Annotated in this window: 95 protein-coding genes, 2 pseudogenes and 1 riboswitch (2 of these 98 cut by a window edge); of the genes and pseudogenes, 49 read left to right on the top strand and 48 right to left on the bottom strand. The window is 63.5% G+C overall.

Annotation, left to right across the window (positions count from 1 at the left end; all coding sequences use genetic code 11):
- The 4 genes from mdtD to yccS form a co-directional block, all read left to right on the top strand.
- A protein-coding gene (gene mdtD, locus JOY50_RS09940) for a multidrug transporter subunit MdtD (RefSeq protein ID WP_132845110.1) crosses the window boundary here: on the top strand, positions 1-1,421 show its 3' portion. The gene continues 7 nt to the left of window position 1, outside the view; 1,421 of the gene's 1,428 nt are visible here — the last part of the coding sequence; the start codon falls outside the window, past its left edge; the stop codon is at positions 1,419-1,421.
- Between the two features lie 113 nt (positions 1,422-1,534).
- Positions 1,535-2,872, top strand: a complete 1,338-nt coding sequence (gene dbpA / locus JOY50_RS09935; protein WP_231995348.1) for an ATP-dependent RNA helicase DbpA — start codon at positions 1,535-1,537, stop codon at positions 2,870-2,872.
- 147 nt (positions 2,873-3,019) lie between these two features.
- Positions 3,020-4,201, top strand: coding sequence for an NAD(P)/FAD-dependent oxidoreductase (locus tag JOY50_RS09930; RefSeq protein WP_132845112.1), 1,182 nt, complete (start codon positions 3,020-3,022; stop codon positions 4,199-4,201).
- Positions 4,202-4,284: 83 nt separating this feature from the next.
- The gene (yccS, locus tag JOY50_RS09925) at positions 4,285-6,468 is read left to right on the top strand and encodes a YccS family putative transporter (RefSeq protein WP_132845115.1); all 2,184 of its coding nucleotides are present in this window, start codon (positions 4,285-4,287) and stop codon (positions 6,466-6,468) included.
- A 130-nt stretch (positions 6,469-6,598) separates the two neighbouring features.
- Here the strand turns inward: yccS and JOY50_RS09920 are convergent, their stop codons facing one another.
- Entirely contained in the window at positions 6,599-7,336 is a 738-nt protein-coding gene (locus tag JOY50_RS09920) for an ABC transporter substrate-binding protein (protein ID WP_132845117.1), read from the bottom strand.
- A gap of 153 nt (positions 7,337-7,489) precedes the next feature.
- Here JOY50_RS09920 and JOY50_RS09915 point away from each other — a divergent pair, with 153 nt between their 5' ends.
- Positions 7,490-7,942: a GNAT family N-acetyltransferase gene (locus JOY50_RS09915; RefSeq protein ID WP_132845119.1), complete on the top strand. Its 453-nt coding sequence runs from the start codon at positions 7,490-7,492 to the stop codon at positions 7,940-7,942.
- Between the two features lie 98 nt (positions 7,943-8,040).
- On the opposite strand, the gene JOY50_RS09910 is transcribed toward JOY50_RS09915, so the two are convergent.
- The 9 genes from JOY50_RS09910 to tkt all read right to left on the bottom strand — a co-directional run bounded on the left by JOY50_RS09910 (position 8,041) and on the right by tkt (position 17,559).
- Positions 8,041-8,337: a helix-turn-helix domain-containing protein gene (locus JOY50_RS09910; RefSeq protein ID WP_003249396.1), complete on the bottom strand. Its 297-nt coding sequence runs from the start codon at positions 8,335-8,337 to the stop codon at positions 8,041-8,043.
- A 12-nt stretch (positions 8,338-8,349) separates the two neighbouring features.
- Positions 8,350-8,850, bottom strand: coding sequence for a M48 family metallopeptidase (locus JOY50_RS09905; protein WP_026034674.1), 501 nt, complete (start codon positions 8,848-8,850; stop codon positions 8,350-8,352).
- 39 nt (positions 8,851-8,889) lie between these two features.
- Positions 8,890-11,016, bottom strand: a complete 2,127-nt coding sequence (locus JOY50_RS09900; RefSeq protein WP_138736307.1) for a bifunctional diguanylate cyclase/phosphodiesterase — start codon at positions 11,014-11,016, stop codon at positions 8,890-8,892.
- Between the two features lie 212 nt (positions 11,017-11,228).
- Positions 11,229-12,293, bottom strand: a complete 1,065-nt coding sequence (gene fba / locus JOY50_RS09895; protein ID WP_019473576.1) for a class II fructose-bisphosphate aldolase — start codon at positions 12,291-12,293, stop codon at positions 11,229-11,231.
- Between the two features lie 100 nt (positions 12,294-12,393).
- Positions 12,394-12,723, bottom strand: a complete 330-nt coding sequence (locus JOY50_RS09890) for an MliC family protein (protein WP_019473575.1) — start codon at positions 12,721-12,723, stop codon at positions 12,394-12,396.
- A 160-nt stretch (positions 12,724-12,883) separates the two neighbouring features.
- Entirely contained in the window at positions 12,884-13,135 is a 252-nt protein-coding gene (locus JOY50_RS09885) for a hypothetical protein (protein ID WP_019471529.1), read from the bottom strand.
- Positions 13,135-14,298, bottom strand: a complete 1,164-nt coding sequence (locus JOY50_RS09880; RefSeq protein ID WP_132845123.1) for a phosphoglycerate kinase — start codon at positions 14,296-14,298, stop codon at positions 13,135-13,137. Before JOY50_RS09880 ends, JOY50_RS09885 begins: the two co-directional genes overlap by 1 nt.
- A gap of 12 nt (positions 14,299-14,310) precedes the next feature.
- Positions 14,311-15,372: an erythrose-4-phosphate dehydrogenase gene (gene epd / locus JOY50_RS09875; RefSeq protein WP_019471531.1), complete on the bottom strand. Its 1,062-nt coding sequence runs from the start codon at positions 15,370-15,372 to the stop codon at positions 14,311-14,313.
- 189 nt (positions 15,373-15,561) lie between these two features.
- Complete coding sequence (gene tkt, locus JOY50_RS09870) at positions 15,562-17,559, bottom strand: transketolase (RefSeq protein ID WP_132845125.1); 1,998 nt, start codon at positions 17,557-17,559, stop codon at positions 15,562-15,564.
- A 227-nt stretch (positions 17,560-17,786) separates the two neighbouring features.
- On the opposite strand from tkt, the gene JOY50_RS09865 reads away from it, so the two are divergent.
- The 4 genes from JOY50_RS09865 to JOY50_RS09850 all read left to right on the top strand — a co-directional run bounded on the left by JOY50_RS09865 (position 17,787) and on the right by JOY50_RS09850 (position 22,357).
- A complete protein-coding gene (locus JOY50_RS09865) occupies positions 17,787-18,779 on the top strand; it encodes a metalloregulator ArsR/SmtB family transcription factor (protein WP_019471533.1) in 993 nt (330 codons plus the stop codon).
- 18 nt (positions 18,780-18,797) lie between these two features.
- A complete protein-coding gene (gene metK, locus JOY50_RS09860; protein WP_019471534.1) occupies positions 18,798-19,988 on the top strand; it encodes a methionine adenosyltransferase in 1,191 nt (396 codons plus the stop codon).
- A 144-nt stretch (positions 19,989-20,132) separates the two neighbouring features.
- The gene (gene ligB, locus JOY50_RS09855) at positions 20,133-21,833 is read left to right on the top strand and encodes an NAD-dependent DNA ligase LigB (protein WP_132845130.1); all 1,701 of its coding nucleotides are present in this window, start codon (positions 20,133-20,135) and stop codon (positions 21,831-21,833) included.
- A 131-nt stretch (positions 21,834-21,964) separates the two neighbouring features.
- A complete protein-coding gene (locus tag JOY50_RS09850; protein ID WP_019471536.1) occupies positions 21,965-22,357 on the top strand; it encodes a DUF1090 domain-containing protein in 393 nt (130 codons plus the stop codon).
- Positions 22,358-22,485: 128 nt separating this feature from the next.
- Here the strand turns inward: JOY50_RS09850 and JOY50_RS09845 are convergent, their stop codons facing one another.
- Positions 22,486-22,932 (bottom strand): cytochrome c, encoded by a 447-nt coding sequence (locus JOY50_RS09845; protein WP_132845132.1) that lies wholly within the window; start codon positions 22,930-22,932, stop codon positions 22,486-22,488.
- Between the two features lie 119 nt (positions 22,933-23,051).
- Here JOY50_RS09845 and JOY50_RS09840 point away from each other — a divergent pair, with 119 nt between their 5' ends.
- Entirely contained in the window at positions 23,052-24,203 is a 1,152-nt protein-coding gene (locus JOY50_RS09840) for a murein transglycosylase A (RefSeq protein WP_019471538.1), read from the top strand.
- Positions 24,204-24,252: 49 nt separating this feature from the next.
- On the opposite strand, the gene JOY50_RS09835 is transcribed toward JOY50_RS09840, so the two are convergent.
- Positions 24,253-24,639 (bottom strand): MAPEG family protein, encoded by a 387-nt coding sequence (locus tag JOY50_RS09835; RefSeq protein ID WP_016501953.1) that lies wholly within the window; start codon positions 24,637-24,639, stop codon positions 24,253-24,255.
- A 26-nt stretch (positions 24,640-24,665) separates the two neighbouring features.
- Positions 24,666-25,499 carry a DMT family transporter gene (locus JOY50_RS09830; RefSeq protein ID WP_132845134.1) on the bottom strand — a complete coding sequence of 278 codons (834 nt, stop codon included), beginning with the start codon at positions 25,497-25,499 and terminating at the stop codon, positions 24,666-24,668.
- Positions 25,500-25,791: 292 nt separating this feature from the next.
- Between JOY50_RS09830 and JOY50_RS09825 the strand changes: the two genes are divergently transcribed.
- Positions 25,792-27,027, top strand: a complete 1,236-nt coding sequence (locus JOY50_RS09825; protein WP_019471541.1) for a sodium:proton antiporter — start codon at positions 25,792-25,794, stop codon at positions 27,025-27,027.
- Positions 27,028-27,060: 33 nt separating this feature from the next.
- Here the strand turns inward: JOY50_RS09825 and JOY50_RS09820 are convergent, their stop codons facing one another.
- Positions 27,061-27,462, bottom strand: a complete 402-nt coding sequence (locus JOY50_RS09820; protein WP_016501956.1) for an acyl-CoA thioesterase — start codon at positions 27,460-27,462, stop codon at positions 27,061-27,063.
- A gap of 178 nt (positions 27,463-27,640) precedes the next feature.
- Positions 27,641-27,737, top strand: a riboswitch (S-adenosyl-L-homocysteine riboswitch).
- A 20-nt stretch (positions 27,738-27,757) separates the two neighbouring features.
- Between JOY50_RS09820 and ahcY the strand changes: the two genes are divergently transcribed.
- From ahcY to JOY50_RS09795, 5 genes are all read left to right on the top strand, one after another.
- Complete coding sequence (gene ahcY / locus JOY50_RS09815; RefSeq protein WP_132845137.1) at positions 27,758-29,167, top strand: adenosylhomocysteinase; 1,410 nt, start codon at positions 27,758-27,760, stop codon at positions 29,165-29,167.
- Between the two features lie 108 nt (positions 29,168-29,275).
- Entirely contained in the window at positions 29,276-30,121 is an 846-nt protein-coding gene (metF, locus tag JOY50_RS09810; protein WP_019471542.1) for a methylenetetrahydrofolate reductase [NAD(P)H], read from the top strand.
- A 93-nt stretch (positions 30,122-30,214) separates the two neighbouring features.
- Positions 30,215-31,291, top strand: a complete 1,077-nt coding sequence (locus JOY50_RS09805) for a hypothetical protein (RefSeq protein ID WP_132845139.1) — start codon at positions 30,215-30,217, stop codon at positions 31,289-31,291.
- 216 nt (positions 31,292-31,507) lie between these two features.
- Positions 31,508-32,296, top strand: coding sequence for an ABC transporter substrate-binding protein (locus JOY50_RS09800; RefSeq protein WP_132845142.1), 789 nt, complete (start codon positions 31,508-31,510; stop codon positions 32,294-32,296).
- Between the two features lie 217 nt (positions 32,297-32,513).
- On the top strand, positions 32,514-34,394 hold the full coding sequence (locus JOY50_RS09795) for a DEAD/DEAH box helicase (protein ID WP_019471545.1): 1,881 nt from the start codon (positions 32,514-32,516) through the stop codon (positions 34,392-34,394).
- Positions 34,395-34,449: 55 nt separating this feature from the next.
- On the opposite strand, the gene JOY50_RS09790 is transcribed toward JOY50_RS09795, so the two are convergent.
- The 3 genes from JOY50_RS09790 to JOY50_RS09780 form a co-directional block, all read right to left on the bottom strand.
- A complete protein-coding gene (locus tag JOY50_RS09790) occupies positions 34,450-35,028 on the bottom strand; it encodes a YceI family protein (protein ID WP_019471546.1) in 579 nt (192 codons plus the stop codon).
- Positions 35,029-35,062: 34 nt separating this feature from the next.
- Entirely contained in the window at positions 35,063-35,614 is a 552-nt protein-coding gene (locus JOY50_RS09785) for a cytochrome b (RefSeq protein WP_019471547.1), read from the bottom strand.
- Positions 35,615-35,870: 256 nt separating this feature from the next.
- On the bottom strand, positions 35,871-37,733 hold the full coding sequence (locus tag JOY50_RS09780) for a flavin monoamine oxidase family protein (RefSeq protein WP_243055135.1): 1,863 nt from the start codon (positions 37,731-37,733) through the stop codon (positions 35,871-35,873).
- A 211-nt stretch (positions 37,734-37,944) separates the two neighbouring features.
- On the opposite strand from JOY50_RS09780, the gene JOY50_RS09775 reads away from it, so the two are divergent.
- The 3 genes from JOY50_RS09775 (at position 37,945) to JOY50_RS09765 (ending at position 40,791) form a co-directional block, all read left to right on the top strand.
- The gene (locus JOY50_RS09775; protein WP_132845146.1) at positions 37,945-38,436 is read left to right on the top strand and encodes a hypothetical protein; all 492 of its coding nucleotides are present in this window, start codon (positions 37,945-37,947) and stop codon (positions 38,434-38,436) included.
- 79 nt (positions 38,437-38,515) lie between these two features.
- On the top strand, positions 38,516-39,922 hold the full coding sequence (locus JOY50_RS09770; protein WP_132845149.1) for an adenosylmethionine--8-amino-7-oxononanoate transaminase: 1,407 nt from the start codon (positions 38,516-38,518) through the stop codon (positions 39,920-39,922).
- A gap of 149 nt (positions 39,923-40,071) precedes the next feature.
- Positions 40,072-40,791: a 16S rRNA (uracil(1498)-N(3))-methyltransferase gene (locus JOY50_RS09765; protein ID WP_132845152.1), complete on the top strand. Its 720-nt coding sequence runs from the start codon at positions 40,072-40,074 to the stop codon at positions 40,789-40,791.
- On the opposite strand, the gene JOY50_RS09760 is transcribed toward JOY50_RS09765, so the two are convergent.
- The 7 genes from JOY50_RS09760 to JOY50_RS09730 form a co-directional block, all read right to left on the bottom strand.
- Positions 40,792-41,409, bottom strand: a complete 618-nt coding sequence (locus tag JOY50_RS09760) for a hemolysin III family protein (protein ID WP_138736312.1) — start codon at positions 41,407-41,409, stop codon at positions 40,792-40,794.
- Positions 41,410-41,617: 208 nt separating this feature from the next.
- Complete coding sequence (locus JOY50_RS09755; RefSeq protein WP_132845155.1) at positions 41,618-42,091, bottom strand: chemotaxis protein CheW; 474 nt, start codon at positions 42,089-42,091, stop codon at positions 41,618-41,620.
- On the bottom strand, positions 42,084-47,024 hold the full coding sequence (locus JOY50_RS09750) for an Hpt domain-containing protein (RefSeq protein ID WP_138765928.1): 4,941 nt from the start codon (positions 47,022-47,024) through the stop codon (positions 42,084-42,086). The genes JOY50_RS09755 and JOY50_RS09750 overlap by 8 nt, the downstream gene beginning before the upstream one ends.
- A 23-nt stretch (positions 47,025-47,047) precedes the next feature.
- Positions 47,048-49,072: a methyl-accepting chemotaxis protein gene (locus JOY50_RS09745; protein ID WP_243055142.1), complete on the bottom strand. Its 2,025-nt coding sequence runs from the start codon at positions 49,070-49,072 to the stop codon at positions 47,048-47,050.
- A gap of 47 nt (positions 49,073-49,119) precedes the next feature.
- Complete coding sequence (locus JOY50_RS09740) at positions 49,120-49,674, bottom strand: chemotaxis protein CheW (RefSeq protein WP_019471556.1); 555 nt, start codon at positions 49,672-49,674, stop codon at positions 49,120-49,122.
- Entirely contained in the window at positions 49,671-50,036 is a 366-nt protein-coding gene (pilH, locus tag JOY50_RS09735; RefSeq protein WP_016489541.1) for a twitching motility response regulator PilH, read from the bottom strand. The genes JOY50_RS09740 and pilH overlap by 4 nt, the downstream gene beginning before the upstream one ends.
- Before the next feature lie 47 nt (positions 50,037-50,083).
- Positions 50,084-50,485, bottom strand: coding sequence for a PleD family two-component system response regulator (locus JOY50_RS09730; protein ID WP_016501972.1), 402 nt, complete (start codon positions 50,483-50,485; stop codon positions 50,084-50,086).
- A 154-nt stretch (positions 50,486-50,639) separates the two neighbouring features.
- Between JOY50_RS09730 and gshB the strand changes: the two genes are divergently transcribed.
- The 14 genes from gshB (at position 50,640) to JOY50_RS09660 (ending at position 64,560) form a co-directional block, all read left to right on the top strand.
- Positions 50,640-51,593, top strand: coding sequence for a glutathione synthase (gene gshB, locus JOY50_RS09725; protein ID WP_132845160.1), 954 nt, complete (start codon positions 50,640-50,642; stop codon positions 51,591-51,593).
- Between the two features lie 91 nt (positions 51,594-51,684).
- A complete protein-coding gene (locus tag JOY50_RS09720; protein WP_138736314.1) occupies positions 51,685-52,590 on the top strand; it encodes an energy transducer TonB in 906 nt (301 codons plus the stop codon).
- Between the two features lie 178 nt (positions 52,591-52,768).
- Positions 52,769-53,338: a YqgE/AlgH family protein gene (locus JOY50_RS09715; protein WP_132845165.1), complete on the top strand. Its 570-nt coding sequence runs from the start codon at positions 52,769-52,771 to the stop codon at positions 53,336-53,338.
- Positions 53,338-53,763 (top strand): Holliday junction resolvase RuvX, encoded by a 426-nt coding sequence (ruvX, locus tag JOY50_RS09710; protein ID WP_016489546.1) that lies wholly within the window; start codon positions 53,338-53,340, stop codon positions 53,761-53,763. The genes JOY50_RS09715 and ruvX overlap by 1 nt, the downstream gene beginning before the upstream one ends.
- A gap of 49 nt (positions 53,764-53,812) precedes the next feature.
- Positions 53,813-54,331 carry a bifunctional pyr operon transcriptional regulator/uracil phosphoribosyltransferase PyrR gene (gene pyrR / locus JOY50_RS09705; RefSeq protein WP_019471562.1) on the top strand — a complete coding sequence of 173 codons (519 nt, stop codon included), beginning with the start codon at positions 53,813-53,815 and terminating at the stop codon, positions 54,329-54,331.
- 12 nt (positions 54,332-54,343) lie between these two features.
- Entirely contained in the window at positions 54,344-55,348 is a 1,005-nt protein-coding gene (locus tag JOY50_RS09700; RefSeq protein WP_016395343.1) for an aspartate carbamoyltransferase catalytic subunit, read from the top strand.
- Entirely contained in the window at positions 55,345-56,616 is a 1,272-nt protein-coding gene (locus JOY50_RS09695) for a dihydroorotase (RefSeq protein WP_132845168.1), read from the top strand. Before JOY50_RS09700 ends, JOY50_RS09695 begins: the two co-directional genes overlap by 4 nt.
- A 212-nt stretch (positions 56,617-56,828) precedes the next feature.
- Positions 56,829-57,359 carry an ATP-dependent protease subunit HslV gene (gene hslV, locus JOY50_RS09690; protein ID WP_019471564.1) on the top strand — a complete coding sequence of 177 codons (531 nt, stop codon included), beginning with the start codon at positions 56,829-56,831 and terminating at the stop codon, positions 57,357-57,359.
- A 76-nt stretch (positions 57,360-57,435) separates the two neighbouring features.
- On the top strand, positions 57,436-58,779 hold the full coding sequence (gene hslU, locus JOY50_RS09685; RefSeq protein WP_019471565.1) for an ATP-dependent protease ATPase subunit HslU: 1,344 nt from the start codon (positions 57,436-57,438) through the stop codon (positions 58,777-58,779).
- 188 nt (positions 58,780-58,967) lie between these two features.
- The gene (locus tag JOY50_RS09680) at positions 58,968-59,345 is read left to right on the top strand and encodes a gamma-butyrobetaine hydroxylase-like domain-containing protein (RefSeq protein WP_132845171.1); all 378 of its coding nucleotides are present in this window, start codon (positions 58,968-58,970) and stop codon (positions 59,343-59,345) included.
- 268 nt (positions 59,346-59,613) lie between these two features.
- A complete protein-coding gene (phaC, locus tag JOY50_RS09675) occupies positions 59,614-61,293 on the top strand; it encodes a class II poly(R)-hydroxyalkanoic acid synthase (protein WP_132845175.1) in 1,680 nt (559 codons plus the stop codon).
- Positions 61,294-61,355: 62 nt separating this feature from the next.
- Complete coding sequence (gene phaZ, locus JOY50_RS09670; RefSeq protein WP_016489552.1) at positions 61,356-62,207, top strand: poly(3-hydroxyalkanoate) depolymerase; 852 nt, start codon at positions 61,356-61,358, stop codon at positions 62,205-62,207.
- Between the two features lie 42 nt (positions 62,208-62,249).
- Positions 62,250-63,932: a class II poly(R)-hydroxyalkanoic acid synthase gene (phaC, locus tag JOY50_RS09665; RefSeq protein ID WP_138736316.1), complete on the top strand. Its 1,683-nt coding sequence runs from the start codon at positions 62,250-62,252 to the stop codon at positions 63,930-63,932.
- 13 nt (positions 63,933-63,945) lie between these two features.
- Entirely contained in the window at positions 63,946-64,560 is a 615-nt protein-coding gene (locus JOY50_RS09660; protein WP_016712425.1) for a TetR/AcrR family transcriptional regulator, read from the top strand.
- Positions 64,561-64,681: 121 nt separating this feature from the next.
- On the opposite strand, the gene JOY50_RS09655 is transcribed toward JOY50_RS09660, so the two are convergent.
- Positions 64,682-65,467, bottom strand: coding sequence for a phasin family protein (locus JOY50_RS09655; RefSeq protein WP_132845181.1), 786 nt, complete (start codon positions 65,465-65,467; stop codon positions 64,682-64,684).
- A 10-nt stretch (positions 65,468-65,477) separates the two neighbouring features.
- Entirely contained in the window at positions 65,478-65,897 is a 420-nt protein-coding gene (locus tag JOY50_RS09650; RefSeq protein ID WP_019472593.1) for a phasin family protein, read from the bottom strand.
- Positions 65,898-66,122: 225 nt separating this feature from the next.
- Between JOY50_RS09650 and JOY50_RS09645 the strand changes: the two genes are divergently transcribed.
- Positions 66,123-70,841 carry a DUF6543 domain-containing protein gene (locus JOY50_RS09645; RefSeq protein ID WP_243055134.1) on the top strand — a complete coding sequence of 1,573 codons (4,719 nt, stop codon included), beginning with the start codon at positions 66,123-66,125 and terminating at the stop codon, positions 70,839-70,841.
- Positions 70,842-70,853: 12 nt separating this feature from the next.
- Here JOY50_RS09645 and JOY50_RS09640 read toward each other — a convergent pair whose 3' ends face one another.
- Positions 70,854-71,129 carry a polyhydroxyalkanoic acid system family protein gene (locus JOY50_RS09640; RefSeq protein WP_019472591.1) on the bottom strand — a complete coding sequence of 92 codons (276 nt, stop codon included), beginning with the start codon at positions 71,127-71,129 and terminating at the stop codon, positions 70,854-70,856.
- A gap of 124 nt (positions 71,130-71,253) precedes the next feature.
- Between JOY50_RS09640 and ubiE the strand changes: the two genes are divergently transcribed.
- The 12 genes and pseudogenes from ubiE (at position 71,254) to JOY50_RS09585 (ending at position 81,226) form a co-directional block, all read left to right on the top strand.
- A complete protein-coding gene (gene ubiE / locus JOY50_RS09635) occupies positions 71,254-72,024 on the top strand; it encodes a bifunctional demethylmenaquinone methyltransferase/2-methoxy-6-polyprenyl-1,4-benzoquinol methylase UbiE (RefSeq protein ID WP_016501988.1) in 771 nt (256 codons plus the stop codon).
- Positions 72,024-72,647 (top strand): SCP2 domain-containing protein, encoded by a 624-nt coding sequence (locus JOY50_RS09630; protein ID WP_019472590.1) that lies wholly within the window; start codon positions 72,024-72,026, stop codon positions 72,645-72,647. Before ubiE ends, JOY50_RS09630 begins: the two co-directional genes overlap by 1 nt.
- Entirely contained in the window at positions 72,644-74,266 is a 1,623-nt protein-coding gene (ubiB, locus tag JOY50_RS09625; RefSeq protein ID WP_132845184.1) for a ubiquinone biosynthesis regulatory protein kinase UbiB, read from the top strand. The genes JOY50_RS09630 and ubiB overlap by 4 nt, the downstream gene beginning before the upstream one ends.
- 72 nt (positions 74,267-74,338) lie before the next feature.
- Positions 74,339-74,731 (top strand): phosphoribosyl-AMP cyclohydrolase, encoded by a 393-nt coding sequence (hisI, locus tag JOY50_RS09620; protein ID WP_019472588.1) that lies wholly within the window; start codon positions 74,339-74,341, stop codon positions 74,729-74,731.
- A 1-nt stretch (position 74,732) separates the two neighbouring features.
- Complete coding sequence (locus tag JOY50_RS09615; protein ID WP_016489563.1) at positions 74,733-75,068, top strand: phosphoribosyl-ATP diphosphatase; 336 nt, start codon at positions 74,733-74,735, stop codon at positions 75,066-75,068.
- A gap of 25 nt (positions 75,069-75,093) precedes the next feature.
- Positions 75,094-75,366, top strand: a complete 273-nt coding sequence (locus tag JOY50_RS09610; RefSeq protein WP_016489564.1) for a twin-arginine translocase TatA/TatE family subunit — start codon at positions 75,094-75,096, stop codon at positions 75,364-75,366.
- A gap of 3 nt (positions 75,367-75,369) precedes the next feature.
- On the top strand, positions 75,370-75,747 hold the full coding sequence (gene tatB, locus JOY50_RS09605) for a Sec-independent protein translocase protein TatB (RefSeq protein ID WP_016489565.1): 378 nt from the start codon (positions 75,370-75,372) through the stop codon (positions 75,745-75,747).
- Positions 75,744-76,532, top strand: a complete 789-nt coding sequence (gene tatC, locus JOY50_RS09600; protein ID WP_019472587.1) for a twin-arginine translocase subunit TatC — start codon at positions 75,744-75,746, stop codon at positions 76,530-76,532. Before tatB ends, tatC begins: the two co-directional genes overlap by 4 nt.
- On the top strand, positions 76,529-77,236 hold the full coding sequence (locus JOY50_RS09595; RefSeq protein WP_063423339.1) for a 16S rRNA (uracil(1498)-N(3))-methyltransferase: 708 nt from the start codon (positions 76,529-76,531) through the stop codon (positions 77,234-77,236). Before tatC ends, JOY50_RS09595 begins: the two co-directional genes overlap by 4 nt.
- 101 nt (positions 77,237-77,337) lie before the next feature.
- Positions 77,338-78,399 (top strand): annotated as a pseudogene (locus JOY50_RS29250) (methyl-accepting chemotaxis protein); the annotation flags it as partial.
- Positions 78,382-79,254 (top strand): methyl-accepting chemotaxis protein, encoded by an 873-nt coding sequence (locus JOY50_RS29245; protein WP_405045979.1) that lies wholly within the window; start codon positions 78,382-78,384, stop codon positions 79,252-79,254. The pseudogene JOY50_RS29250 and the gene JOY50_RS29245, both read left to right, overlap by 18 nt.
- A 263-nt stretch (positions 79,255-79,517) precedes the next feature.
- Positions 79,518-81,226 (top strand): annotated as a pseudogene (locus tag JOY50_RS09585) (methyl-accepting chemotaxis protein).
- 119 nt (positions 81,227-81,345) lie between these two features.
- On the opposite strand, the gene JOY50_RS09580 reads toward JOY50_RS09585, so the two are convergent.
- From JOY50_RS09580 to pip, 7 genes are all read right to left on the bottom strand, one after another.
- Positions 81,346-82,080 carry an amino acid ABC transporter ATP-binding protein gene (locus JOY50_RS09580; RefSeq protein WP_132845236.1) on the bottom strand — a complete coding sequence of 245 codons (735 nt, stop codon included), beginning with the start codon at positions 82,078-82,080 and terminating at the stop codon, positions 81,346-81,348.
- Positions 82,073-83,035, bottom strand: a complete 963-nt coding sequence (locus JOY50_RS09575; RefSeq protein ID WP_019472583.1) for an amino acid ABC transporter permease — start codon at positions 83,033-83,035, stop codon at positions 82,073-82,075. The genes JOY50_RS09580 and JOY50_RS09575 overlap by 8 nt, the downstream gene beginning before the upstream one ends.
- Positions 83,036-83,112: 77 nt before the next feature.
- The gene (locus JOY50_RS09570; protein ID WP_024717349.1) at positions 83,113-83,910 is read right to left on the bottom strand and encodes a transporter substrate-binding domain-containing protein; all 798 of its coding nucleotides are present in this window, start codon (positions 83,908-83,910) and stop codon (positions 83,113-83,115) included.
- 280 nt (positions 83,911-84,190) lie between these two features.
- Positions 84,191-86,764, bottom strand: coding sequence for a glucans biosynthesis glucosyltransferase MdoH (mdoH, locus tag JOY50_RS09565; RefSeq protein WP_132845190.1), 2,574 nt, complete (start codon positions 86,762-86,764; stop codon positions 84,191-84,193).
- Entirely contained in the window at positions 86,757-88,496 is a 1,740-nt protein-coding gene (locus JOY50_RS09560; RefSeq protein WP_202877128.1) for a glucan biosynthesis protein G, read from the bottom strand. The genes mdoH and JOY50_RS09560 overlap by 8 nt, the downstream gene beginning before the upstream one ends.
- A gap of 263 nt (positions 88,497-88,759) precedes the next feature.
- Positions 88,760-89,197: a D-aminoacyl-tRNA deacylase gene (gene dtd, locus JOY50_RS09555; RefSeq protein ID WP_019472580.1), complete on the bottom strand. Its 438-nt coding sequence runs from the start codon at positions 89,195-89,197 to the stop codon at positions 88,760-88,762.
- A complete protein-coding gene (gene pip / locus JOY50_RS09550; protein WP_019472579.1) occupies positions 89,194-90,165 on the bottom strand; it encodes a prolyl aminopeptidase in 972 nt (323 codons plus the stop codon). Before pip ends, dtd begins: the two co-directional genes overlap by 4 nt.
- Before the next feature lie 168 nt (positions 90,166-90,333).
- Here pip and JOY50_RS09545 point away from each other — a divergent pair, with 168 nt between their 5' ends.
- The gene (locus tag JOY50_RS09545; protein ID WP_243055133.1) at positions 90,334-95,826 is read left to right on the top strand and encodes a dermonecrotic toxin domain-containing protein; all 5,493 of its coding nucleotides are present in this window, start codon (positions 90,334-90,336) and stop codon (positions 95,824-95,826) included.
- Between the two features lie 62 nt (positions 95,827-95,888).
- On the opposite strand, the gene hutG is transcribed toward JOY50_RS09545, so the two are convergent.
- The 7 genes from hutG to hutC all read right to left on the bottom strand — a co-directional run bounded on the left by hutG (position 95,889) and on the right by hutC (position 104,330).
- Positions 95,889-96,692: an N-formylglutamate deformylase gene (gene hutG / locus JOY50_RS09540; protein ID WP_132845198.1), complete on the bottom strand. Its 804-nt coding sequence runs from the start codon at positions 96,690-96,692 to the stop codon at positions 95,889-95,891.
- 10 nt (positions 96,693-96,702) lie between these two features.
- Positions 96,703-97,908: an imidazolonepropionase gene (hutI, locus tag JOY50_RS09535; RefSeq protein WP_132845201.1), complete on the bottom strand. Its 1,206-nt coding sequence runs from the start codon at positions 97,906-97,908 to the stop codon at positions 96,703-96,705.
- 15 nt (positions 97,909-97,923) lie between these two features.
- Positions 97,924-99,327 (bottom strand): amino acid permease, encoded by a 1,404-nt coding sequence (locus JOY50_RS09530; protein ID WP_132845204.1) that lies wholly within the window; start codon positions 99,325-99,327, stop codon positions 97,924-97,926.
- Between the two features lie 151 nt (positions 99,328-99,478).
- Complete coding sequence (hutH, locus tag JOY50_RS09525) at positions 99,479-101,011, bottom strand: histidine ammonia-lyase (protein WP_132845208.1); 1,533 nt, start codon at positions 101,009-101,011, stop codon at positions 99,479-99,481.
- A 108-nt stretch (positions 101,012-101,119) separates the two neighbouring features.
- The gene (gene hutU, locus JOY50_RS09520) at positions 101,120-102,793 is read right to left on the bottom strand and encodes a urocanate hydratase (protein WP_132845211.1); all 1,674 of its coding nucleotides are present in this window, start codon (positions 102,791-102,793) and stop codon (positions 101,120-101,122) included.
- A 257-nt stretch (positions 102,794-103,050) separates the two neighbouring features.
- Positions 103,051-103,623, bottom strand: a complete 573-nt coding sequence (locus JOY50_RS09515; protein WP_132845214.1) for a HutD family protein — start codon at positions 103,621-103,623, stop codon at positions 103,051-103,053.
- Complete coding sequence (gene hutC, locus JOY50_RS09510; RefSeq protein WP_169725194.1) at positions 103,620-104,330, bottom strand: histidine utilization repressor; 711 nt, start codon at positions 104,328-104,330, stop codon at positions 103,620-103,622. The genes JOY50_RS09515 and hutC overlap by 4 nt, the downstream gene beginning before the upstream one ends.
- Positions 104,331-104,474: 144 nt before the next feature.
- Between hutC and JOY50_RS09505 the strand changes: the two genes are divergently transcribed.
- A complete protein-coding gene (locus JOY50_RS09505; RefSeq protein WP_132845219.1) occupies positions 104,475-105,839 on the top strand; it encodes a formimidoylglutamate deiminase in 1,365 nt (454 codons plus the stop codon).
- 122 nt (positions 105,840-105,961) lie between these two features.
- On the opposite strand, the gene JOY50_RS09500 is transcribed toward JOY50_RS09505, so the two are convergent.
- From JOY50_RS09500 to JOY50_RS09480, 5 genes are all read right to left on the bottom strand, one after another.
- Positions 105,962-106,534, bottom strand: a complete 573-nt coding sequence (locus JOY50_RS09500; protein WP_019472570.1) for a lipocalin family protein — start codon at positions 106,532-106,534, stop codon at positions 105,962-105,964.
- The gene (gene bamE, locus JOY50_RS09495; protein WP_003249234.1) at positions 106,531-106,785 is read right to left on the bottom strand and encodes an outer membrane protein assembly factor BamE; all 255 of its coding nucleotides are present in this window, start codon (positions 106,783-106,785) and stop codon (positions 106,531-106,533) included. Before bamE ends, JOY50_RS09500 begins: the two co-directional genes overlap by 4 nt.
- Positions 106,786-107,012: 227 nt before the next feature.
- Positions 107,013-107,609, bottom strand: coding sequence for a DUF924 family protein (locus JOY50_RS09490; protein ID WP_019472569.1), 597 nt, complete (start codon positions 107,607-107,609; stop codon positions 107,013-107,015).
- Positions 107,610-107,612: 3 nt separating this feature from the next.
- Positions 107,613-108,623, bottom strand: a complete 1,011-nt coding sequence (locus tag JOY50_RS09485; protein WP_012274595.1) for a class 1 fructose-bisphosphatase — start codon at positions 108,621-108,623, stop codon at positions 107,613-107,615.
- A gap of 299 nt (positions 108,624-108,922) precedes the next feature.
- Positions 108,923-111,373, bottom strand: a complete 2,451-nt coding sequence (locus tag JOY50_RS09480) for a glycogen/starch/alpha-glucan phosphorylase (RefSeq protein WP_132845222.1) — start codon at positions 111,371-111,373, stop codon at positions 108,923-108,925.
- Positions 111,374-111,557: 184 nt separating this feature from the next.
- On the opposite strand from JOY50_RS09480, the gene JOY50_RS09475 reads away from it, so the two are divergent.
- Positions 111,558-111,962 (top strand): YkgJ family cysteine cluster protein, encoded by a 405-nt coding sequence (locus JOY50_RS09475; protein ID WP_003249225.1) that lies wholly within the window; start codon positions 111,558-111,560, stop codon positions 111,960-111,962.
- Positions 111,963-112,146: 184 nt separating this feature from the next.
- Here JOY50_RS09475 and typA read toward each other — a convergent pair whose 3' ends face one another.
- Both typA and thiI read right to left on the bottom strand, forming a co-directional pair.
- Positions 112,147-113,970 (bottom strand): translational GTPase TypA, encoded by a 1,824-nt coding sequence (gene typA, locus JOY50_RS09470; RefSeq protein WP_016489590.1) that lies wholly within the window; start codon positions 113,968-113,970, stop codon positions 112,147-112,149.
- A gap of 128 nt (positions 113,971-114,098) precedes the next feature.
- Positions 114,099-115,343, bottom strand: the 3' portion of a protein-coding gene (gene thiI, locus JOY50_RS09465) for a tRNA uracil 4-sulfurtransferase ThiI (RefSeq protein WP_132845224.1). 210 nt of this gene lie beyond the right edge of the window; 1,245 of the gene's 1,455 nt are visible here — the last part of the coding sequence; its start codon lies beyond the right edge, outside the window; the stop codon is at positions 114,099-114,101.

Raw genomic sequence — 115,343 nt, 5'->3', positions numbered from 1 at the left:
AGCGCACCCCGCTGGACCCCGTCACCGCCCGCTGGATCCCCTGGGTGGTGGCCATCGCTTTCTTCATGCAGTCCCTGGACGGCACCATCCTCAACACCGCGCTGCCGGCCATGGCCCGCTCGCTGGCCGAAGACCCGTTGCGCATGCAGGGCGTGATCATCGCCTACATGCTCACCGTGGCCCTGCTGATCCCCGCCTCGGGCTGGATCGCCGACCGTTTTGGCACCAAGCGCATCTTCTTCAGCGCCATCCTGCTGTTCAGCTTCGGCTCGCTGCTGTGCGCAGCAGCCAATAGCCTGGGCTTCCTGATCTTCGCCCGCGTGGTACAGGGCCTGGGCGGTGCGCTGATGCTGCCGGTCGGGCGGCTGGTGGTGCTGCGCGCCTACCCGCGCAGCGAGCTGGTGCGGATCATGAGTTTCATCACCATCCCTGGCCTGCTCGGCCCACTGCTGGGGCCAACCGTCGGCGGCTGGCTGGTGGAAATCCTCAGCTGGCACTGGATCTTCCTGCTCAACCTGCCGGTCGGTCTGCTCGGCTGCATTGCCGTCTGGAAGTTCATCCCGGACCTGCGCGGCGCCGAGCGCACCTCGTTCGACGGGCCTGGGTTCCTGTTGTTTGGCGCAGCGATGGTACTGATCACCATCGCCATGGAAGGCCTGGGCGAGTTGCACCTGCCGCACCTGCGGGTGATGTTGCTGCTGTTCGCCGGCATGGCCTGCCTGGCCGCCTACTGGCTGCGCGCCGGGCGCGACCCGGAGCCGCTGTTCTCGCCCAGCCTGTTCCGCGTGCGCACCTTCGCCATCGGCATCCTCGGCAACCTGTTCGCCCGCCTGGGCAGCGGCGCCCTGCCCTTCCTGGTGCCGCTGCTGCTGCAGGTGGCGCTGGGCTACTCGCCCTCCCAGGCCGGTATGAGCATGATCCCGCTGGCGGCAGCGGCCATGCTGGCCAAGTCTGTCGCAAGGCCGCTGATCGAACGGTTTGGCTACCGCATCATCCTCACCGGCAACACCTTGCTACTGGGCCTGCTGCTGGCCAGCCTCGGCCTGGTCGACGAGCAGACACCCTACGCAGTGCTGCTGATCCAGCTGGGCCTGCTGGGCGCGGTCAACTCCATGCAGTTCACGGCCATGAACACGGTAACCCTGATCGACCTCGATGACGCCAGCGCCAGCAGCGGCAACAGCCTGCTGTCGGTGGTCGCTCAGTTGGCACTGAGCCTGGGTGTGGCATGTGCCGGCGCCCTGCTGGGCGGCTTTACCGCAGCGGGCAGTGCCGAAGGCGTGGAAAGCACCCTGGGCGCCTTCCAGTTGACGTTTGTCACCATCGGCGTGATGGCCATGCTGGCGGCAGCGATCTTCCTGCAACTGGCGCCGACGGACGGAAGGCGTGCCCGTCGTCCGGAACAACACATGGAACCGTAGGGCGAATGGCCACGAGGCTGGTAGACTGTGCGGCATTTTTTCGCTTCGCAACGCAGGCCCGCCTCGTGACCACCGAATCCACCGCCTTTGCCACTCTGCCGTTGTCCGCCGCCATGCTGGCGAACCTGGACGCCCTCGGCTATGCCTCGATGACGCCGATCCAGGCCCAGAGCCTGCCCGTCATCCTCAAGGGCCAGGACCTGATCGCCCAGGCCAAGACCGGCAGCGGCAAGACAGCCGCCTTCGGCATCGGCCTGCTGAACCCGATCAACCCGCGCTACTTCGGCTGCCAGGCGCTGGTGCTGTGCCCTACCCGCGAGCTCGCCGACCAGGTGGCCAAAGAGCTGCGCCGCCTGGCCCGCGCCGAGGACAACATCAAGATCCTGACCCTGTGCGGCGGCGTTTCGCTGGGCCCGCAGATTGCTTCGCTGGAGCACGGCGCGCACATCATCGTCGGCACCCCGGGGCGTATCCAGCAGCACCTGGACAAAGGCACCCTGGTGCTCGACGGCCTGAACACGCTGGTGCTGGACGAAGCCGACCGCATGCTCGACATGGGTTTCTTCGACGCCATCGCCAGCATCATCGGCAAGACCCCGTCGCGCCGCCAGACCCTGCTGTTCTCGGCCACTTACCCGTCCGGTATCAAGCAGCTGGCCGCCGACTTCATGCGTAACCCGCAGCAGGTCAAGGTCGAGAGCCTGCACACCGACAACCAGATCGAACAGAGCTTCATCGAGATCGACCCACAGCACCGCCTGGAGGCCGTCACCCGTGTGCTCGGCCACTACCGCCCGCAATCCTGCGTGGCGTTCTGCTTCACCAAGCAGCAGTGCGAGGATGTGGTTGCTCACCTGACTGCCAAGGGTATCGTTGCCCAGGCCCTGCATGGCGACCTGGAGCAACGCGACCGTGATCAGGTGCTGGCCATGTTCGCCAACCGCAGCAGCTCGGTGCTGGTGGCCACTGACGTGGCCGCGCGCGGCCTGGATATCGATGGCCTGGACATGGTCATCAATGTCGAGCTGGCGCGTGATGCCGAAATCCACGTGCACCGGGTGGGCCGTACCGGCCGTGCCGGCGAGAAAGGTGTGGCGGTAAGCCTGGTGGCACCGGCAGAAGGCCACCGCGCCCAGGCTATCGAAGACCTGCAAAAAAGCCCGCTGCGCTGGGACTCGCTGGACAGCCTGAAGAACAAGGGCGGTGAACCGCTACTGCCGGTGATGACCACGCTGTGCATTGCCGCAGGCCGCAAGGACAAACTGCGCCCTGGCGATATTCTTGGTGCGCTGACCGGTGATGCCGGCATCCCGGGCAAGCAGGTGGGCAAGATCGCCATCTTCGACTTCCAGGCGTTTGTTGCCGTGGAGCGCGCGCTGGCCAAGCAGGCCATGCAGCGGCTGAACAGCGGCAAGATCAAGGGCCGCGCCCTGAAAGTCCGCATTCTCTGACATTTTTTGGGGTTGCTGTGCAGCCCATCGCCGGCAAGCCAGCTCCCACAGGATCACCACAGGCCTTAGGCTTGTGCAGGGCCTGTGGGAGCTGGCTTGCCGGCGATAGGCCGCACAGCGGCGCCAAACTACCAATGAGGTAACACCGTGCACTCCACCGACGTGATCATCCTCGGCGCCGGCGCCGCCGGCCTGATGTGCGCCCAGCTCAGCGCCCGCCGTGGCCGCCGGGTACTGCTGCTCGACCACGCCAACAAGCCCGGCAAGAAAATCCTCATGTCCGGCGGCGGGCGCTGCAACTTCACCAACATGTACACCGAGCCAGCCAACTTCCTGTCGCACAACGCGCACTTCTGCAAGTCGGCCCTGGCCCGCTACACCCAGTGGGACTTCATCGAACTGGTGTGCAAGCACGGCGTGGCGTACCACGAGAAGAAGCTCGGCCAGCTGTTCTGCGACAACAAGGCCAGTGACATCCTCGACATGCTGCTGGCCGAATGCGACGAGGCCGGCGCCGAGATCCGCATGCACACCAGCATCGAACACATCGAGAAGACCGAAAGCGGCTACCTGCTGCAGACCAGCGGTGGCCAGTTCGCCTGCCAGTCGCTGGTGATCGCCACCGGCGGCCTGTCGATCCCGACCCTGGGCGCGACCGGCTTCGGCTACCAGGTGGCCCGCCAGTTCGGCCACACCCTGCTGCCGACCCGCGCCGGGCTGGTGCCGTTCACCATCACCGAGCCCCAACTCAAGGCACTGTGCACCGAGTTGTCCGGCACTTCGCTGGACTGCACTGCCAGCTGCAACGGCACCAGCTTCCGCGAGAACCTGCTGTTCACCCACCGCGGCCTGAGCGGCCCGGCGATCCTGCAGATTTCGTCGTTCTGGGAAGCGGGCGATACGGTCGAGATCAACCTGCTGCCGGACCGCGATGCGCTGTGCTGGCTGCAACAGATGCAGGCCGAACGCGCCAACGCCGAACTGAAGACCGTGCTGGGTGAAGTATTCACCCGCAAGCTGGCCAACCTGCTGGCCGAGCAATGGTTCGAGTCCAGGCCGATGAAGCAGTACACCCCGGCGGAACTGGCACAGATCGCCGAAAAGCTGGCGAACTGGCAAGTGGTGCCGGCCGGCACCGAAGGCTACCGCACCGCCGAAGTGACCCTGGGCGGCGTGGATACCCGCGAAGTGTCGTCCAAGACCATGGAATCGCTTAAAAGCCCCGGGCTGTACTTCATCGGGGAAGTGCTCGATGTCACTGGCCACCTGGGCGGTTTCAACTTCCAGTGGGCCTGGGCATCGGCCAACGCCGCGGCGCAGTTCGTGTAGAGTAGAATCCATTCAGCAGCACGGAACGCTTCTTGCTGGCCCGTGCTGCAATGCATTCTTCGCTCACTGCCTAGCAGGCCATCATGTCATCGAGCTCGTTCCGTCAGTCACTGCGTCGCCTGTGGGGCCAAGACAAGTTCAGCTACAGCATCCGGGTCACCATCGCCCTCACCGGCAGCCTGGCCCTGTGCTGGTACCAGAACGAGATGGCCCTGCTGATTCCGCTGTTCCTCGGCATCATCGCCAGCGCCCTGGCCGAAACCGACGACAGCTGGCAGGGCCGCCTCAGCGCCCTGGCCGTTACCCTGGTGTGTTTCGCCATCGCTGCGCTAGCGGTCGAGTTACTGTTCCCCTACCCCTGGATCTTCGCCATCGCCCTGGCCCTGGCGGCGTTCGGCCTGACCATGCTCGGCGCCTTGGGCGAGCGTTATGGTGCGATTGCCTCGGCGACACTGATCACGGCGGTTTACACCATGATCGGTGTGGACCAGCGCGGTGGCCAAGTGACGGACTTCTGGCACGAGCCGCTGCTGCTGGTGGCGGGCGCGGCCTGGTACGGGCTGCTTTCGGTACTGTGGCAGGCGCTGTTTTCCAACCAGCCGGTGCAGCAAAGCCTGGCCAAGCTGTTCTTCGAGCTGGGCAGCTACCTCAAGCTCAAGGCCAGCCTGTTCGAACCCATCCGCACCCTCGACGTCGAGGCCCGGCGCCTGGAGCTGGCCCAGCAGAACGGCAAGGTGGTGGCAGCGCTCAACGCAGCCAAGGAAATCATCCTGCACCGGGTGGGCAACAGCCAGCCGAACTCCAAGGTCAGCCGTTACCTCAAGCTGTACTTTCTCGCCCAGGACATTCACGAGCGGGTCAGTGCCTCGCACTACCCCTACAACGGCCTGACCGAGGCGTTTTTCCACAGCGACGTCATGTTCCGCTGCCAGCGCCTGCTGCGCAAACAAGGCTCGTCCTGCCAGGAGCTGGCCCGCTCGATCCGCCTGCGCCAGCCGTTCGTGCTGGCCAGCGGTTATCCAGAAGCCCTCGAGGACCTCAACGCCTCGCTGGAGCACCTGCGCCTCCAGAACAACCCGGCCTGGCGCAGCCTGTTGCGTTCGCTGCGGGCACTGGCCGCCAACCTGGCCACACTGGACCGCCTGCTGAGCGCCGCCAGCAACCCGGACAGCCTGGCCGATACCAGTGACAGCAGCCTGCTCGACCGCTCGCCACGCTCGCTGAAAGACGTGTGGACACGCCTGCGCACACAGCTCACGCCGACCTCGCTGTTGTTCCGTCACGCCCTGCGCCTGCCGCTCGCACTGTCGATCGGCTACGGCATGGTGCACCTGATTCACCCCACCCAGGGCTACTGGATCATCCTCACCACGCTGTTCGTGTGCCAGCCCAACTACGGTGCAACCCGGCGCAAGCTGGTGCAGCGAATTTTCGGCACCGCCGTCGGCCTGACAGTGGGCTGGGCGTTGTTCGATCTGTTCCCCAACCCGGTCATCCAGTCGCTGTTCGCCGTGGTTGCCGGGGTGGTGTTCTTCGTCAATCGCACCACCCGCTACACCTTGGCCACAGCTGCGATCACGCTGATGGTGCTGTTCTGCTTCAACCAGATCGGCGATGGCTACGGCCTGTTCCTGCCACGCCTGTTCGATACCCTGGTGGGCAGCCTGATCGCCATCCTGGCGGTGTTCCTGTTCCTGCCTGACTGGCAAGGGCGACGGTTGAACAAGGCGCTGGCCAATACCCTGGCCTGCGCCAGCGTGTACCTGCGCCAGATCATGCAGCAGTATGCCCATGGCAAGCGCGACGACCTGGCCTACCGCCTGGCCCGGCGCAATGCCCATAACGCCGACGCGGCGCTGTCCACTACCTTGGCCAACATGCTGATGGAGCCAGGGCATTTCCGTAAGGAGGCTGATGTTGGCTTCCGCTTCCTGGTGCTGTCGCACACCTTGCTCAGCTACCTCTCGGGGCTGGGCGCACACCGCGACACGGCCTTGCCGGCAGAGGTGCAGGAGCAGTTGATCGAGGGCGCCGGGCAAAGCCTGGCCAGCAGCCTGGACGAGATTGCCAACGGCCTGGCCGCACGGCTACCGGTGGCGATTCACAGCGATGCCGAAGAGGCGCTGGCCAATGCCCTGGAGCAGATGCCGGAAGAGCTGGATGAACATCAGCGGTTGGTGCAGACACAGTTGGCGTTGATTTGCCGGCAGTTGGGGCCGTTGCGGACCTTGGCGGCACACCTGATCAAAGAAGGTGCCCCGGCCTGATTGCCTTGTTGCCTGTGCTGGCCTCTTCGCGGGCTCGCCCGCTCCCACAGAGACCCCACAGAACCTGAGGTGTATGGGGTACCTGTGGGAGCGGGCATGCCCGCGAAGAGGCCAGAACACGCGACAGTGGTCAGAAGCCATGCTGGCGCAACAGCCGGTCATAGCTGCCATCGGCCTTCATCGCCGCAATGGCCTGCTCGAAACGCTCGACAATGCGCTTATGCTCCGGGTGCTTCAGGCTCACCAGGATATGCAGGGTGTTCTCCCCCAGCGGCGGCTCCACCAGCATCACCCCATCACGCACTTCCTGCGGCTCACGCTGCAGGTTGTAGCGGGCCACGTACTCGTCTTCCACCGCAAGGTTCACCCGCCCTGCCGCCAGCATGCGTACCGCCGACGAAAAATTGCGCACCGGCACCTTGTGCAGACGGGTATCGGCGTCGAACTTCGGTGAATAGGCGTAATCACGTACCACCGCGATGCTGTAGGGGTACAAATCCGACTGGTCTTTGTAGTGGAACGCCTCGCCCTTGCGTTGCAGCAGGCGAATGCGGTTAGTCAGGTAGGCGTTGGAAAACTGCCCGATGTTGGCGCGCGAGTCGTTGTACCAGGCATTGATCAGTACGTCGTAGCGCCCTTCACCTACCCCCAGCAGCGCCCGCGCCCAGGGCGCTTCTTCATAGCTGCTGGTGTAGCCGGCACGGGTCAGCGCCGTGGTGACGATGCTGGTCGCCAGGCCGCCGCCCGGCATGTTGGCATCCGTGAACGGTGGCCAGCTGTCAGCCACCAACCGTAGCTTGTCGTGACCCAGGGCGGGTGTTGCCAGCATCATTGCCAGTAATCCCAGCACACAAAGCAGTGGCCGCATGCTCACGTCCTTTCGCTATGGAGGGCACACACTCCCGACGAGATTACACAAAGCTGTTGCAGAGGGCAGCGGCCAATAGTGTCATTTAGCCTCTATTTTGGCCGAAGCACAGACGACGTGCGATGATCGACTACCCACTCAAGGAGTTCGCCAATGTCCATCGACTGGCTTTGCAAGCACCACACCGACCTCGGCAAGGACCAGCTCTACGCCATTCTGCAATTGCGCACCGAAGTGTTTGTGGTCGAGCAGCGCTGCGCGTACCAGGAAGTCGATGGCCAGGACCTGAGCGGCGATACCGTGCACCTGATGGCCTGGCAGGACGACAAGCTGGTGGCTTATCTGCGCTTGCTCGACCCGCAGTCCCAGGGCGGGGACGTGGTGATCGGGCGGATAGTGACCGCCCCCGAAGCGCGCGGCCTGAAGCTGGGGCACCCGTTGCTGCTCAAAGGGCTGGAGGCGGCAGAGCATTGCTGGCCGGGAGTACCGGTTTACCTGTCGGCGCAGGCGCATTTGCAGGGGTTTTATGCCCGCCATGGGTTTGAGGTGGTGGGCGAGGAATATGTTGAAGATGACATCCCGCACATCGGGATGCGCAAAGGCTGAAATTGCCGGGGGTGCTTTGCACCCCTTTCGCCGGCAAGCCAGCTCCCACAGGTTCCGCGCAGGCCTGGGCGATGGGCTGCACAGCAGCCCCAAATTCTTCAGGGGTAACCCAGCACTTCGCGGATCTGCCGCAGATGGCGGATGATCCACTGCTTGTCGATCGCCCCCCAATCATGAATGCGGTAATGCCCGGCGTGGTTGCGTGCGCCTTCCTGCTGTTCGAACTCGCAGACGATATCCAGGTCGGCCAGGGCGGCGATGGTGTCCTGGGCCGTGCGCCGCGGCATGCCGGTAGCCTCCATCAGGGCGGGCACGCTGGTCGCGGTCTGGCTGTCGATCAGCCAGGCGACGTACAGGCGACGGTAGAAGCTGCTCTTGGTCTTGCTCACTTCCATGCTGCGTGGTCCTTAGCAGTTGCCTGGCAGCTCCCGATAGGTCAGGTAGACGCGCAGGTCGAATTCCAGTTGGTGGTAGTCCGGCTCCATGTGCTGGCAGAGCTGGTAGAACGCCTTGTTGTGGTCGCGCTCGCGCAGGTGCGCCAGTTCGTGCACCACGATCATGCGCAAGAACTGCGGCGCAGCTTCCTTGAACAGCGAGGCAATGCGGATTTCCTTCTTCGCCTTGAGCTTGCCGCCCTGCACCCGCGACACCGCCGTGTTCAGGCCCAGGGCCCGATGGGTCAGGTCGAGACGGTTGTCGAACAGCACCTTGTCCAGGTTCGGCGCACTGCGCAGGTATTGCTGGCGCAGATCCTGGGCGTAGCCGTACAGCGCCTTGTCGCTTTGCACGTCATGGCGGTCGGGGTAGCGGCGCTGCAGGTATTCGCCCAGGCGGTCGCTGTCAATCATCTGCCGCACCTGCTCTTGCAGGTGCGCAGGGTAGGCTTGCAGGTAACGTAATACGGTCATGGCGCTGCATTCGGCGTAACGAATGCCGATTCTAGCCAATCATGGCCCTGGCCAGGAGAAAATTGCCGGGAAGCCGCTGGCATCCGCAGCGGTCATTGGGTAAGCCACCAGAAAACCCTGCACGTATTCGCAGCCGTTGGCCTTGAGCCAAGCCGCCTGGGCCAGTGTTTCGACACCCTCGGCGATCACCGTGATGCAGTAGTCGGCGCACAGGCCGATGACACTGCGGACCAAGGCTGCATCCACCGCCGAATCAGGCAAGCGCGCCACCAGGTGGCGGTCGAGCTTCAAGGTGTCGATCGGCAAGTCACGCAGCATGCGCAACGAACAGTCGCCTGCGCCAAAATCGTCCAGGGCCACCCGCACCCCCAGCTCACGCAAGCGGTGTATCTGTTTGACGGCCGCATCGATGTTATACATCAGCGAGGTTTCCGCGACTTCCACCTCCAGTTGCGCCGGGTCCAGCTGGTAAAGCTGGATCACCCGCTGCAGCTCTTCGACCAGGCCGGGCATGACGAACTGCGCGCGGCTCAGGCTGATGCCGAGCACAAGGTCTGCAGGGAAGCGTTCGTACCAGGCCTGGCGCTGGGCGGCCCCCTGGCGGTAGATCCAGCTGGCCAGGCGGTTGATCAGGCGTGCTTCTTCCAGCAACGGAATAAACAGCCCAGGCGGTACGTCGCCGACGCTGGGATGCTGCCAGCGCAACAAGGCCTCGAAGCCCCGCAGACGGCCATCAATGAACGACACCTGCGGCTGATACACCAAGGTGAAGTCCTGCTGCTCGATGGCGGTGCGCACACCGTCTTCCAGCATCAGCCGCGAGCGCGCCCGGCCGTTTAGCTCCTGGTCGTAGAAACGGTACTGCTGGCGCCCGGCCTGCTTGGCGGCATACATCGCTGCATCGGCGGCGCGCAGCAGGCCTTCCACATTGGCCCCGCAGTCCGGGAAGGTGGCGATGCCGATGCTGACCCCAAGGCACACATCCAGCCCTTCGATCTGGTGGCTGATCGAAATACGCTCAAGCAACTTCTCGGCATAGCGCCCGGCCTGTTCGGGATAGGGCAGGCTGTCGAAAAGCGCGGTGAATTCATCACCTCCCATGCGTGCCAGCAAGGCCTCGCTGCCCAGGCAATCCTTGAGTTGCTCGCCCACCCAGCGCAGCACACGGTCACCGGTGTCGTGGCCCAACGAGTCGTTGATGCGCTTGAAGCCGTCCAGGTCCATGTACATCAATGCCTGTGCCTTGTCCGAACGCTCGTTGCGCAGCAGCGCACCTTCGGCCGCCTGGTAGAAACCACGGCGGTTGAGCAGGCCGGTAAGCGGGTCGGTCACGGCCTGGTATTCCAGCTGCTGGTGCAGGTTGCGCACCACCGACATGTCCAGCACGGTGACCACCATGGCCTGCTGGTCAGCCGGCAACGGTGCGCAGGACAACGCCACCGGCACCAGTTCGCCACCGAGGGTACGCAGCTGGGCATCATGCACGCGGAAAATACGCCGCCCCATGTAGGCCTGGTAGAAGTCAGACTCCCCCCACACGCTGGCACTGGCGAGTTGCACCAGGTCGAGCAGGTGCACGCCCTGCAACTGCTGCACCGGGGCCGCCAGCAAGCGCGAAATGGCCGGGTTGGCAAAACTGATGACGCCTTGGGCATCCACCACCAGAATGCCCTCGGCGGCGTTCTCCAGGATCGACGCATTGAACGCCCTGGCTGCCTCCAGCTCGCGGGTCAGGCGCTGCAGCATGCGCCGGTTGCGCTGCTGGTCGAGCAAGGCCTGCACTTTGGGCTTGAGAATTTGCGGGTCGAACGGTTTGAACATGTAGTCCACAGCGCCGCTGGCGTACCCTTTGAGCACGGCCGCTTCGGACTGTTCGTTGGCGGTGAGGAAGATGATCGGTGTCAGCCGGGTGCGCTGGCTGCCACGCATGAGCCGGGCGACTTCGAATCCATCCATCTCCGGCATCTGTACATCCAGCAAGACCAGGTCGACATCGTGTTCCAGCAACGCACTCAAGGCTTCCGTCCCTGAGCTTGCCGTCAACACTTGCCAATCCTGCCGGGCCAGCAACGCCCGCATGCTGATGAGGTTCTCGGGGTAGTCATCTACCACCAGAAGGACCGAGCTACCATCCAGTGGCTGTGGTTGAGCTTGAGCGCCATCCATGCTGCTTCTCTATTATGTGACGGACTTCAAAATACGGTTGGATCCATTATTACTCTAGTCCTGAGGTGGTAACACGCAATGCAATCAGAACGCTATCAGTGGTTCAACTGTACGGTAGCCGACTAACGGTCGGTTTGCCGAAATATGTTCCGGCTTTTTGCCAGCCATAAAAAAACCCGCATCGCTGCGGGTTTTTCACTGCTGCCAGTTGATCAGTTGACCTTGGCGGCCAGCTCACCTTTCAGGTAGCGCTGGTACATGCCTTCGAGGGAGATCGGCTTGATCTTCGAGGCATTACCGGCAGTGCCGAAGGCTTCGTAACGGGCGATGCACACTTCACGCATGGCTTTGACGGTTTCACCGAAGAACTTGCGTGGGTCGAACTCGCTCGGGTTCTGCGCCATCAGGCGACGCATTGCACCGGTGGAAGCCAGACGCAGGTCGGTGTCGATGTTGACCTTGCGCACGCCGTGCTTGATGCCTTCAACGATCTCTTCGACCGGTACACCGTAGGTTTCCTTGATGTCGCCGCCGTACTGGTTGATGATCGCCAGCCACTCTTGCGGGACCGAGGAAGAACCGTGCATCACCAGGTGGGTGTTGGGGATGCGCTTGTGGATTTCCTTGATGCGGTCGATGGCCAGCACGTCACCGGTAGGCGGCTTGGTGAACTTGTAGGCACCGTGGCTGGTACCGATGGCGATCGCCAGGGCGTCGACCTGGGTCTTCTTGACGAAGTCGGCCGCTTCTTCCGGGTCGGTCAGCATCTGGCTGTGGTCCAGCACGCCTTCGGCGCCGATGCCGTCTTCTTCACCGGCCATGCCGGTTTCCAGCGAACCCAGGCAGCCCAGCTCACCTTCTACCGAAACGCCGCAGGCGTGCGCCATGGCAACGGTCTGCTGAGTAACGCGGACGTTGTACTCGTAGTCGGTCGGGGTCTTGCCGTCTTCACCCAGCGAGCCGTCCATCATCACCGAGCTGAAGCCCAGCTGGATGGAGCGCTGGCAGACATCAGGGCTGGTGCCGTGGTCCTGGTGCATGCACACCGGGATGTGCGGGAATTCTTCGATGGCAGCCAGGATCAGGTGACGCAGGAACGGGGCACCCGCGTATTTGCGGGCACCGGCCGAGGCCTGGACGATCACCGGGGAGTCGGTCTTGTCAGCCGCTTCCATGATGGCGCGCATCTGCTCGAGGTTATTGACGTTGAAAGCTGGTACGCCGTAACCGAACTCGGCGGCGTGGTCCAGCATCTGGCGCATGCTAATGAGTGCCATTGTGTATCTCTCTCCCGACAAGCGTCGTTTGTTTCGTGCAAGCCTGCCGCAGGGGCGGTTGCTGTTCAAGTAGTGTGGGCCATTCACGCGGCCCGGCCAGTCACGGTGCCTTGCAGCCCCGCCCAATCAGATCGTTGGTTGCTACCCAGTACACCAGGCCTTCTTCGCCCTTGGTGTGGAAGGCCAACATGCCATCGCTGTACAGCGCGCCCGAAGCACCCGGCTCGGACTTGAGCCGGTAGACCTGGTCACCGCCGCCAAGGCGCACGTCGACCTGGTCGCGTTGTGCATCGGCGAAGCGCCACAGCACTTCAGCCTGGGTATCGCAGACCCAACGGGTCCAGTCGTCTGCCGGGGCGGGTTGCGCCGGCTGCAGCAGTGAGCATCCTGCCAGTGTCGCCAGGGCCGTTACGGCCAAAAGCGCTTTCATTCAGTTTCCTCGATTTGGGGCTGCCGTGCAGCCCTTCGCGGGCTTGCCCGCTCCCACAGAGAACGCACTGTACCTGTGGGAGCGGGCGAGCCCGCGAAGGGCCGCACAGCGGCCCCTTCTTCAAGACCACAAATCAACCTTCAGGTTGCCTCTCACCCGATCAAGGGCAACCCGGCGCCTTGCGCTGGTGGTCTTCGTCGTACTTTTCCAGGCCTTCCGGGCCCACGCGCTTGCTGATGACCGGCACGGTTTCGGCCTGCCACTCGGACTGGTAGCAACCACCCTTGGGCGGATGCGCCGGGTCGCCATCCGAGGCCGGGCTGCCAGAGCAGGCGCTCAGCAGGCCCGCCAGTATCATCACAGGCAATTGCTTGACCATCAGGCCACTCCCTTTGCCAAGCGCCGACGTCATCAGGCCTTGGCCCGCTCTTCCAGGATTGCCACCGCTGGCAGGACCTTGCCCTCGACGAACTCGAGGAAGGCACCACCACCGGTAGAAATGTAGGAGATTTCCTTGCTGACGCCATATTTGTCGATGGCGGCCAGGGTGTCACCGCCACCGGCGATGGAGAACGCTGCGCTGTCGGCAATGGCTTTGGCCAGTACCTTGGTGCCGTTGCCGAACTGGTCGAACTCGAACACGCCAACCGGGCCGTTCCACAGGATGGTCTGCGACGACTTCAGCAGCTCGGCGAAGTTGGCTGCGGTTTGCGGGCCGATGTCCAGGATCATGTCGTCAGCAGCAACGTCGGCAATGGCTTTGACGGTGGCTTCGGCAGTTTCGGCGAACTCCTTGGCAACCACCACGTCGACTGGCAGCGGCACGCTGACCTTGGCGGCGATGGCCTTAGCGGTGTCGACCAGGTCAGGCTCGTACAGCGACTTGCCCACCGGGTGGCCAGCAGCCGCCAGGAAGGTGTTGGCAATACCGCCACCAACGATCAGCTGGTCGCACACACTGCTCAGGCTGTTCAGCACATCCAGCTTGGTGGACACCTTGGAGCCGGCAACGATGGCCGCCATTGGCTTGGCCGGGGCTTTCAGCGCCTTGCCCAGGGCATCCAGCTCAGCCGCCAGCAGCGGGCCGGCAGCGGCAACCTTGGCGAACTTGGCCACACCGTGGGTCGAACCTTCGGCGCGGTGAGCGGTGCCGAAAGCGTCCATTACGAACACATCGCACAGGCCAGCGTACTTCTGCGCCAGCTCGTCGGCGTTCTTTTTCTCGCCCTTGTTGAAGCGCACGTTCTCGAACAGCACCAGCTCACCGGCCTGAACCGCGACACCGTCCAGGTAGTCAGCAACCAGCGGCACATCACGGCCCAGGGCCTTGCTCAGGTAGTCGGCAACCGGCTTGAGGCTGTTCTCGGCAGAGAATTCGCCTTCGGTCGGGCGGCCCAGGTGCGAGCAGACCATTACCGCCGCGCCCTTTTCCAGCGCCAGCTTGATGGTCGGCAGCGCTGCCAGGATACGCGCGTCGCTGGTTACCACACCGTCCTTCACAGGCACGTTGAGGTCTTCGCGAATCAGTACGCGCTTACCTTGCAGGTCGAGGTCGGTCATCTTCAACACGGTCATGAATGCAGTCCTTCAGGGCTGTTTGTTGCGGGTTGGGTGAACGACGTGCAGAAAGTGTTCGGCAACGTCGAGCATACGGTTGGCAAAACCCCATTCGTTGTCGAACCAGGCCAGCAGGTTCACCAGCCGGGGGCCGGAAACACGGGTCTGGCTGGCATCGACAATCGCCGAATGCGGGTCATGGTTGAAATCACAGCTGGCGTGCGGCAGCTCGGTGTAGGCCAGCAAGCCTTTCAGCGGGCCTTCCAGCGCAGCCTCGCGCAACACCCGGTTGACCTCGGCCGCGCTGGTGTCGCGGGCGGTCTGCAGGGTGATGTCCAGGCACGAGACATTGACGGTCGGTACACGTACCGCTTTGGCCTGGATTCGCCCGGCAAGTTCCGGGAGCAGGCGCTCGATGCCACGTGCCAGACCAGTGGACACCGGGATGACCGACTGAAAGGCCGAACGCGTGCGGCGCAGGTCTTCGTGGTGGTAGGCGTCGATTACCGGCTGGTCGTTCATCGCCGAGTGGATGGTGGTGATCTGCACGTATTCGATGCCGAACGCCTGGTCCAGCACACGCAGCAGCGGCACGCCACAGTTGGTGGTGCACGAGGCATTGGACACCAGGCGCTCGCTGCCGGTCAGGCAGGCCTGGTTGATGCCGTAAACCACCGTGGCGTCAACATCGGCCTCGCTGGCCATGGGCTGCGAGAACAGCACCCTGGGTGCGCCGGCGTCGAGGAAACGCTGGCCATCGGCACGTGTGTTGTAAGCACCGGAGCACTCCAGCACCAGATCGATGTCCAGCGCAGCCCAGTCGATGCCTTCGGGGGTGGCACTGCGCATTACCTTCACGCAGTCGCCATTGATATGCAGACAGTCACCATCGACCCTCACCTCGCCGGGGAAACGCCCGTGGGTGGAGTCGAAGCGTGTCAGGTACTCAAGGCTGGCCTGGTCGGCCAGGTCGTTCAGCGCGACGATCTCGAAACCCGCCTTTGCCCCCCGCTCGAACAGCGCGCGCAGGACACAGCGGCCGATGCGGCCATAACCGTTGAGTGCAACTTTGTAGGGACGCGGGTGGGGCATTCGTTGGCTCGCTAACGCATGATGGCTTTTGGGGCCGCGTTGCGGCCATCGCGACACAAGGCCGCTCCTACAGATACCGCGGCAACATCGGGGTTGCGTGGTACCTGTAGGAGCGGCCTTGCGTCGCGATGGAGGGCGAAGCCCTCCCCTTGCACGACCTGGAGGGCGTCACTGCCCTCCATTGTTACATCAGTCTTCCAGCAGCTCTTCGGCAGTGCCCAGGATGTTATCCAGGGTGAAGCCGAACTCTTCAAACAGTGCAGAGGCCGGGGCCGACTCACCGTAGGTGGTCATGCCAATGATACGACCTTCCAGGCCGACGTACTTGTACCAGAAGTCGGCGTGGGCAGCTTCGATGGCGATGCGCGCACCCACTTCCAACGGCAGCACGGACTGCTTGTAGGCAGCGTCCTGCGCATCGAACACGCTGGTGCTCGGCATCGACACGACACGCACCTTGCGGCCTTGCTCGGTCAGTTTGTCGAAGGCCTGAACGGCCAGGCCCACTTCGGAACCGGTGGCGATAAGGATCAGCTCAGGCTCGCCAGCGCAGTCCTTGAGCACGTAGCCGCCACGGGCGATGTCGGCGATCTGCGCATCGCTGCGCACCTGATGCTGCAGGTTCTGACGCGAGAAGATCAGCGCCGACGGGCCGTCCTTGCGCTCCAGGGCGTGCTTCCAGGACACGGCAGATTCCACCGCGTCGGCCGGGCGCCAGGTGTCCAGGTTCGGCGTGCTGCGCAGGCTGGCCAGCTGCTCGATCGGCTGGTGAGTCGGGCCGTCTTCGCCCAGGCCGATGGAATCGTGGGTGTAGACGTGGATTACGCGCTGCTTCATCAGGGCAGACATGCGCACGGCGTTGCGGGCGTATTCCATGAACATCAGGAAAGTCGCGCCGTAAGGCACCAGGCCGCCGTGCAAGGCAACGCCGTTCATGATCGCGGTCATGCCAAACTCGCGCACGCCGTAGTACATGTAGTTGCCATTGGCATCTTCATGGCTGACGCCCTTGCAACCTTTCCACAGGGTCAGGTTGGAGCCGGCCAGATCGGCCGAGCCGCCCAGCAGTTCCGGCAGCAGCGGACCGAAGGCGTTCAGGGTGTTCTGGCTGGCCTTGCGGCTGGCAATGGTCTCGCCCTTGGCCGCGACTTCAGCAATATAGGCAGCGGCTTTTTCTGCGAAGTCGGCTGGCAGCTCACCGCTCAGGCGGCGCTTGAGCTCGCTGGCCAGCTCCGGGAAGGCAGCGGCATAGGCGTCGAAACGCTGGTTCCATTCGGCTTCGGCCTTGGCGCCGGCTTGCTTGGCATCCCACTCGGCGTAGATGTCGGCAGGGACTTCGAACGGACCGTGGTCCCAGTTCAATTCCTTGCGCGCCAGGGCGATTTCGTCGTTACCCAGCGGGGCACCGTGGCAGTCTTCCTTGCCCTGCTTGTTCGGCGAACCGAAACCGATGATGGTCTTGCAGCAGATCAGGGTCGGACGGTCGCTCTTGCGGGCGGTGTCGATGGCGGTACGGATCTCGTCGGCGTCGTGGCCATTGACGTTGCGGATCACCAGCCAGTTATAGGACTCGAAACGCTTCGGCGTGTCGTCGGTGAACCAGCCTTCCACTTCACCGTCGATGGAAATGCCGTTGTCGTCATAGAAGGCAACCAGCTTGTTCAGGCCCAGGGTGCCGGCCAGCGAGGCGACTTCATGGGAGATGCCTTCCATCATGCAGCCGTCGCCCAGGAACACGTAGGTGTTGTGGTCGACGACGTTGTGGCCTTCACGGTTGAACTGGGCACCCAGTACTTTCTCCGCCAGGGCAAAGCCCACGGCGTTGGCCAGGCCTTGGCCCAGTGGGCCGGTGGTGGTCTCGACACCCGGGGTATAGCCGAACTCCGGGTGGCCCGGGGTACGGCTGTGCAGCTGGCGGAACGATTTGAGGTCATCGATGGTGACGTCGTAGCCGGTCAGGTGCAGCAGCGAGTAGATCAGCATCGAGCCGTGGCCGTTGGACAGCACGAAGCGGTCACGGTCGGCAAAGCTCGGGTTGCTCGGGTTGTGCTTCAGATAGTCGCGCCAGAGCACTTCGGCGATATCCGCCATGCCCATCGGGGCACCTGGGTGGCCGCTGTTGGCCTTTTGCACGGCATCCATGCTGAGGGCACGAATGGCGTTGGCACGTTCACGACGGCTGGGCATCGCTGATCTCCTGGGGTCTTGAATAGGTAGTGTTACGAAAAAGGCGGCCATTTTCGCCCACTGGGGGGCTTTGGGGCAATGACGTATGGTCGCAGTCGGGGGATTTTCCTGTGATTGGCATTCAATTCGGGGCAAAACCGGGTTACCCGCCCCGCCCATCACCCAATATCAAAACTTTTTGATATTGGCCTTGCTAGGGCATCGATGCCTGTCTAGACTGCCGCCCCATGAACCTGCGCGCGCAATCGATCCCCGAGCAACGTGAAGCATTGGCAGCCCTGTGCAAAGCCAGTGGCGACGCGCTGCGCCTGAACGTATTGCGCGCCCTGGCCAACGACTCGTTCGGCGTGCTGGAGCTGGCGCAGATCTTCGACATCGGCCAGTCGGGCATGAGCCACCACCTGAAGGTGCTGGCCCAGGCCGAGCTGGTGGCAACCCGCCGCGAAGGTAACGCCATCTTCTATCGCCGCGCACTGCCCGACAGCCTGCGCCTGGGTGGTCGGCTGCATGCGGCGCTGCTCGAAGAAGTCGACGACCTGGCCCTGCCGCCGGCCGTGCAGGCGCGGATCGCCCAGGTGCAACAACGCCGCGCGGCCACAAGCCAGGACTTCTTCCTGCGCGTGGAAGAGAAGTTTCGCGCCCAGCAAGACCTGATCGCCGGCCTGCCGCAGTACCGCGAAAGCCTGCTGGCGCTGCTCGACAAACTGCATTTCGACCCGGCCGCCAGCGCCCTGGAGGTCGGCCCCGGTGACGGCGGCTTCCTCCCCGACCTGGCCCGGCGCTTCGCCCAGGTCACCGCCCTGGACAACAGCCCGACCATGCTCGAACTGGCGCGCCAGGTGTGCCAGCGCGAGGGGCTCGACAACGTGAACCTGCAGTTGGCCGATGCACTGGGTGCAACGGATGTGGCCGCCGACTGCGTTGTGCTGAACATGGTGCTGCACCATTTCAGCGACCCGGCCCTGGCCTTGAGCCAGTTGGCCAAACGGGTGAAGGCAGGCGGCAGCCTGCTGGTCACCGAATTGTGCAGCCATGACCAGGGGTGGGCGCGGGACGCCTGCGGCGACCTGTGGCTTGGCTTTGAACAGGACGACCTGGCCCGCTGGGCCAACGCTGCCGGGCTGGCCCATGGAGACAGCCTGTACGTGGGCTTGCGTAACGGTTTCCAGATCCAGGTCCGCCACTTCCAGCGGACGGCTGGCGACATACACCATCGGTAAATTTCAGGAACCTTCGAGATGAGCGAATACTCCCTTTTCACCTCCGAGTCCGTGTCCGAAGGGCATCCGGACAAGATCGCCGACCAGATTTCGGACGCCGTCCTTGATGCCATCATCGCCCAGGACAAATACGCCCGCGTAGCGTGCGAAACCCTGGTCAAGACCGGTGTCGCCATCATCGCCGGCGAAGTCAGCACCTCGGCCTGGGTCGACCTGGAAGACCTGGTGCGCAAGGTGATCATCGACATCGGCTACAACAGCTCCGACGTCGGCTTCGACGGGGCCACCTGCGCCGTGATGAACATCATCGGCAAGCAGTCGGTGGACATCGCCCAGGGCGTGGACCGCTCCAAGCCAGAAGACCAGGGCGCCGGTGACCAGGGCCTGATGTTCGGCTATGCCAGCAACGAAACCGAAGTACTGATGCCGGCACCAATCTGCTTCTCGCACCGCCTGGTCGAGCGCCAGGCCGAAGCGCGCAAGTCCGGCCTGCTGCCGTGGCTGCGCCCGGATGCCAAGTCGCAGGTCACCTGCCGCTACGAAAACGGCAAGGTGGTCGGTATCGACGCGGTGGTGCTGTCGACCCAGCACAACCCGGAAGTTTCGCAGAAAGACCTGCAAGAAGCCGTGATGGAGCTGATCGTCAAGCACACCCTGCCTGCCGAGCTGCTGCACAAGGGCACCCAGTACCACATCAACCCGACCGGCAACTTCATCATCGGTGGCCCGGTGGGTGACTGTGGCCTGACCGGCCGCAAGATCATCGTTGACTCCTACGGCGGCATGGCCCGCCACGGTGGTGGTGCGTTCTCCGGCAAGGACCCGTCCAAGGTCGACCGCTCCGCCGCCTATGCTGGCCGCTACGTAGCCAAGAACATCGTTGCCGCCGGCCTGGCCGAGCGTTGCGAGATCCAGGTGTCGTACGCCATTGGCGTGGCCCAGCCGACCTCCATTTCGATCAACACCTTCGGTACCGGCAAGGTCTCCGACGACAAGATCATCCAGTTGGTGCGCGAGTGCTTCGACCTGCGTCCGTACGCGATCACCACCATGCTTGACCTGCTGCACCCGATGTACCAGGAAACCGCTGCTTACGGCCACTTCGGCCGCACCCCGCAGCAGAAGACTGTCGGCGACGACACCTTCACCACCTTCACCTGGGAGCGCACCGACCGCGCCCAGTCGTTGCGTGACGCTGCCGGCCTGTAAGTTTCCTACAGCACCAGGCGAAAGCCCCTGCCGAGCAATCGGCAGGGGCTTTTTTGTGACATATCGGCTGACAATCGCGCGGCGGCAAGCGCCTGCGAACCTGCCTAGGCTTGGGGACCCACCCGCCATGCAAGGATGCTGGCCATGCCGTACCAGCTGCTGCTTGTCCTGCTGTTTGCGCTACACACCCCTCTGGCCAGCGCCACCTCATGCCCCGACTGGAAGCCGCAACAGGCAGAGGCCGAAGTTGCGCAACTGCGCGCCACGCTTGCCCGATGGGACGAGCACTACCATCGCCAGGGTCTTGCCCTGGTCGCCGATGAACTGTACGACCAAAGCCGCGAGCGCCTGAATCACCTGCAGCAATGCTTCGCGGTTGGCAGCAGCCCCTCCCCCCTGACCAGCGCTCGCGGCCCGGTCCCCCACCCAGTGCCGCATACCGGCGTCGACAAGCTGGCAGATCGCCAGGCCGTGGGGCGATGGCTCACCGGCAAGACCGGCGTGTGGGTACAGCCCAAGGTCGACGGTGTTGCAGTTTCCCTCACTTACCAGCAGGGCCGACTGGTACAGCTGACCAGCCGGGGTGACGGTGTACACGGCCATGACTGGAGCCGACACATCCCACAACTCGGCGCAATCACCCGACAATTGTCCACGCCGGTTGACCTGCACTTGCAAGGTGAACTGTATCTGCGCCTGAACGAACACGTACAAGCCCAGGCAGGCAGCGCCAACGCCCGCGGCACCGTAGCCGGGCTGCTCGCACGCAAGCAAATGACCGCCGAGCAAGGGAACACTATCGGCCTGTTCGTGTGGGGCTGGCCGCAAGGCCCCGACCAACAGGCCGAACGCCTCGCACAACTGGAGCAACTGGGTTTCCCCGACAGCCAACGTTACAGCATCGCCATCGACACGCTGGAAGATGCAGCCCATTGGCGCGAGCACTGGTATCGCTCCCACCTGCCCTTCGCCACCGACGGTGTGATCCTGCGCCAGGGCAGTCGGCCGCCCGCCGAGCGCTGGCAAGCCAAGGCGCCGTACTGGATCGCAGCCTGGAAATACCCTTATGTGCAAGCCTTGGCCGAAGTACGCGACGTGCGCTTTCGGGTTGGCCGCACCGGCAGGGTCACGCCCATTGTGCATGTGCAGCCGGTAACCCTCGATGACAGGCGCATTACCCAGGTAAGCCTTGGCTCGCTGGCGCGCTGGCAAGCACTGGATATCGGCCCCGGCGACCAGGTGGCCATCAGCCTTGCCGGCCTGACCATTCCACGGCTCGATCACGTCGCGCACCGCGCTGTCGAGCGCCAAACCCTGGCCGCGCCTGTTCCCGAGCAGCATCACGCGCACAGCTGCTGGCAGGCCAGCGAGGGCTGTGAGGAACAATTCATTGCCCGGCTCACCTGGCTTGGCGGGAAACACGGCCTGGCCTTGCCGCGCACCGGGCCCGGGACATGGCGCCGGCTGGTAGAAGCTGGCCTGGTAACGTCAATGACCGATTGGCTGCATCTCGATGCCGAGCGCCTGCAGCAGGTCCCCGGCATAAGCAGCCTGGCGGCGGCACAGCTGCTGGGCAGTTTCGACCAAGCGCGCTCACGCCCCTTCGATCAGTGGCTACGCGGCATTGGCGCACCCGTCGGCAAGCATCTACAACTGACGGGCGACTGGCCAGAGCTGGCTTCGCGCAGTACCGGGCAATGGCAAACCGTGCCCGGCATCGGCGCAAAACGCTCGCGCCAACTTGTGGATTTCTTCGCGGCCCCTGAGGTGCAAGCCATTGCTGCACGGCTGGCGAAAACCGGCATAGAGGGGTTCCCCGCTACGCCCCAGCGCATTGAGCAATGATTTTTTACCATTTAGCTTGTAGGAAAACCCGAGATTCAAGCGGAAAACCCCACCAAGGGTTCCTAAATGGGCAAAACCAAGGCAGGATTTCCACCAACTTTTGCTGCCCCGCCCCGTTCAGGAGGCTTTTCATGAAACGCATTTCGACTCTTTTCCTGCTCGCATCACTCGGTTTGGCTGCAGGTGCCGTGCAAGCCGCCCAGCCAGACCCAGGCCTGACCGGCTGCGCCGCCAAGCGCAGCGCCATCGAGAACCAGCTGAAAATTGCCCGCGACCACGGCAATAGCGGCCAGGTCGCAGGGCTGGAGGAAGCACTGCGTGGCGTGGACAACTGCACCGACGCGAGCCTGCGCAAAGAGCGAGAGCAAAAGGTGCTGGATGCACGTCACGAAGTGGCGCAGCGGGAAAAAGACCTGAAGAAAGCCGAGAAAAAAGGCGACGCGGAGAAGATCAACAAGCGCAAGGACAAGCTTGCCGAGTCGCGCAAAGAGCTGCAGGAAGCCGTGGACGATCTGGATCGCTGACAGCGATTCGCGTTGCCCTTACTGGCCTCATCGCCGGCAAGCCAGCTCCCACAGGTATCACACTGCCTTCAATTACTGCGCAGTACCTGTGGGAGCTGGCTTGCCGGCGATGAGGCCACAGCAGGCCATCAATGATTACGAAACTCGGTATGGCACGCCTTGCACGCTGCTTCGACCTTGTCCATCGGCGCTTTCAATTGCGCAGCATCCAGCGGCTGGGTGCGGCTGACATCGACCAGCTCGCCGGTGACGCTTTCCAGCTGCCGGGCCAGGTCATGAAAGCGCGCCTGCCGCTCCCACACCTCTGCGCGCGCGGCGCTATCACCGCCATCGCGCACTTGCGGAAAATGCTGCCACGGCTGTTGCGAAAGGTTGTCCAGCTTCAGCGCACCGTCGGCAAACTTCAGCCCGTCGAACGGCAACCGGCCGCGCAGCATACCGCCCAGGTCTTCGCTGGTGTTGAGCATGTCCTTGAAGATTACCTTGCGCTTGCCCAGCGGCGAGTTGGGGTCAACCCGGTCACAACCACTCAGGGCCAGGGCGGCCAGCAGAACAACGGTCAATCGCTTCAACATCACGCTCACTTCGGCCTACGCAAATGGGCGGCCAGTATCACCGCCCAAGGGCCAAACACCAATAGCCACATAAAAAACAGGGGCGAATCTTCATGTTCGCCCATGACAGGAATGCACACATGACATCTGCCTTGCGCCACCTGGCCTGGACACTCCCGGTGCTGGCCTTGCTGGCCGGCTGCAACGGCGGCGAGAACGCCAAGCCCGAGCCCCACGCCATTGCCACCTATGCCCCGGCCACATGGCAAGACCTGCCCGCGGTCAGCGACGAAGACCTGCTGGCCGGTTTCTACGCCTGGCGCAGCGGCTGTGAAAAGCTCAAGCGCGACCCAGTGTGGGCCGCCACCTGCGAAGCGGCCGGCAGCGACACGGCGAGCGCCGCCCAGGTCCGTACCTTCCTTGAACAGAACCTGCAGGTATACGGCCTGCGCTCCGCCGATAACAATGCCAACGGCCTGATTACCGGTTACTACGAACCAGTCTACCCCGGCAGCCTGAGCCAATCGGCGACCAATCATGTGGCGGTCTACGGCATCCCTGATGACATGATCGTGGTCGACCTGGCCAGCGTGTACCCCGAACTCAAGGGGAAACGCCTGCGCGGTCGGCTTGATGGCCGGGTGCTCAAGCCATACGACACTGCCGAAGTGATCAACCGCAACGGCGTCAAGGCACCGGTGCTGGCCTGGCTGACGGACCCGATGGACCTGCAATTCCTGCAAATCCAGGGTTCTGGCCGGGTACAACTGGAAGACGGCCGTCAGTTGCGCCTTGGCTACGCCGATCAGAATGGCCACCCCTACCGGCCAATCGGCCGCTGGCTGGTGGAGCAGGGCCAGCTGAAAAAAGAAGAAGTGAGCATGGGTGCCATTCATGCCTGGGCCCAGGCCAATCCGCAGCGTGTCCCGGAACTGCTGGCCAGCAACCCTAGCTACGTGTTCTTCAGCACTCGCCCAGACAGTAACGAAGGCCCGCGCGGCTCGTTGAACGTACCGCTCACCGCCGGCTACAGCGTGGCCATCGACCGCAAGGTGATTCCGCTGGGCAGCCTGTTGTGGCTATCCACCACGCGCCCCGACGGGTCGCCAGTGGTGCGCCCTGTAGGCGCTCAGGACACTGGTGGGGCGATAGCGGGTGAAGTGCGTGCCGACCTGTTCTGGGGCACCGGGCCGGAAGCCGGCGAGCTGGCCGGGAACATGAAGCAGCAGGGGCAGATCTGGATGCTGTGGCCCAAAGGCCAACCGCTGCCTGAGGTACCTAAGGTACCTTGATCGGTGTTGCCTTCTTCGCGGGCAAGCCCGCGAAGCAGGCAACGCGGTTTCAGATGGAAACCACGAAGAACGACACGATAATTGCCAACCCGGCAAACCACACCAGCGAGCGCAAGGCAGCCCAATCGGCCAGGTAGCAGATGATGTAAAGCAAGCGGCTGGTGATGTACATCACCCCCAGCACATCCTGCGTCACCTGCTCGGCGTTGCCGACGATATCCGCCACCAGCACCGCCGCAGCAAATGCCGGGAATGCCTCGTAGCCATTCTGCTGCGCAGCATGGGCACGCCGCGGCAAGCCCGACAAGGTATCAAGGAAGGCTCGCGGGTCGTGATTGTCCTTGAGGCCGAACCGGCCGCTGGCCACCTTGGCGATCAAGGCACACAGCGGGTTCAGCAGCAGCGCGATCAGGATGCACCACAGGGCAACGGTCATGCTCAGACTCCTTGTTCGAAAATGGGTTAGAGCTTCATCACCAGCATGCCTGCCAGGACCAGCCCGCAAGCTAGGAGTCTCGGCCCGCCAAAAGGTTCTTTGAGGTAGCGCATACCCAGCAGCACCACCAGGATCACGCTCAACTCCCGCAACGCGGCAGCCTCGGCCACCGACCCCAGGTGCATGGCCCACAACACCAGGGCATAGCTGAACAATACGCAGAACCCTACCGCCAGCCCCAGGCGCCATTGGGTTCGCCAGAACAGCACGAACGGCGCCCGCCGCGCTACACCAGCCAGCAACGGGAATTGCCAAGCACTGAGCAGGGTCAGCCACACCAGGTAATCCCACGGTTTGCCCCACAGTCGCACGGCCTGGCCGTCGAACCAGGTGTAGCAACCAATGCACAGGCCAATCAACGCAACCACCGGCAACATCGACCAGGGCAGCCGGTCACCGCCGCCGCCCTGCCACAACAGGCAGGCCATTCCACAGGGGATCAACAGGATACCGATGATCTGCTGCTGGCTCAGCGACTCCCCGGCAAAGGCCAGGGTCAGCCCCAGCACCACCAGCGGCGACAGCCCGCGCATCAGAGGATAGACCAGCCCCAGGTCGCCCACTTGGTAGGCTTTTATCAGCAGGTAGCGGTACAGCTGCTCGGCCAACGCTGAGGCTATCAACCAGGGCCATATTTCAGCTGGCGGCACATCGACGAAGGATACCGCCAGCACCGCGAACACCAGGGCCACCGTGTCCATGCTGGCGATCACCAGCAAGCGCTCGCCGCTGAATTTGATCAGCGTATTCCAGGTCGCATGCAGCAAGGCGGCGACCAGCACCAGGGATGTTGCCAACACGCCTTCTTATCCTTAATGGCTTTTTATTGATGTGAATATATAGCGTTCAGGGGCCGCTGTACGGCCCAATCGCCGGTAAGCCAGCTCCCACATTGACCGCGCCGCTTTCAAGGTTGATGCCGTACATGTGGGAGCTGGCTTGCCGGCGATTGGGCTGCGCAGCAGCCCCTTACATGGGAACGATTGGAACGAATCCGGTCAAAGCTTGTGTCCCGAACCCCGCGCCAGGTCATCAAAGAACTGCCCGAGCCATTCGGGTAACGACTTGGAAGCCACTGTCACAGGATTCGGGATGCTTGAATTAGTTGCCGCGTTTATCTGCCTCACCACCCTCCTTACCTATGTAAATTACCGTTTCATCGGCCTGCCCCCCGCCATCGGCGTGATGGTTACGGCACTGCTGTTCTCCCTGATGCTGCAGGGCCTTAGCCTGATCGGCTTCCCTGGCCTGGAAGAGCGCGTCGAAGGGCTGATGAACCAGATCGATTTCAACGACCTGTTGATGCACTGGATGCTGGCGTTCCTGCTGTTTGCCGGCGCCTTGCACGTAAACCTCAGCGATTTGCGCAGTTACCGCTGGCCGATCGGCTTGCTCGCGACGATTGGGGTGCTGATCGCCACTGTGGTCATCGGCTACCTGTCCCACTGGGTATTCGCGATGTTCGGCTGGCAAGTGCCGCTGATCTACTGCCTGCTGTTCGGTGCGCTGATCTCGCCCACCGACCCGATTGCCGTGCTGGGCGCGTTGCGTACCGCAAACGCCTCCAAACCGCTGAAAACCACCATCGTCGGCGAGTCGCTGTTCAACGACGGTACCGCGGTAGTGGTGTTCACCGTGTTGCTGGGCATCATCCAGCTGGGCGAAACGCCGAGCATGACCGACACGGCGATCCTGTTCGCCCGCGAGGCCATTGGCGGCGTGGTATTTGGTGGTCTGATCGGCTACGCCACCTACCGCATGATCAAGAGCATCGAGCAGTACCAGGTAGAAGTCATGCTGACCCTGGCGCTGGTCATCGGTGGCTCGGCCATGTGCTACGAGCTGCACGTTTCGGCGCCGATCGCCATGGTGGTGGCCGGCCTGATCATCGGCAACCTGGGACGCAACCTGGCGATGAACGACATGACCCGTCGCTACATGGACGGTTTCTGGGAGCTGATCGATGACATGCTCAACGCCCTGCTGTTCGCACTGATCGGCCTGGAGCTGTTGCTGCTGCCGTTCAACTGGATGCACCTGGCGGCCGGCGGCGTGCTGGCGCTGGCGGTCCTGCTGTCGAGGCTACTGACCGTGGCCCCGGCCATTGTGTTGCTGCGCCGCTGGCGCCCGGTGCCCAAGGGCACGGTGCGGGTACTGACCTGGGGTGGCCTGCGTGGCGGGGTGTCGGTGGCCCTGGCACTGTCGCTGCCACTGGGCGAGGAGCGTGACCTGCTGCTGTCGATCACCTACATCGTGGTGTTGTCCTCGATCCTGGTGCAAGGCTTGAGCATCGGGCGGGTGGTGCGCAAGGTCAGCGCCCAGCCGTAAGATTGTCGGGGCCGCTTTGCGGCCCCAGCATGTTTACTCGACTGCAGAATCCGGGAACTGGTCCTGGACATACTTGATCTCGGTGCGCCCGTGCGCTGCCGGCAAGCCGTCTTCACCCAGGTTGACGAACACCATCTTGTCGACGGTCAGAATGCTCTTGCGGGTGATCTTGTTGCGCACTTCACACTTGAGGGTGATCGAGGTGCGGCCGAACTCGGTGGCAGTGATGCCCAGTTCGATGATGTCGCCCTGACGCGAAGCGCTGACGAAGTTGATTTCCGATATGTACTTGGTCACTACGCGCTGGTTGCCCAACTGGACGATGGCGTAAATGGCCGCCTCTTCGTCGATCCAGCGCAACAGGCTGCCACCGAACAGGGTGCCGTTGGGGTTGAGGTCTTCGGGTTTAACCCACTTGCGGGTGTGAAAGTTCATCTGTACTCCTGACCTGCTTGGCTAACGTGTAGCAATGATGGCAGAGCGGCCGCCATCGCTCCATTGAACATCGACTATCGTCTCGATTAATCGACAGAAAACCTTGGGCAAGTGGCCGCGCGCGGCTATAATCTGCGCCGTTTCACATGGTCGCCCACTGCGGCGCCATGCTCGCCACCTGTCCGAGGGGCGCTGCAGCAGGCTAGGCCTGTCAGGCTCGGATGGGGCGTTGTCCGCTCCCGCGGACGCTCAACGCACAACGGCGCCCATTCGCACACTACGAATGGAGGCTCTCATGAGCGCTGTAAACACGCCTGCTGGTTTTACCGATTTCAAAGTCGCCGACATCTCCCTGGCCGCCTGGGGCCGTCGCGAAACCATCATCGCCGAATCGGAAATGCCAGCCCTGATGGGCCTGCGTCGCAAGTACCTGACCGAGCAACCGCTCAAGGGTGCGAAGATCCTGGGCTGCATCCACATGACCATTCAGACCGCCGTGCTGATCGAAACCCTGGTAGCCCTGGGTGCCGAAGTACGCTGGTCGTCCTGCAACATCTTCTCTACCCAGGACCAGGCCGCCGCGTCCATCGCCGCCGCCGGCATCCCGGTGTTCGCCTGGAAGGGTGAAACCGAAGAAGAGTATGAGTGGTGCCTGGAGCAGACCATCCTCAAGGATGGCCAGCCATGGGACGCCAACATGATCCTCGACGACGGCGGTGACCTGACCGAGCTGCTGCACAAGAAATACCCGCAAGTGCTGGACCGCGTGCACGGTGTGACCGAAGAGACCACCACCGGCGTGCACCGCCTGCTGGACATGCTGGCCAAGGGCGAGCTGAAAGTCCCGGCGATCAACGTCAACGACTCGGTTACCAAGAGCAAGAACGACAACAAGTACGGCTGCCGTCACAGCCTGAACGACGCCATCAAGCGTGGTACCGACCACCTGCTGTCGGGCAAGCAGGCCCTGGTGATCGGCTACGGTGACGTGGGTAAGGGCTCGGCCCAGTCCCTGCGTCAGGAAGGCATGATCGTCAAGGTCACCGAAGTTGACCCAATCTGCGCCATGCAGGCCTGCATGGACGGTTTCGAGCTGGTCTCGCCGTTCATCGACGGTATCAACGACGGCACCGAAGCCAGCATCGACAAGCCCCTGCTGGGCAAGATCGACCTGATCGTCACCACCACCGGTAACGTCAACGTCTGCGATGCCAACATGCTCAAGGCCCTGAAGAAGCGTGCCGTGGTCTGCAACATCGGCCACTTCGACAACGAGATCGACACCGCCTTCATGCGCAAGAACTGGGCCTGGGAAGAGGTCAAGCCGCAGGTGCACAAGATCCACCGCACCGGCGCTGGCAGCTTCGACCCGCAGAACGACGACTACCTGATCCTGCTGGCCGAAGGCCGTCTGGTCAACCTGGGTAACGCCACTGGCCACCCAAGCCGCATCATGGACGGTTCGTTCGCCAACCAGGTGCTGGCACAGATCTTCCTGTTCGAGCAGAAGTACGCCGACCTGTCGGCCGAGAAGAAAGCCGAGCGCCTGACTGTTGAAGTACTGCCGAAGAAGCTCGACGAAGAAGTGGCCCTGGAAATGGTCCGCGGCTTCGGCGGCGTGGTTACCAAGCTGACCAAGCAGCAAGCCGACTACATCGGCGTGACCGTCGAAGGCCCGTTCAAGCCACACGCCTACCGCTACTAAGTAGTCGCTGGCAACGCTTCGCAACGATGCCCAAGCCAGGCCGGCCCCCACCGCCCTGGCTTTTACTTGCAGCCTGCCGCTTGAAGCAGGCTGCTTGAGGAACGAGTAATGTCACAAGAACGCCGCTACAGTTTCGAGTTCTTCCCGACCAAGACCGACGCCGGTCACGAAAAGCTGATGGGCGTCGCCCGCCAGCTGGCCACCTACAACCCGGACTTCTTCTCCTGCACCTACGGTGCCGGTGGCTCGACCCGCGACCGCACGCTGAACACCGTGCTGCAGCTGGAAAACGAAGTGAAGGTACCGGCCGCACCGCACCTGTCGTGCGTGGGCGACTCCAAGGACGACCTGCGCACCCTGCTGGCGGAATACAAGGCTGCCGGCATCAAGCGCATCGTCGCCCTGCGTGGCGACCTGCCGTCGGGCATGGGCATGGCCAGTGGCGAACTGCGCTACGCCAGCGACCTGGTCGAGTTCATCCGCCAGGAAACCGCTGACCACTTCCACCTGGAAGTGGCCGCCTACCCGGAAATGCACCCGCAGGCGCGCAACTTCGAAACCGACCTGGCCAACTTCGTGCACAAGGTCAAGGCTGGCGCCGACAGCGCCATCACCCAGTACTTCTTCAACGCCGACAGCTACTTCTACTTCGTCGAGCGCGCACAGAAGCTGGGCGTGGACATCCCGGTAGTGCCCGGCATCATGCCGATCACCAACTACAGCAAGCTGGCCCGCTTCTCCGACGCCTGCGGCGCCGAAATCCCGCGCTGGATCCGCAAGCAGCTGGAAGCCTATGCCGACGACACCGCCAGCATTCAGGCATTTGGCGAAGAAGTGATTACCCGCATGTGCGAACAGCTGCTGCAAGGCGGCGCACCGGGCCTGCACTTCTACACCTTGAACCAGGCCGAGCCGAGCCTGGCGATCTGGAACAACCTGAAGCTGCCGCGCTGAAACTTTTTGGCAACGTCTGCTTAAGAAATGGTTAAGGCTTTGGTCATAGACTAAAGCCTTATTCATTTTCGGGTTATACAGGTCTTGCCAGCCATGCAGCATCCCCAGCCATCGCGCCCGCAGCTTGTCTACCTGGCTTTTGGCCCAGCAACCTACCATCAGGAAGCCTGCTTCAGCATCGTCAGCGCCCTCACCCACTTGGGGCCGGCAGCCGCCGAAGCCATGGACATCCAGGTGTACACCGACAACCCGCAGCCCTACGCCAAGTTGCCCGTCACCGTCCATTTGCTGGACGAAGCCACGCGCCAGGAATGGAACGCCCCTCACGGTTATCATTTTCGCAGCAAGCATGTGCTGCTGCGCCAAGTGCTGCAGCAACACCCGCTGGCAGTGCTGATCGACACCGACACCTTCTTCCGCACTTCGCCCCTGCAGCTGTTCGCCCGGGTGGCCCCTGGCAAGCTGCTGTGCAATGCCATCGGCCCGCGCTATGGCGCAAACCAGAAGTGCCTGCTGTACCGGAACCTGCTGTCCATCCTGCAAGCCCGGGGCTTGGCCGACTGCCAGATGCCACTGGTCAATTCCGGGGTGATCGGCCTTACCGCCGAGGACGCCAGCACCCTGGACCGCTCCATCGACATGATGGACGAGTTCTACCCGCTGGCGCGCGAGGCCTACACCCTCGAGGAGTTTTGCCTGGCAGTGGCGGCGTACCGCACGCTGGAGGTGGCCGAGTGCACCGACGTCATCCATCACTACTGGAGCCGCAAGGCGCAGTTCCGCGCCAAGATCCAGGCCTGGCTGCGCAAGCACGGCCATGACCCGCTGAGCCAGGCGGCCTTGGCCGACGTCACCCTGGTCAACGACCAGCTACCACGGCCGCCTGCCCTGCACCGCCTGGGTTACAAGGCCCTGAGCCTGACCCTGCCCAGCCACGAACGCCAGTTCGCCCGCGAGCTGTTGTATGGCTGCTACCCCTACCCCAACGAATTCGACCGCGCCTGCGCGCCGGCCTGGTGGGACAAGGCCCTGGAAAACCTCAATGCCCGTAATGGCCAGATGCAGCCCGAGCAACTGCGCCAGTGCTTGCGCCACCCGGGGTTGCGCCTGTCATTGGGTGAACGGCGCAAGGAGATCGAGGTGCATCTGCTGAGAACATCGCAAGGCTGATACGCCCGCAACCCCATTGCCTTACACCATCCCTGTGGGAGCGGGCAGGCCCGCGACGCAGGCAACGCGGAAGGGGGCACCGGCTTCGCCGGTGTTCGCGGGCATGCCCGCTCCCACAAATCAGTATCTGAGCAGGGCAATTGCCCCACTGAGATCGGGGCCGCGTTGAATATCAGGCCTCTGGCCTTGGTTCGGCCGACCGCGTAATCTCCGGCCATGCCACTCGTCGCCCGCCTGTTCTGGATCCTGCTGCTCGCCTGCCTGAGCCCGTTGGCCCTGGGCGAGCGCCTGCGCCTGGTCTCCGATGACTGGGCACCCTACGTCTATCAGCACGATGGCCAGCCCCGCGGTATCGACTACGAAGTCACCACCGAGGTATTCAAACGCCTGGGTGTAGAGGTGGAATGGCAGTTCCTGCCGTGGAAGCGCTGCCTGGCAATGATCGAGCAAGGCCTGGCCGACGGCATTCTGGACATTTTCCAGAGCGAAACCCGGCGCCCCTATCTGGTGTATGCCCCCGAGCACTTGTCGCAGGTCGAGTTCGTGCTGTTCCAGGCCCGGGCACGCCGCCATGCCATCGCCGGGCCTGACGACCTCGTGGGCCTCACCGTGGGCACCTCGCCCGGCTACGCCTATGGCGACGCGTTCAACCAGGCCACCCATTTTCGACGTGAAGCCGCGCCGACCCAGGAAGCCAACTTTGGCAAACTGCTGCTGGGACGTATAGATTTGGCAATTACCGACCGCGTGGTCGGGCATTACCTGATCCGGCATCTTGGCCTGGAGCAACAGGTCGAGGAACTGCCTCTGGTGATCAACCGCCAAGCCCAGTACCTGGGGCTGGTGCGCAAGCCAGGGCGTGAAACACTGGCCTTGGCCTTTGCCGAAGAACTGCAGCGTTTCAAGCAGGAACCGGCCTTTACCGCCATCAGCCACCGTTACACAGGCGACATCGAAAACATTCTCAACGCCGTTGAGCAGCAGGAAAGCAGCACAGCGCGATAGCTCTGTTATACTCGGGCCTTCCCGCCCGGCTCACGCCCGGACGCTCGGCCTCGCAACAGGCATCCCGATCGGCACCGACGCGCCTTCGCGTCACCCTCCGTTTCCCGGATGTGCAGTGAAAGCCCAGCTGGACCGGACGCGATCGCATCCCACCGATGCCCGTCGCGCCAGGCAGAACATCCCAACGGGCCCAGCCCACACGAGAACAGGATCGCCCATGTCCTTTGCTTCCCTCGGTCTCTCCGAGGCTCTTGTCCGCGCTATCGAGGCTGCGGGCTATACCCAGCCGACCCCCGTGCAACAGCGGGCGATTCCCGCCGTGTTGCAAGGCCGCGACCTGATGGTTGCCGCCCAGACAGGTACTGGTAAGACCGGCGGCTTCGCCCTGCCGATTCTCGAGCGCCTGTTCCCGGCCGGCCACCCCGACAAGTCGCAGCGTCACGGCCCGCGCCAGCCTCGCGTGCTGGTCCTGACCCCGACCCGCGAGCTGGCAGCCCAGGTGCACGACAGCTTCAAGGTCTATGCCCGTGACCTGCCACTGGTCAGCGCCTGCATCTTCGGCGGCGTTGGCATGAACCCGCAAGTCCAGGCGATTGCCAAGGGCGTTGACGTGCTGGTTGCCTGCCCGGGCCGCCTGCTCGACCTGGCCGGCCAAGGCAAGGTCGACCTGGCCCACGTTGAAATTCTGGTGCTCGACGAAGCCGACCGCATGCTCGACATGGGCTTCATCCACGACGTCAAGAAGGTACTGGCCCGCCTGCCATCCAAGCGCCAGAACCTGCTGTTCTCGGCCACCTTCTCCAAGGACATCACCGACCTTGCCGACAAGCTCCTGCACAACCCGGAGCGTATCGAGGTCACGCCGCCGAACACCACCGTCGAGCGTATCGAGCAGCGCGTCTACCGCCTGCCCGCCAGCCACAAGCGTGCGCTGCTGGCCCACCTGATCACCCTGGGTGCCTGGGAACAGGTACTGGTGTTTACCCGTACCAAGCACGGCGCCAACCGCCTGGCCGAGTACCTGGAAAAACAAGGCCTGACCGCCGCCGCGATTCACGGCAACAAGAGCCAGAACGCCCGCACCAAGGCCCTGGCCGACTTCAAGGCCAACAGCGTGCGCGTACTGGTCGCCACCGACATCGCCGCCCGCGGCCTGGACATCGACCAGTTGCCCCACGTGGTCAACTTCGAGCTGCCGAATGTCGAGGAAGACTACGTGCACCGTATCGGCCGTACTGGCCGGGCCGGTCGTTCGGGCGAGGCCATTTCGCTGGTCGCGCCGGATGAAGAAAAGCTGCTCAAGAGCATCGAACGGGTAACCCGGCAGAAGATCGCCGACGGCGACCTGATGGGCTTTGACGCCAGCCAGGTGGAAGCCGAGAAACCCGAAGTACGCGAGCGCCCGCAGGCCAACGGCCGTGGCGGTCGCAACCAGCCACGCGGCGAAGGCGGCAAAGACGCCAACGGTGGCCGCAAGGACAAAGGCAAGGATAAAGGCAAGGCCAAGCAACCAGCTGCCGCGAAGCCTGCAGATAAGGAAAAGTCCGGCGACAAGCCGCAGCAGCGCAAGCCGCGTGACAACAAGCCGCGCCAGCAGCAGGCCAGCCAGAACAGCACACCCAAGGCGCCCGCCGACCGTGCCCCGGATGAGTTCCTGGATGACGAAGTCGACAACTTCGGTAACCGCGCCGATTACGTCAGCCCTTACCAAGGCAAGAACCAGGGGCGTAACCGTCGCCCTGGCGGTGGTACTGGCGCAGGCCAGAGCCAAGGCCAAGGTGCTGCCCCGCGCAGCAACGGGGGCGGTGGTCAGGCTCGCAATGGCGGCCAGCCCCGCAGTGCCAACGGTGAGAAGCGTCCACCGCGCAACAACAATGGTGGCGGTGCACGCCGTGATGGCGGTGGCCGGGGTCGCCCGGCCCGTGACGATGCTGCCCGGCAAGAACCGGCCGTGCGCAACCCGCGCCAGCCGGAAAAACAGCCGGTGATCATCCGCAAGGAGTCCAAGCTCGACCGTTTCCCGACGCCTGAGCAACTGGATGACCTGCCAAGCCGCCCGCGCGGTGAGCGTCCTGCCCTGCTGACCCGCAAGGGCTGATAGAAAGCATGAGGGGGCTGCGAAGCAGCCCCCTCGGTCTTTCACTTAAAGCAGATTACTTCTGCTTCACACCTTCAACACTGATATCCAGGTCCAGGGTCTGCGAAGTCGCGCCTGGGCCTTTGATGCCGAAGTCGTTCAGGTTAAGGGTGGTGGTGGCGTTGAAACCAGCGCGCTCACCGCCCCATGGGTCCTTGCCTTCACCGTTGAAGGTGGCCTTGAAGGTGACCGGCTTGGTCACGCCGTGCAGGGTCAGGTCGCCGGTCACGTCAGCAGTCTTGTCGCCAGTCGACTTGACGGCGGTGGAGACGAACTTGGCTTGAGGATACTTCTTCACGTCGAGGAAATCGGCGCTGGCAATGTGCTTGTCACGCTCGGCGTGGTTCGACCACAGGCTGGCGGTTTTCAGGTCGACGCTGATCTTGCTGGCTTCAGGCTTGGCGCTGTCCCAGGTGAAGTTGCCGTCAAAGTCCTTGAACGTACCGTGAATGAAGCTGTAGCCCAGGTGGCTGATCTTCCAGTCAACGAACGCGTGCTGGCCTTCCTTGTCGATCTTGTACTCGGCAGCCATGACCTGGCCGGCGGAAAGCAGAGCGGTACCGAGCGCCAGAGCGGCAAAAGTCTTTTTCAACATCCTTATTTCCTTCCTATGCAATTGAGGTTGAGAGTCAAGCTTTGCGGCCCAACATGCGGGTCAGGGTCGCGTCACGGTCGATGAAATGGTGCTTGAGCGCTGCCAGGGCATGCAGCACGGCAAAAATCACCAGGCCCCAGGCCAGCCACAGATGAATCACGCCAGCCACATCTGCCTGGTCAGGCAGGTCGCTGATCAGTGCCGGCACCTCGAACAGTCCGAACACCGGAATGCCGACGCCGTCGGCGGTAGAAATCAGGTAACCGGCAGCCATCACCGCAAACAGACCAAGGTACAAGGCCAGATGGCCTAGCTTGGCCGCCAGGCGCGTGACTGCGCCATGGTTGGCGGGTGCCGGTGGTGGGGGGCTGATGAAACGCCAGACCACCCGCAGCAGCATCACCGCCAGCAGCACCAGGCCGATGCTTTTGTGCAGGTCCGGGCCGGCTTTGCGCCAAGGGCTGTAGTAGTCGAGGCCGACCATCCACAGGCCCAGGCCGAACAGGCCGAACACTGCCAGCGCCACGCCCCAGTGCAGGATGATGCTGACCACGCCGTAGCGAGAAGGTGAATTGCGCAGTTGCATGTTGGCGTGTTTCCCCGTGAAAGCTGTACACAGACTAACGCGTAACGTATCGAAGAAAAGCGGAAAAAATTGCTTCGGTTTATCGAGAAATCCGATATGTATTCTGTAAGCTTCCCATTAAGGAAACATTAACGATAGTCGGGGAAATAGAGGTTGCCAGTACTGGCCTCTTCGCAGCACAAGGCTGCTCCTACAGGGGTATGCGGTGCCTGTAGGAGCAGCCTTGTGCTGCGAAGACGCCGGCACTGTCGATCAATCAACCAGCCTTGGCCTGGGTATTGGCCACAGGTTTCTTGGTCGGCTCGGATTTGGCTGTCGCCTTCTTCGTCTCGGCAGGCTTATGCGCCGGCTTGTGCGCGGGCGCATGCTTGGCCGGGGCGGCCTTGGTTGCCGCAGGTTTGGCAGCCGCTTCCCTGACCACAGGCGCTGGTGCCACCGGAGCCGGCGCGGCCTGGGGAGCAGGCGCAGGTGCCGGCGCCACTTCCTCTGCCTTGGCGATTGGCTCAGGCTTTACCTCTGGCGAATCCGCACCGCCAAACAGGCGCTTGAAGAAGCCTGGCTTGTCCTGCTTGGCCTCTTCGGCCTGCTTCGGCTCGGCTTTGACAGGTGGCTTGTCAGCCTTGTCGCCCTTGTCGGACGAACCACCAAACATATTGGAGAAGAACCCGCCCTTGCTGTCTTTGGTGGCCGCCGCTCCTGCTGCTGCCGCCGCAACCGGCACCGCCTTGGCGGGGTCGAACGACTTCCCGGCCAACAGGTCCTGTGCCTGGCTGGCCGCGCGCTGGCCACTGCGCAGGGCGCCTTCCAGGGTGCCCGGGTACAGGGCATCGGTGTGTTCACCGGCAAAGGTGATGCGCTGCACCGGGCGCTCCCACAGGCGCCAGTATTTGCTGATCTGCCCCGGGCCATAGGCCAGGTAAGCGCCGCCGGTACCGGCGTCAGTGCTGTAGCGCTTGACCTCGTAACCGGTGAAGGCACCACGGGCCTGCGGGTAGAACGCATGCAGGCGGATCAGCACCTGGTCGACCATCTGCTTGTCGCCGAACGCCTGCAGCAGGCGGGCGTTGTCGCCGGAAAGGTTGATCACCACGTTGGCGCCGCCCTTGAGCGCTGGCTCGATCCACAGCATGCCGAGGCCGGCGTTACTGAAGATTTCGCCCGACATGCGCGCGCGGCTTTCCCACACCGGCTTCTTGAACTTGAGCATCAGCTGGTCGCGCCAGCCATAGTTGGTGCCTTTGAGCGCCGCCACGTGCTGGGTGTCCAGGCCCGGGGTCATCTGGATCTTGGCCAGGGCACGCAACGGCACGGCCATGACCAAGTAATCCGCCTGGTAGCCGACGCTGCCGACTTTTACCGTTACCCCATCCTTGTCCTGCACGATGGCGGTGACCGGCGAGCTGGTCTTGATGGTCTTCAGTTGCTTGACGAAGGCCTGGGCCAGCACCGGGCTGCCACCGGGCAGGCGCGCGGCACGCAGGTCGCGGTCGCTGACACCGCGATACACACGGTTCTGCTGGGCGAAATACAGCAGCGACAGGCGCGACGGTTCGTCGTAACGGGTACGGATCTGCTGGTTGACCAGCTGACGGGCGGTGGCCGGCAGTTGCAGTTTGTCCAGCCAGGTGGAGACGTTGATCTGGTCGAGGGCGAACAGCGTGCTGGTTGCCTGCGGGTTCAGCGGGTCATCGATCGAACGGGCCAGGTCATCGAGGGTTTTCTCGTAGCGCTTGAGCGCTTCGGCGGTAGCCGGTTGCTTGGTGGCCAGGTCGGTGGCGCTGAAGTACTCACCGTCGATCAGGTAACCGGGGCTACGCACAAACTCCGGTGCCGGCAGTGTTTCAAGCTTGAAACGGTCCAGGTAATGGTTGAGCACCGGCTGCGCCTTGGCATTGCCGATCCACTCGCTGGTGGCCAGGCCCGAGCGCCCGCCCATGCCCGACTTGGCCTCCAGCAGGGTCACCTGCCAGCCTTTGTCCTGCAGCTCGTAGGCTGCCGTCAGGCCCGCCAGGCCGCCACCCACGACAATCGCCGTGGGCGTCTTGTCCTTGGCCAGCGCGGCGCCGCTGGACACACCAATCAATACCAACGCGCACAGGCGCACCCAAGCAGCAGCCATGTCGGCGAACTCCGAGTCAGAGGTTACAGAAACGGGGAGAGGCAGGAATGCCCCGAGGGAGATGCGTTAAGAATACGTCACCTCTGCCGACCCTGCCAGCGCAGTGACATCAAGTGCCTTTGGCAACTGACATTTTTGCCAGTAGCCATGTCACACGCCATCAAGCGAAGCTGGTCAAGATAGCCACAAGCCCCATCAGGAGGGCACGCGCATGATCTTCGAGGAGCACTTCCAACACGTCGAACGGCAGTCTCTGTGGCACAAACAGACGCTTCATACGGCCTCGGGCCTGAGTATCCGCTCCAACAGCACCTCATGGACCGGCTTTCATGAAGCGTTCAAGGGTGAAGACGGTACCGAACTGGTCATCGGTGAACACAGCGATGTTGAAATCCTCTTCGCCCAGGAAGTCGAGTGCCTGCGCCTGGAATACTACGTAGTCAGCGACTTTCTCTGCGACGACCTGCACATGCTGTTCGATGCTGAAAGAGGAGATTGCGACCTGGCCACCCCGATACCGCGCAACTTCTACTGGCTCACCGTGGAAGGCAGCGGGTTTCGCGACCTGCGCCCCGGCCCCATCGCCACGAACCCCTACCACCAGGTGATCGACGGCCCCTTCCGCCGCCTGACCATCTCCACTTCCCAGGCCGGAACCGTACACATCCGGCGGCTGGAATGGACCGGCACCCACCGCCATTGAAAGGCAGCGGTTGTCCTGCCCTGCGGCATTGCTTAGGCTTACGCGGTCGAACCACGCCGCAAAGCCAGGAGAAGTGCCCATGGGCCTCAACGATCAGTGGATGCAACGCGACCTCAAGGTCCTGTGGCACCCCTGCACCCAGATGAAAGACCACGAGCAGCTGCCGCTGATCCCGATCAAGCGTGGCGAAGGCGTGTGGCTGGAGGACTTCGAAGGCAAGCGCTACCTGGACGCGGTGAGCAGCTGGTGGGTCAATGTGTTCGGCCACGCCAACCCGCGCATCAACCAGCGCATCAAGGACCAGGTCGATCAACTGGAGCACGTGATCCTGGCCGGTTTCAGCCATCAGCCGGTGATCGAGCTGTCCGAGCGCCTGGTGGCCATGACCCCGGCCGGTCTCGACCGGGTGTTCTACGCCGACAACGGCTCGTCGTGCATCGAAGTGGCGCTGAAGATGAGCTTTCACTACTGGCTGAACGTCGGCAAGCCGGGCAAGAAGCGCTTCGTTACACTGACCAACAGCTACCATGGCGAAACCATCGCCGCCATGTCGGTCGGTGATGTGCCGCTGTTTACCGAAACCTACAAGGCGTTGCTGCTGGACACGATCAAGGTGCCTAGCCCCGACTGCTACCTGCGCCCAGAGGGCATGAGCTGGGAAGAGCACTCGCGCAACATGTTCGCCGCCATGGAGCAGACCCTGGCCGAGCACCACGCCTCGATCAGCGCCGTGATCGTCGAGCCGCTGATCCAGGGTGCCGGCGGCATGCGCATGTACCACCCGGTGTACCTCAAGCTGCTGCGCGAGGCCTGCGACCGCTACGACGTGCACCTGATCCACGATGAAATTGCCGTGGGCTTTGGCCGTACCGGCACGATGTTCGCGTGCGAGCAGGCCGGCATCCGCCCGGACTTCCTGTGCCTGTCCAAGGCCCTGACCGGTGGCTACCTGCCGCTGGCCGCCTGCCTGACCACCGACAAGGTGTACCAGGCGTTCTATGACGACTACCCGACCCTGCGCGCGTTCCTGCACTCGCACAGCTACACCGGCAACCCGCTGGCGTGCGCTGCGGCGCTGGCGACCCTGGACATCTTCGAACAGGACAACGTGATCGAGGCCAACAAGGCCCTGGCTACGCGCATGGCCAGCGCCACTGCGCACCTGGCCGATCATGCTCACGTTGCCGAAATCCGTCAGACCGGCATGGCCCTGGCGATCGAGATGGTCCAGGACAAGGCTGGCAAGGTTGCTTACCCCTGGCAGGAGCGGCGCGGCCTGAAGGTGTTCGAACATGCCCTGACCCGCGGCGCCCTGCTACGCCCGCTGGGTAGCGTGGTGTACTTCCTGCCGCCGTATGTGATCACCCCGGAGCAGATCGACTTCCTTGCAGAAGTTGCCAGCGAAGGCATCGACATCGCCACCCGCGACAGCGTCAGTGTTGCGGTGCCGGCCAACTTCCACCCCGACTTCCGCGACCCGGGCTAGGCCCGGCAATTTCGCCACACCACTTTTCCTGTGGGAGCGGGCGTGCCCGCGAACAAGGGCGCAGCCCTAGCCAGGCACCGCGGCGCCTGATTCGCGGGCACGCCCGCTCCCACAGGGGATCTGTGTCTCTCTATTTACCGAGCAAACCCATGAGACTGTCCCGCTTCTTCATCGACGCCCCCCTGAGCCTTGGCGAGCACGACCTGCCAGAAGCCCAGGCCCACTACATCGGCCGCGTACTGCGCATGGCCCCCGGCGACGCCGTGCAACTGTTCGACGGCAGCGGCCAGGAATACCTCGGCCAGTTGCTTGAAGTGGGCAAGAAAACCGTACGCGTCAGCCTCGACAGGGCCCTCGCCGGCCAGGCCGATTCACCGTTGCACGTGCACCTCGGCCAAGGCCTGTCCCGTGGTGAACGCATGGACTGGGCGATCCAGAAAGCCACCGAGCTTGGTGCCAATGAAATCACCCCGATCGTCAGCGAACGCTGCGAAGTGCGGTTGAAAGACGAGCGCGCCGACAAGCGCCTGGCCCACTGGCGCCAGGTGGCGATCAGCGCCTGCGAACAATGCGGCCGCTCTACCTTGCCGGTCATCCACCCACCCGTGACCCTGGCCGAATGGCTGGCGGGCACCAAGGCTGACCTGAAACTGGTCCTGCACCCGGTGGCCGAACCGCTCACCAGCCACGACAAACCTGCGACTCTGGCCTTTCTGATCGGCCCCGAAGGCGGTCTGAGCGACGCCGAAGTCGAGCAGGCCAAAGGGTCTGGCTTCCACGCCGCCCGCCTCGGTCCACGGGTGCTGCGCACCGAGACCGCGCCAGTGGTGGCGCTGTCGGTGGCACAGCAATTGTGGGGCGATTTTTAACTAGAGCACGTAGAACGACACCGCCACGAAGTGCAGCAGGCTGCCGGTAATCACGAACAGGTGCCAGATGCCGTGCGCGTGGCGCAAGCGGCTGTCGAGCGCGAAGAAGATGATGCCCACGGTGTAGAACACCCCGCCGGCGGCCAACCAGGCAAAGCCGGCGCCGCCCAGCGAGTGCAGCAACGGCTTCACTGCCACCAGCACGATCCAGCCCATCACGGCATAAATGATGATCGACAGGATCCGCGCCTCGGAGCGCGGCTTGATCTCTTGCAGCATGCCGATTACCGCCAGCCCCCAGACCACGCCGAACAGGCTCCAGCCCCAGGGACCGCGCAGGCTGACCAGGCAGAATGGCGTGTAGCTGCCGGCGATCAGCAGGTAGATCGACAGGTGATCGAGCTTGCGCATGATCACCTTCACCCGCCCGCGGGTGCTGTGGTACAGGGTGGAAATGCTGTACAGCAACAGCAGCGTGCCGCCGTAGATGGAGAAACTGACGATCTTCCACGGGTCGCCCTGCAGGCCCGCGACCACGATCAGCCAGATGGCACCGATACAGGCCAGGACGGCACCGACCAGGTGGGTCCAGGCGTTGAAGCGTTCACCGTAATACATGCAAACACAGACCTCCTTAGGTGGGCTGGGTTCCTGATGTGATGCTGATGGCCACGCTCTTTGTGGGAGCGGCCTTGTGTCGCGAAAGGGGCGCAAAGCGGCCCCAGGCTTTCATTGCCACAGCATGAACCGCCGGGGCTGCTGCGCAGCCCTATCGCGACACAAGGCCGCTCCCACACCCAGACGACCAGGCCTTGTGCCCTACATCCTAATCAAGGTCAGGTTGCAGATCCGCGTCACGCACCAGCCTTTCCAGTGCAACCAGGTCCGGCACCCGAGCCACCTGCTCGCCCACCTGCACCGCCGCCAGTTCCAGCCTGCCCAGCGCCACATCCACGTAGTTCAGCTGGCTGTCGAGCTTGCACGAGCGCGGTATGTCCTGCAGCAACAGCGCCAGGTAGCGCAGGCCGGTATCACCCAGTGCATTGAGCACCACCACCCGGGCCCGCTCGCCGCACGGTGTTTCACCACCGCACGCCGCCTCGAAGCCGATCAGCGGCAGGCGCTGTTGGCGCCAGTCGATCCAGCCCAGGTGCCAGGCGGGGTCGCCGGGCTGGCACACCAGGTTGCGCTGCCCGCTCAACTCGGCCACCGCCACGTTGGGCAACACCAGGGTACGGTCACCCAGCGGCAGCAACAGCCCGGTCAGGCTGCTGCGCTGGCCGGAAATCAGTTCAAGCATGGGCCTGGCTCCAATGGGCGATGCTCTGCAACAGCAGCGACTCCTGGTACGGCTTGCCCAGGTATTCGTTGACGCCAATGGCCATGGCACGGTCGCGGTGCTTCTGCCCGGTGCGGGAGGTGATCATGATGATTGGCAGGTCTTTCAGCCGCTCGTCACGGCGAATGCGTGTGGCCACCTCAAAGCCGTCCATGCGTGGCATTTCAATGTCCAGCAGCAATACGTCGGGGCGGTGGTCTTCCAGCAGGGCCATGGCATCGACCCCGTCCTTGGCCGTGAGCACGCTCATGCCGTGGCGCTCCAGCAGCCGGCTGGTGACTTTGCGCACGGTCACCGAGTCATCTACCACCATCACCAGCAACGCACGCCGCGGCGCCGGGCCGAGCAGTTGGCGCTGGGTGCCGCCACCGGGCAAACGGGCCAGCCGCCGCTGCTGGCCGCGCAGCTGGCCAAGCAGGTCGAGAATCAGCACGACCCGGCCATCGCCCAGCAATGTCGCCCCCGACAGCCCTGCAACCGCAGCAAACTGCGGCCCCAGGCTCTTCACCACGATCTCACGGCTGGGCGACAGGCTGTCGGCCTGGATGGCGAACGACTGCTCCTTGGAATGCACCAGCAGCACCGGCAACGGCACGCTCTGCCCCAGCAGCGCGGGGCGCGGTAGGCCTTGCAGCAACTCGCCCAGGTAGCGCAGCTCGTATTCGTGGCCGGCGTAGACATAGCGGGGCGTGTCCAGCTGGTAGCAGACCGCAAGCTCTGCCGGCGGCACGCGAACGATGCCCTCGATGGTATTGAGCGGGATGGCGTACTGCTCCTCGCCCAGGTGCACCATCAGCGCACGGTTGATCGACACGGTGAACGGCAGGCGGATCAAGAAGCGCGCCCCCTTGCCCAGGGCCGACTCGATGCTCATCGAACCACCCAGTTGCTTGACCTCCTCGTGCACCACGTCCATGCCCAGGCCGCGCCCGGAAATCTGGGTGATCTTTTCGGCGGTGGAAAAACCCGGGCGCAGGATGAACTGCAGGATCTCGTGATCGCTCAAGTCTGCCTGGGGATCCAGCAGGCCGCGCTTGATGGCCTTGCGCCGCACCGCGTCCAGTGGCACACCGGCACCGTCGTCAGTCATTTCGATAACGATATCGGCACCTTCGTGCAGCAAATTCAGGTGGATGGTGCCCTGTTCCGGCTTGCCGGCGGCCAGCCGTGCTTCGCGGCTTTCCAGACCATGGTCGACAGCGTTGCGCAGCATGTGCTCCAGCGGCGCCACCATGCGTTCGAGCACACTGCGGTCCAGTTCGCCTTCGGCGTTGCCAACCACCAGTTCCACCTGCTTGCCCAGTTCGCTGGCCACCTGCCGCACCACACGCTGCAGCCGAGGTACCAGGCGTTCGAAGGGCACCATCAAGGTGGCGGTCAGCCCTTCCTGCAACTGGCTGTTCACCCGCGCCTGCTGTTGTAGCAGGCTGTACGCCTCCTGAGCGCGCTGGGCCAGGGTTTCCTTCAGGTCGAGCAAGTCCGAGGCAGACTCGAACAAGGCCCGCGACAGTTGCTGCAACTGCGAATGGCGGTCCATTTCCAAGGGGTCGAAGTCGTCATAGGCATCGCCTTCAAATGCCTGGCGGCTGGAGATCCGCCCCTGGGTCTCGTTGTCCAGGCGCAGCAACTGGTCGCGCATGCGCTCCAGGGTGGTTTCCATCTCGTTGAGGGCGAACTGCGCGTCGTTGACCTGCTGCTCGATGCGCCCACGAATGATCGAGTGTTCGCCGGCCAGGTTGCCCAGGTCATCGAGCAACTCGGCATCAACCTTGACCATGTCGCCTGGCGCACGCTCTGGCGCTGCCGCCGGTACCTCGCTGGTGGCGGTTTCGACCGGCCCTTGGCCGGCTGCACTGTCGGTGAGGGCCGCACTGCTGAAGTTGCGGATATAGTCGATCAGCGCCGTGGCGGCATGCAAAGGCTGCCCCAGGCGCACGGCATCAAGCATGTGCGCCAGGCGGTCATGGCAATTCTGCAACAGGGCGAACAGTGGCGGGCTCGGCGGCAAACGCCCGGCCGCCAGCAGCTCGTAAAGAAATTCCAGTTCGTGGGCCAGGTCACCGATCGGCGCAATTTCGACCATGCGCGCCACACCCTTGAGGGTGTGCAGGTCGCGCATCAGGTTGTCGACCTCGACGCTGCTGCGCGGGTCGGCCTGCCAGCGCGCCAGGGCTGCGGCGGCGCTCTCGACGATGTCCGAGCTTTCTTCGAGGAACACTTCCAGCAGCTCTTCGCCTGGGCTTTCTGGCTCTTCGGGCAGTGGCTCGACCAGCTCTGGCAACAAAGGGTTATGCGACAGCCCCAAGGTATCGCTCAGGTCCATGTCCGGGTGCAGCGGTGTCACCGTGTCGATGCCCACCAGGCCGGTGGCATCCGGTGGCAAGGCCTGGTCCAGCAGGTTGCGCAGGCTGTCGACCAGCTCCGGCCGCGGCACTACGTCCTGCCCGGCTGCCACTTCGTCGAGCATGTCCAGCAGGGCCTCATGGGCGCGATGTGTGTAGGCGAAAAAGCGTGCGTCGGCGGGCAGGCTGCCCTCTTCCACGGCGCCATACAGGTCCAGCAAGGCCTCGCACACATCATCCATTTGCCACAAATCGGCCAGGTGCGCGGCGTGGCCCAGGGTGGTCATCTGGTCGAGCAGGGTATCCAGTGCGTCGCGCTGGCCGGGCTGTTGCTGCCAGCGCGACAGCAACGACTCGGCATCCAGCAGAATGTCCATGGCCTGGGCCAGGAAACTGGCAACCAGCTGCGGGTCGCGCTTGCTGCGCCGGGCATGCTGCGGGTCGTCATGCCCGCCGGCCAGGCGGCTATCGACTGCCTGGCCAACCGCTTCGATCAGTTCTGCGGCGCCAGGGATGGCGGCCAGGGGTGTGCTATCGAGTTGCGCCAGGCCCAGGTGGAACAGCGAGCGCGCGGCTTCCAGCCATTCGATCTCGGCCATTTGCAGTGGCAGTTGATGGCCCTTGTATTCACGGGCGAGGCGGTCGAAGGCGGTGGCCAGCTCGGCGACCGGCATCACCCCGGCCATGGCGGCACTGCCCTTGAGCGTGTGCAGGGCACGTTGCAGGCCATCGCTGACCGGCGTGTCGTGGCCATCGGCGCCCTGTAGAAAATCATCAAGGCTGGCCAGGTGGCCCTGTGCCTCACTGCGGAAGATATCCAGCAACTGTGGATCGAGGCCATCGATACTGGCCGCCGGTGCGTCGTTTTCCGCCAGGGCATGCAGGTGCCCGGCCAATTGTTCGATTTCGGTCAGTTGCGGCAGCTGGCCGGCGGCAAAGTCGGCCAGCAGATCAGGCAGATGGACGAACACCTGTTGCAGGGCCACCACGCCTTCCGGGCTGAGCACGCTGCGGCCCTCCAGCACCCGGTTCAGCAGGTGCTCGGCGCCCCAGGCCAGTTCCGCCACGGCCTCGGCATGCACCATGCGGCCACTGCCTTTGAGCGTATGCAGCGCACGGCGCACTTCCCCCAACGCCGCGCGCTGCTGGTTGTCGGCACGCCAGCGCAGCCAGTGGCGCTCGATTTCCGGCAGCAACTCGCCTGCTTCTTCGAGGAACACCTCGCGCAGCTCGTCATCGATGCCATCGCCATGGCTATCCAGGCCCGCTCGGGCGTCGGCCTGTGCACAGTGCACGCCCAACGCCGCCAGGCTGGCACGCGCCATGTCGATGAACGGCTGGCCATCCGCCAGCGGGTCGGCCACCCGCCACTGCAGGTAGCATTCAGCGGCGCTCAAGGCCTCGGCCAGGTGGCTCAGCTCGTCCGCGGGCGGTTCGTCCTCCAGGTGCTGCAACCAACGTTGCGCATAACTTGCGCAGCCGGCAAACAGCTCGGCCACGGCGGGTAGCATCAACATGGCCAACGCCCCGCGCACCTGCTGCAACAGCCCAGGCAAGGGTTGCAGGCGCTGCCGGGGCCAGTCGGACTCCACATAGTCGCCGATCAGGTCCTTGGCCTGCTGCAACACGTTCAGCGACTCGTTCAACACCAGCTGGCGTATTTCGGCCAGATCCGAGCCTGGCAGGCCGCCCTGGCCGTTTTCCTCCAGCGGGCCGACCATGCCGTTCAGGGACGCTTCCACATACAGCAGGGCGCCCGCTACATCCATCAACACCGCGTCGTCCACGGCCCGCTCGCCCTGGGCCAAGGCCTGCAGCGCCAGCACCTGGTCGATGATCACCCGCCGTGGTTGCTGAAAACCCAGTACCGCCAGGGTATCGGCCACGTGGCGCAGCGGCGCCAGCAGGGCATCGAGCTGCTCGCTGTGCTGGCGATCGCTGCGCACGAACTGGTCCAGGCGCTCCTTTATGCGCATAAGGTCGTCGCACAGTGCGGTCACCACCGAGCGCAGGGCATCGCGGCCCGGCCCGGCCTGCAACTGTTCGCGCCAGTTGCCCAGCGACAGGTCGAGGTTGGCCAGGTCGTCGGAGCCGGCAAAGCGCTGCGCAGCACCGCTGATCAAGCTGGCCTGGGCCAGCGGCTCAATGCCACGGCAGGCGCGCAGCTGGTTGAGCAGCGGCAGCATCACCAACGGCAGGTCGTGGCGGGCACCGCGCAAGCGCTCAAGGTATGAGGGCAATTGCTCCAGGCCGCGGAACAACGCACCCAGGCAATCACCCCGTGGGCTCACCTGGCCGTCGGCCATGGCCTTGGCGAACAGCTCCAGTTCCTCGGCCAGGCGCGTGGCACCTCGCAGCTCGAGCATGCGCAGGCAGCCATGCACCTGGTGCAGGTTGTCGACCACAAAGGCCAGTATCGACAGCTCGCCAGGCTCGCCGGCAAAACGCTCCAGCGCCTGGCGCGCCTGGCCCAGGCAGTCGAGGATGGCAGCCTTGGTCCAGGCCAGGGCCACCGTGTCGTGGCGCTCGGGGCTTACAGCAACAGATGCCATGGTCACTTCCTCAGCGCGGCGCTTCACTTGGGCTCGGCAGGTGGCGGCAGGGTGAAGCCGGACACCGAACGGCGCATCTCGCTGGCCATGCGGGCCAGGTGGCGGATGCTGTCGGCAGTGGCCCCGGAGCCGGCGGAGGTCTGTGCGGTAATCTGCTGGATGACCGCCATGGTGTGGGAGATCTGCCCGGCTGACGAGGTCTGCAACTGGGCGGCGTCGGAGATGCTGTGGATAAGGTCGGCGAGGTTCTGCGACACCCCTTCGATCTCCGCCAGCGCCACCCCGGCATCCTGGGCCAGGCGGGCGCCGCGCACCACTTCGGCGGTGGTCTGCTCCATGGAGATTACCGCCTCGTTGGTGTCGGCCTGGATGGTGCGCACCAGCGCCTCTATCTGGCGGGTAGCCGATGACGAGCGTTCGGCCAGGCGCTGCACCTCGTCGGCGACCACGGCAAAACCACGGCCGGCCTCACCGGCCAGCGAGGCCTGGATCGCCGCGTTGAGGGCAAGGATGTTGGTCTGGTCGGCAATGTCGTCGATCAGGCTGACGATGTCGCCGATTTCCTGGGAAGACTCACCCAGGCGCTTGATCCGCTTGGCGGTGTCCTGGATCTGCTCGCGAATGTTGTCCATGCCATTGATGGTGTTGTGCACCACCTCGTTACCCTTGTTGGCGATGTCCACCGAGCGTTCGGCCACCTTGGCCGATTCGTAGGCATGCGCGGATACCCGGTCGATCGACTCGACCATGTCGCCAACCGCCTCGGAGGCCTCGCTGATCTGCTCGGCCTGGTGCTCGGAGGCCTTGGCCAGCTGCCGAGCGGTGTTTTGCGTGTCCTGCACGGCCGCGGCCACCTGCACGGCGCTGTGGTTGATGGTGGCTACAAGGTCGCGCAGTTGGTCCACGGAATAGTTGATCGAGTCGGCAATGGCGCCGGTGAAGTCCTCGGTTACCGATACGGTTACGGTCAGGTCGCCATCGGCCAGCTCTTCGATTTCGTCGAGCAGGCGCATGATCGCCTGCTGGTTACGTTCGTTCTTTTCCGCCGTTTCGCGCAGCTGGCGGTTGGTGGTGCGCACCATGACCAGGCCGATGAGGATGATCGAGGCCAGCGCAAGCAGGCCCAGGGCGTAGCCGCCAACGGTGTCGAGGGTGCGCCCGCCGGCCAGGTTCTCGAAACCGTTGGCCAGGTGCGACGCTTCGTCGAGCAGGGTTTGTGACAGGCTGAAGATGTTGCCTGCTGCCTCGCGCACGCGGAACAGTTCGGGCGAGGTTTCGAGGATTTCATCCACAGAGCCGGCAACGAACTGGAACAGTTCGGCGATTTCAGCCAGACGTGCACGGGCGTCGGCGTCTTCGACGCGGGTCACCTGGATTGCCGCGTTACCGCTAAGCATGCCCTCCAGCACTTGGCCAAAGCGCCCGGCATCGCGGCCAAAGGCGTCGGCCGCCTGGGCTGCGGCATCGTCACCGGCCAGCACAGTGTTGACCGAACCAAGAATGCGCTCGGCCAGCAACAGCTGGCGCTGGGCCACCGCTACCTGGTTGGCCGGGGCGCCGCTTTGCAGCAGGATCTCGACCACTTTCTCGTATTCCACCTGCAACTGCGGCACGGTTTCGGCCAGCGTCGCCGCCACCTGGTGCAGCGACAGCACGGTCTGCTCGCTGGCCAGGATGGTGTCGGTGTTCTTGCGCAGGTTTTCCCAGTCGCGGCGTACCGATTCCATCTCGTCACGCACCGTGGGCGGCGCCGGCGGCAGACCGGTGGACTTGTCACCCTGGCGCAGGTAGCCCCAGCGCCGTTCAAAATCGTTGCGCGCATCCGATAGCAGCTTGAATGCCAGGGCCTTGCCGGTGGCCGCTTCGGTGGCGTTCTTGGCGATGCGTTGCGACAACACCCGCAGTTCGCCGGCATGTCCGATGTACTGCTTGTCGTAGTTGGATTGAGTGTTCAGGTACGCGAAGTTGGCGAACAGCAGGATGATCGACAAGATCAGAATCAGGAACAGCACGGTAATCTGCGCGATGCTGCGGGTACGCGGGCTCACGGTGGTTGCGGTGACGGAGGTGGCAGGCTTGTTCACGTTCGCAGGTCCTATAACGCCACATCGAGAAAGCCCGGCGCCTGGGCAAGGGCGAAGGGGCTGAAGATCGCCCAGTTGCGTTCACGCGGGAAATGCCCCTGCACAAAACGTGCAGCGGCGCGGATCAGTGGCTGCGGCGGTGAAAGCTGCAGGCTGTCCAGGTCAAAGTGCTGCAGGCCCAGTACCTCGTCCACCAGCAGGCCGACGAACAGCGCCTCGTGGTCCAGCACCAGCACCCGCCGTTGCTTGCCCGGGGCAACGTGGCCCAGGCCGAAAAAGCAGCTGAGGTCCATCACCGGCAACAACCGGCCGCGCAGGTTGGCGACCCCGCACACCCAGGGCTGCACACCAGGGACGCGGCTGCTGCGCGGTTCGCGCAGCACCTCGGCCACTTCGCCCATGGGCGCGACGAACCACTGCCCGGCAATGCGAAAACCGATACCGCTCCACTGTTGCAGGCGGTTGTCCTGCGGCGGTTGGTCGGCGACCAGCAGGCGACAGCGCCGGTCAATGTCCAGCAACAGCTCGAAGGCGGTCAGCGACGCGCCCTGCGGGCGGGTGGTCAAGCGCCCAGCACTTCTTTGAGCTTGGCGATCAGGTCGTCTTCTTCCACAGGCTTGGTCACGAACCCCCTCGCGCCCTGGCGCTTTGCCCAGATGCGATCGGTTTCCTGGTCTTTGGTGGTAACGACCAATACTGGAATGGCGCTGGTCTCGGGGTCCTTGCTCAGTTGCCGGGTCGCCTGGAAGCCGTTGAGAACAGGCATGACGATATCCATCAACACCGCATCGGGCTTTGCCTGACGCGCCAGCGCCACGCCATCGGCACCGTTGCTGGCTTTGAGCACCTCATGGCCGTGTTTTTCAAGCCATCCGGCCAATTTGTACATCTCTGTCGGCGAGTCGTCGACAATCAGAACTCGGGCCATGCTGTTTCCCCATCAGGAAAGTAAGGCCGTGCCATGGCGGGGCGCGGTCAGGGTGCGTGTTGTGGAGGCGCGGTAAACCCGGGCACGTGGGCGCGGATCGCGTCGAGCAGCTCTTCCTTGCTGAACGGTTTGGTCAGGAACTGATCAGAGCCGACCACCCGGCCGCGGGCCTTGTCGAACAGCCCGTCGCGCGACGACAGCAGGATCACCGGGGTGTCCTTGAAAGCACTGTTGTGCTTGATCACGGCGCAGGTCTGGTAGCCGTCCAGGCGCGGCATCAGCACATCGACAAAGATGATGCTGGGCTGGTGGTCGACGATCTTGGCCAGGGCATCGAAGCCATCGCTGGCGGTGATCACCTCGCAGCCCGCTTCACCGAGCAACATCTGGGCGGTGCGGCGGATCGTGCGCGAATCGTCGATCACCATCACCTTCAGGGGTTGTTCCATAGACGCCTACCAATGGAAATTAGCTGCACTTTTAGCATACTCCGGGTGGCCATTCCATCTGCGCCGCCCCTTGACCGGCGGCGTTCGCGGCGCCACCCTGAGCCACTTTTCTTTCGATCCATCGCGGCCACCTGCCGCCAAGAGGAACCACCCCATGAGCGTTCGCCTCGGCATTGTCATGGACCCCATCGCGTCCATCTCCTACAAGAAGGACAGTTCGCTGGCCATGCTGCTGGCCGCGCAGGCCCGCGGCTGGAGCCTGTTCTACATGGAACAGCAAGACCTGTACCAGGGCGAAAGCAAGGCCCGCGCCCGCATGCGCCCGCTGAAGGTGTTTGCCGACCCGGCGCACTGGTTCGAGCTGGGCGAGGAGCAGGACAGCCCGCTGGCCGAACTGGACGTGATCCTGATGCGCAAGGACCCGCCCTTCGACATGGAGTTCGTCTACAGCACCTACCTGCTGGAGCAGGCCGAGAACGATGGCGTGCTGGTGGTCAACCGCCCGCAGAGCCTGCGCGACTGCAACGAAAAAATGTTCGCCACGCTGTTTCCGCAGTGCACCACCCCTACCCTGGTCAGCCGCCGCCCGGACATCATTCGCGAATTCGCGGCCAAGCATGTTGACGTGATCCTCAAGCCGCTGGATGGCATGGGCGGTACGTCGATTTTCCGTCACCGGGCTGGCGACCCCAACCTGTCGGTCATCCTGGAAACCCTGACCGTGCTGGGCAGCCAGCAGATCATGGCCCAGGCCTACCTGCCGGCGATCAAGGACGGTGACAAACGCATCCTGATGATCGATGGCGAGCCGGTGGACTACTGCCTGGCGCGTATTCCGGCCAGCGGCGAGACCCGTGGCAACCTGGCCGCCGGCGGGCGTGGCGAGGCGCGCCCGCTGACCGAGCGCGACCGCTGGATTGCCGCCCAGGTCGGCCCAACGCTGCGCGAGAAGGGCCTGCTGTTCGTCGGCCTGGACGTGATCGGCGACTACCTCACCGAAATCAACGTGACCAGCCCCACCTGCATCCGCGAGATCGATGCCGCCTACAACACCGATATCGGTGGCAAACTGATGGATGCCATTGATCGCAAGCTCAAAGCGCGCTGACAGCCAACGCGAAGCAAAACCGCAGAGTGGGGTATGATGCCGGTCCTATTCGACTGAGCTGCTGCCCCGCCCTGCAGTTGCTGGATACCTGATGACGCTGCCCGCTGACATCCCCTCCGACCTGCTGCCGCCCCGTGTTCGCCCGGTGGACCGGCTCGGCTTTACCCTGTTCCTGGCTGCACTGGTGCACCTGGCGCTGATTCTTGGCGTTGGCTTCACCGTGGTCAAACCTGCCGAAATCCGCCACACCATGGACATCACCCTGGCCACCTTCAAAAGCGAAAAAGCGCCCGAGAAGGCCGATTTCCAGGCGCAGGACAACCAGCAGGGCAGCGGCACGCTGGACAAGAAAGCGGTGCCCACGACCACCGAGCTGGCGCCCTTCCAGGACAGCAAGATCAACAAGGTCACGCCACCGCCTGCGGCCAGGCCCGAGGTGGTCCCACCCCCTGTCCCGCAGAAGTCGGCGGTAGTGACCACTGCGCCCAAGCCGCACAAGGTCGAACCCAAGCCCAAGGAAAGCAAGGCCCAGCCCAAGCCGGCCGCACCAGCGCCAGACTTCGACAGTTCGCAACTGTCCAGCCAGATCGCCAGCCTGGAGGCGGAGCTGTCCAACGAGCAGCAGATGTACGCCAAGCGCCCGCGCATCCATCGCCTGAACGCCGCTTCGACCATGCGCGACAAGGGCGCCTGGTACAAGGAAGAGTGGCGCAAGAAGGTCGAGCGGGTGGGCAACCTGAACTACCCCGACGAAGCACGTCGGCAACAGATCTACGGCAACCTGCGCATGATGGTGTCGATCAACCGCGATGGCTCGCTGTATGAAGTGCTGGTGCTGGAGTCGTCCGGGCAGCAGGTGCTGGACCAGGCGGCGCAACGCATCGTGCGACTGGCCGCGCCGTTTGCACCGTTTACCGGCGATTTGGCCGAGTTTGACCGGCTGGAGATCATCCGCACCTGGCGCTTTGCCCGTGGGGACCGTTTGTCCAGCAACTGACTCAGAGCCGCTTCGCGGCCCATCGCCGGCAAGCCAGCTCCCACACCGACCGCATCGGTCTCAAGCCATGTGCAGTGCCTGTGGGAGCTGGCTTGCCGGCGATGGAACGCGAAGCGGTCCCGAATCCGGCCTGTCGAGCACCTTGTCAGCCTCGCCACCTGGCGCCACACTATCCCCCATGAAAACCCTCGCCCCGAGCTACCTCAAGCACCAGTTCCTGATTGCCATGCCGCACATGGCCGATCCGAACTTCGCCCAGACCCTCACGTACATTGTCGAGCACAATGAGCATGGCGCCATGGGCCTGGTGGTCAACCGGCCGCAGGAATTGAGCCTGGCCGACATCCTCGAGCAGCTGCGCCCGGACGAAACGCCGCCGGCCAGCACCTTGCAGGTGCCGATCTACCAGGGTGGCCCGGTGCAGACCGACCGCGGCTTCGTGCTGCACAGCAGCGAATGCAGCTTCCAGGCCACCGTGGCCCTGGAAGGGCTGTCCCTGAGCACATCGCAGGATGTGTTGCTTGCGATTGCCGCCGGGGTAGGCCCGAAACAGAGCCTGATCACACTGGGTTATGCCGGTTGGGAAGCGGGCCAACTGGAAGCGGAGCTGGCCGACAACGCCTGGCTCAACTGCCCGTTCGACCCGGAAATCATCTTTGACCGGGCCAGCGACCTGCGCCTGGAAGCAGCGGCCGCCAGCCTGGGCATCAACCTGCACCTGCTGACCAGCCAGGCGGGCCACGCCTGATGGCTGAACTACGCCTCTTGCTGGGTTTCGACTACGGCAGCAAACAGATCGGCGTGGCCGTCGGCCAGGTAATCACCGGCCAGGCACGCGAACTGTGCACCCTGAAAGCGCAGAACGGCGTGCCGGACTGGGCTCAGGTGGAAAAGCTCATCAATGAGTGGAAACCCGATGCCATTGTCGTTGGCCTGCCGTTGAACATGGACGGCACCCCCAGCGAAATGAGCGCCCGCGCCGAAAAATTCGCCCGCCGCCTGAACGGCCGCTTCAACCTGCCCGTGCACACCCACGACGAACGCCTGACCACCTTCGAGGCCAAAGGCGAGCGCATGGCCCGTGGCGGCCAGCGTGGCAGCTACCGCGACAACCCGGTCGATGCCATCGCCGCCGCCCTGTTGCTGCAAGGCTGGCTGGAGGCCAATACCTGATCATCTTTGCCGCCGGGCCCGCCCGGCGCACCCTTCCGAGGAGCCCGCAATGAGCCTACCCAATCCCGCCGACCTGATTCGGCAGATGGCTGTCGACCTTCGTGCCCACCTGGCGCGCCGGGCAATTACCGAGCCCCGTTACATCGGTATCCGCACCGGTGGTGTCTGGGTTGCCCAGGCCCTGCAGGAAGCCATGGGCGACACCAGCCCCATGGGTACCCTGGACGTCTCGTTCTACCGCGACGACTTCAGCCAGAACGGCCTGCACCCACAAGTGCGCCCCTCCGAGCTGCCGTTCGAGGTCGAGGGCCAGCACCTGGTGCTGGTAGATGACGTGCTGATGAGCGGTCGCACCATTCGCGCGGCGCTCAACGAACTGTTCGATTACGGCCGCCCGGCCAGCGTCACCCTGGTCTGCTTGCTGGACCTGGATGCCGGCGAATTACCGATTCGTCCGAATGTGCTCGGTGCCACCCTGTCGCTGGCCGCCCATGAGCGGGTAAAATTGACCGGCCCCGCACCGCTCGCCCTCGAGCGCCAGGACCTCGCCTCCGCTTCCGCCCTTTAAGAGTCCCCCGCGATGACGCCAATCGACGCCAAGCGCCCGCTGCAGCTCAATGATCAGGGCCAGCTGCGCCATTTCCTCTCGCTCGACGGTTTGCCCCGCGAACTGCTCACCGAGATCCTCGACACCGCCGACTCCTTCCTGGAAGTCGGTGCCCGGGCCGTGAAGAAAGTCCCGTTGCTGCGCGGCAAGACCGTGTGCAACGTGTTCTTCGAGAACTCGACCCGCACCCGCACCACCTTCGAACTGGCGGCCCAGCGCCTGTCGGCCGACGTGATCAGCCTGAACGTGTCGACCTCCTCGACCAGCAAGGGCGAGACGCTGTTCGACACCCTGCGCAACCTCGAGGCCATGGCGGCCGACATGTTCGTGGTGCGCCATTCCGACTCCGGCGCCGCACACTTCATCGCCGAGCACGTGTGCCCGGACGTCGCCGTGATCAACGGCGGTGACGGCCGCCACGCGCACCCGACCCAAGGCATGCTCGACATGCTCACCATTCGCCGCCACAAGGGCAGCTTCGAGAACCTCTCGGTGGCCATCGTCGGCGACATCCTGCACTCACGCGTGGCCCGCTCCGACATGCTGGCGCTCAAAGCGCTGGGCTGCCCGGACATCCGCGTGATCGGCCCGAAAACCCTGATCCCGATCGGCATCGAGCAGTACGGCGTGAAGGTCTACACCGACCTGGCCGAAGGCCTGAAGGATGTCGACGTAGTGATAATGCTACGCCTGCAGCGTGAGCGCATGGCCGGCGGCCTGCTGCCTAGCGAAGGCGAGTTCTACCGCCTGTTCGGCCTGACCACCGCGCGCCTGGCCGGGGCTAAGCCTGACGCCATCGTCATGCACCCGGGCCCGATCAACCGTGGTGTGGAAATCGAGTCGGCGGTGGCCGACGGCAAGCACTCGGTGATCCTCAACCAGGTCACCTACGGCATCGCCGTGCGCATGGCCGTGCTGTCCATGGCCATGAGCGGGCAAAACGCGCAACGTCAACTCGACCAGGAGAACGCCCAGTGACCATCAGTATTCTTGGCGCCCGGGTCATCGATCCCAAGACCGGCCTGGACCAGGTGACCGACCTGCACCTGGACGGTGGCCGCATTGCCGCGATCGGCGCGGCGCCGGCCGGTTTCAGCGCCAGCCGCACGATCCAGGCCGATGGCCTGGTTGCCGCACCGGGCCTGGTCGACCTGGGCGTGTCCCTGCGCGAGCCGGGTTACAGCCGCAAGGGCAACATCGCCAGTGAAACCCGCGCTGCCGTGGCCGGCGGTGTCACCAGCCTGTGCTGCCCGCCGCAGACCAAGCCGGTGCTGGACACCTCGGCGGTGGCCGAGCTGATCCTGGACCGCGCCCGTGAGGCGGCCAACAGCAAGGTGTACCCAGTCGGTGCCCTGACCAAAGGCCTTGAAGGCGAGCAACTGGCCGAGCTGGTAGCCCTGCGCGACACCGGTTGCGTGGCCTTCGGCAACGGCCTGAAACAAATCCCCAACAACCGTACCCTGGCCCGCGCCCTGGAGTACGCCGCCACCTTCGACCTGACCGTGGTGTTCCACTCCCAGGACCGCGACCTGGCCCACGGCGGCCTGGCCCATGAAGGTGCCATGGCCAGCTTCCTCGGCCTGCCGGGCATTCCGGAAACCGCCGAAACCGTGGCCCTGGCGCGCAACCTGCTGCTGGTGGAACAGACCGGCGTGCGTGCGCACTTCACCCAGATCACCAGCGCCCGGGGCGCACAGCTGATTGCCCAGGCGCAGGAACTCGGCCTGCCGGTGACCGCCGATGTGGCGCTGTACCAGCTGATACTCACCGATGAGTCGCTGCGCGAGTTTTCCAGCCTGTATCACGTGCAGCCACCGCTGCGCACTGCCAAGGACCGTGATGGCCTGCGCGCCGCAGTAAAATCGGGGGTGATCCAGGCGATTTCCAGCCATCACCAGCCGCATGAACGCGACGCCAAGCTTGCCCCGTTCGGCGCCACCGAGCCGGGCATCAGCAGCGTCGAGTTGCTGCTGCCACTGGCCATGACCCTGGTGCAAGACGGCCTGCTCGAGCTGCCGACCTTGCTCGCCCGCCTGAGCAGCGGCCCGGCTGCCGCCCTGCGCCTGCCGGCCGGTGAGCTGAAAGTGGGTGGTGCGGCCGACCTGGTGCTGTTCGACCCGCAAGCCTCCACCGTTGCCGGCGAGCAGTGGTTCTCGCGGGGTGAGAACTGCCCGTTCATCGGCCACTGCCTGCCGGGTGCGGTGCGTTATACCTTGGTCGATGGGCACGTCTGCCACGAGGCCTGAGTAACCCTCACAGGCCCCATCGCCGGCAAGCCAGCTCCTACAGGAAATCACCGCCTTCAAGGCCTGTGATGACCTGTGGGAGCTGGCTTGCCGGCGATGAGGCCTGTGCAGGAGAGCACCAACCATTCATCCCCCACGGTTGAAATCTTTCCCCCCACCCCCATATGAGTCTGCATCAGGCACTTTCGCCCCGCTGCGTGGAGACTCTCCCCTTGACCACCATCGTTTCTGTCCGCCGTAACGGCAAAGTCGTCATGGGCGGCGACGGCCAGGTTTCCCTCGGCAACACCGTGATGAAAGGCAACGCCAAGAAAGTGCGCCGCCTGTACCACGGCCAGGTCATCGCCGGCTTTGCTGGTGCCACAGCCGATGCTTTCACCCTGTTCGAGCGCTTCGAAAGCCAGCTGGAAAAACACCAGGGCCACCTGGTCCGTGCCGCCGTGGAGCTGGCCAAGGAATGGCGTACCGACCGTTCCCTGAGCCGCCTGGAGGCCATGCTGGCCGTGGCCAACAAGGATGCCTCCCTGATCATCACCGGCAACGGTGACGTGGTCGAACCCGAAGACGGCCTGATCGCCATGGGTTCCGGCGGCGCCTACGCCCAGGCCGCAGCCCGCGCCCTGCTGAACAAGACCGACCTTTCGGCCCGTGAAATCGCTGAAACTGCCCTGAACATCGCCGGCGACATCTGCGTGTTCACCAACCACAACCTGACCATCGAGGAGCAGGACCTGGCCGACTGATTCAGTTGCTTTGGCGCCTCTTCCTGGTGAAGGGGCTTTTCCACGCTGACTCATCTGCCCCAGGACCCTATTGATCATGTCCATGACCCCCCGCGAGATCGTCCACGAACTCAACCGCCACATCATCGGCCAGGACGACGCCAAGCGCGCCGTGGCCATTGCCCTGCGCAACCGCTGGCGCCGGATGCAGCTGCCTGCCGAGCTGCGTGCCGAAGTGACTCCGAAGAACATCCTGATGATCGGCCCTACCGGCGTCGGCAAGACCGAAATCGCCCGTCGCCTGGCCAAGCTGGCCAACGCGCCGTTCCTCAAGGTCGAAGCCACCAAGTTCACCGAAGTGGGCTACGTGGGCCGCGACGTCGAGTCGATCATTCGTGACCTGGCCGATGCCGCGCTGAAGATGCTGCGCGAGCAGGAGATCATCCGCGTGCGCCACCGCGCCGAGGACGCCGCTGAAGACCGTATCCTCGATGCTCTGCTGCCGCAGGCGCGGGTCAGCAGCTTCTCGGAAGAAGCCGCGCAGACCAGCAGCGATTCCAACACCCGCCAGCTGTTCCGCAAGCGCCTGCGTGAAGGCCAGCTGGACGACAAGGAAATCGAAATCGAAGTGGCCGATGCCGTGGGCGTCGAAATTGCCGCGCCGCCTGGCATGGAAGAGATGACCAACCAGCTGCAGAGCCTGTTTGCCAACATGGGCAAAGGCAAGCGCAAGGCGCGCAAGCTGAAGGTGAAAGAAGCGCTGAAGATGGTTCGCGACGAAGAAGCGGGCCGCCTGGTCAACGAGGAAGAGCTCAAGGCCAAGGCCCTGGAAGCGGTCGAGCAGCACGGCATCGTGTTCATCGACGAAATCGACAAGGTTGCCAAGCGTGGCAACGTTGGCGGTGCCGATGTGTCCCGTGAAGGTGTGCAGCGCGACCTGCTGCCGCTGATCGAAGGCTGCACCGTCAACACCAAGCTGGGCATGGTCAAGACTGACCACATCCTGTTCATTGCTTCGGGTGCGTTCCACCTGAGCAAGCCAAGCGACCTGGTGCCAGAGCTGCAGGGCCGCCTGCCGATCCGTGTGGAACTCAAGGCACTGACCCCGGAAGATTTCGAGCGCATCCTGCAAGAGCCGCACGCTTCGCTGACCGAGCAATACCAGGCCCTGCTGAAGACCGAAGGCCTGAACATCGAGTTCATCGCCGATGGCATCAAGCGCCTGGCCGAAATTGCCTACCAGGTAAACGAAAAGACCGAGAACATCGGTGCCCGCCGCCTGCACACCCTGCTTGAGCGTTTGCTCGAAGAGGTGTCGTTCAGCGCTGGCGACCTGGCCAGCGCCCATGATGAAACGCCAATCCAGATCGACGCTGCGTATGTGAACAGCCACCTGGGTGAACTGGCGCAGAACGAAGACCTGTCGCGTTACATCCTGTAAGACCGCAGGGGGCCGCTGTGCGGCCCTTTCGCCGGCAAGCCAGCTCCCACAGGATTAACACAATCCTGAATGCTGTGGAGCACCTGTGGCAGCTGGCTTGCCGGCGATTGGGCTGCAAAGCAGCCCCCTTGCACAATCCCCAGAATGTCCCGAAGCTGTGCATCATCAGCTCCCGAGAGATTCTGCCCATGGCCCGCCTGCCCACCGCCATCAACCTGCACAAAGCCTCGAAAACCCTGAGCCTCACCTACGCCCCCGGCGAGGTCTACCACCTGCCCGCCGAACTCCTGCGCGTGCACTCCCCCTCCGCCGAGGTCCAGGGCCACGGCAACCCTATCCTGCAGTTCGGCAAGATCAACGTCGGCCTGGTCGGCCTGGAACCTGCCGGCCAATATGCACTGAAACTGACCTTCGACGACGGCCATGACAGCGGCCTGTTCACCTGGGAATACCTGGAACAGCTGTGCCTGCGCCAGGAACAGCTGTGGGCCGACTACCTCGACGAGTTGCACAAGGCCGGAAAATCCCGCGACCCGGCCGAATCGGTTGTGAAACTCATGCTCTAGCGCAAGGCCTGCAGGGTTTAGAGCGCATTTTCTAAATTCATCTGTTTGAATGACTTGCAGACAGCCCAGTGAAGGGCTGTCTTGCGCATTACATGAAAGTCGGGTAACCAATGGGTGTGGCAAGTTCCCTGCATCATTTTTGCAGGCAGTCAGAACCCCGCAGCACCGCTGTTCCTTATCACTGGTCACCCGAGTAGCAGTACCGGGCTCAGGGCTGTGCGCTTGTCACAGCAACCGGTACTCGTCTCAGGACAACGGAGCGTCGTAGATGAGTAACAAGAACAACGATGAGCTGCAGCGGCAGGCCTCGGAACACACCCTGGGGCTGAACCCGGTCATCGGCATTCGCCGCAAGGACCTGTTGAGCTCGGCACGCACCGTGCTGCGCCAGGCCGTGCGCCAACCGCTGCACAGCGCAAAGCATGTGGCCCACTTTGGCCTGGAGCTGAAAAACGTGCTGCTGGGCAAATCCAGCCTGGCCCCGGAAAGCGACGACCGCCGTTTCAACGACCCGGCCTGGAGCAACAACCCGCTGTACCGCCGCTACCTGCAAACCTACCTGGCCTGGCGCAACGAGTTGCAGGACTGGATCGGCAACAGCGACCTGCCATCCCAGGACATCAGCCGCGGCCAGTTCGTCATCAACCTGATGACCGAAGCCATGGCGCCGACCAATACCTTGTCCAACCCGGCAGCGGTCAAACGCTTCTTCGAAACCGGCGGCAAGAGCCTGCTCGATGGCCTGTCCAACCTGGCCAAGGACATGGTCAACAACGGCGGCATGCCCAGCCAGGTGAACATGGACGCCTTCGAAGTGGGCAAGAACCTGGGCACCAGCGAGGGCGCGGTGGTGTACCGCAACGATGTGCTGGAGCTGATCCAGTACAGCCCCATCACCGAACAGGTGCATGCCCGCCCGCTGCTGGTGGTGCCACCGCAGATCAACAAGTTCTACGTGTTCGACCTCAGCCCGGAAAAGAGCCTGGCGCGCTACTGCCTGCGCTCGCAGCAGCAAACCTTCATCATCAGCTGGCGCAACCCGACCAAGGCCCAGCGTGAATGGGGCCTGTCCACCTACATCGATGCGCTCAAGGAAGCCGTCGACGCGGTGCTGGCGATTACCGGCAGCAAAGACCTGAACATGCTCGGCGCCTGCTCTGGTGGCATCACCTGTACTGCGCTGGTGGGCCACTATGCCGCCGTTGGCGAAAACAAGGTCAATGCCCTGACCCTGCTGGTCAGTGTGCTGGACACCACCATGGACAACCAGGTCGCCTTGTTCGTCGATGAGCAGACCCTGGAAAGCGCCAAGCGCCACTCCTACCAGGCTGGGGTGCTGGAAGGCAGCGAAATGGCCAAGGTGTTCGCCTGGATGCGCCCCAACGACCTGATCTGGAACTACTGGGTCAACAACTACCTGCTCGGCAACGAGCCGCCGGTGTTCGACATCCTGTTCTGGAACAACGACACCACGCGCCTGCCGGCCGCCTTCCACGGCGACCTGATCGAAATGTTCAAGAGCAACCCGCTGATCCGCCCGGATGCACTGGAAGTGTGCGGCACACCCATCGACCTGAAGAATGTGCACTGCGACATCTTCAGCGTTGCCGGTACCGCCGACCACATCACCCCGTGGCAATCGTGCTACCGCTCGGCGCACCTGTTCGGCGGCAAGATCGAGTTCGTGCTGTCCAACAGCGGCCACATCCAAAGCATCCTCAACCCGCCAGGCAACCCCAAGGCGCGCTTCATGACCGGCGCCGATCGCCCGGGTGACCCGGTGGCCTGGCAGGAAAACGCCACCAAGCACGCCGACTCCTGGTGGCTGCACTGGCAGAGCTGGCTGAGCGAACGTGCCGGGGAGCTGAAAAAAGCGCCAACCCGCCTGGGCAACCGCGCCTATGCCGCTGGCGAAGCCGCCCCAGGCACCTACGTTCACGAGCGCTGAGTTGCGTTGCCGTGGCCGCCATGAGCGCGCCACGGCGCTTTTTTCACGACAGAGTCGAACGCATGCCGGAACCCTACATCTTCAGGACCGTCGAACTGGACGACCAGTCCATTCGCACCGCCGTGCGCCCGGGCAAGCCGCACCTGACCCCGTTGCTGATCTTCAACGGCATCGGTGCCAACCTGGAGCTGGTGTTCCCGTTCATCGAGGCGCTGGACCCGGACCTGGAGGTCATCGCCTTCGATGTGCCCGGTGTAGGGGGGTCATCCACCCCGCGTCACCCCTATCGCTTTCCTGGCCTGGCCAAGCTCACGGCGCGCATGCTCGATTACCTGGACTACGGCCAGGTCAACGCCATCGGCGTGTCCTGGGGCGGCGCCCTGGCCCAGCAGTTTGCCCACGACTACCCGGAACGCTGCAAGAAACTGGTGCTGGCCGCCACTGCCGCCGGCGCGGTAATGGTGCCGGGCAAGCCCAAGGTGTTGTGGATGATGGCCAGCCCAAGGCGCTACGTGCAGCCTTCCCATGTAATCCGCATTGCCCCGCTGATCTACGGCGGCGCCTTCCGCCGCGACCCGGACCTGGCCATGCACCATGCGTCCAAGGTGCGCTCAGGCGGCAAGCTGGGCTACTACTGGCAGCTGTTCGCCGGCCTGGGCTGGACCAGCATCCACTGGCTGCACAAGATCCACCAGCCGACGCTGGTGCTGGCCGGTGACGACGACCCGCTGATTCCGCTGGTCAACATGCGCCTGCTGGCCTGGCGGATTCCCAATGCCCAGCTACACATAATCGACGATGGCCACCTGTTCCTGATTACCCGGGCCGAGGCCGTCGCACCGATCATCATGAAGTTTCTCCAGGAAGAACGTCAGCGCGCGGTCATGCACCCGCGCCCCGCCTCTGGCGGTTGATTGTCGCTGCCCAAGCATCGGGTAAGACGAGGGAGTGTTGCCATGACAGACAAACCGGCCAAAGGAACGAAAACGCTCCCCGCCACCAGCATGAATGTGCAAAACGCCATACTCGGCCTGCGTGGGCGCGACCTGGTGTCGACCCTGCGCCGGGTTGGCCGCCACGGTTTGACCAACCCGCTGCACACTGCGCGGCACCTGTTGGCGCTCGGGGGCCAGCTGGGCCGTGTGATGCTGGGCGACACACCCTACCAGCCCAACCCTCGCGACAGCCGCTTCAGCGACCCGACCTGGAGCCAGAACCCGTTTTATCGCCGGGGCCTGCAGGCCTATCTGGCCTGGCAGAAGCAGACGCGCGAGTGGATCGACGAAAGCCACCTGGACGACGATGACCGCGCCCGCGCACATTTTCTGTTCGGCATGATCAATGACGCCCTGGCACCGAGCAACTCGCTGCTCAACCCGCTGGCGGTCAAAGAGCTGTTGAACACGGGCGGGCAAAGCCTGGTGCGGGGCGTGGCCCACTTGCTTGACGACCTGCGCCACAACGACGGCCTGCCGCGCCAGGTGGACGAACGCGCCTTTGAGGTAGGTGGCAGCCTGGCGGCGACGCCCGGCGCGGTGGTGTTTCGCAACGAGCTGCTGGAGTTGATCCAGTACAAGCCGATGAGTGAAAAACAGCACGCCAGGCCCCTGCTGGTGGTACCACCGCAAATCAACAAGTTCTATATCTTCGACATGCAGGCGCACAACAGCTTCGTGCAGTACATGCTCAAGAACGGCCTGCAGGTGTTCATGATCAGTTGGCGCAACCCCGACCCGCGCCACCGCGAATGGGGCCTGTCCACGTACGTCCAGGCCCTGGAAGAAGCGCTGAACGCCTGCCGCAGCATCAGCGGCAACCGCGACCCCAACCTGATGGGTGCCTGCGCCGGCGGCCTGACCATGGCTGCGCTGCAGGGCCACCTGAAGGCCAAACATCAGTTGCGCAAGATCCGCAGCGCCACGTACCTGGTCAGCCTGCTCGACAGCAAGTTCGACAGCCCTGCCAGCCTGTTCGCCGACGAGCAGACGGTCGAGGCCGCCAAGCGCCGCTCCTATCAACGGGGTGTGCTGGACGGCGGCGAGGTGGCGAGGATTTTCGCCTGGATGCGCCCCAACGACCTGATCTGGAACTACTGGGTCAACAACTACCTGCTCGGCAAAGCCCCGCCCGCGTTCGACATTCTCTACTGGAACGCCGACAACACACGCCTGCCGGCAGCACTGCACGGCGACTTGCTGGACTTTTTCAAGCACAACCCGCTCACCCACCCGGCAGGCCTCGAGGTGTGCGGCACGCCCATCGACCTCAAGCAGGTCGACCTGGACAGTTTTACCGTGGCCGGCAGCAACGATCACATCACCCCGTGGGACGCCGTGTATCGCTCGGCCCTGCTGCTCGGTGGCGACCGGCGTTTCGTGCTGGCCAACAGTGGGCATATTCAAAGCATCATCAACCCACCGGGCAACCCAAAGGCCTACTACCTGGAAAACCCCAAGCTTTCGGGGGACCCGCGCGCCTGGTTCTACGAAGCCAAACGCAGCGACGGCAGCTGGTGGCCCATATGGCTGGAATGGATTACCCCGCGCTCCGGCCCGCTCAAGGCGCCCCGTACCGAGTTGGGCAACAGTGCCTACCCACCGCTCGGCCCAGCGCCAGGCACCTATGTCCTGACCCGATGAGCCCGACCACTGGATGAAGACCCGCGACCGTATCCTCGAATGCGCCCTGCAGCTGTTCAACCAGCAGGGCGAACCGAACGTATCCACCCTGGAGATCGCCAACGAACTGGGCATCAGCCCGGGCAACCTGTACTACCACTTCCACGGCAAGGAGCCCTTGGTACTGGGCCTGTTCGAGCGCTTCGAGGAAGCGCTGATGCCCTTGCTTGACCCGCCCCTGGAGGTGCGCCTGGACGCCGAGGACTACTGGCTGTTCCTGCACCTGATCGTCGAGCACATGGCCCAGTACCGCTTTCTGTTCCAGGACCTGTCCAACCTCACCGGCCGCCTGCCCAAGCTGGCACGCGGCATGCGCAGCCTGATCAATGCACTCAAACGGACGCTGGCAGCGTTGCTGGCCAGCCTCAAGGGCCAGGGGCTGGTAGAGAGTGAAACCCAGGCACTGGGGCAACTGGTGGAGCAGATCACCCTGACGCTGATGTTCTCGCTGGATTACCAGCGTGTGCTGGGGCGCGAGGGGGATGTGGGGATTGTGGTGTACCAGGTGATGATGCTGGTGGCGCCGCACCTGCAGGCTCAGGCGCGGGCGGCGGCGGAGCAGTTGGCGGTGCGCTACCTGGAAGGGTAGGCCTATTGATTCGGCGCTGGGGCCTTCGCGGGCATGCCCGCTCCCACAGGGCCGGCGCTGACCTGCTGATCGGCGCTGAACCTGTGGGAGCGGGCAAGCCCGCGAAGAGGGCGACGCGGTATCAGATCAAGGTACCGGTGCCGTTTGGTGCCGACGGTGCGCTGCTGGCCGGGGCGGCAGCAGGTGCCGGTGCTGCGGTAGCGGCCGGGGCGGCGCTGGCCGCTGGGGCTGCAGGTTTGGCGGCTGCCGGTTTGGCCGGTGCTTTCTTCACCGCAGGTTTCTTCGCTGCCGCTGGCTTGGCTGCTGCTGATTTTGCCGCTGGCTTGGCAGCTGCAGGTTTGGCCGCAGGCTTTGCAGCAGGTTTGGCTGCTGCCGTTTTAGCAGCAGGTTTGGCCGCCGTTTTAGCAGCAGGCTTGGCCGCTGCTGCCTTGGCCAGTGGCTTGGCCGCTGCCTTGCTCGCAGCCGGCTTGGCCGCCGCAGCGCGCGACGAAATCGGCGTAACCGAAGCACCGGTCAGTTTCTCGATCTGCTTGGTCAGGCTGTCCACCTGCTGGTGCAGGGCCTTGATCTCGTTGCGGCTTGGCACGCCCAGGCGTGAGATGGCGCTGTTCAGGCGCTTGTCGAAGGCCTCTTCGAGTTCGCCCCACTTGCCCAGCGCACGGTCCTTCACGCCAGACACGCGCGAGGTGGTCGACGACTTGGCGGATTCGGCTGCTTCTTCAGCCGTCTTCTTCGCCTGCTTCTCGGCCTTCTCGCCATCTTTCACCAGCGAGTCGAACAGCTTGGGGCCGTCCTGGTCGACTTTCGAATAGATACCCAGCCCCGCCAGCCAGATCTTGCGGGAGTACTTCTCGATCCCGCCGATCCAGGAGCTGCTTTCTTTATCGGAATTCTTCTTGCCAGCCATCCTGCTCTCCTTATGGTTTGTGCGCGACGCGCTCAAGCAGCTCGTGCAGCTGTTCAAGCTTGACCGACAACGCCTCAACGTCATGTTTAGACGGAATGCCGAGGCGATTCAAGGCGCGCCCTACCCGTGCGTCGAAAGCTTTTTCGATCTTGTCGAGTTGAATTTCCACCTTGCCGCGTACGCGGCTGACTTCTTCAGCGGCTTCGTCGATCTGGTGGTTGGCAGCATCGAGCTCTTGATCGATGCGTTTCTTGCCACGCTTCTCGACGCCTTCGCCGGCCTTCACCAGCTCCTGGAAGTAGTCGGAGCCTTCCTGGCCGACCCGCGCATAGGCGCCGATGCCAGCCAGCCAGATCTTGCGTGCATAACCGCGGACTTCACCCAAGGTGCTCTGGGCGTCATCCTTTTTCTTCACATTCACTTTGGCCATGCTCTGTACCTCATGCTCATGAGTGGAGGAGGAACCGCCCATGGAGGTTGGGCTTGAGCATAAGGTAATGAGCCAAATTAGAATCTTCACCCTAGGCTTTGCAGGCAAAGCGCCTGCGCACCGATCAGGCTGCCTTGAAAACAGCCATGCGTTTACCTATCTACCACCGCCCGCCTGGCGGCGCCAGCCAGCATCGGCCTCTTTAGACCACAGAGCGCCGCTGCCATGCCCGACTCGCTTCCCACTCCCCTCAACTCGTTCAGACAGCAGGTAGCTGCCCACTTTGCCGATCGCCCCAGCTTGCGCAGCGTCACGGCCCGCGCCGCCTTCGAGGCACTGACAGACCGTTATCCCTGGATCCGCACCAATCACCCCAGGCTGCAATCGCTTGAGGGGATGACCATCTTGCATGCGCCGACAGGCGATGGCGCGGCGCGGCAAAGTGATCTGCTCGACACGCTGCTTGCGCACTTCCTTGACGGCACTGGCCTGTCGTTTGCCGCCAGCGACCAGTTCAGCCTGGCGCCGCCCGCGATTTTTCGCCCGCAGCCGCAAGCGCCCACCGTCGACCTGCGTATGGGTGTTGTAGGCCAGGCGTTCGACGACATGCTGACAACCCTCACCGAGTCGTTTCAGCAAGCGCAGGTGAGTTTCTGGAATGGCTGCGAAGGCGACTCGGGTGTGTCCCGGTTGCGCTGGCTGGAGCAGATGATCAAGGCTGCGTTGCTCAGTACGCTTGAACGCCAGGGCCTGTGCGAAGACGCCAAACGCCTGCTGTACGGCTGGGTCGCCGAAGACAGCAGCACACCCGCCCTGCAAGGTCTGCAAGTGTCACTGCAAAAGGGCGGCGACGCGCATCATCTGGTATCGGCGGACCTGCTCATGATCGCGGAGCGCGACGAGGACAGCCTGGTGCTCTGGTGCCAGCCTTCAGGTACCGTCCGCAGCTTCAACGATGCGCCCGCCTTTGCCCTGGCCCTGCGCGACGAACTGGCCGACCAGCATGATTTCGACACGCTGTCCTGGGCCTGTACGCCGGTGCAGGGGGACGCTTTCCGCTACCAGGCCGGCCAGTTGCTCAACGGCGCCTTGCAGGGCATCGAACGCGTCCAGTTATGCTCGATCACGCAGGTGAGCGAACTTGAGCGCCTTTACAACCAGCTCTGCGACCCCTCCCTGGCGTTCCCGGAACACACCTGCATCGACCGGCAGGCGCCGGCCATCCCCCTGCCGGCCTGGCTTGCCAAGGCCAGCGCCAGTGACCGCTTCGACTACCATCGGGCAATGCTGGCGCTGGCAGCGCGCCAGGCGCTGGCAACTGGCACGACAGCGCCGGACGACTTCGAGGACCTGCAGCAGTACACCACCCGACGCCTGCGCGAGCAGATGACCGCAGACCACCCCGGCAAGGCAGTGCCGGCCTCCGACCAACTGCTGATCTCGATTTCGCAAGTGGTCGAGATATCGTCCCTCGGGCCCGCGCGCCTGGAGCCGCTCAAGACCGTCTCCCTGACCGAGCTGGCCATCTCGCGCCTGCAACCAGCCCAGCATGAAGTGGCCACTGCAGTCACTGCAGCCGGCTCGCAACCCGTCGAAGGCTGGCTGAACCTGGATTACATCAATCGGCTGGTAGCCACGCTGGATGTGGGGGGCCAATATCCCCTGTACATCCACCAAAAGCTGCAGGACCCGGTTGGCCGTGACCAGCGTATCCAGCGCTTTGCCGGTGAATGGCGCAGCAGCCTGTTGCTGGACGCCCTCCAGGCCAGGATCGTGGGGCACTTGAGCGAGCAGGCCTGCCAGGCATTGATGCTGTTCTGCCGCAACACGACAACGGCCACGGGGCCAGTCAGGGTTGCCCCGCTGGCCTTCCACTGCGTACGGGGCGCCACCCGTGCCAACCGGGTGCACGGCATGTTCGTGATCCTGGTCGAGCAGCCACGCACCTGGATACTCTATCGCCCGCTGGCCGCGCGCCGCAGATTGCGGGTGTACAGCAGCGAAGCGCTGTTGATGGCCGATGTCCGCGCTGCCGGCGAATTGCAACAAAGCATCCTGGCCTGGCTGGATGACGCTGACCGCCCAATTTACGACAACGGTGGTTTCACCCGGCCCCACCTGCACCCGCAGCTGTCCGAACTGGCCGACTTGTTGGGGGCGGGCGCGGTGCTGACCGAGCACACCCTGGCGCAGATGCGTGCGCCGGCCACCCTGGCCTTCGCTGCGTGGTCGGATGATCTGCACACCCAACTGCTTCAAGCCCATGCCGAGGCGATGGTGCTGCTGGCGTCGCGCCAGAGCGTCTCCAATGCCCAGCTGCGCTGGGCCATGGTGGTGCAACTTGGCTGGATGGTGTTCAACACGGTCACAGCGCTGCTGCGCGGGCCTGCGGCCACGGTGATCTGGTTGGTCGCCACCGTGGTCAGCCTGAAAACCGACCTGTCGGCGCTGGCCAAGGGCAGCCCCGAAGAGAAGGTGTTGGCCGCCTCCGACCTGTTGTCCAACATCGCCATGCTGCTGGTCCACGTTCATACCACGGCGCTGCCGCAGCGGGTGCAGCCGGAAAAGAATGAGCTGTACCTCGGTGGCCCATCGCCACGCCAGGCCGGCAGCGCGGCGCGACAAGAACAGCCCCAGGCCAGGGCCTGGCAAGACCCGTCCCAGCTGCCTGGGCCCAGCCCCTGCAAGGTAAGCGCCTGGGGCAATAACCAACGCATTGGCAACCTCACGAGCACAGCGCGCAATGCCCTGCTCGAACTGCGTGCCAACGTTGACCTGCAAGGGCTGGTAGCACAGCAGCAAGGGCGCCTGCGCGGGCTCTACAAACTCGACGAGCGCTACTACGTGAAGCTCGAAGATAACCCCTACGAGGTTGAACAATCCTACACAGGCGTGCGCATCATCGGCCCCGATACCAGTGCAGGCGACTGGCAGGCGCTTGGCGGTGCCTGGGATGGCTACCACATTGTCGGGCGCGAGCGCAGCAGGGGGCCGTGGCTGGCCCGCTGGAACGGCGAATGGATGATCGACCTGCGGCTGGCGGGCGGCATGCCCAGGTCCCGCAAAGGGGTACTGGATGAAAACCGAGCCACAATCGTTGCCCTGCAGGAAGAGCGAAAACGCAACGACCAGGCGATCCTGAAGAACGAGACCTTCATCGAAAGGTACCTGGAGCTGACCAAACCCTACGACGATGCCGCACAGGCAGCCAGGCGTGCGTTGCGCGAACACCCAGACATCGCCCGCAGCGACCTGCCAGAAACGCTGCAGGAGCAGCTGCATACGCTGAAGAGGATGCGCAACGAGGTCCGGTCGCACTTGCTGATCATCTCGCTGACCTACGAAAAACAGGCCGCCTTGCTGGCCTCGCAGGTCAGGCTGTTTACCCAGATGAGCGAGCCCCGCTTCGCCAGGCTCGACCCACGAAGCACATCGGCACAGGGCCGCAGCAAGTGGGCGGAACAAGCGCTCGACACCGACCTGCATCTGTTCCACCGTTTGCTCGACCTGACCGACTATGACGTCCTCAGGCAGCAGTCGGCACAGCTGGTCAAGTTACCGTTCGGTGAGGAGCAAGGGTTGCTGTACCTTGCCTACCGCGACAACGTGGCAGCGGCGTACACCACGCACAAGCGCGTACTGACGGTAAGTGAGCGCCTGGACCAGAACATCGCGCAGGCCCTGACCGACACCACCCTGCAGTTCAAGGACAAACAGGCCAGGCTCGAAAAGATCATCGGCCAGCGCCATTACTCGACCGTCATCACCCGCGCCCAGGTCATCAGCGACCTGGCCCAGCTGGTGGTGAACAGGGAGCAACTGACCCGCGAAAACTTCGACGAACTGCTGCGTATGCAGGCAGGCCTGCGCAATCGTGACTTCCAGGCGGCATTGCTGAGCCACGATGGCCTGGCGGCGGCGAACCTGCCCGCCGAAGAGCAAGCGGAAATCCTCGGCAATGCCGTACGCGAATACCAGGCTTCGCTTGGCAAGGCCAACTACCTGCTGTCATTGAACGAGCCGGCACTTGATACGGTGCGCCTGGAGCAGTACATCGGCGAGTTGACGACCTTGAAATCTGCGGCCGAGCACGACTTGAGCAACGCCTTGCTCGCCCGCCAAAGCGGCACGCCTGCACAGCCCAGGCAGTTGACCTACCGCGGGCGCCCAGGCAGACGCAAGCTGATTCGCACCGTGCAGGGCAGAACGATCCTGGCCGAACACACCGAGGAGGAGCGCCTGGCAACACAAAGCGACCCTGTCACCCAGCAAACCGTCCAGTACCAGCAGCGTGGCGAGCACTGGGAACCGGTACCCAGCGCCAGCGCCCCACGCAGCAACGCCTACCTTCGTCGCGTCGGTACCAGCCTGCTTGCGCAGAAGGCCGGCAAGCTCGCCCTGGCCGCCCGCTATTCGAAGGAACCCAACAGCCTGGCAGACCTGATGGACTGGCAGATTCAGGACATGGACGACATCGCCCGGCAGTTGGCGGCCGGCCCGGCCGAAGGCCAGGCCCTGGCAGGGCAACTGAACGAGGCGGTCGAGGCGCTGCAGGCTGAAAAGCGCCGGTTGCTTACCGACGCCTACTTCAACACACGGCACCCGGACAGCAAGGCATTGCGCTACCTTCACCAGCAAGGCCAGATAGAGATAACCCTGAGCAAGGCGCGCAAGCAGCTCAAGGCCAATGACTACCTGGACGTCTACAGCATCTTTCGCAAGCAACCCAGGCAGATGCTCTGGGAAGCGCACTTCCACTACACCAGGGCCCAGGCTGCGGCGCGCGCGTTCGCCAAGGGCCATTTGAAGTTCTGGGAACCCCGGGGCATGAGCCGCGAGGAAAAGCTGGAGCGTTCACTCGACCCGGCAGAACGCATCCATATCTACCGGAGCGACCTGCGCCTTGAGCAGATAGAGGGGGTGATCCCGTTCCCACCCGCCTGAAAACCGCGGGTGTCAGGCCAGCGCCTTGTCCAGCGCCCGCTCGATTTCACCCTTGATGGTGCCGCTCATCATCGACAGCATCATGCCCAGCTTCAGTTCCACACGGATGATGTCTTCGCCAATGTGCACGCTGCCGTTTGCGCCGCTGCGTGCCACATCGACCCGGTCACCGTTCCAGGTGGCCTTGAGGTCGTATTCGCGGCTGAGCTTGTCGACCAGCGCTTGCGCCTTGGCGCGGGCAGCATCGCGGCCGAGGGAGTGTTTGCGTTCGACGCTGATCTGGGTCATGCGGGCATTCCTGAAGATGTAGACATAATGAGCATTATGCCCGCCCCTGCCCACTGGCACACCCCGCCAAGACAAATCCGCCCGTTCGCCCTAGAATGGCGGTAATTTTTTCCGGTGAAGCGATATGAACGACCAGCGCAAAGGCGACCACGCCGAACCCACCACCCACTTTGGCTACCAGGACGTACCTGAAAGCCAGAAGGCGAAAAAAGTCGCCGAAGTGTTCCACTCGGTGGCAGCCAAGTACGACCTGATGAACGATGTGCTTTCCGGCGGCATGCACCGTCTGTGGAAGCGCTTTACCATCGAGCTGTCGGGCGTGCGCAGCGGCAACCGGGTGCTGGACATCGCCGGCGGCACCGGTGACCTGGCCGCCAAGTTCTCGCGCCTGGTCGGCCCGACGGGTCAGGTGGTACTGGCCGACATCAACGAGTCGATGCTCAAGGTTGGCCGTGACCGCCTGCTCGACCGTGGCGTGGCCGGCAACATCGAGTTCGTCCAGGCCGACGCCGAAAAACTGCCGTTCCCGGACAACCACTTCGACTGCGTGACCATCGCTTTCGGCCTGCGCAACGTCACCCACAAGGACGAAGCCATCCGTTCGATGCTGCGCGTGCTCAAGCCCGGTGGCCGCCTGCTGATCCTGGAATTCTCCAAACCGACCAGCAAGCTGATGTCCAAGGCCTACGACGCCTACTCGTTCGCCTTCATGCCGCTGGCCGGCAAGCTGATCACCAACGACTCCGAAAGCTACCGTTACCTCGCCGAATCGATCCGCATGCACCCGGACCAGGAAACCCTGAAGAGCATGATGGTCGAGGCCGGTTTCGACCGCGTCACCTACCACAACATGACCAGCGGCATCGTTGCCGTGCACCGGGGGATCAAACCCTGATGTTGCTGGCCGGGCTGCTCGCCAGCGTCGAACATGGCCTGAACCGCGTCCTGCGCATGGACAGCACGGCCCTGCCGCGGCTGGCCGCGCTGGAAGGCAAGGTCATCGAGATCGACTGCCGCCAACCGGCCCTGCAGGTCTTCATCCTGCCCGATGAAGACGGCCTGATGCTCGCCGCCCACTGGGAAGGCGAAGTCGACTGCAGCCTGCGCGCACCGGCCGGCAGCCTGGCGCAACTGGCCTTGGCCAGGGACAAGACCGCCGTACTGCACAGCCCGCAGGTCGAACTGCATGGCGACAGCGCCGTGCTGCTCGACCTGTTTGGCGTGCTGCAGGACCTGGAGCTGGACTGGGAGCACGAACTGCAACGCTGGCTCGGTCCGGTCGCCACGGCGCTGCTGGCAGGCCACATCCGCCTGCGTGCACGCTGGACCCGTCAGGGCCTGGCGCGCTTCAGCCAGAACCTTTCCGAGTACCTGGCCGAAGAGTCCCGCACCCTGGTAGGCAAGCGCGAAGCCGAAGCCGCCTTCAGCGAACTCGATGCCCTGAAGCTCGATACAGAACGCCTCGAGGCGCGCATCAAGCGCCTCTCCCGATCCCTTGATACCAGCGAAAACGCATGAAGCTGCTCGCCGTCCGCCGTCTTTTTCGCATCCAGCGCGTGGTGATTCGCTACCGTCTCGATGACCTGCTGTTCGAACAGCCCTTGCTGCCCTGGTGGCTGGCCAGCCTGCGCCTGCTGATGCCGTGGCGCTGGCTGCCGCGCAAGCCCACCGAGCTCAGCCGTGGCGCGCGCCTGCGCCTGGCGCTGCAGGACCTGGGGCCGATCTTCATCAAGTTCGGGCAGTTGCTGTCCACCCGCCGCGACCTGCTGCCCACCGACATCGCCGACGAGCTGATGCTGCTGCAGGACCGCGTGCCGCCGTTCGACCCGAAACAGGCCGTGGCATTGATTGAAGCGCAGCTGGGCGCGAAGGTTGGCGAGGTGTTCAGCCGCTTCGATGTCGAGCCGCTGGCCTCGGCCTCGGTGGCCCAGGTACACGCCGCACGCCTCAAGACGGGCGAAGAGGTGGTAGTCAAAGTGGTGCGCCCGGGCCTGAAGCCTGTAATCGCCCAAGACCTGGCCTGGTTGTTCCTGATTGCCAAGGCCGCCGAACGCGCCTCGGCCGATGCCCGCCGCCTGCACCCGGTGGAAATCGTCGGTGACTACGAAAAAACCATCTACGACGAGCTCGACCTGCTGCGCGAGGCTGCCAACGCCAGCCAGCTGCGGCGCAATTTCGAAGGCTCCGAGTTGATGTACGTGCCGCAGGTCTACTGGGACCTGTGCCGCCCTAAAGTACTGGTGATGGAACGCATCTACGGCGTACCGGTGACCGACATGGCCACCCTGGCCGACCAGCGTACCGACATGAAGCTGCTGGCCGAGCGAGGCGTAGAGGTATTCTTCACCCAGGTATTCCGCGACAGCTTCTTCCATGCCGACATGCACCCGGGCAACATCTTTGTCAGCACGGTCAAGCCGTGGAGCCCGCAGTACATCGCCATCGACTGCGGCATCGTCGGCAGCCTGACCGCCGAGGACCAGGACTACCTGGCGCGTAACCTGTTTGCCTTCTTCAAGCGTGACTATCGCCGCGTCGCCGAGTTGCACATCGACTCGGGCTGGGTGCCGGCGCACACCAAGGTCAACGAATTCGAAGCGGCGATCCGCACTGTGTGCGAGCCGATCTTCGAAAAACCGTTAAAGGATATTTCCTTCGGCCAGGTGCTGATGCGCCTGTTCCAGACCGCGCGGCGCTTCAACATGGAAGTGCAGCCGCAGCTGGTGCTGCTGCAGAAGACCCTGCTCAACATCGAGGGCCTGGGCCGCCAGCTGTACCCCGACCTGGACCTGTGGAGCACCGCCAAACCCTACCTCGAACGCTGGATGCGCGACCGCTACAGCCCCAAGGCCGTGCTTGGCAACATTCATGGGCAGGTCGAGCAGTTGCCGCACCTGACCAACATGGCCCGCGACCTGCTCGAACGCCTGTCGCAACCGCACCTGCACGATCCGCAAATGCCGGAACGCCGCCGCCAGGGTGACCGCTGGGCCCTGCGCCTGCTGGGCGCCGGCCTGCTCGGTGGCGGCGCGGTGCTGGCTGCTGGCGCTGCCGAGGCCGCCAGCCTGGCCGCCCCAGCAGCCTGGCCGGCCTGGCTGATGCTGGCCGCAGGCCTTTACCTGATCGTGCGCCAATAGCCAGCCGCGCCTGTGGCTGGCACACTAGCGCAAAGGGCCCGATACAGGAGCGGGCCCGCTTTGGAGTCGACGATGAAAGACTGGCTGGACGAGATCAAGTGGAACAGCGATGGCCTGGTACCGGCAATCGCCCAGGACCACAAGACCGGACGCGTGCTGATGATGGCCTGGATGAACCGCGAATCGCTGGCGCTGACCGCCACCGAACAGCGCGCCATTTACTGGTCGCGTTCGCGTGGCAAGCTGTGGCGTAAAGGCGAAGAGTCCGGGCATGTGCAAAAGCTGCATGAGCTGCGTCTGGACTGCGACGCCGACGTGATCATCCTGATGGTCGAGCAACTGGGCCATATCGCCTGTCATACCGGCCGTGAAAGCTGCTTCTACCGCGTCTTTGAAGACGGCCAGTGGAAAATCGTCGACCCGGTCCTGAAGGACCCGGATGCCATCTACAGCGCAGGACACTGACATGAGCGACACCCTCAACCGCCTGGCCGAAGTGCTTGAAGAACGCAAGCAAGCGGCGCCTGACAGCTCCTACGTAGCCAGCCTGTACCACAAGGGCCTGAACAAGATCCTCGAAAAGCTCGGCGAAGAGTCGGTCGAAACGATCATTGCCGCCAAGGACGCTGCCGTCAGCAAGGATTACAGCGATGTCATCTACGAAACCGCCGACCTGTGGTTTCATAGCCTGGTGATGCTCAGCGCGCTGGGCCAGCATCCACAAGCCGTGCTCGACGAGCTGGATCGCCGTTTCGGCTTGTCCGGGCATGATGAAAAGGCCGCTCGACAGCCTTCGGCTTGAGCACAACGCATTCTAGGAGAGCATCATGGGTATTTTTGACTGGAAACACTGGATCGTCCTGCTGGTTGTCGTGGTCCTGGTGTTCGGCACCAAGAAGCTGAAAAACTTCGGCAGTGACCTGGGCGAGTCGATCAAGGGCTTCCGCAAGGCCATGAACGAAGAAGAGACCAAGCCGGCCGAGCAAACGCCGCCGCCTGCCCAGCCTGTGCCGCCGGTGCAAAACACTGCCCAGCCGCAACAAGGCCACACCATCGAAGGCCAGGCCCAACCGGTCCAAGAGCCGCAACGGAAAGACTGACCCATGTTCGGCATCAGTTTCAGCGAGCTGCTGCTCGTAGGTCTGGTCGCCCTGCTGGTGCTCGGCCCCGAGCGCCTGCCCGGTGCCGCGCGCACGGCAGGCCTGTGGATTGGCCGGCTCAAACGCAGCTTCAACAGCATCAAGATGGAAGTGGAGCGCGAAATCGGCGCCGACGACATCCGCCGCCAGCTGCACAACGAGCACATCCTGCAGATGGAAGAGGAAGCCAAGCGCATCCTCAACCCGATGACGCCACCCGCGCAGCCGCCGGTAACCACGGCCAGCGTGCAGCCACCTGCCGGGCTCGAAGCCAGGCCGGTCGAAGCACCTGCTGCCCCGGCCGTACCCTCTGAACCGCCTCAACCGCCGCGAGCCCCATGAGCGAGAATCCGGAACACGACCAGCCGATGCCGCTGGTCTCGCACCTGACCGAACTGCGCACCCGCCTGCTGCGCTGCGTTGCCGTCATTTTCCTGATCTTTGCCGGGCTGTTTTCCTTCGCCCAGCAGATCTACACCCTGGTGTCGGCGCCGCTGCGCGACCATTTGCCGGCCAACGCGACGATGATCGCCACTGACGTGGCCTCGCCGTTCCTTACGCCGTTCAAGCTGACCATGATCGTGTCGCTGTTCCTGGCCATCCCGTTCATCCTTCAGCAGATCTGGGGCTTTATCGCGCCAGGGCTGTACCGCCATGAAAAGCGCATTGCCATTCCGCTGCTGGTGTCGAGCATTCTGCTGTTCTACGCCGGTATGGCCTTTGCCTATTTCCTGGTGTTCCCGCTGATGTTCAAGTTCTTTGCCGCCGCCACCCCGGCAGGCGTGGCAATGATGACCGACATCGCCAACTACCTCGACTTCGTGATGACGCTGTTCTTCGCCTTTGGCGTGGCCTTCGAAATCCCGGTGGCGGTGGTGTTGCTGGTGTGGATAGGCGTGGTCGACGTGAAGTACCTGAAGAAGATCCGCCCTTACGTGATCATCGGCTGCTTCGTGGTCGGCATGGTCCTCACCCCGCCGGACATCTTCTCCCAGACCCTGCTGGCCGTACCCATGTGGCTACTGTTCGAGGTCGGCGTGCTGTGCGGCAGCCTGATCCGCAAGCGTAGCGCCCACGACGAAGCAGCCAACGACCACAACGACCAGCCACCAGCGACCCAACCGTGAATCTGTTGCTTCTTGAAGAGGCCGACTTCGTCTCGGCCGACCGCGTCGTTCTCGCTGACAGGCGCTTCACCCACATGCAGGAGATCCACCGCGTAGCGGTGGGCGATAACCTGCGCGTGGGCCGAATCAACGGCCTGATGGGCAAAGCCACGGTGCTGCGCCTGGAACAGCACGAGGCCGAACTTGAAGTGGTCTTCGACCAGCAGCCACCGGCCAAGCTGCCGTTGACCCTGGTGCTGGCAGTGCCGCGGCCGAAAATGCTGCGGCGGCTGTTCCAGACGGTGGCCACCCTCGGCGTATCACGGCTGATCCTGGTGAACAGTTACAAAGTCGAGAAAAGCTTCTGGCAAACGCCCTTTCTGCAGCCCGAGAGCATTCGCGACAACCTGATCCTCGGCCTGGAACAGGCGCGTGACACGGTGCTGCCCGAGGTGATCATCGAGAAACGCTTCAAGCCTTTCGTCGAAGACCGCCTGCCCGCCATCGCCGCTGGCACCCTGGGCCTGGTCGGCCACCCCGGCCCTTACCCCGCCTGCCCGCGTGCCGTGGAACAAGCCGTAACCCTGGCCATCGGCCCCGAAGGCGGCTGGATCCCCTACGAAATTGACCTGTTGGGCAAGGCTGGCCTGGCACCGGTGCAGCTGGGTGATCGCATCCTGCGGGTAGAGACTGCCGTCACTGCGCTGCTTTCGCGTATTTTCTGACGTAAACGCCACTTTTTCGCCCATCAAGTTTCCCCCTCCCGGGCCGATGGCCTTGGCAACACAACAATTATTTGTGCTGCCAAGCCGCCGGGGAGTCGTACATGTATCAATGGTTAGCCCAATCGCTGGGCAATGTGAGCGTGAATCGCAAACTGGGGCTGGGTTTCGGCCTGGTGCTGCTGTTGACCCTGGCTATTACCCTGGCCGGCTGGCACGGCATGGACAGCATCATCGACCGTGGCGACAAGTTGGGTAACATCTCGGTCATCCAGCAGTACACCCAGGAACTGCGCATTGCCCGCCAGCATTACGAGCGCCGCAGTGATGACGCATCGGTGGCCGAGCTGGAAAAAGCCCTGGCCAACCTTGACCGCCAGGTGCAGCTGATGCTCGGGCAGATCGAAAACCCCACCGACCGCCAGCGCCTGGAGCAGCAGCGCGAGGCCGTGCGCATCTACCAGCAGGCATTCAACGAGCTGAAGCAGGCCGGCCAGCGCCGCGAGGCCAGCCGTAGCGTGCTCGGCGACAGCGCCGACAAGGCTGCAGAGCTGATCGGCCGGGTGCAGCGGGGCCTGCTGCAAGGTGGCGATATCAACCAGTACCAGCACGCGGTAGATGTCAGTGCCCTGCTGCAACAAGCGCGTTTCCAGGTACGGGGCTACACCTACAGCGGCAATACCGAGTACCAGCAAACGGCGCTGAAGGCCATCGACCAGGCCCTGGCCGAGCTGCGTGCATTGCCAGCCAAAGTGCCTGCCGAACATGCCGCCGGTCTCGACGATGCCGCCACCGCCATGGGTGGCTACCGCGATGCAGTCACCCAGTTCGGCAATGCCCAGGCCGCCAGCGAGCAGGCCCTGCAGCACATGGCCGAGCAAGGCACGTTGCTGCTGCAGACCAGCCAGGCGATGACCACCTCACAGACCGCCGTGCGTGACGCCGGGGCCACCCAGGCCAAGACCCTGCTCGCCGTGGCCACCGGGCTGGCCCTGGCCCTTGGCCTGCTGGCGGCCTGGGCCATTACCCGGCAGATCATCATCCCCCTGCGCCAGACCCTGCGCGCCGCCGAGCGGGTAGCCAGTGGCGACCTGACCCAGAACCTGCAGGTAAACCGCCGTGACGAACTGGGCCAGCTGCAAGCGAGCATGCAGCGCATGACCCAAGGCCTGCGCGAGCTGATTGGCGGCATCGGTGACGGGGTCTCGCAGATCGCCAGCGCCGCAGAAGAACTGTCGGCGGTGACTGAGCAGACCAGCGCCGGGGTCAACAACCAGAAGGTCGAAACCGACCAGGTGGCGACCGCCATGAACCAGATGACGGCCACCGTGCACGAAGTGGCACGCAATGCCGAACAGGCCTCGGAAGCCGCCTTGATGGCCGACCAGCAGGCCCGCGAAGGCGACCGGGTCGTGGGTGAGGCTGTGGCGCAGATCGAGCGGTTGGCGGGTGAAGTGATCAACTCCAGCGAAGCGATGAACCAGCTCAAGGCCGAGAGCGACAAGATCGGCAGCGTGCTCGACGTGATCAAGTCGGTGGCCCAGCAGACCAACCTGCTGGCCCTTAACGCGGCTATCGAAGCCGCCCGTGCCGGCGAGGCCGGCCGTGGTTTTGCCGTGGTGGCCGATGAAGTACGCAGCCTGGCCCAGCGCACCCAGCAGTCGACGGAAGAGATCGAAGAACTGATTGCCGGCCTGCAAAGCGGCACCCAACGGGTGGCCAGCGTGATGGACAACAGCCGCCAGCTGACCGACAGCAGCGTCGAGCTGACCCGCCGCGCTGGCAGCTCGCTGGAGACCATTACCCGCACCGTGTCGTCGATCCAGGCGATGAACCAGCAGATTGCCACGGCAGCCGAGGAACAGACGGCCGTGGCCGAAGAGATCAACCGCAGCGTGATGAATGTGCGGGATATATCCGACCAGACGTCAGCGGCCAGTGAAGAGACGGCCAGTTCGAGTGTGGAGCTGGCTCGGCTGGGGACCCACCTGCAGGGGTTGGTGGGGCGGTTCAAACTTTGATCTGAGGGATGGATCACCTGTACTGGCCTCTTCGCGGGTAAACCCGCTCCCACAGGTATCGCGCAGGCTTCAAGGGCTGAGCAGTACCTGTAGGAGCGGGTTGGCCCGCGAAGAGGCCAGTGCAGGCATAACCTTCCTACAGTTCGCAGCGAAATTTCCTACCCGGTTTTCAGGTCAAGTCCTATAGCTCCGCTGCCGACTGGCAGAGGTGAGATGCCAGCAATGCGCTTGCATCCCCTTTCTCGAATGGACGGAGCCCCATCATGCTCGGATACCTCAACCGCAAGCTCGGCAACATCAGTGTCGCTGCCAAGCTGGCCCTCGGCTTTGCCGTGGTCCTGCTGCTTACCCTGGCCACCACCCTCAGCGGCTGGCGCGCACTGGATGGCGCCATTACCCGCTCGGAACAGCTGAGCGAGATAGGCCTGATCAACGACTTCACCAAAGACCTGCGCGCAGAGCGCATCACGTATCGCGTGCTTAACGACGACGCCAGCAAAGCACAAGTTACCCGCATCCTTGACCAGCTGAACGCCATGCTGACCACGCTGCAGCAACGCAGCAACGTTGATGAATCTCGCCAGTTACTGAGCGAGAAGCTGGCGATGCTGCAGCGCCTGCGCGACACCTTCAGCGAGCTGCAACGCAGCGTCATTGACCGTACTGCCCTGCGCGAAACCATGCAGGCACAGGAACATAAGCTAAACGAGGTCATCGAGAATCTACAGGCCCAGGCCTTGCTGAACATGTCGACCGACAGCCAGCGCAGTGCCGTACTGAGCCTGATGGATACCTTCACCCGGCATGTCGATGGCGCTAACCAGCAAAGCCTGATGCCGGCCTAGACCTTCTCACCCGTCGAGGAATTCACACGGGTGGGTGAACGTGCGCTGGACGCCGCCGATACCAGCCTTGGGCAATTGCTACAAAACCTCGAGCCGCTGGGCTTGCCACACGCGCTCACCGAGCAACCCGGTACCGAGTTGGCAAGTTACCGGGCCAGCCTGGACCAGTACCGCCGCGCCGCCGTGCGGGTTGAGCAACTGCAGAATGCGATGGAGAAAATGGGCGATGAACTGGCCGCAGTGAGCGTGCAACTGGGTGAACGCAAGAGCGAACAGCGCGACAGCGAAGCATTGGCCGCCCGCTCGCTGCTGACCGGCGTAGCGCTGCTGGCACTCGCAATGGGGGTGTTGGCCGCCTGGCTGATCACCTTGCAGATCACCCAGCCGTTGCGCCAGACGCTGGCCGTGGCTGCACGCATAGCCAAAGGCGACCTGAGCCAGGTTGACGCGGTGCAACGCCGTGACGAGATGGGCCAGTTGCAAAGCCGCATGCGTGAGATGACCTTGAGCCTGCGCGAGCTTATCGGGGGTATCGACCAAGGCGTCGGCCAGCTGTCACAGGCCGCCACACAGCTGGCAGCCAGCAGCGAGGACACCAAACTGAAGATCAACCAGCAGCGCGAAGAAACCGACCAGGTGGCCACCGCCATGAACCAGATGAGCGCCACCGTTCAGGAAGTGGCACAGAACGCCGAGCAGGCCTCGCTGGCTGCAACCAACGCCGACCAGCAGGCCCAGGTGGGCGACCGGGTCGTATCCGAAGCCATCGGCCGTATCGAGCAACTGGCCGGGCAGATGGATCATTGCCTGGCGGCCATGCAGCACCTGGCAGGCGAAAGCCAGCGCATTGGCAGCATCCTTGACGTGATCAAGTCGGTGTCCGAACAGACCAACCTGCTGGCGCTGAACGCGGCCATCGAGGCGGCCCGTGCAGGCGAAGCCGGGCGCGGCTTTGCCGTGGTGGCCGATGAAGCGATCTGGCCGAGCAGATCAACCGAAGCGTGATCAATGTGCGGGATGTGTCGGATCAGACCAGTGCGGCCAGCGAACAGACGGCGGCCTCGAGCGGAGAGCTGGAGCAGTTGGGGCAGCAATTGCGGGGGATGGTTGGGCGGTTCAGCATTTGAGATTACCGGGGCTGCTTTGCAGCCCAATCGCCGGCAAGCCAGCTCCCACAAAAAGCAGGTCAGCACCATACCTGTGGGAGCTGGCTTGCCGGCGATTGGGGCGCAAAGCGCCCCGCTTTTTACAGCACCTGGCGCAGGAACGCTTGCGCGCGCGGGTCCGTTGGCGCATCGAAGAACGCCCCTGGAGCGGCGTCTTCCAGCAGCTTGCCATGGTCGAAGAACAGCACCCGGTCCGCGACTTCGCGAGCAAAGCCCATTTCATGGGTGACGCAGACCATGGTCATGCCTTCCTGGGCCAGGGTCTTCATCACGTCCAACACTTCGCCGACCATTTCCGGATCAAGCGCCGAGGTCGGCTCGTCGAACAGCATCACTTTCGGGTCCATCGCCAGGGCACGGGCAATCGCCACGCGCTGTTGCTGGCCGCCCGACAAGCGCGACGGGTACTCGTTGGCCTTCTGCGAAATACCCACCTTCTCCAGCAATGCCCGGGCCTTGGCTTCACGCTCGGCCTTGTTGCGCTTGCGCACCACTTTCTGCGCCAGGCACAGGTTTTCCAGCACGGTCATGTGCGGGAACAGGTTGAAGTGCTGGAACACCATGCCGACTTCGCGGCGGTAGGCGTTGATGTCGGTCTTCGGGTCAGCCAGTTGCAGGCCGTCGATGGCCACATGGCCTTCGTCGAAATGCTCCAGGCCGTTGAGGCAGCGCAGGAAGGTCGACTTGCCCGAACCCGAGGGCCCGAGCACTACCACCACTTCGCCCTTGGCGACCTGGGTGGTGACGTTGTCCACCGCCCGTACCACTTGGCCACGGGTGTCGAAGACTTTCAGCAGGTCACGGACTTCAATCACTTTGCGCAAGCCTCCGCTCGAGCCGGCTGGCCAGGTGCGACAGCGGCAGGTTGATCAGCAGGTACAGACCTGCCACGCAGAACCAGATCTCGAAGGTCGAGAACGAGGTGGTGATGGCCTCGCGGCCGCTCTTGGTCAGTTCGGTGATTGCGATCACCGAGACCAGCGAGGTGTCTTTGACCAGGCTGATGAACTGGCCCGCCAACGGCGGCAGCACACGTTTGAAAGCCTGCGGCAGGATCACGTGGCGCATCGACTGGCCAGCGTTCAGGCCCAGCGAGCGGGCGGCTTCGTTCTGGCCCTTGGCGATGGATTGCACGCCAGCACGGACGATTTCAGCCACGTAGGCGCCCGTGAACAGGGCCAACGCCGCTACCCCGGCGAACTCACGGGACAGGTTGAGCACGGTGCCGATGAAGAAGTAGAAAATGAAGATCTGCACCAGCAGGGGCGTGCCACGCACCAGTTCGACATAGACGGTCGAAAGGTCACGCAGGGTCGGGTTGCTGGACAACCGGCACAGGCCAGCGAACAGGCCGATGACCAGGCCCAGGGCGCCAGACACCACCGACAGCCACAACGTGGTCCACAGGCCCCAGGCCAGCGGGCCGGCTGCCCAGTGGCGGGTGACACCGATCTGGTCGCCTTCGGCAACATCGTCGCCGCGGCTCAGTTGCAGGCTGTCCTTGGCCACGTCGAGCACCTGCTCGTCACCTTGCTCGTCCTTCAGCGTGACGCGGGCGTTATCGCCGGCAATGACGATGTCCTGCACGGTGCCATAACCGGCGGCGCGCTGTACGTCCTCGGCCTTGTAGGCGAAGTACTGCGGTACGCGGTTCCAGCGCCACTCGTAGGACATCATCGAGGTGGCCATGTACAGGCTGATCGCCAGGCCGACCAGCACCAGGGCGGTCAGCCCGTGCCAGGGCCACTGGGCTTTCTTGTGTTTGATCACGTGGGGTACTTCCGTAAATGCGAACGCGCAGGGTTTGCCTGCGCGTCGGGGTCAAAGCCGGGCTTGTGGCCTGGGCCTTATTCCATGTCCTTCAGCCAGTCCTTGTTCTTGAACCACTTGTCGTGAATACGATCGTAGGTCCCGTCATGCTTGATCTGGTGCAGGAAGTTGTTGATGAAGTTGATGCTGTCGTAGTCGCCTTTCTTCAGGCCAAAGGCCAGCGGCTCGTAGGTGAAAGGCTCTTCGAGGAACAGCAGCTTGCCAGCACCGGCCTTCTCCACGGCTACCACGTTGTATGGCGCGTCATAGACGAAGGCGTCAGCCTTGCCGTTGACCACGTCCATCACCGCTTCCTGTTCGTTGTCGTAGCCGTGGTACTTGGCTTTGCCGATCAGCTTTTTGGAAACCATTTCGCCAGTGGTGCCCAGCTTGGACGTCAGGCGGTACTTCTCGTTGTTCAGGTCCTTGTACGACTTGATCTCGCCCGCCAGCTCCTTGCGGATCAGCAGGGTCTGGCCAACCACGATGAAGGGTTCGCTGAAGTTCAGGCGCAGGTTGCGTTCCTGGGTCAGGGTCATGCCGCTGCCAATCATGTCGAACTTGTCGGTCAACAGGGCCGGGATGATGCCGTCATAGGCGGTAGACACTGCCTCGAACTTGACGCCCATGGACTTGGCCATGGCCTTGAGAATGTCGACTTCGAAGCCGATGATCTCGCCACGCTTGTTGGTCATCTGGAACGGCATGTAGGTCGGGTCCATGCCCACCTTCAAGGTGCCGCGCTTGACCGCGTCATCGATGGCGCCTGCCTGGGCCGCAGTTACAGCGACCAGGGCGGTTACACCGACCAGCAGTCGCGAAAGGTATTGCTTGATCATCACCAAGTCCCCTAGCAAGAAAAGTAGCGAATCTTATTGTGTTGGCACGGCCGTACCGGCCGAGGCGTCGTATCGGAATGGGATGCTAACGCATGGCGGCTCGGGGACCTAGCGCCGGGGGGGACTTTGTTGGCCAAAATCCGATTAGGCAGGAAGATTGGGGAGCCCTCATCGCCGGCAAGCCAGCTCCCACAGGATTCAGACAGGCCAGAGGCTTGTGCAATCCCTGTGGGAGCTGGCTTGCCGGCGAATGGGCCGCAAAGCGGCCCCAGGCCGATCAGGCGCCGACGAGCGCCGGTTGGCCTTCATTTTCCGGGTGCAGCGGCAACAACGGCGAGTGCGGGTCATTTTTGATCGACGCGCGCCACACATCGATCCACGCCGCATTGTGCTCTGCCCACACCTGCTCGTGCAGGCGCGCCAGCGCCACCGGGTCGCTGAGCAGGGCCAGGCGGGTATTGAGGTCCAGCCCTTTCGGCCCGACTTCCATGGCCTTGGCCACGCGCTCGGCACGCAGCGCTTCGATCGGCGCCGCCTGGCCATGACGGGCAGTGGCCATGGCGCAGGCCAAGGCGTTCTGCCGTGGGTCGACCACGGCCCGCACGAAGCCGTCATGCAGGGCATGCCAGCGGTTTTCGTGGGTGTACTGGTCGGTGGACAGCAACTCTTGCGGGGTGGCGTATTCCTCGGGGATGAGGAACAGCTTCTCGTCCTTGGCCGCCAGGCCCAGGCGGGTGCGGCTGGAGATCACCGAAACCGGAATCGACAGCACCAGCGAGCCTACGATTGGCGCCAGCCACCACAGGAAGCTCGGGTTCAACCACGCCACCAGCGCGGCCCAGGCAATGCCCAGCAGGGTTTGCGGCCCATGGCGGCGCACCGCCTCGCTCCAAGGCGTGGAGTCGTCGTCACGCTGCGGCGAGTTCCAGGTCGCCGCCCAGCCGAGGAACGCGGCCAGCACGAAGCGGGTGTGGAAGATCATGCGCACCGGCGCCAGCAGCATGGAGAACAGCATCTCCATCAGCATCGACAGGGTGACCTTGATCCGCCCGCCAAACTCGACGGCGCCCTTGGCCCAGATCAGGATGATGCTGAGCAGCTTGGGCAGGAACAGCAGCACGATAGTGGTGGAGAACAGCGCCACGGCCTTCTCCGGGTGCCACTGCGGCCACAGCGGGTAGAGCTGGTACGGTTCGATGAAGTACTGCGGCTCCATCAGGGTGTTGGTCGCCAGCAACGCCGTCGACAGCACCAGGAACAGGAACCACAACGGCGCCGACAGGTACGACATCACCCCGGTGAGGAACACCGCACGGTGTACCGGGTGCATGCCCTTGACCAGGAACAGACGGAAGTTCATCAGGTTGCCGTGGCACCAGCGACGGTCGCGCTTGAGCTCGTCGAGCAGGTTGGGCGGCAGCTCTTCGTAGCTGCCTGGCAGGTCGTAGGCGATCCACACGCCCCAGCCGGCACGGCGCATCAGCGCAGCTTCGACGAAGTCGTGGGAGAGAATCGCACCGGCGAACGCTCCCTTGCCCGGCAACGGCGCCAGGGCGCAGTGCTCGATGAACGGTTTCATGCGGATGATCGCATTGTGGCCCCAGTAGTGCGATTCGCCCAGCTGCCAGAAGTGCAGGCCAGCGGTAAACAGCGGGCCGTACACGCGGGTGGCAAACTGCTGCATGCGTGCATACAGGGTGTCCATGCCCGAGGCTCTAGGCCCGGTCTGGATGATGCCGGCGTCCGGGTTGGCCTCCATCAGGCGCACCAGGCTGCTCAGGCACTCGCCGCTCATGACGCTGTCTGCGTCGAGCACGACCATGTACTTGTACTCGCCACCCCAGCGACGGCAGAAGTCGTCGAGGTTGCCGCTCTTGCGCTTCACCCGGCGCCGACGGCGGCGGTAGAAGATGCGGCCGAAGCCCTTGGTTTCGCGGCACACGTCCAGCCAGGCCTGTTGTTCGGCCACGGCAATGTCGGTGTCATTGGTGTCGCTGAGCACGAAGAAGTCGAAGCGGTCGAGGTTGCCGCTGGCGGCCACCGACTCGAACGTTGCGCGCAAGCCGGCGAACACCCGAGGCACGTCTTCGTTGCAGATCGGCATCACCAGCGCGGTACGCGCCTCGGGTGCAATCGGCTCGTTGCCGGCGCTGCTGCCCGAAATCTTGTATTTGTCGCGCCCGGTGAGCAGCTCGAGGAAGCCCATCAGTGCGGTCCAGAAGCCCGCCGACACCCAGCAGAACAGGATGCCGAAGAGGATCAGGATGGAGGTTTGCAAGGCATACGGCCACACCTGCACCACGGTATCCCACAGCGGCTGGCTGAGGACTTCGTCAAGGTCGACGAACGACCAGCCTTGGTACGGCAGGATGCCCTTCATGTACCAACCGGCGACGATGGTCTGGCCGATCATCAGGGTCAGCAGGATGTAGCGGCGGATCGAGCCAACCGTGCGCCAGCGTGCCGGCGGCAACTCGCGCTTGGGTGGCTGGGGCGCGTTGGTGCGGCCCGTCATGCGCCGCCACATGCGGATCAGCACGTTGGTGCGCCAAGGCTCGGGCACCACTTTGGTGCGCTTGATCGGCGGGGCGATCTTCAGGCAAAGGCGGCCGCTGCCGTCGACGCCGAGCATTTCGGCCTCTTCCAGTTCGGCGGCGCTGCCCACGGTGAGGCGCGGGCCCACCGAGGCCTGCACGGCCTCGGCAGCGTTGGCGGCCGGGTTGGCCGCCAGGCGTTGGTGCAGCTCACTGAACGACGTGCAGCTGGCGAGTTCCGCCCGTTGCTCGTCACTCAGTGGTAGGTGAGCCAGGTACTCGCCAAGCGATACTGGCCTTGCGTTTGAGTTACTCATCGGCAGGCAACTGATAGCTCCAGGTCTCGGTCAGCACCTTCTCGGTGGTGGCCGGGGTCCCGTTGGTGGGCGCCGCATCGGCGGCAGGTTGTTCAGCCTTGGCAGGTTGCTCGGCCTTGACGGCTTTCTCGGCCTTGGCATGCTTGGCTGCGGCCTTGTCCTGCTTGGCGTCCTGGGCAGGTTTGGCGGGCTCGACCGGCACATCACGCAACAGCGCGGCACGCATTTCGGTCGATTTGTTGGCTTCCTTGACCTTCAGGCGCAGGGTCAGGCGCCAGCCCTTGGTCTCAGGGTTATAGCGCAGATTGTTCTCGACCACCTCGGCGTTGTCGCCAACGCTGATCTGGCTGCGCACCGCGGTGTCTTCAGGCAGTGCGGCCAGGGCCGGGCCGGCGAAGTCGACCAGGAAGGCCACGCTGCCGTCTGGCTGGCGGATGAGGTTGGACTGTTTGACGTCACCGGTGGAGCGCAGGGTCTGCTTGACCGAGCCCAGCTCAGGCGCCTGGAACTTCGCCTCGTCGATGGTCCAGTGCAGGCGGTAGGCGTACTCGATCGGCTTGCCGGCCTCCGGCAGCTTTTCCGGGCTCCAGAAGGCTACGATGTTGTCGTTGGTCTCGTCGGCGGTCGGAATTTCGACCAGGTCGACGGTGCCCTTGCCCCAGTCACCCTTCGGCTCGATCCAGGCGCTTGGGCGCTTCTGGTAGTTGTCGTCGAGGTCTTCGTAGTCGCTGAAGGCGCGCTGACGCTGCATCAGGCCGAAACCACGCGGGTTCTCGACGCTGAAGTTGCTCACGGCCAGGTGTTTAGGGTTGTTCAGCGGGCGCCACAGCCACTCGCCATTGCCGGCATGAATCGACAGGCCTTCGGAATCGTGCAGGGCCGGACGGTAGTTGAGCACCTTGGACGGCTGGTTAGGGCCGAACAGGAACATGCTGGTCAGCGGGGCAATGCCCAGGCGGCTCACCTGGTCACGCAGGAACACGCGGGACTGCACGTCGACCACGGTGTCGTTGCCCGGGCGCAGGGTCAGCTTGTAGGCGCCGGTGGAACGCGGCGAATCCAGCAGGGCGTAGATCACCAGATGCTTGTCCGCCGGCTTGGGCTTCTCGACCCAGAACTCGGTGAAGCGCGGGAATTCCTCGCCCGACGGCAGCGCGGTGTCAATGGCCAGGCCACGGGCCGACAGGCCATACACATGGCCCTTGCCGACCACGCGGAAATAGCTGGCGCCAAGCAAGGTCATGATCTCGTCCTGCTTGTCGGCCTTGTTGATCGGATACAGCACGCGGAAACCGGCATAACCCAGGTTCTTGGTGGTTTCCGGGTCGTGGGGCACGTCACCGAACTCGAAGCGGCTCGGGTCGTACTTGATTTCCTCGACCTTGGTGGTGGTGACCTCGTTGATTTTCACCGGGGTGTCGAAGTGCATGCCCTGGTGATAGAACGACAATTTGAACGGGGTCTTGTCCTTGGCCCACTCGGCCTTTTCCTGCAGGAAATGAATTTTCTGATAGTCCGCGAACTTCATGTCGCGGAATACTGCCGGCAGATTGCTTTTTGGTGCGTTGTACTTCTGGCCGGCCAGATCCTTTGCCTTGGCTGCAACATCGTCAAGATTGAATGCCCACAGCTGGCCCGCGCTCATCAGGCCGACCAGTGCCACACTGGCCATCAGGGCCTTGCGTAGCCGGATGCCGGGGATTCTTGATGCTTTTTGGGGACTAACAATCACGAGCAACCCTCGCCGAAAACAGATCATGAAACCAACGGCCAGCGACTAATGCCGGGTTGGCGAGCACTGTTCGGACCCCGTGAGGGCGTAATGATTCCCCAAACGGATCCAGACAATGCTCGAGTCAGAGTGAAACGAACCTGCGAACGCAGGTCCATGCAGCGCGCGATTATCCAGCAGGTCGCGTGACAACGCATCAGGCTGGACCAACTATTTATCGTACAAAACCCCTTGTTTTCCTGTAAACAAAGGGTTTTTTGACCTCATATTTGTAACATAAATGTTACGGGGCCATCATTGACCAGATGCACCTGCATGTCCGCTCCGAACTGCCCGCTCGCCACGTTGGCATGCTGGCGCTTCGCTTGCTGCAAAAGATAGTCGAACAATTCCGCTCCGAGGGCCGGCGGCGCTGCCGTCGAGAAGCTCGGGCGCATGCCGTTGCGGGTGTCCGCCGCCAAGGTGAACTGCGACACCAGCAACAAACCACCCCCGACATCCTTGAGCGACAGGTTCATCTTGCCCTGCTCATCGCTGAACACACGGTAGTTCAACAGCTTGTGCAACAGTTTATCGGCCTGCTCGCGGGAATCTTCAGGCTCGACTGCCACCAGCACCAGCAAACCCTGGTCGATGGCGCCCACCACCTGCCCTGCCACTTCAACCCGCGCACCGCGCACGCGCTGCAGCAAGCCCCTCATGCTTCTTCCAGGGGCAAGTCGAGCAGGCGCCGGGCCATCTGGTCGGCGGCACGCACCAGGGCATCGGTGATGCCAGGCTCGGACGCGGCGTGGCCCGCGTCACGGATCACCTTCAATTCGCTGTTCGGCCAGGCCTGATGCAGGGCCCAGGCGTTGTCCAACGGGCAGATCACGTCATAGCGACCGTGCACGATCACCGCGGGCAGGTGGGCGATCTTCGGCAGGTCGCGGATCAGCTGGTCCGGCTCGAGGAAGGCATTGTTCATGAAGTAGTGGCATTCGATGCGGGCAATCGACAGCGCCCGCTGTGGCTCGGAGAAGCGATCGACCACCAGCGGGTTCGGGCGCAGGGTGGCGGTACGGCCCTCCCAGGTAGACCAGGCCTTGGCGGCGTGCATCTGGGCAATCTGATCATTACCGGTCAGGCGCTTGTGGAAAGCCTTGACCAGGTCGCCGCGCTCTTCCGGCGGAATCGGCGCGATGTAGTCCTGCCAGTAGTCGGGGAACAGGCGGCTCGCGCCCTCCTGATAGAACCACTCGATCTCCTGCGGGCGGCACAGGAAGATGCCGCGCAGGATCAGCCCATGCACACGCTCGGGGTGGGTCTGGGCGTAGGCCAGGGCCAGGGTCGAGCCCCACGAGCCGCCGAACAGCACCCATTTGTCGATGCCAAGGTGCTCGCGGATGCGCTCCAGGTCCTCGACCAGGTGCCACGTGGTGTTGTTCTCCAGGGTCGCATGGGGCGTGGAGCGGCCACAGCCGCGCTGGTCGAAGGTGATGATGCGGTACAGGTTGGGGTCAAAGTAGCAGCGGCTCTGGGCGTCGCAGCCTGCGCCCGGGCCTCCGTGGATGAACACCACGGGCAGACCCTCTGGCGAGCCGCTTTCGTCGACATACAGCACGTGCGGCGCTTCCACGGCCAGATCGTGCCGGGCGTAGGGTTTGATCTGCGGGTAGAGGGTCTGCATTGCGCACTCCGTGTGAGGATATTGACTGCCGTTGGGCATCATAAACCTGAATTGCGCTTTGAGCACCGTCCTCTAGGGCACCGCCGCAAGCCGGGCACACATATTTACCCCCAGCGCGCCAGCCAAAGCTCCGATAGTCCCTTGCCCCATACCTAGCAAGGGCCCGCCATGCCAACCCCAGCCAACACCTTACCTGGCGCTCATTACGCCACCATCGAGCGCAAGATCCCCGCCTGGCTCAAGCAAGCCACGCCAGACACCCACCGCGCAATGCGCAACGCGCTGCCGATCCCTGCCTGGCTGGCCACTGCGGTTCAGCAGCTACCGGAAATCGCCAAAGCATGGCAGGCGGAACATGCCCGTCACCGCGAACACCATGCACAGGTGCACAAGCTGTTCGAACAGCTACCCGACCTGCAAACCTACGCCGCCCAGGCACTGACCGACGCCATCAAGCAACGCTTCGGGCTCGACCTGGATGTGCACAACACATACCTGGTCGACGCCCGCCTGATCGACACGACCCGTGCAGGTGACGCGCGCGTGGCCGTGAACCAGGCTACCCGCTCGCTGCTGCATAGCGCCCTGCACAACTTTGACCAGGACGCCGCTGCCGAACACGGCATGGACGCGCCCGGCGCGGCGCTGAAAAAGTCCGTCATCCTTGATCATCGGCGCTTCATGGGTACCGTCCCGATCACCAACGCAGTGGATATCGCCGCCGAAGACTTCGCCGACCTGTGCCGCACGCTGGACATCGGTGGCAAGTACCATGGCCTGGTGCATGCAATTTATTACCCTGAGGCCACCACGCAGTCAGGCACCGATGAAGCCAGGCTGGCCGTTTACCAGACCCTGGGGCGAGCGGAAGTCTCGGCCTTCCGGCAATCCGTGCATTACGCCCGCCTCAAAGGCGATATAAGTGAGACGCTGTACACCGCAGCGCTTGCCGTCCCGGTTGACCAGCCGCTATCGGCAACCTCGCCCGTGACATTCAGCTATCTCGATTTGTGGGAAGCAGAGCTGACCGGGGTGGTGCTGATTACCGTGCAAGCCGAAGGGCGTCAGGCCGTGGCCCTGTATATCCCTGAGGACAGCGCACAGCCGCTCAAGGAATTCACAACCCTGGAGGCCTTGCAGGCCGATTTGCGCGACAGGCTCCACGCCAACATCAGTTACCTGGACAACCACATTGCCGACCGTGACAAGGCGGCAACGATCACCCGCCTGAAGGATCGGCTCACGCCCATCGCATGGAGTGTCCGCGGGGTACTTGAGCGTGTCCCTGACCCACATGCCACCCTGCATCCTGTTACAAGGCCATTCGGCCACACCTTCCAGAGCGTCATGGCCTTCCAGAAAGCCCAGCGGCATGAAAAAGATGTGCTGTTCCACGCAACCCCCACCGAAATCGTCGACCGGCGCACGGCCCAGGCTCACCGGGAATTGATTGCAGGACGCGTGCTGACGGCCCTTAACATCGCCGGTTTCTTCGTGCCCGGGCTGGGCGAGGTGATGCTCGCCGTCTGCGTGGCCCAATTGGCCCACGAGGTATACGAAGGCATCGAGGCCTGGAAAAACGACGAGCGCGACAAGGCATTCACCTACATGGTCGATGTGATTGAAAACGTGGCGGTCATGGCCGCACTGAGCGCGGCAGCCAAAGCGGCGATAAACACCGCAGGCAGCGAAGCAGGCAGTGCGCTGGAAGAGCCGGAAATAGAACGCATTGATGTGCCGACCCCCTCCTTCATCGAGGAACTGGTGGAGGTTGAACTACCAGATGGCAGCACACGCCTGTGGAACCAGGACCTGACCCCCTTCGAACAAGACGTCACGCTGCCAACGCAGGCCAGCCCGGACGGGCTTGGGCTGTACCGCCAGGATGGCAAGACCTGGCTCCGCCTTGAAGGCAAGGCATTTTCACTGAAATGGAATGCCGACACCGGCACCTACAGCGTCGAGCACCCCAGCAAGGCAGGCGGTTATGAGCCGCCGTTGCGGCACAATGGGGCCGGGGCCTGGTTGCAGGTCACGGACAAGCCGCTGAGCTGGTCGGGCATGGCACTGCTGCGCCGTATCGGTCACTTGAATGCCCACTTCGACGAGCCGACGCTCCAACGGATACTGGCCGTCAGCGACACCCACGAAGACGTACTGCGCCGCGCCTTGGCCGAAAACCAGCGGCTGCCGGCCTTGCTCGAAGACACCCTGCAACGCTTCAAACTGGACGAAACAGTCCGCCAACTGCCGGACGCAAGCACCCGGCCAGCAGCATTTACCAGGGCTTACGCTCGCCTTCCGAGCGACCTGACGCCGGGAGCCGAAGCCATACGGCGGGTGTATCCGAACCTGCCGGCCGTCGTCAGCGACGAGCTGGTGCGCGGCGCCAGCGCCAGCGAACTGCAAATGCTCGGCAGCGACAAAATCCCCATGCGCCTTGGCGAGGAGATCCGCGTCTACCAGCAAAACATCCGCCTGGCCCGCGCCTGCGAAGGGTTGTACCTGTCCGGTGTGCCAAACTGGGACAGCGACAGGCTGATCATGCATACGCTTGAACACCTGCCAGGCTGGCCCGTCGAGACGAAACTGCAGCTGCTCCAGCGCATGTCCTGGCCTACCCAGGCGCATGGCATCGGCCCGCAGGACCCTCGCCCCTACCACACCATCACCCATGCTGATGCCGGATACATCGTGCACGATGAAAGCCGTCCGAGCACAGCGGTCACGACTTATCCAGACCTTTATGCCGCGCTGTACGAAGCGCTACCCGAGGCCATGGCCCAGCTTGGCGTCGCAGACCAGCAAGCGTTGCAGCGCCTGGTACAGGAAAGCCCCCTGCCGGCCCGCTCGACCTTGAGGACGTTACTGGGCATGCAACCTGTGCGCCCCGGCTACCGTTCGCCCATGCGCTTGGCCGATGGGCGCCTGGGCTACCCGTTGAGCGGGAGCGGCCCGGCAGCTCAAGGCGCTACCCGCCAGCGCCTGATCGAGGCGGTCGAAGCAACAGGGCTCGTCGCGCACACCGGCGTTACGGCGGATCAGGTCCTGCTGTCGCTGACCAGTCGCGGCCTGGCGCCGTCGCAAATACTCGAACATCTACAGGCGCTGCTGGAGCAGCGCAATGAACTGCAGAGCAGGCTGGCTGACTGGAGTGAAGCCATTACACCAGTAACAGAGCAGGCGGCACGTGACTACAACAGCCTGCGTGGCTCGATCATGCAGCACTGGTATGACACCGCGCTGGCTGAAGGGGCACAGCACACGGCCGAGCTACGCATAACTCAGGTGCCCTTGGCCGATGTACCCCTGACCTTGCCCGATTTCTTCAACAACCGTGTGCGTGCCCTGAGCCTGCTCGATCTCCCGTCAGGCAACCTCGCCGGCTGGGCACAGCACGAACGCTTGTTGCAACGCTTACTCAGGCAGATGCCGCAGATCGAATCCTTGGAAATCAGCCGGCCTTACAACGCCAGGCCAACACCTTCTTTCTTCATGCTCAGCGTCCCCTCCATCACACAACTCTTGCCCGCACTGAAAAGGCTGGTGCTAACCAACCAGAACATCGCGTTCTCCGAAAACGACCTCAATCTGTTGGCAGAACTTCGCCAGTTGAGGTACCTGGACCTCAGTGGCAACCGCCTGGCCCAGAACAACAGCCCAAGCTTCCATGAACTGACCCTGGATTTCCTGGGCCTGGATAACATGCAACTTGCACAGTGGCCCATCGGAATTGGCAGTGACGCCTTGAGGCGTATCGCCCACCTGTCCATGCGCAACAACACCCTCAGGTCATTACCATCGTTCCTGCTCAATGAAGCAGACGCACTGCCCAACCCGACGGTCATCTCACTCGAAGGCAACGCTATCAATGAAACCCATTTACAGCGCTTGTTGCTGAACGAGCGAGCCGAGACGGCCGGCGTTACCGTGGATGTACCTGCAGAACTCAGCGGCCGGCTTGCACGCATACGCGATGAGCGCCAGCAAATGCGCGATGCAATCGACGGCTGGGCCCAGGCGTCCAGTTCAAGCAACCCGTTAACCCAGGCAGTGCTCGCGGACAGGCAGCGCATCCAGGCAGCGATCAGCCAGTTCTGGGAGCAACAGGAGCAGGGTCAGCGATACCTTCGTCTGCAGCTTGAGGATGTGGCGGTCGAACAGTTCCCCAGGCGGCTTCCAGCATTCTTTGGACAGCGGGTTCAAGCACTCACGCTGACCCGCACAAGCGGCACTGCGTCGCAACTCGACGAATTGCTCAGCCGCTTCCCCAATGTCACCCGGTTGACCATCGATGCGCACCAGGCCGCCACTTCCTCACTGGCATCTGCCCTGGCACGACTTCCCCGGCTCAACTACCTGGAGTTTCGCAACATGGGCCTGGAAGTCGATCAGCGCATGCTGGAGACTTTGGCGGGGTTCGAGCACCTGACGTCACTGGACCTGTCAGGCAACCGTATGGGCACCATCAGCCAGGTACCTGCACGGCTGTCCAGCAACCTGCAATCAATCGCGCTGACCGACATGAACCTGCAAGCGTGGCCAAGCTGGTGCGACAGCCTGCTGCCGCTAGAGCTGCTGGACTTGAGTTCCAACAACATCACCCAGTTGCCCGAGCACATACTCTCGAACCTGGACAATCCCATGCCGATCTCGTCGATCGCGTTGTTCGACAACCCTTTGCCGCTTGAAACCATTCTGCGTGTGCGTGCGTTCTCGGACAGCCAGCACAGCTATTCCTTCGCCCTGGATATCCCGGGCAACCTGATGCTCGTCAATTCTTCGAGCGAAGGCTCACTGGATCACCCTCACTTTCCTCTGCTGGGCGACGATACGCCCAGGCTCGAAGACTGGATGCTTGGCAACGAGGCGCAGAACGAGGCATTGCGCGATTGCTGGGAAATGCTCGAAGGCAGCGATCTGCTGCGGTTGGCGGGCCGCCTGCGCAATGCTGCGCCATACATCGACCCGACCTCGCAAGCCAGCTTCTGCGAGCGTGTACGCCTGATGCTGGTTGTGGCCGCAAGCAACGATGCAGAGCGCCCGCTGATGGAGAGTATCGCTGCGGCCGCACTGCCTCACCCTGAAACCGGCTCGCAGACATGCCACGATGGTGCGCTGCAGGAGTTCAACAATATCGAGTTGTACCTGATGGGGCAGCGCCTGTTGATCGAAGCGGGTGATACCTTGCAAACATTGCGACGACGCCTGTTGCAACTGTTCAGGATCGAACAACTGGAGAAACTGGCCAACCAGCGAACCGGCTCGGGCGACAGGGTTTCGGTGCGGCTGGCCTACCGCCGGGAGCTGGCCAGAGAGCTCGACCTTCCGCTTGCCGACAGCATGCGTTTTCGAAGCGCAGCAAATCTGGCGCCTGATGAATTGTCGCTGGTGCTGGAAAAGGTCCGCAAAAGCGAACTGGGCGATGCCCTGGTCGACTACATGCTGGCCAATACCGACTGGGTTGCACGCCTGCGAGCCGAACATGCCGAGCGCTTTGCCGAAATAGAGGCCCGCTTCCGCCTGCTGGTGCTTGAACTGGCCAACAAGGATTACTCGCTTCAGGAGGAACTGAACCTGCAACAACAATTACACAACGATAAGGACCTGGAGGAGCAGGAGCTGTTGCGTGAACTCACGATAGCGCAGATCAACAGCTGATTGCTGGCTGCAACTGACGACGCGCACTGCCCGCAGCGCGTCGCCCTCTTCACGGGTGAACGTCAACGTCCGTAGCGCTCCTTGCCCCAATGCAGCAGCGCCTGCAAAAGCTGCGTCAATACCTGCTGCGTTGGTTGCGCCAGGTCTTCGCGGTAGGCAAATGGCTCGGTTTCATTCATGTAGGTGCACTGCGCCAGCTCCAGTTGCACGGCATGGATGTGGTTGGCCGGGTCGCCGTAATGCCGGGTAATGTGCCCGCCTTTGAAGCGGCCATTTAGCACATGGCTGTAGTCCCGGGCTTCGGCACACACGCCCTGCAAACGCTCGGCCAGCACTGGATCGCAGCTGGCGCCATTGAATGTGCCCAGGTTGAAGTCCGGCAACTTGCCATCGAACAGGTGCGGAATGTGCGAACGGATCGAGTGGGCATCCCACAGCAGTGCATAGCCAAACTGCTCGCGCAACCGGTCCAGCTCGCGGCGAAGGGTGCCGTGATACGGGCGCCAGATCTGCTCCAGGTAGCGTCTGCGTTCTTCGCCAGACGGCGCCAACCCCTCCTTGAACAGGGGTTCGCCTTCGAACAGCGTGGCCGGGTACAAGCCCGTGGTGGCGCCCGCGTACAGCGGCTTGTCGTCATCCGGGCGGTTCAGGTCGATGACGAAGCGCGAGTACTCCGCCGCCACCACGCTGGCGCCCAGGTCGCGGGCGAAGTCGTACAACTGCGGGATGTGCCAGTCGGTGTCCGGCAAGCTGCGCGCTTCATCGACCAGGCCGTCGCGCACCGCATCGCTCAGGCGCAGGCCGGCGTGCGGCATGCTGATCAGCAGCGGCAGGCGGCCTTGGTGAAAACTCAGAACCTTGTCCATCGTGCCTCGCTCATTTGGAGATTTCGTAGCCCTTGCGCACCACGCGCTTGGGCAGGTCGCCACCCAGCCAGTAAGCCAGGTCGGCGGGGCGTTCGATTTGCCAGGCGACGAAGTCGGCTACCTTGCCCACTTCCAGCGAGCCGTGGCTGTCGCCCAGGCCCAACGCCGTGGCGGCATGTACGGTGACGCCGGCCAAGGCTTCTTCCGGGGTCATGCGGAAACACGTGCAGCCCATGTTCAGCATCAGCCGCAGCGACAGCCCGGGCGAAGTGCCGGGGTTGAGGTCGCTGGCCAGGGCAATCTTCACCCCGTGGCGGCGCAATGCGTCCATGGGCGGCAACTGGGTTTCGCGCAGGAAGTAGAAGGCGCCCGGCAGCAGCACGGCGACCGTGCCGGCTGCGGCCATGGCGATGGCGTCTTCCTCGGTCATGAACTCCAGGTGGTCGGCCGACAGCGCCTGGTAGCGGGCCGCCAGGCTCGAGCCATGCAGCGACGACAGCTGTTCGGCGTGCAGCTTGACCGGCAGGCCCAGCTCGCGGGCCTTGATGAACAGCCGCTCGACCTGGGCCGGGGAGAACGCCAGGTGTTCACAGAACGCATCGACCGCATCCACCAGGCCTTCGGCGGCCAGGGCCGGCAGCATCTCGTCACAGATGTGCGCGATGTAGTCGTCGGCCCGGCCGGCGTACTCCGGCGGCAAGGCGTGGGCGGCCAGGCAGGTGGCGCGCACCGCCAGCGGCAGCTCGTCGGCCAGGCGCCGGGCCACGCGCAGCATCTTGCGCTCGTTGGCCAGGTCCAGGCCGTAGCCGGACTTGATCTCGAGGGTGGTTACGCCATCGCGCATCAGCGCCTGTACCCGCTGGCGGGCACTGGCGAACAGTTCGTCCTCGCTGGCCGCGCGGGTGGCCCGCACGGTACTGGCGATACCGCCGCCCTGGGCGGCGATTTCGGCATAGCTGACGCCTTGCAGGCGCTGCTCGAACTCGCCGCTGCGGTTGCCACCGAACACCGCGTGGGTGTGGCAATCGATCAGCCCCGGGGTGACCCAGGCGCCGCCCAGGTCCACCGTACGGTCAGCGTCGACCGGCGCCAGCTCGGCCCGTGGGCCGATCCATTCGATCAGGCCGGCGCGGGTGACGATGGCCGCGTCTTCGATGGCCGAGTAACGGCCCTCGGCCATGGTGGCCACATGGCAATGCTGCCAGAGGGTTCTCATGCACAATCTCCTTTGCTAGCGGTGCAGCTCGACAGGCTCTGCTACTGGCTGGCCCTGCCCTGCGCGCGGCTTGCACCACAGCAGGTAGGACGCCACCAGGAACACCACCCAGACCACGCCGACGACCAATGCCGCCTGGGTATCCGGGAAGTAGCCGAGCACGCCAAAGATGAACACCATGAACGCAATGGCCATGGCCGGGCCGTATGGCCAGAACGGTACCGGGAACTTGAGCTGGGCCACCTCTTCACGGCTCATGCTGCGGCGCATGGCCACCTGGGTGAGCAGGATCATCAGCCACACCCACACGGTGGCGAAGGTGGCGATCGAAGCGATCAGCAGGAATACGTTCTCCGGGATCAGGTAGTTGAGCAGCACGCCGATCAGCAGCGCGGCGCCCATCACCACCACGGTCATCCATGGCACACCGTGTTTCGACAGCTTGCCGAAACTGCGTGGCGCATGGCCTTGCTGGGCCAGGCCATACATCATGCGGCCAGCACCAAAGATGTCACTGTTGATGGCAGAGATCGCGGCAGAAATCACCACCACGTTCAGCACTGCGGCGGCAGAGCCAATCCCCAGGTTGCTGAAGATCTGCACGAACGGGCTGCCTTCGCTGCCGATCTGCGGCCACGGGTACAGGCACATCAGCACGAACAGGGTAAGCACATAGAACAGCAGGATGCGCAGCGGCACGGCATTGATTGCCTTGGGGATGACCCGCTGCGGGTCCTTGGCCTCACCGGCGGTGACACCAATGATCTCGATGCCGCCGAAGGCGAACATCACCACGGCAAAGGAGGCGATCAGGCCGCCCACGCCATTGGGCATGAAGCCACCATGGTCGAACAGGTTACTCAGCCCTACGGCATGCCCGGTACCCACCTGGCTGAAGCCGAAAGCCATGATGCCAAGGCCGGCCAGGATCATTGCGACGATGGCGCCGACCTTGAGCAGCGACAGCCAGAATTCCATCTCGCCAAAGACCTTGACGTTGCACAGGTTGAGGCCGCCGATGATGAAGACGATGCCCAGCACCCAGATCCAGCGGGCCACTTCCGGGAACCAGAAGCCCATGTAGATACCGAAGGCAGTCACGTCGGCGATGGCGACGATGACCATCTCGAAGGCGTAGGTCCAGCCGAGGATGAAACCGGCCATGGGGCCGAGGTAGGTGCTGGCGTAGTGGCCGAAGGAGCCGGCCACCGGGTTGTGTACGGCCATTTCGCCGAGGGCGCGCATGACCATGAACACGGCGGCGCCGCCAATCAGGTAGGCCAGCAGCACGGCCGGGCCGGCCATCTGGATGGCCGAGGCGGAGCCGTAGAACAGCCCGGTACCGATGGCGGAACCGAGGGCCATGAAACGGATGTGGCGGGCACTTAGCCCGCGCTTGAGACCTTGAGCTTGTTGCATGTCACGTCCTTAAATTGTTTTTGTGGTCGTGAGATCAGGGGGCTGGCTTGCAGCCCTTTCGCAGCACAAGGCTGCTCCTACAAGGGAGCGCGTCGCTTTTGCAGGAGCAGCCTTGTGCTGCGAATGGGCCGCACAGCGGCCCCTGGGGGCATTACAGGCTTGGCAGCACACCGGCCGGCAGCAGACCGGTCAAACTACCCTTGGCCAACAGTTCCACAGCCTTTTCGATGTCCGGCGCAAAGAAACGGTCACGGTCATAGTGCGGCACTTCGCTGCGCAGCGCCTGGCGCGCTTGCTCCAGCTTGGCGGAAGTTTTCAGGCCTTTGCGCAGGTCCAGGCCCTGGCAGGCGCCCAGCCATTCGATGGCCAGCACGCCACGGGTGTTTTCGGCCATTTCCCACAGGCGCTTGCCGGCAGCCGGGGCCATCGACACGTGGTCTTCCTGGTTGGCCGAGGTCGGCAGGCTGTCGACGCTGTGTGGGTGCGACAGGGCCTTGTTCTCGCTGGCCAGGGCGGCAGCGGTGACCTGGGCGATCATGAAGCCGGAGTTGACCCCACCGTTTTCCACCAGGAACGGCGGCAACTGGGACATGTGCTTGTCCATCATCAGCGAGATGCGGCGCTCGCTGAGCGAACCGATTTCGGCGATGGCCAGGGCCAGGTTGTCGGCGGCCATGGCCACCGGTTCGGCGTGGAAGTTGCCACCGGAAATCACGTCACCCTCGGCAGCGAACACCAGTGGGTTGTCGGAGACGGCGTTGGCTTCGATACCCAGCACCTCGGCAGCCTGGCGCAGCTGGGTCAGGCACGCGCCCATGACCTGCGGCTGGCAGCGCAGCGAGTACGGGTCCTGGACCTTGTCGCAGTTCTTGTGCGACAGCGACACTTCGCTGGCTTCGCCCAGCAGGTCGCGGAAGCACGCGGCGGTGTCGATCTGGCCGCGCTGGCCACGCGCTTCGTGAATGCGCGCATCGAACGGCGAACGCGAGCCCAGTACGGCTTCGACGCTCAGGCCGCCGCAGGCGATGGCCGCAGCGTACAAGTCTTCGGCGTAGAACAGGCCACGCAGGGCGTAGGCGGTGGACGCCTGGGTGCCGTTGAGCAGGGCCAGGCCCTCTTTGGCAGCCAGGGTCAGCGGTTCGAGGCCGGCAACCGCCAGGGCTTCGGTGGCCGACAGCCACTGGCCCTTGTAGCGGGCTTTGCCTTCGCCCAGCAGCACCAGCGACATGTGTGCCAGTGGCGCCAGGTCACCGGAAGCACCCACCGAACCTTTCAGCGGGATGTGCGGGTAGACTTCGGCGTTGACCAGGGCGATCAGCGCGTCGATGACTTTGCGGCGAATGCCGGAGAAGCCGCGGCTGAGGCTGTTGATTTTCAGCACCATGATCAACCGCACCAGGTCGTCATCCAGCGGCGCGCCGATACCGGCGGCGTGGGACAGCACCAGCGAGCGCTGCAGGTTTTCCAGGTCGTGGCTGGCGATGCGGGTCGAGGCCAGCAGGCCGAAACCGGTGTTGATGCCGTAGGCGGTGCGGTCTTCGGCAATGATCTGCTCGACACAGGCGACGCTGGCATCGATGGCCGGCGCGGCGCTGGCATCCAGTTGCAGGCGCACGGGGGCGGCGTAGATCGCGCGCAGCTGGGCCAGGGTCAGGGTGCCGGGCTTGAGGGTGAGTTCGGTCACGTTACTACTCCAAATCGCGTGGAGCCGCAGGCCCGTTCGTGGGTGCCTGCGCGCTCCTTCTTGTTGTTCAGTATCACCCCTTGCAGGGTGCGATCCAAAGCGTGGCGATCAGCCAGTGATCATCGGCAGGTCCAGGCCCTGCTCCTTGGCGCAGTCGATGGCGATGTCATAACCGGCATCGGCGTGGCGCATGACGCCAGTCCCTGGGTCGTTGGTCAGTACACGGGCGATGCGCTCGGCGGCTTCATCGGTACCGTCGCAGACGATGACCATGCCCGAGTGCTGCGAGAAGCCCATGCCCACGCCACCGCCGTGGTGCAGCGACACCCAGGTGGCGCCGCCTGCGGTGTTCAGCAGGGCGTTGAGCAGCGGCCAGTCGGAAACAGCGTCCGAGCCATCACGCATGGCTTCGGTTTCGCGGTTGGGGCTGGAGACCGAACCCGAGTCCAGGTGGTCACGGCCGATCACGACCGGTGCCGACAGCTCGCCGCTGCGGACCATTTCGTTGAAGGCCAGGCCCAGCTTGGCGCGCAGGCCCAGGCCAACCCAGCAGATACGCGCCGGCAGGCCCTGGAAGCTGATGCGCTCGCGGGCCATGTCCAGCCAGCGGTGCAGGTGGGCGTCGTCGGGGATCAGTTCCTTGACCTTGGCGTCGGTCTTGTAGATGTCCTCAGCCTCGCCAGACAGCGCCGCCCAGCGGAACGGGCCAACGCCGCGGCAGAACAGCGGACGGATATAGGCAGGGACGAAGCCCGGGAAATCGAAGGCATTGGCCACGCCCTCTTCCTTGGCCATCTGGCGGATGTTGTTGCCATAGTCGAAGGTCGGCACGCCCTGCTTCTGGAAGTCCAGCATGGCCTGCACGTGCACGGCCATCGACTGCTTGGCGGCCTTGACCACTGCAGCCGGTTCGGTCTGCGCGCGGTCGCGGTACTGCTCCCAGGTCCAGCCGGCAGGCAGGTAGCCGTTGAGCGGGTCGTGGGCGCTGGTCTGGTCGGTGACCATGTCCGGGCGCACGCCACGCTTGACCAGCTCTGGCAGGATTTCGGCAGCGTTGCCGTGCAGGGCGATGGAGATGGCCTTGCCTTCGGCGGTGTACTTGGCGATGCGCACCAGGGCGTCGTCGAGGTCGGCGGCCTGCTCGTCGACGTAGCGGGTTTCCAGACGGAAGTCGATGCGGCTCTGCTGGCATTCGATGTTCAGCGAGCAGGCGCCGGCCAGGGTGGCAGCCAGTGGCTGGGCGCCGCCCATGCCGCCGAGGCCTGCGGTGAGTACCCACTTGCCTTTCAGGCTGCCGCCGTAGTGCTGGCGACCGGCTTCGACGAAGGTTTCATAAGTGCCCTGGACGATGCCCTGGCTGCCGATGTAGATCCAGCTGCCGGCGGTCATCTGGCCGTACATGGCCAGGCCTTTGGCGTCCAGTTCGTTGAAGTGTTCCCAGTTGGCCCAGTGTGGCACCAGGTTGGAGTTGGCGATCAGCACGCGCGGGGCGTTGCTGTGGGTCTTGAACACGCCGACCGGCTTGCCCGACTGCACCAGCAGGGTTTCGTCGTCTTCCAGGCGGGTCAGGGTTTCGACGATCTTGTCGTAGCATTCCCAGTTGCGGGCGGCGCGGCCGATACCGCCGTACACCACCAGTTCTTTCGGGTTTTCCGCAACCTGTGGGTCGAGGTTGTTCATCAACATGCGCAGTGGCGCTTCGGTCAGCCAGCTTTTGGCGGTCAGCTTGTTGCCACGTGGGGCACGGATTTCAACGTCACGGTATTTGTTGTTGTCGGTCACGGGAAAGGTCCTCTGCGGTCGTCCGCGGGCGGGTATGTCGTGGTCAATATACAAACACACCTTTACTTGTATGTACAAGCATGGACAACCAAAATATTCGGACTGATTCGCTAGCAGGCTGGAAAAGCTGGGGCCGCTTTGCGGCCCTTTCGCGACGCAAGGCCGCTCCTACAGGTGACCGCGCCAGCCTGGGCAAACGCAGTCTTTGTAGGAGCGGCCTTGCGTCGCGAAAGGGCTGCGCAGCAGCCCCGGCTATCTCAACGTGAAATGAGTTCGATCAGGCAGCACCTTCCCTGCACGTCCAACCCCAGCAACTCATCGTTACCCTCAAGCCGCAGGCAGTCATGCAACCCCAACCGCTGCGCCTCGCGCCCGGCAATGCCCACCTCGACCTGGCTACTGGCCGCAAACAGCAACACCGTCGAAGCCGAGCTGTACAACCGGCTGGTGCCATCCAGCCACTGCAGCCGTGCGCGATAACGCTGCGGCGCATAGATCAGGTTGAAATCGCGGATCGCCCCTCCCAGCAGCTTGCAGCTGACCTGGCTCTCGCCGCCGAAGGCAAAGGCATCAAACGGCAGCAACGGCCGGCTGGGCTGGCCATCGACCAACAGGCGCATGCCGTCGCCCTGCAGCACGGTGATGATCCGCTGGTAGCCGGCGAAGGTGGAAAAGCCGCCAGACTCTTCGATATCGGCAATCGACAGGCGCCAGCCAAAGCCGTCCAGGCCCTCGCCGCTGTCGCGGGTGATCTCTTCGGTGAAGCCGCCACCGTTCTTCCACGGCATGCGCGGGTAATCCTGCGCACGCAACAACTGCAGCTGGCTCATTTGCTGAAACGTCCTTCCAGGCGATGACGGGAACCGGGGTGGATCAGCCGCGCAGCGGTTACCGGCTGGCGGCCGGACCAGGTGCGACGGCGGATCAGCAGGCAAGGTTCGCCCCGCTCGATCTGCAGCAGGCGGCATTCTTCCGGCTCGGCCAGGATGGCTTCGACCACGTGCTCACCTTCGGTCAGCGGCGCCACCTGGGACAGGTAGGCGTAAGGCGTCTGCCGGGTGAAGTCCTGCTTGAGGTAGTCGGGTGCGATCGCCGCGTTGACGTAGCGGTCCTCGATCTGCACCGGCACGCCGTTCTCGAAATGCACGATCAGCGAGTGGAACACTCGCTGGCCTTCGCGCATGTCCAGGGCCAGGGCCCGCTCGGAACCGGCTGCTTCCTCGGTGAGCGTGATCACCTGGCAGCTATGCTGATGGCCGCGTGCGGCAATTTCATCGGCAATGTTGTTGACTTCGAACAACGCCGAACGGCCCTTGGGCTCGGCTACGAAAGTGCCGACCCCTTGCATGCGCACAAGCAGGCCGTCGGCCGTGAGTTCGCGCAGGGCACGGTTGATGGTCATGCGGCTGAAGCCTAGCTCGTTGACCAGTTCACTCTCCGAGGGGACCCGGTGATGCGGCGGCCAGCTGCCGTTGTCGATCTGCTGGATGATCATCTGTTTGACCCGGGCATACAGCGGCGCCGGGCCCTCGCCCATCTGGGCAACCAGCGCGGAGACAGGAGGTGTCGGCACGGCGTTGGATCCTTGTGCATAGGGAATGAGCGGTAGCTTGCCGCAGTTTACCCGGCAGGCAAACGCCTGTATATGTATATACAAGTTAACAATAACAGGATTTGACCGATGTCCGCCTACTTCGCCGAACGCGCTCTGTTGCCTACGGGCTGGGCCAGCCATGTCCGTATCGAGGTCGCCAGCGATGGCCATGTGACCCGCATCGAGCCGGGCGCTTCGGCCGAAGGCGCCGAGCGCCTGGCCGGCCCGTTGCTGCCCGGCATGCCCAACTTGCACTCGCATGCCTTCCAGCGTGCGATGGCGGGCTTGGCGGAAGTCGCCGGCAACCCCAACGACAGCTTCTGGACCTGGCGCGACCTGATGTACCGCCTGGTCGGGCAGATCACCCCCGACCAATTGCAGGTCATCGCCCGTCAGCTGTACATCGAAATGCTCAAGGCTGGCTACACCTCGGTGGCCGAATTCCATTACGTGCACCACGACCAGGCAGGCAAGGCCTACGCCGACCCAGCCGAGCTGTCCCGCCGCATCAGCGCGGCCGCAGCCGACAGTGGCATTGGCCTGACCTTGTTGCCGGTGTTGTACAGCTACGCCGGGTTCGGCGGGCAGGCACCGAACGACGGGCAGCGGCGCTTCATCAACACCACTGAACAGTACCTGCAACTGCAGGCGCAACTGGGCCCGCTGCTGGCCGCGCAACCCGCGCAGCAACTGGGCCTGTGCTTCCACTCGCTGCGTGCAGTGACGCCGGGGCAGATCGCCGAAGTGCTGGCGGCCAGCGACAAGCAATGCCCGGTGCATATCCATATCGCCGAGCAGCAGAAGGAGGTGGACGACTGCCTGGCCTGGAGCGGCCTGCGCCCGCTGCAATGGTTGTACGAGCATGTGGATATGGATAGCCGCTGGTGCCTGGTGCATGCCACCCACGCCGAGCCGGATGAAGTCACCGCCATGGCCCGCAGTGGTGCGGTGGCGGGGTTGTGCCTGACCACCGAGGCCAACCTGGGCGACGGGATTTTCCCGGCGGTGGACTTCCTTGCCCAGGGTGGGCGCATGGGCATTGGCTCGGACAGCCATGTGTCGCTAAGCGTGGTGGAAGAACTGCGCTGGCTGGAATATGGCCAGCGGCTGCGTGACCAGCGACGCAACCGCTTGTACCGCGGCGATCAACCGATGGTCGGGCGCACGCTGTACGACGCCGCGCTGGCGGGCGGTGCCCAGGCACTGGGGCAAGCGGTCGGGGAACTGGCCGTGGGCAAGCGCGCCGACTGGCTGGTACTGGATGGACAGGACCCCTACATCGCCCTGGCGGATGGCGATGCCATTCTCAACCGCTGGCTGTTTGCTGGCGGGGATCGCCAGGTGCGGGATGTGATGGTGAATGGGCAATGGGTGGTGCGCCAGGGGCGGCATGCGCAGGAAGAGGAAAGCGCGCAGGCGTTTGCCGGGGTGCTGCGGCAGCTCTTGGGCTGACTGCTTGCCTGCACCGGCCCTATCGCCGGCAAGCCAACTCCCACAAGGCCAGCACAGTTATCGAAAACTGCGCAGTACCTGTGGGAGCTGGCTTGCCGGCGATGAGGCCAGCACAGCCAACCTCAGTGCATCTTGACGATCTGTTGGTCCGAAGCCCGCCAGATCAGCCGGCTGGTGTCATACCCCTGCTGGCGTGCCTTGGCCAGCAGGTGCTCGCGCTCCCAGGCCGGCAGCGTCGGCGTACGCGACAATATCCACAGGTACTTGCGGTCCGGGCTGCCGACCACTGCCGTGCGGTAGCGATCGTCCACGTACAGGATCCAGTATTCGCCCCGCGCCACGCCAGGCACCAGCTTGGTGAACCAGTTATCGAACTCTACCCACAGCTTGTCGGTGTGCCCCGGCTCCTGGATGCTTGCGTGCCCCTCGGCACGCAGCCACTCATCACCCATGGTGCGGCAACGGTTGAGCACACCATAGGTGCCATCAGGCTTGAGGTTGTAGTGCGCCTCGGACTGCTCGCAGCCGGTCTGGTAGCGCATGGGCAGGCGCGCCAGCTCGAACCATTTGCCCTGGTAGCGCTTGAGGTCGACGTTGCCAGCGGTCTTCGGCGCCAGCGGGTCGTGCACGGAGCCCGCACAACCGCCCAGCAGCAACGCCAGGCATACCCCCATCAGCAGGTACAGCCGCCTCATTTGAGGCCCTGCCCTGAATACATCAACACCTTGTCAGCCGCGTACTGCACGCTGATGAAGCTCTTCTCGTCCCCCCAGGTGCAGCTGCTCATGCCCAGCGCGCCAGAACACTCAGTCGGCGTGCCGAGCAGCTGCTCGACCTCGGCCTTGTTCATACCGGCCTTGATCTTGGAATAGTTTTCCTGGTTGATCTTGCTGCACGCAGTCAGGACGACGCACAGCGACAACAGGGCGAGGGAACGCAACGACATGAAGGACACTCCTGGAGAGGGGAAACAGGCGAGTGGCCTGCAGTGACCTTCGACGGGAAAATCCCTCCCAGGTTCCCTGCCCTACCCACTTTGCCCCTACACCATTGGTCGGATGGCCACTACTGTGCGATTAATCACAAAGCATTAACTACCCGCCAATAAAAAGGCCGCCCCCTTTCAGGGGCGGCCTTGCGTCGCGATGGCCTGCGCAGCAGGCCCCTTGGGCATCAGAATCTGGACCCAGGCTCCAGCAAAAAGTCCATTTCTTCGCTGGTGCTCGGCCGCTCCAGCACCAGGTTGCGGTGCGGGAAACGCCCAAACCGGGCAATCACCCGCTGGTGCTGCTCGGCATAGTCCAGGAAGCCTTCGAACAGCCGCCGGCTGGCTTCGGGCTGCTCGTCCAGCAACAACTGATAACGCTCGACACACAGGTTCTGCCAGTCCAGCACCTCGGCATGCTCCAGCACCAACAGCACGAACACACGCTGGATCGGCAGCAACTGGTAGTCCCAGCCCTTCTGCAGGCCCTGCATGGCCACCACCTGGGCACGCCGGTCGCCCTCGAAGGCGCGCGGCGTGTCGCGGTAGATCATGCGCGGTAACTGGTCCAGCAGAATCAGCAGGCCCAGCCAGCCCTGCGGGCTTTGCTGCCATTCCTCGAGCCCGCCCGCCAGGGCGTGCTCGACCAGGTCGCCAAACAGCGCATGGGCATCGGCATCGTGATGCTTGCCGAACCACAGCGTGCTCTTCTCGTCAGCCACGGCCTGGGCACTGGTGCCCCAACCGAACCACCATTCCAGCAACGGCTGCCAAGGTGCGAGCATGACTTACTCCTTGTGGTAGGCGGTGACGCGCTCTACCTCTTCCTTCGAGCCAAGGATCACCGACACGCGCTGGTGCAGGCTTTCTGGCTTGATGTCGAGGATGCGATCGTAACCGTTGGTAGAGGCGCCGCCTGCCTGTTCGATGATGAACGACATCGGGTTGGCTTCGTACATCAGGCGCAGCTTGCCCGGCTTGCTTGGCTCGCGGGCGTCACGTGGGTACATGAACAGGCCGCCACGGGTCAGGATGCGGTGCACGTCGGCCACCATCGAGGCGATCCAGCGCATGTTGTAGTTCTTTTTCAACGGGCCGGTTTCGCCGGCCAGCAGTTCGCCCACGTAGCGTTGTACCGGGGCTTCCCAGTGACGTTGGTTGGACATGTTGATGGCGAACTCGGCGGTGGTCGCCGGCACCTGGATGTTTTCGTGGGTCAGCACGAAGCTGCCCAGTTCACGGTCCAGGGTGAAGCCCTTGACGCCGTTGCCCAGGGTCAGGATCAGCATGGTCTGCGGGCCGTAGATGGCGTAACCGGCGGCGACCTGCTCGGTGCCTGGTTGCAGGAAGGCTTCTTCGTTGAGGCTTTCGTTCTGGCTCAGGTACTGGTTAGGGCAACGCAGTACCGAGAAGATGGTGCCGACCGAGACGTTGACGTCGATGTTCGACGAACCGTCCAGTGGGTCGAAGACCAGCAGGTACGCGCCTTTCGGGTATTTGCCCGGGATCTGGTAGGCGTTGTCCATTTCTTCGGAAGCCATGCCGGCCAGGTGGCCGCCCCACTCGTTGGCTTCGAGCAGGATATCGTTGGAAATCACGTCCAGTTTCTTCTGGACTTCGCCCTGCACGTTTTCAGTGCCCATGCTGCCCAGCACGCCGCCGAGGGCGCCTTTGGACACGTGATGGCTGATTTCCTTGCACGCACGCGCCACCACTTCGATCAGGAAGCGCAGATCGGCAGGGGTATTGTTGCTGCGGGTCTGCTCAATCAGATAGCGACTCAGGGTAACGCGGGACATGTATGGCTCCGAAAGGATTGTGGGAGTAAAAACCCACGCAGTTTACAGGGAGAGTGGCAGGCTAGCGAGCAATGAGACTCGCCACGGCTCTCAGACGGCACAATAGGTCGCTAGTTCAGCCTTCGCCAGGCCGGCTGTCTAATTGCTCCAGGCTTGCGCAATCTCTGTAGGAGCGGCCTTGTATCGCGATAGGGCCGCAAAGCGGCCCGCGGTTCTCAGCTGTAACGCAAAGATTGCCGGGGCCGCTTTGCGGCCCTATCGCGACACAAGGCCGCTCCTACAAAGACCGCGCTCGCCTCTCAGTCGAGTGCCTTCCAGATCTCGGTGGCATATTCGCGAATGGTGCGGTCCGACGAGAACCAGCCCATCCGCGCCGTGTTCAACACGGCCATGCGCCACCACTCCTGCGGTGTGTGCCACAGTTCCTCGACCCGCCGCTGGGCATCCCAGTAGGCATCGAAGTCGGCACACACCAGGAAGCGGTCGTAGGCCACCAGCCCGTCGATCAACCCGGCGTAGCGTGAAGGGTCGTCTGGCGAGAACACACCGCTGCGAATCGCCTGCAGCACGTCGTTCAAGCGGTTGGAAGCGGCAATGGCGGCATTGGCACCAAAGTCACCGGCACGCTTGCGCGCCTCGACCTGCTGCGCGGTCAGGCCGAAGATGAACATGTTGTCGGCGCCCACCTGTTCGCACATTTCCACGTTGGCACCGTCCAGGGTGCCGATGGTCAGCGCGCCGTTCAGGCCGAACTTCATGTTGCTGGTACCGGAGGCTTCATAACCTGCCGTGGAAATCTGCTCGGAAAGGTCGGCCGCCGGGATGATGCTTTCGGCCAGGCTGACGTTGTAGTTGGGCAGGAACACCACCTTAAGCAGGCCGCGCACGGTCGGGTCGTTGTTCACCACCCGGGCGATGTCGTTGGCCAGCTTGATGATCAGCTTGGCCTGGTGGTAACTGGCCGCAGCCTTGCCGGCGAAGATCTTCACCCGCGGTACCCAGTTGGTGCCGGGGTCGTTGCGTATGGCCTGATAAAGCGCCACGGTGTGCAGCAGGTTGAGCAGCTGGCGCTTGTACTCGTGGATGCGCTTGACCTGCACATCGAACAGCGCTTCGGGGTTCACCGTGACACCAATGCGGTCCTGGATGATGCTGGCCAGCGCGCGCTTGCTGTGCAGGCGCTGAGCAGCGAACTGCTTGCGGAAACTCGCCTTATCGGCAAAGGGCACAAGGCCAGCCAGAAGCCCTTCAGGGTCGTCCTTGAGCCCCGGCCCGAGCGCTTCGACCAGCATCTCGGTCAGCTGTGGGTTTGACTGGTACAGCCAGCGGCGGAAGGTAATGCCGTTGGTCTTGTTGTTGATCCGTTGCGGGTAGAGCTTGTGCAGCTCGGAGAACACCGTGCTTTTCATCAGCTTGCTGTGCAGCGCCGACACGCCGTTGACACTGTGCGAGCCCAGAAACGCCAGGTTACCCATGCGCACCCGGCGGCCGTTGTCTTCCTCGATCAGCGACACCGCGCGCAGCACGTCGAAATCGTGCAGCCCTTTGGCCCGCAATGCGTCGATATGGTAGGCATTGATCAGGTAGATGATCTGCATGTGCCGCGGCAGCATGCGCTCCATCAGTGCTACCGGCCAGGTTTCCAGGGCTTCGGGCAGCAGGGTGTGGTTGGTGTAGGCGAGCGTGCCAACGGTCAGCTCCCAGGCCTTGTCCCACGGTACTTCGTGCTGGTCCACCAGCAGCCGCATCAGCTCTGCCACGGCAATCGAAGGGTGCGTGTCGTTGAGCTGGATGGCCGCGGCGTCGGGCAGGTTGAGCAAGTCCTTGTGCATGTTCAGGTGGCGGCGCAGCAAGTCCTGCAGCGAAGCCGACACAAAGAAGTACTCCTGGCGCAGGCGCAGTTCCTGCCCCGCCTCGGTGCTGTCAGCCGGGTACAGCACGCGGGAAATACTCTCGGCCCGCGCCACTTCGGCCACGGCCCCCAGGTGGTCACCGGCATTGAAGCGCTCCAGGTGCAGCTCTTCCAGCGCCCGCGCACGCCACAGGCGCAGGGTGTTGACGCTGGACCCGCGCCAGCCGACCACGGGTGTGTCGTAGGCCACCGCCCGCACCGTTTCGCCCGGCGACCATACCTGCCGCTGGCTACCGCTGGCATCGTTGACGGTTTCGACACTGCCGCCGAAGCTGATCGGGTAGATCACCTCGGCACGCTCGAACTCCCAGGGGTTACCGAAGTCCAGCCAGTTTTCGGTCTGTTCCTGCTGCCAACCATCGACCACAGCCTGACGGAACAACCCATGCTCGTAGCGGATGCCGTAACCATGGGCGGCAATACCGAGGGTGGACATGCTTTCCATGAAGCACGCAGCCAGCCGGCCGAGGCCACCATTACCCAGCGCGGCGTCGGGCTCAAGCAGGCGGATACGCTCCAGGTCCACATCCAGCCCTTCCAGCGCGTCACGGGCGATGTCCAGCAGCCCAAGGTTGCTCAGGCTGTCGTACAGCAAGCGGCCGATGAGGAACTCGAGGGAGAGGTAATAGACCCGCTTCTGGCTACGGCGATACGCCAGGCGGGTATGGTCCATCCAGTGGTCGACCATGTGATCGCGCGCGGCCAGGGCAATGGCCTCGAACCAGTCGTGGTCGAACGCATGCTCCGGGTCCTTGCCGACCGCGTAGGTCAGTTTATTCAGTACAGCGGCGCGAAATTCGGCCACCTCGGCGTCACGTGCTTCGGGTTCCTGGGACATGCGGCATCCTCTGGCAAGTTGACGAAAGCGGAGGGAGATTGATGAGACTAGCCCCTTCGACAGGGAGTGACAGTTAGTGTTCGCAGTTTTCATGCCCACTTTGCCAATCCGGCAAAAGGTTGTTCATAAATTGAACAATTCCGGTATGATCGCGCGCCCCAAGACCGTGATCCACCCTATAAAGATGAAAACGACCCTGATCGCCGCGGCCGAAGTCGACCGCCTGGAGACCTGGCAGCGCTATACCAGCAACATGTGCCATGGCTGCCATTCGACCTGCTGCACCCTGCCGGTGGAGGTGAAGATCAAGGATCTGATCCGTATCGGCGTGGTAGACGAGTTCGAGAAAGACGAGCCGCCGAAGAACGTGGCCAAGCGCCTGCAAAAAGAAGGCATCATCGAGCGCTTCAACCAGAAGTCGGGAATCTTCACCCTGACCCGGATGAGCAACGATGACTGCATGTACCTGGATCGTAAGAGCCGGCTGTGCACCATTTATGACAAGCGCCCGGATACCTGCCGCAACCACCCCAAGGTCGGGCCGCGGCCGGGGTATTGCGCCTATAAGCCCAAGGTGGTCGGGCGCTGACCGTCAGCCTTCAAGGGCCTCTTCGCGGGCTTGCCCGCTCCCACAGGTGCTGCACAGGTTCTGAATGTGGTGAAGATCCTGTGGGAGCGGGCAAGCCCGCGAAGGGGCCAACGCAAATCCTGAAGGCATAAAAAAACGCCCCCGGCCTTTCGACCGGGGGCGTTTTCATTCAGCCAAAGCTAACTTAGCTGTTTTTGGCTTTCTTGGCAGCGCGGGTACGCTCGCTTTCGTCCAGGATCTTCTTGCGAAGACGGATGGACTTCGGCGTTACTTCGCACAGCTCGTCTTCCTGGATGTATTCCAGAGCCTGTTCCAGGGTGAAGCGAACAGGCGGAACCAGGGCGATGACTTCGTCTTTACCCGAAGCACGCATGTTGTCGAGCTTCTTGCCCTTGGTAGGGTTGACGCCCAGGTCGTTGTCGCGGCTGTTCTGACCGATGATCTGACCGTTGTAGATCTCTTGACCGTGCTCTACAAACAGCTTGCCACGCGCCTGCAGGGTTTCCAGCGAGTAGGTCAGCGCCTTGCCGGTTTCGACCGAAACCAGTACGCCGTTCTGACGGCCGGACATGTGGCCGGACTTCACCGCGTCGTAGCGGTCGAAGATCGAGGTCAGGATGCCTGCACCGTTGGTCAGGGTCAGGAACTGGTTACGGAAACCGATCAGACCACGCGCCGGGATGTTGTATTCCAGGCGTACACGGCCCTTGCCATCCGGGACCATGTTGGTCAGGTCGCCTTTACGCAGACCCATTTCTTCCATCACCTTGCCCTGGGATTCTTCAGGGATGTCGATGGTGACGTTTTCGAACGGCTCTTGCTTGACGCCGTCTACTTCGCGAATGATTACTTCCGGGCGGCCCAGGGCCAGCTCGAAGCCTTCGCGACGCATGGTTTCGATCAGTACCGACAGGTGCAGCTCGCCACGGCCCGAGACCTTGAACTTGTCTGGGGAATCGGTTTCTTCAACGCGCAGGGCTACGTTGTACAGCAGCTCTTTGTCCAGACGGTCCTTGATGTTACGGCTGGTGACGAACTTGCCTTCCTTGCCGCAGAACGGCGAGTCGTTGACCTGGAAGGTCATCGAAACGGTAGGCTCGTCAACGGTCAGCGGCTTCATCGCCTCAACGGCAGTCGGGTCGCACAGGGTGTCGGAGATGAACAGCTCGTCGAAACCGCTGATGCAGACGATGTCGCCAGCCTGGGCTTCTTCAACGTCGACGCGGTGCAGGCCGTGGTGGCCCATCAGCTTGAGGATACGGCCGTTACGCTTCTTGCCGTCAGCGTCGATGGCAACAACCGGGGTGTTCGGCTTGATGCGACCACGGGCAATACGGCCAACGCCGATAACACCCAGGAAGCTGTTGTAGTCCAGTGCAGAGATCTGCATCTGGAACGGGCCGTCACGGTCAACAGCTGGTGCTGGAACGTGGTCGATGACAGCCTGGTACAGGGCAGTCATGTCTTCGCCCATTTCGGTGTGGTCCAGACCGGCAATGCCGTTCAGGGCCGAGGCGTAGACCACTTTGAAGTCCAGCTGCTCGTCGGTAGCGCCGAGGTTGTCGAACAGGTCGAAGATCTGGTCCAGAACCCAGTCAGGACGCGCGCCCGGACGGTCAACCTTGTTGATCACGACGATTGGCTTCAGGCCGGCTTCGAAGGCCTTCTTGGTCACGAAGCGGGTTTGCGGCATAGGGCCGTCTTGAGCGTCGACCAGCAGCAGCACGGAGTCGACCATCGACATTACACGCTCAACCTCGCCACCGAAGTCGGCGTGGCCGGGGGTGTCGACGATGTTGATGTGGTAGCCGTTCCAGTTGATGGCGGTGTTTTTCGCCAGAATGGTAATACCGCGCTCTTTTTCCTGGTCGTTGGAGTCCATGACGCGCTCGTCGTTGAGCTCGTTACGCTCCAAAGTGCCGGACTGACGCAGGAGTTTGTCGACCAGGGTGGTTTTACCATGGTCAACGTGGGCGATGATGGCGATGTTACGCAGATTTTCGATCACAAGTGTATCTCGATCAGAGGATTCGGTTGCCGCCCAGTGTAGGCGGCCAATATGTACTGTTTAAGGCTCAGCGGGCCCGGCGGTCGGGAGGGCGATGGCGGATACTGCCGCCATACAGCCCCGGCGTCTTATGTCGGACGATAAACACGCACATTGGCATGTCCCTCACTGAGCAGATGGTGTGCGTGCAAACGGCTCATCACACCCTTGTCGCAATACAGCAAGTACTGGCGCGTCGGGTCCAGATGCTTGAACTTGCTGTTGATGGCATAGAACGGCATGGCCTGGACTTCGATACCTTCCAGCACCAGGGGTTCGTCTTCCTGGGCATCGGGGTGACGAATGTCGATGACGATCTGGCCCGAGAGTGCCTCGGCCACTTCCTCGATTTCGACATCCTTGCCCAGTTCGTCGATCACATGGTCGATGGAGATCAGCTTGGCGCGCTCCAGGGCGCGCTCCAGCACGGCCATGTCGAACTGCTTTTCTTCATGCTCCATGCGGTGGCGCTTGGCGTGAGTGGTCGGGTTCACCGAAATCACGCCGCAGTATTCTGGCATGTGCTTGGCGAAGTCGGCGGTGCCGATTTCGTTGGCCTGGTCGATGATGTCCTGCTTGTGGCTGGCCAGCAAAGGGCGCAGCACCAGCTTGTCGGTGGCCGAGTCGATGATCGACAGGTTCGGCAGGGTCTGGCTAGACACCTGGGAAATGGCCTCGCCAGTTACCAGGGCGTCGATTTCCAGGCGGTCAGCCATGTGCGCGGCACCGCGCAGCATCATGCGCTTGAGGGTGACGCCCATGTAGCTGTTGTCGACCTTGTTGAGGATCTCGCCGACCACTTCTTCGAACGGCACGCTGATGAACAGCACGCGCTGGCTGCTGCCGTACTTTTTCCACAGGTAGTGGGCGACTTCCATCACGCCCAGCTCGTGGGCACGGCCGCCGAGGTTGAAGAAGCAGAAGTGGGTCATCAGGCCACGGCGCATCATCTGGTAGGCCGCCACGGTGGAGTCGAAGCCACCGGACATCAGCACCAGGGTCTGCTCCAGGGCGCCCAGCGGATAGCCGCCGATGCCCTGGTGCTGGTTGTGGATGACGTACAGGCGCTGGTTGCGGATTTCGATGCGTACCAGCACTTCAGGCTTTTTCAGCTCGATGCCGGCCGCGCCACACTGTTGGCGCAGCTGGCTGCCGACGTAACGGTCGACGTCCATGGAGGTGAAGTCATGGTGGCCGCCGCGCTTGCAGCGCACGGCAAAATGCTTGCCGGCCAGCAGGTGGCCGAAGTGCTGCTTGCACTTGGCAACGATGTCGTCGAAGTCACCCAGCGGGTATTCCTCAACCTGCAGGAAGTGGGTGATACCCGGTGTGCA

Origin of the sequence: Pseudomonas sp. BP01 (assembly GCF_022760795.1) — a bacterium.
Classification (GTDB): Bacteria; Pseudomonadota; Gammaproteobacteria; order Pseudomonadales; family Pseudomonadaceae; genus Aquipseudomonas; species Aquipseudomonas putida_Q.
Note: the sequence above shows the minus strand (reverse complement) of the source record. Positions and strands in the feature narration are given on the sequence as shown.

Bases quoted from the DNA above. Each gene is read 5' to 3' on its own strand.
- dbpA (WP_231995348.1), top strand. From the start codon at position 1,535: ATGCTGGCGAACCTGGACGCCCTCGGCTATGCCTCGATGACGCCGATC.
- yccS (WP_132845115.1), top strand. From the start codon at position 4,285: ATGTCATCGAGCTCGTTCCGTCAGTCACTGCGTCGCCTGTGGGGCCAA.
- JOY50_RS09920 (WP_132845117.1), bottom strand. From the start codon at position 7,336: ATGCGGCCACTGCTTTGTGTGCTGGGATTACTGGCAATGATGCTGGCA.
- JOY50_RS09915 (WP_132845119.1), top strand. From the start codon at position 7,490: ATGTCCATCGACTGGCTTTGCAAGCACCACACCGACCTCGGCAAGGAC.
- JOY50_RS09910 (WP_003249396.1), bottom strand. From the start codon at position 8,337: ATGGAAGTGAGCAAGACCAAGAGCAGCTTCTACCGTCGCCTGTACGTC.
- JOY50_RS09905 (WP_026034674.1), bottom strand. From the start codon at position 8,850: ATGACCGTATTACGTTACCTGCAAGCCTACCCTGCGCACCTGCAAGAG.
- JOY50_RS09900 (WP_138736307.1), bottom strand. From the start codon at position 11,016: ATGGATGGCGCTCAAGCTCAACCACAGCCACTGGATGGTAGCTCGGTC.
- fba (WP_019473576.1), bottom strand. From the start codon at position 12,293: ATGGCACTCATTAGCATGCGCCAGATGCTGGACCACGCCGCCGAGTTC.
- JOY50_RS09890 (WP_019473575.1), bottom strand. From the start codon at position 12,723: ATGAAAGCGCTTTTGGCCGTAACGGCCCTGGCGACACTGGCAGGATGC.
- JOY50_RS09885 (WP_019471529.1), bottom strand. From the start codon at position 13,135: ATGACGTCGGCGCTTGGCAAAGGGAGTGGCCTGATGGTCAAGCAATTG.
- JOY50_RS09880 (WP_132845123.1), bottom strand. From the start codon at position 14,298: ATGACCGTGTTGAAGATGACCGACCTCGACCTGCAAGGTAAGCGCGTA.
- epd (WP_019471531.1), bottom strand. From the start codon at position 15,372: ATGCCCCACCCGCGTCCCTACAAAGTTGCACTCAACGGTTATGGCCGC.
- tkt (WP_132845125.1), bottom strand. From the start codon at position 17,559: ATGCCCAGCCGTCGTGAACGTGCCAACGCCATTCGTGCCCTCAGCATG.
- JOY50_RS09865 (WP_019471533.1), top strand. From the start codon at position 17,787: ATGAACCTGCGCGCGCAATCGATCCCCGAGCAACGTGAAGCATTGGCA.
- metK (WP_019471534.1), top strand. From the start codon at position 18,798: ATGAGCGAATACTCCCTTTTCACCTCCGAGTCCGTGTCCGAAGGGCAT.
- ligB (WP_132845130.1), top strand. From the start codon at position 20,133: ATGCCGTACCAGCTGCTGCTTGTCCTGCTGTTTGCGCTACACACCCCT.
- JOY50_RS09850 (WP_019471536.1), top strand. From the start codon at position 21,965: ATGAAACGCATTTCGACTCTTTTCCTGCTCGCATCACTCGGTTTGGCT.
- JOY50_RS09845 (WP_132845132.1), bottom strand. From the start codon at position 22,932: ATGTTGAAGCGATTGACCGTTGTTCTGCTGGCCGCCCTGGCCCTGAGT.
- JOY50_RS09840 (WP_019471538.1), top strand. From the start codon at position 23,052: ATGACATCTGCCTTGCGCCACCTGGCCTGGACACTCCCGGTGCTGGCC.
- JOY50_RS09835 (WP_016501953.1), bottom strand. From the start codon at position 24,639: ATGACCGTTGCCCTGTGGTGCATCCTGATCGCGCTGCTGCTGAACCCG.
- JOY50_RS09825 (WP_019471541.1), top strand. From the start codon at position 25,792: ATGCTTGAATTAGTTGCCGCGTTTATCTGCCTCACCACCCTCCTTACC.
- JOY50_RS09820 (WP_016501956.1), bottom strand. From the start codon at position 27,462: ATGAACTTTCACACCCGCAAGTGGGTTAAACCCGAAGACCTCAACCCC.
- ahcY (WP_132845137.1), top strand. From the start codon at position 27,758: ATGAGCGCTGTAAACACGCCTGCTGGTTTTACCGATTTCAAAGTCGCC.
- metF (WP_019471542.1), top strand. From the start codon at position 29,276: ATGTCACAAGAACGCCGCTACAGTTTCGAGTTCTTCCCGACCAAGACC.
- JOY50_RS09805 (WP_132845139.1), top strand. From the start codon at position 30,215: ATGCAGCATCCCCAGCCATCGCGCCCGCAGCTTGTCTACCTGGCTTTT.
- JOY50_RS09800 (WP_132845142.1), top strand. From the start codon at position 31,508: ATGCCACTCGTCGCCCGCCTGTTCTGGATCCTGCTGCTCGCCTGCCTG.
- JOY50_RS09795 (WP_019471545.1), top strand. From the start codon at position 32,514: ATGTCCTTTGCTTCCCTCGGTCTCTCCGAGGCTCTTGTCCGCGCTATC.
- JOY50_RS09790 (WP_019471546.1), bottom strand. From the start codon at position 35,028: ATGTTGAAAAAGACTTTTGCCGCTCTGGCGCTCGGTACCGCTCTGCTT.
- JOY50_RS09785 (WP_019471547.1), bottom strand. From the start codon at position 35,614: ATGCAACTGCGCAATTCACCTTCTCGCTACGGCGTGGTCAGCATCATC.
- JOY50_RS09780 (WP_243055135.1), bottom strand. From the start codon at position 37,733: ATGGCTGCTGCTTGGGTGCGCCTGTGCGCGTTGGTATTGATTGGTGTG.
- JOY50_RS09775 (WP_132845146.1), top strand. From the start codon at position 37,945: ATGATCTTCGAGGAGCACTTCCAACACGTCGAACGGCAGTCTCTGTGG.
- JOY50_RS09770 (WP_132845149.1), top strand. From the start codon at position 38,516: ATGGGCCTCAACGATCAGTGGATGCAACGCGACCTCAAGGTCCTGTGG.
- JOY50_RS09765 (WP_132845152.1), top strand. From the start codon at position 40,072: ATGAGACTGTCCCGCTTCTTCATCGACGCCCCCCTGAGCCTTGGCGAG.
- JOY50_RS09760 (WP_138736312.1), bottom strand. From the start codon at position 41,409: ATGTATTACGGTGAACGCTTCAACGCCTGGACCCACCTGGTCGGTGCC.
- JOY50_RS09755 (WP_132845155.1), bottom strand. From the start codon at position 42,091: ATGCTTGAACTGATTTCCGGCCAGCGCAGCAGCCTGACCGGGCTGTTG.
- JOY50_RS09750 (WP_138765928.1), bottom strand. From the start codon at position 47,024: ATGGCATCTGTTGCTGTAAGCCCCGAGCGCCACGACACGGTGGCCCTG.
- pilH (WP_016489541.1), bottom strand. From the start codon at position 50,036: ATGGCCCGAGTTCTGATTGTCGACGACTCGCCGACAGAGATGTACAAA.
- JOY50_RS09730 (WP_016501972.1), bottom strand. From the start codon at position 50,485: ATGGAACAACCCCTGAAGGTGATGGTGATCGACGATTCGCGCACGATC.
- gshB (WP_132845160.1), top strand. From the start codon at position 50,640: ATGAGCGTTCGCCTCGGCATTGTCATGGACCCCATCGCGTCCATCTCC.
- JOY50_RS09720 (WP_138736314.1), top strand. From the start codon at position 51,685: ATGACGCTGCCCGCTGACATCCCCTCCGACCTGCTGCCGCCCCGTGTT.
- JOY50_RS09715 (WP_132845165.1), top strand. From the start codon at position 52,769: ATGAAAACCCTCGCCCCGAGCTACCTCAAGCACCAGTTCCTGATTGCC.
- ruvX (WP_016489546.1), top strand. From the start codon at position 53,338: ATGGCTGAACTACGCCTCTTGCTGGGTTTCGACTACGGCAGCAAACAG.
- pyrR (WP_019471562.1), top strand. From the start codon at position 53,813: ATGAGCCTACCCAATCCCGCCGACCTGATTCGGCAGATGGCTGTCGAC.
- JOY50_RS09700 (WP_016395343.1), top strand. From the start codon at position 54,344: ATGACGCCAATCGACGCCAAGCGCCCGCTGCAGCTCAATGATCAGGGC.
- hslU (WP_019471565.1), top strand. From the start codon at position 57,436: ATGTCCATGACCCCCCGCGAGATCGTCCACGAACTCAACCGCCACATC.
- JOY50_RS09680 (WP_132845171.1), top strand. From the start codon at position 58,968: ATGGCCCGCCTGCCCACCGCCATCAACCTGCACAAAGCCTCGAAAACC.
- phaC (WP_132845175.1), top strand. From the start codon at position 59,614: ATGAGTAACAAGAACAACGATGAGCTGCAGCGGCAGGCCTCGGAACAC.
- phaZ (WP_016489552.1), top strand. From the start codon at position 61,356: ATGCCGGAACCCTACATCTTCAGGACCGTCGAACTGGACGACCAGTCC.
- phaC (WP_138736316.1), top strand. From the start codon at position 62,250: ATGACAGACAAACCGGCCAAAGGAACGAAAACGCTCCCCGCCACCAGC.
- JOY50_RS09660 (WP_016712425.1), top strand. From the start codon at position 63,946: ATGAAGACCCGCGACCGTATCCTCGAATGCGCCCTGCAGCTGTTCAAC.
- JOY50_RS09655 (WP_132845181.1), bottom strand. From the start codon at position 65,467: ATGGCTGGCAAGAAGAATTCCGATAAAGAAAGCAGCTCCTGGATCGGC.
- JOY50_RS09650 (WP_019472593.1), bottom strand. From the start codon at position 65,897: ATGGCCAAAGTGAATGTGAAGAAAAAGGATGACGCCCAGAGCACCTTG.
- JOY50_RS09645 (WP_243055134.1), top strand. From the start codon at position 66,123: ATGCCCGACTCGCTTCCCACTCCCCTCAACTCGTTCAGACAGCAGGTA.
- JOY50_RS09640 (WP_019472591.1), bottom strand. From the start codon at position 71,129: ATGACCCAGATCAGCGTCGAACGCAAACACTCCCTCGGCCGCGATGCT.
- ubiE (WP_016501988.1), top strand. From the start codon at position 71,254: ATGAACGACCAGCGCAAAGGCGACCACGCCGAACCCACCACCCACTTT.
- JOY50_RS09630 (WP_019472590.1), top strand. From the start codon at position 72,024: ATGTTGCTGGCCGGGCTGCTCGCCAGCGTCGAACATGGCCTGAACCGC.
- ubiB (WP_132845184.1), top strand. From the start codon at position 72,644: ATGAAGCTGCTCGCCGTCCGCCGTCTTTTTCGCATCCAGCGCGTGGTG.
- hisI (WP_019472588.1), top strand. From the start codon at position 74,339: ATGAAAGACTGGCTGGACGAGATCAAGTGGAACAGCGATGGCCTGGTA.
- JOY50_RS09615 (WP_016489563.1), top strand. From the start codon at position 74,733: ATGAGCGACACCCTCAACCGCCTGGCCGAAGTGCTTGAAGAACGCAAG.
- JOY50_RS09610 (WP_016489564.1), top strand. From the start codon at position 75,094: ATGGGTATTTTTGACTGGAAACACTGGATCGTCCTGCTGGTTGTCGTG.
- tatB (WP_016489565.1), top strand. From the start codon at position 75,370: ATGTTCGGCATCAGTTTCAGCGAGCTGCTGCTCGTAGGTCTGGTCGCC.
- tatC (WP_019472587.1), top strand. From the start codon at position 75,744: ATGAGCGAGAATCCGGAACACGACCAGCCGATGCCGCTGGTCTCGCAC.
- JOY50_RS29245 (WP_405045979.1), top strand. From the start codon at position 78,382: ATGCAGCGCATGACCCAAGGCCTGCGCGAGCTGATTGGCGGCATCGGT.
- mdoH (WP_132845190.1), bottom strand. From the start codon at position 86,764: ATGAGTAACTCAAACGCAAGGCCAGTATCGCTTGGCGAGTACCTGGCT.
- dtd (WP_019472580.1), bottom strand. From the start codon at position 89,197: ATGAGGGGCTTGCTGCAGCGCGTGCGCGGTGCGCGGGTTGAAGTGGCA.
- pip (WP_019472579.1), bottom strand. From the start codon at position 90,165: ATGCAGACCCTCTACCCGCAGATCAAACCCTACGCCCGGCACGATCTG.
- JOY50_RS09545 (WP_243055133.1), top strand. From the start codon at position 90,334: ATGCCAACCCCAGCCAACACCTTACCTGGCGCTCATTACGCCACCATC.
- hutG (WP_132845198.1), bottom strand. From the start codon at position 96,692: ATGGACAAGGTTCTGAGTTTTCACCAAGGCCGCCTGCCGCTGCTGATC.
- hutI (WP_132845201.1), bottom strand. From the start codon at position 97,908: ATGAGAACCCTCTGGCAGCATTGCCATGTGGCCACCATGGCCGAGGGC.
- JOY50_RS09530 (WP_132845204.1), bottom strand. From the start codon at position 99,327: ATGCAACAAGCTCAAGGTCTCAAGCGCGGGCTAAGTGCCCGCCACATC.
- JOY50_RS09515 (WP_132845214.1), bottom strand. From the start codon at position 103,623: ATGAGCCAGCTGCAGTTGTTGCGTGCGCAGGATTACCCGCGCATGCCG.
- hutC (WP_169725194.1), bottom strand. From the start codon at position 104,330: ATGGGCGAGGGCCCGGCGCCGCTGTATGCCCGGGTCAAACAGATGATC.
- JOY50_RS09505 (WP_132845219.1), top strand. From the start codon at position 104,475: ATGTCCGCCTACTTCGCCGAACGCGCTCTGTTGCCTACGGGCTGGGCC.
- JOY50_RS09500 (WP_019472570.1), bottom strand. From the start codon at position 106,534: ATGAGGCGGCTGTACCTGCTGATGGGGGTATGCCTGGCGTTGCTGCTG.
- bamE (WP_003249234.1), bottom strand. From the start codon at position 106,785: ATGTCGTTGCGTTCCCTCGCCCTGTTGTCGCTGTGCGTCGTCCTGACT.
- JOY50_RS09490 (WP_019472569.1), bottom strand. From the start codon at position 107,609: ATGCTCGCACCTTGGCAGCCGTTGCTGGAATGGTGGTTCGGTTGGGGC.
- JOY50_RS09485 (WP_012274595.1), bottom strand. From the start codon at position 108,623: ATGTCCCGCGTTACCCTGAGTCGCTATCTGATTGAGCAGACCCGCAGC.
- JOY50_RS09480 (WP_132845222.1), bottom strand. From the start codon at position 111,373: ATGTCCCAGGAACCCGAAGCACGTGACGCCGAGGTGGCCGAATTTCGC.
- JOY50_RS09475 (WP_003249225.1), top strand. From the start codon at position 111,558: ATGAAAACGACCCTGATCGCCGCGGCCGAAGTCGACCGCCTGGAGACC.